Below are 115,343 nucleotides of genomic sequence, written 5' to 3'. Positions count from 1 at the left end.
CCGGTTAGCGGCAAGGTCATTCACGTGTACCCGTCTATGCATGCGATTGGCATTCGAACGCCGGAAGGGCTGGACGTGCTGCTGCACATCGGAATCGATACCTCGCAGCTGAAGGGCAAAGGATTTACCGCCATTGCGCGGGAGGGGGATCAGGTGAGGCCGGGTCAGCTGCTGATCAAGTTCGACCTGCCTTTCGTCCGCGAACATGCCAAGTCGCTAGCGACGCCGATGGTCATCACGAACGCCGACCGGGTCAAATCCTGGAGCTACGCTCCGTTCAAGAGCGTGAAGCGCGGCCAAGCATCGGTTATGTCGGTCGTCCTGAAAGAGAGAAGCAGTAGTAGCAGTGGAGGGGATTAACTGGTGATACAAGGGATAGGAGCTTCCCCGGGCATCGCGATCGGCAAATCGTTCGTGCTGCCGAACTGGGAATGGGAGCTGCCGGAACAAAAAATAGATGTCGCCGATCTGGCGCGAGAGTTCGAACGGTTGTACGAGGGAATCCGGACGTCTAAAAGCGAAATCGAGCAGATGAAAGACGAGCTTCGCGAAGTGGTCGGTACCGAGGAAAGCTATATTTTCGATGCGCATTTGGCAATTTTGGAAGATCCGGTATTCATGAACGAGATTCAGGGGATCATCCAGCGGCAGTATAAGGCGGCGGAAGTGGCGGTCAAAGAAGCGATCGACCATTTCGTCACGATGTTCGACCTGCTGGATGACGAGTATATGAAGGAACGAGCGCTCGACATTAAGGACGTCGGCAACAGGCTGCTCAAGCATTTGCTTGGCGCGCCGGAGATTACGCTGCCGATGGATACTCAGCCGTTCATCCTGGTGGCGAAGGAGCTTTCTCCCTCGCAGCTGGCGCATTTGAACCCGAGTCACGTCCTTGGCATCGCGACCATGGCGGGCAGTATGACCTCGCATTCTTCGATTATGGCGCGTGCGCTCGGTATTCCGCTCGTCGTCGGCTTGGAATCCAAATTGGAGGAGCCGATCCAGACCGGGGATATGCTTATTATCGACGGTGGAACCGGCATCATTCATTTGGAGCCGAACGAGGAGTTGGCGGAACGCTACACCGAGCTGCAGCGCAGACAGCAGGAAGCGAGTCACCGCCTGAAAGGCATCGCGTCGGTGCGTCCTGTCACGCCAGATGGCAAAGAGATGGAACTCTCGGCGAACATCAGCTCGCTTAAGGAATTGGATATCGCGCTTGGCAGCGGAACGTATGGCGTGGGCTTGTTCCGAACGGAGTTTCTGTATATGGACCGTCATCGTCTGCCGAAAGAAGAAGAGCAATACGACGTGTACCGCAGCGTGGCAGAGAAGCTCTCGGGTCGTCCCCTCATTATTCGCACGCTCGATATCGGCGGCGACAAGCAGTTGGATTACTTCGAGCTTCCGGAAGAGGAGAATCCGTTTCTTGGTTATCGCGCGATCCGGATTTGCCTGGACAAGACGGATTTGTTCAAAACCCAGCTGAGGGCGATTTTGCGGGCCAGCGCATACGGCGATGTCAAGATCATGTATCCGCTCATTTCATCGGTCGAGGAAGTGCAAAGCGCGAACGCGCTGCTGGAAGAGGCCAAACGCGAGTTGGTGGCGGAAGGCATTCCGCACCGCAGCGATATCGAGGTGGGGATCATGATCGAGCTTCCGGCAGCGGTTATGATAGCGGATTTGTTGGCCGATGAGGTTGACTTCTTTAGTATCGGTACGAACGATCTGGTCCAGTTCACGCTGGCGGTGGATCGAATGAACGACCAGATCTCCCATCTGTACGAACCTTACCATCCGGCCGTGTTGCGTATGTTGAAGACAACGGTCGAAGCGGCCAAGCGCGGCGGCATCCACGTCGGCGTATGCGGCGAATTAGCCGGCGATATCCGCGCGCTTCCGATTTGGCTGGCGCTCGACGTGGATGAGCTGAGCATGTCCGCGAATTCCATTCTGCCCATAAAAGAACGGCTGCTTTGCATGAAACAGCAAAACAGCCGTAGATTGTTCGACGACCTGATGGTCTGCCGGACTAGCGAAGCCGTAAAGCAGCTGCTTCACGATTTCAATCAATTGGCGGAACGCGAGGCAACCGCCGGACAGCATTCGACGTAACGCCCGTAAGATCTTATGATCTTATCGGGTGGCAGCAAGCGCATCGACGAATGCTTTCGCGTAGGGAGGAAGATCCGGCGGACGACGGGCGGAGATCAAATGTCCGTCCACGACGACCGGCTCATCGATCCAGGTTGCACCCGCATTCTCCATATCGTCGCGAATACCCGGCGTCGAAGTGACCTTGCGTCCTTGCAAAATTTTGGCGGAGATCAGGACCCAGCCGGCATGGCAAATCTGTCCGATCGGCTTGCCGGCCTGGTCGAGCTCCTGCACGACCTGAAGGACTTTCGGATAGCGGCGCAGCTTATCCGGCGCCCAGCCGCCCGGCACGAGGATGCCGGCGATTTGCCCGCTGTCGATTTCATCGAAGGACATGTCGGCCGTCGCCGGCACGCCGTATTTCCCGATGTGGGTTTTTCCTTTCTCGGGTCCTGCGAACAGGACGGTTGCGCCTTCTTCGCGGACACGGTATACCGGGTACCACAATTCCAGATCTTCGAACTCGTCATCGAGCAGGCAGATTACGGTTTTTCCTTGCAAACTCATGAACACATGACCTCCTTTGAAAAATAGACTAGCTATTAGTTCAAAATACAAGCATTGATAACTTTCGCGCCAATCAATCATCTTGTATTTCACCGAGTGGAACGCGCTCCGCCTGAGCAGACGGGCGATTGCCGTTTCACCTTGTACCATATTGTAACGGAGGCGAGACCTGCCATGCAAACCGCCAACCGGCAGGACAAGACCGTCGCTGGGCGCAGCCGCCGGCTGTTGCGATTTTTGCCCGCGTTTTTGTGGATGGGAGTCATTTTTCTGCTTTCTTCGCGCACGGGGGACGAAATGAATACGTTTCTGCCTTGGTTTCAGGCGCTCTTCCCCGCGATGAGCGGTTTTGATTGGGGGCATTTCGTCGCGTACTTCATCTTGGCGGTCGCGTTCGATTATGGATTCGGCCGTAGCAGCGACCGCTTGTCCTTCAAATTGTTGATCGTTTTGTTGTGTCTATTGTATGGTGTTTCGGATGAGTACCATCAATCCTTCGTAGGAGGACGTTCACCGGATATTCATGATTTGCGCAACGATATGATCGGCGCCGCGCTTGCCGTAATCTTCCTGGCCGTTCCTTTTGTGCGCAGACAGTGGAGAAAATGGGCATCCTAATCGTATATTTTTGAGCACCGGCATGAAAATATTACAAAATTCCGAAATGAAGGACTTTATGCGTATCCGGTCGAATACCTTATCGTCAAGAACTGGAGAGCTAGCGGGGTACCGGCAGCTTGAGACGATAAGGAGTTGGCCATTTTGCAAAAGCATTGTCAATGCGGCGATGTCATGCCTATGAAGCTGCGGACCGTCATTTACTCGGGTAAGGTTGAAATCGACAATGTCCCGATCTATACATGCCCTACATGTAACCGCAGTGAAGTGTTTTCCGAAGTCAAACCCGACCTGACCGGTCTTATCGGCCAGCTGGGAGCGAAACCGGAGAAGCAAACCTACTTATTCAATGAAGTAAATGAGCTTGCCGATCTGCTCGTCGAAGCGTATCAGGCGCGCAAGAGCACGGATCCGGCTGTCGTGAAGCCGCTGACCGAAGAGCGGATCAATATGCTGCTCGACCTATACGCGGTGGCGCGTTCCACCGGTGACGAAGCCTGGGTTGCAGACATACAGAAACGGCTGAAACAGCTGAGCCGAGGCATATTGCAAGCCTAACGACAAATATTCAATATTACCTCCTCGCCATTAGATCAACATCATGCTGAATCATTGCGAAAAGTAATATTTTGTCGTATCATTACGGTAAAGTAATGCGGAGCGAGAGCTGAAAATTTGAACTAATGGAGAGAAGGACCGTGACGGTAACCATTTATGATGTAGCAAGAGAAGCTGGCGTTTCGATGGCGACTGTTTCGCGGGTCGTGAACAACAACCCGAACGTAAAGCCGCAGACTCGCAAGAAAGTATTCGAAGCCATCGAGAGGCTCGGATACAGACCCAATGCCGTCGCGCGCGGCTTGGCCAGCAAGAAGACGACGACGGTTGGCGTCGTCATTCCGGATATTTCGAACGCGATATTCGCGGAAGTAGCGCGCGGAATCGAAGACATAGCGAATATGTATCACTACAATATTATTCTGTGTAACGCCGATAAGCGCAAAGAGAAAGAAATCCGCGTCATCAACACGCTCCTGGAGAAGCAGGTCGACGGCCTGCTGTTCATGGGCGGCGCCGTGACGGACGAGCACTTGCAAGCGTTTAAGACCGCGAATGTGCCGATCGTCCTTTGCGCGACGACGGATGAGAACGGTGTGATTCCGTCCGTTGACATCGATCACGAAGCGGCCGCTTTCGACGCGGTACAAGCTCTGATCAACGAAGGCCATACCCGTATCAGCATGATCAGCGGCACGCTGCAAGATCCGGCGATCGGCTTCGCGCGATTCCAAGGCTATAAGCGGGCGCTCGAGACTGCCGGCATCACGTACGACGAGGATCTCGTCCGAATCGGCAACTACCGTTACGAGTCCGGAACCGAAGCGATGAAGTACTTCCTGGGACTTGCGAACCGTCCGACGGCCGTTTTTGCGGCAACAGACGAGATGGCGATCGGCGCCATTCACAGCATCCAGGATTCCGGTCTGAAAGTACCACAGGATATTTCGGTCATTTCCGTCGACAATAGCCGCATGGCATCCATGGTGCGTCCTCAGCTTACGGCGGTCGCTCAGCCGATGTATGATATCGGCGCCGTCTCCATGCGTTTGCTCACCAAATTAATGAAGAAGGAAAACGTTGACCACGCGAAAGTCGTGCTTCCGCACGAGATCGTCAAACGTCAATCGGTAAGCGCCAGATAATGACTAGCAACTTTAAAAAAATCGGCATTATCGGAGCAATGGTCGAAGAGATCGAGCTCCTGCACCAGCATGTGGACAAGACCGGCTCCTTCACGAAGGCCGGCATCACTTACGTGGAAGGTAAGTTCCACGGCCGCGATGTCGTGTTCTGCAAGTCAGGTGTCGGCAAAGTGAATGCAGCGGTTTGCACGCAGCTGTTGATCGACGCCGGCGTGGATTGCGTGCTGTTTACGGGCGTTGCGGGCGCCGTCGATCCCAACTTGAACATTGGCGACATCGTTGTCTCGTCCAGCTGCTTGCAGCACGATATGGATGTCACGCCGCTCGGTTTTGCGCGCGGTCAAATTCCGTTCCAGGAAGTCTCGGAGTGGCAGGCGGATGCCTCGCTCGTCGAACTGGCGCTCGCCGCCAGCGAGCGTCATTTTCCGGGCCGGAGCGTGAAGGGGAAGGTACTCTCCGGAGACCAATTCATCGCCTCGCGGGATACGGTACGTTCACTCTACGAGGATCTGGGCGGTGCGTGCGCAGAGATGGAAGGCGCGGCATTGGCGCAGGTATGCGCGATGAACGAAATTCCATACGTCGTCATTCGCGCGATGTCGGATAAGGCAGACGGTTCGGCTCATGTGAACTTCGCCGAATTTACCGTGGAGGCTTCCGTCAATTCGCATAAGATCATCGACGATATGGTTCAACATATGTAAGACTAAAGGCTAGCCAACAACTCTACTCGAGTTTGTCGGCTAGCCTTTCTGTTGTGCTAAAGGTGCTGCAGCGCGATTTGAACGGTATGACGATTGCGTTCGGTAATTTCCTTTCGACGCGGCATCGGCGCCCAGCCGTCGACTTCGTCGAGCCAGTGCGTCGGCAGCGCCTCCGGGCTCTCGGCCGCCCAACGTTCGATCCAGGAAGCCGGGAGAGGTTCGTTATGGCCTTCTGCGGAGAGCTTAGCGCTGATCGGGTGATTCGTCATCTCCAACCAGACAAGCGACCATGCTCGCGGTACGACGCGCCAAATGTCATAGCCGCCGCCGCCGATGGCTACCCAACGGCCCCTGCAATAGCGGTGAGCCAGCTCATGAATAATGGCCGGCATAGCTTGATAGATGCGCATGCTGCAGTGAACATGCGACAGCGGGTCCAGCGCGTGGGCATCGCATCCATGCTGACTGATGATCATATCCGGCTTGAAGGAAGCGGTTACTTTTTCGAGCGAGAGCCGGAAGCTCTCCAGCCAGGAATCATCCTCGGTGAACGGCTCGACGGGGATGTTGAAGCTGGTGCCGAACCCGTGCTCGCTCCCGCGTTCATGGACAAATCCCGTGCCGGGGAACAAATATTTGCCCGTCTCGTGTATGGAATACGTGCAAACATCCGGATCGTTGTAGAACACCCACTGCACGCCGTCGCCATGATGGACGTCCGTATCGACATATAAGATACGCATGCCGTATTTCTGACGTACGGCCGCGATCGCCACGGCGGCATCGTTGTAGACGCAGAAGCCGGAGCCTCGCTCGGGAAAGGCATGGTGCAGGCCGCCCGCCATATGATAAGCATGAAGCGCTTGACCGGATGCGACCAGCTCGGCAGCTTGAAGTGATCCGCCGACAATCGCCGCGGCCGCTTCGTGCATGCCGTTGAAAAAGGGGGTGTCTTCGGACCGCAATCCATAACGTTCGGCTTGTTCGATCCAATTCGATGCAGGGGCGGACGCGCTTAATTCTCGTACCGCATCAATATAGTCTTGCCGATGAACGAGCGCAAGCACGCTCTCGTCCACGCTGTCGGCTATCCGCAGGTCTCCGTCATGAAGCGCGCCGGCTTCCCGCAGCAAGTCCGCCGCGAGCGGCAGCCGTTTGGGGTGAAAAGGGTGATTGTCGTGGAATTGATACCGGGCAGCGCCCGGATGATGTATAAATACGGCATTCGCCGTCATCGTCCCATCGTCCTCCTCATTAATACATGAACCGCTGCCGGAACCGGACGCGGTCGAATTGCTCTACCGAGGAGAGCGGAACGTCCTTGCCTATGCGAACCATCAAGCAATTGGCCGGATGCGCGCAGATTTCCGGATCGTCCGTGGCATACCAGACCATCCCGACAGACTGCATCAGCTTCTCCATCATCGAACGATAATCCCATACGTTTAATTTGGTGCCTTCCAAATCCCAGTGCCAGTAATATTCCGTCGTAAACACGATGGCGTTCTCCAATTGTTCATCCTCGAACGCCGTCCGGATCATGCGTTTGCCCAGGCCGAGCGATCGGTAGCTGTCTGCCACCTCGATGGCGCCAAGCTCGATCAGATCCTCCATGCCGCCTTCGGACCAGCGCTCCAGCTCGTCCGGATAATGAAACGTCACGTAGCCGATTATCGTCTCCCCATCACGGGCGACGATGATCCGTCCTTCGGCCAGTTCGGCGATTTCGATGAGCGCTTTATGCTGTTCGGGCGGCCTGCGGAATGCGTCGAGATCCGGATGCAGCGCGTATCGCGCGAGATCCGAAGCGGGTACCGGACCTTCGATAATGATGTCGCGGTTCTGATAGGGGAGACGCTCCGAGTGCATCACCTTGCGATGTTCCAACTGTCATAGCTCCTTTCATCGCACCTTGTCCGGTTACGAATCGGACAAGTAATTGCTAATTACACTTATAACATGGTTTTGGTTTTATGAAAAGAATGGATGAATGACCAGCAGCTGTGGTATAATCATGAAAGCGCATTCTTTATTCTTCCGCGAACGCTCGACTCGATACGTGAAAAGTCGCGTAATTTCGCTGCTTCAAAGCGGATGTGTCCCTACTTGAAGGGATGCGTTCAGGCGACTGCCTTTATAATGTTTGGGAGGATGATGAGTATGGTAAACATGCATCAAGAACGGATTTCGGCAACGGCTTCCGGCTCCAACATGGCAAGTTATGAAGAAACCTACAAGCAGTTTAATTTCGAGCAGGTGGAGCAGCAGTTTTCCTGGCACGAAACCGGCAAAGTAAACATGGCTTACGAGGCAGTCGACCGGCATGTCGAACAAGGCAGAGGGGGGAAAGTAGCGTTATATTACAGCGATGCGAAACGCGATGAGACCTACACATACGAACAAATCGCGAACCAGTCCAACAAATTCGCGAACGTACTGCGCGGTCTCGGCATCGGCAAAGGCGAGCGGGTATTCATTTTTATGCCGCGCACGCCGGAGCTTTATACGAGCTTGCTTGGTATTCTGAAAGTCGGCGCGATTGTCGGACCGTTGTTCGAGGCGTTCATGGAAACCGCCGTGCGCGATAGGCTGCAGGACAGCGACGCGGTCGCGATCGTGACGACGCCGGCGCTTCTGCCTCGCATTCTTCGCAGCGAGCTGCCGGATCTGAAGCACATTATCGTCGTTGGCGACGATGTGCCGGAGGAAGAGGGCATCGTCGACTATCATGCTCTCATGAACGGCGCTTCCGAAGAAGCGGAGATCGAATGGCTCGACCGCGAAGACGGCCTCATCATCCATTACACATCCGGTTCGACGGGCAAGCCGAAAGGCGTGCTGCACGTCCAAAATGCTATGATTCAGCACTACTTCACGGGCCGCGTCGTCCTCGATCTGCAGCCCGACGATATTTACTGGTGTACGGCAGACCCGGGATGGGTTACCGGTACGTCTTACGGCATCTTCGCTCCTTGGCTGAACGGCGCGACGAACGTCATTCGCGGCGGCCGGTTCAGTCCGCAGGACTGGTACGCGACACTGCAGAAATATCAAGTGACGGTGTGGTACAGCGCGCCAACCGCATTCCGCATGCTGATGGGGGCAGGCGACGATGTCGTGAATCAATACGACCTGAGCAGCCTGAGACATGTGTTGAGCGTCGGCGAGCCGTTAAATCCGGAAGTGGTACGCTGGGGGCAAAAGGTGTACAACCAGCGCATTCACGATACATGGTGGATGACCGAGACGGGCGGCCAGCTGATCTGCAACTATCCATGCATGGATATCAAACCAGGCTCGATGGGCAAGCCGCTGCCTGGCGTGGAAGCGGCGATCATCGACGATGCCGGCAATAAGCTTCCTCCATACCGGATGGGCAATCTGGCGATCAAGACGCCATGGCCTTCGATGATGCGCCAAATTTGGAACAACCCGGCGAAGTACGAGGAATACTTCCGCATTCCGGGTTGGTACATTTCCGGCGATTCCGCCTATCAGGACGAGGATGGCTACTTCTGGTTCCAAGGCCGTATTGACGATGTCATCAACACGGCTGGCGAACGCGTAGGGCCGTTCGAGGTGGAGAGCAAGCTCGTCGAACATCCGGCCGTTGCTGAAGCAGGCGTCATCGGGAAGCCGGATCCGATGCGCGGTGAGATTATCAAGGCGTTCATCGCGCTGCGTGAAGGATTCAGCCCATCCGATGAACTGAAAGCCGAGATTGCCAAATTCGTCAAAGACGGATTGTCGGCTCATGCGGCGCCGCGCGAGATCGAATTCAAAGATAAACTGCCGAAGACCCGCAGCGGCAAAATAATGCGCCGGGTACTTAAAGCATGGGAATTGAATTTACCAACGGGCGATCTGTCAACAATCGAAGATTAAACCGCTATTATCCCTTACCAAATCAAAAAAGCTTCCATCCGGATTACCGGATGGAAGCTTTTTTCGTTCTATTGTTGCGTGTTGACCGTTAATGCGGCGGAACCATCGGATTCGCCAGACGCATTGACGGCGGTAACGAAATACATGCCGCTCACGTTGGAGACGATGTAGTCGAATTTGGTGTCCGCGATGGTGGCGAGCTTCTGATAATTGTTGTCGCTTCCCGCACTGTAATACACGTTGTACGCGGTCACTTGCTCCGCGCCCGGGTTCGGCTGCCATTCAATCCGAACGCCGAGGGACGTGGTGATCGCATTCAGACCGGTCGGGGGCGCGGGTCTTGCCTGCAGCGGATCTGTATCTGTGGCGCTGCTTCCGTTATCCGGAAGGATAACGCCGTCTCCCTCGCTTGCTTGCTCCGTACCGTCAGACGGATCGGCAGGGGGACCGCCGATTTGTTGGCCGTTCGAAGTGATGATGAAGCTTGGAGCAGATTCACGACCTCCCACGTCGACGGCGGTGACGTAATACTCATAGTGAACGCCGGCCGTAATATAATCGACGAATCGCGTTTCTTCGCCCGTCAACACCGGGCTGCCGCTGCGTTTAAAGGCCGTACCGCTCGCGGAGCGATACAAGCGATAGCCGACGACATCTTTCTCCGGCGATGGCGCGAAGGTGATGCGGAAGGCATTATTGCCTTGCACCAGCTCCAACCGTACGCTGCTCGGCGGTGTAGGGGCGGCGCCGTCATCCGTGCGAGGGTCGGTCTTCGACGGTGCGTCAAGCTTCGCATCCATGGGCAGGTAGAAGCTCATCGGGCGTCTGCTGTCCGAAGGGAGCTTGGCTTGCGCCTTCTCAATTTCCTCCATAAGGACATCCAGCGGTTTCTCCCGTTTCACCACGACTTGCTCGCGAACCATGTCCGAAGGGGTGGTCGCTTGCGGGACGTAGTTGACGCCGTTATAAGGAATGTAAGCCATTTTGATTAAGGCGTCATCCGATTCCTTTGGCAAGTAAGGCTTGTTGAACCAGTCCGTCACCAGCATCCCCATCGAGCGCGTCAATTCCGTCGGCTTTTTGCCGCTTACGCTCGAGACGGTCGCTTTGACGATATTGTCCGGTTTGTTGAATTCCTTGGTCGGGAACAGATCGGGTCTTGCCTCCGTCACGTCGTTCATAATTTTAGCCCAGATCTGTCTAGCCCGCGCTCGGCCGGCCTTGGAGAGCGTATTAACTTGCTTCTCGTAACCAGCCCATACGCCAAGCGTAATGTCTGGCGTAAAGCCTTCGAACCAGACGTCGCCGTAGCTCTGCGTAGAGCCCGTTTTGCCGACAATCGGAATTTTCTTGTAGTTTTTGTACTCGCTCGTTAACTTGTGGCCAGTACCGCTGCCGTCCGAGATGACGGTGCGAAGCATGTCGGTCATCAGGAACGCCGATTGCTCGGAGAAGACGCGCTGCGGCTTGGCTTTGTGCTCATAGATCGTATGGCCTTCCGAATCGGTAATCCGGCTGATCATGTAAGCGTCGTTGAATACTCCGTTGTTAGCGATTGCGCCATAGGCATTGGTTAATTCCTCGACGGACACCCCTACGCTTAAACCGCCGATAACGCCGGTCTGCGCATATTCGTCTTCCGGCTGGAGCGTGGTAATCCCGAGCTTGCGCGAGAAATTCCAGGCTTCGGCAATCGTGACCTTATCGTTGAACACTTTCAGCGCCGGCAGGTTGAGCGATCGGTTGAGCGCTTCCCGGGCGGTCACGAGACCGTGATACCTATTATCCGAGTTTTTCGGAATATGGAATCCTTTGACGCCGTCCTTGAAGACGACGGGTGCATCGTCCAGAATACTCCCTGGCTGAACGAGGCCTTTCTCGATGGCGGGCAGATAAGCCGCGATCGGCTTCATGGTCGAACCTGGCTGACGCGTCATCTGCGTGGCATGATTCATTTGCTCTTCATAGAAATCGCGGCCTTCCAGCATGCCGAGGATCGCCCCTGTTTTGTGGTCGATCATGATCGCGGCGATTTGCTCGACGCCTTTCTCTTTGCTGTCGGGCGAGAAATTATCCGGATCTTTGCCGATCGCGTGCATCAGGTTGTACACCTTTTTGTCGATCGTGGTGTAAATCCGGTATCCGTTGCGCAGCAGCTCCTGTCTGGCTTCCTCGACGAGCGCCGCGTTCTCCTTCTTGCGGACATCGGTCAAGGTCAGGTTCGGGTCCTTCTGCATGAGCAGAATCTCAGCGGCCTGCCGTTCCGTCTCCAGCATGAGATAAGGGAACGTGGAATAAGCTTTCTTCGTAAGCGGAGCGAGCGTGCTTTTGATGTCAAAAGCAATCGCTTCATTATACTGTGCTTGCGTAATGCGCTTCGTCTCCAGCATGCGGGAGAGCACGGTCTTCTGGCGGTCCATCGCGAGCTTGAAGTTCTTCTCGTTGAACGTGCCTTTGCTCGTGAACGCGGTATACGCCGACGGCCGCTGCGGCAGACCGGCCAAATAAGCGGCTTGCGCGATATTCAGCTTGTTGAGGTCAGCGATGTTGAAAATGCCTTTGGAAGCGGCTTTAATGCCGTATAAATTATAGCCGTTGGCGCCAGTCCCGAAAGGCACCTTGTTCAAATAAGCCGTTAAAATTTGTGATTTGGTCAAAAAACGCTCCAATCGCAGCGAAAGGAAGATCTCCTTTACTTTGCGGCTGTCCGTCTTGTCCAAATTCAGAAACACGCGTCTGGCCAGCTGTTGGGTGAGCGTACTGCCGCCAGTTTGGACGTCTTCATTCAGCACCTTCTGCTTGACCGCGCGTCCAAGACCGTTGATGTCGACGCCGATATGTTCGTAAAAGTTGTTATCCTCCGTCGCGAGAACCGCGTCGATAATCAGCTGCGGAATATCTTTCTCCTCGATCAACCGCCGGTCTTCCTCGGTTCGCAGCTGACCGATCGGTGTTTGCCCGTCATTGAAATAAGCAAAGCCGGTGATTGCGTTCTCGTTGACTTGCGCCTCGATCTCCGCCCGCGAGCGGATCGGGTCATCTTTGACAAGAGCGGCGACATAGCCCGTCACGGCGCCGCCGACCAATAATCCGATTAATAATCCAAAAATGAATAGCCATTTAAACGTAATGAGCGTTACGACGCCGAACGTCCGCCATCCGCTGTATCCTTTTGCATTCTGCTGACGGTCTTCATCCATCTTTCGATCGATTCCTCCTCCGATTAACAGTTGTAATTATAGCATAAATCGACCGTGGATATCAGGAACCGCTGCCGAATTTTAACGAAAACATAGGGGTCTCTGCTTGCGTTTTTTCTTTTATCGCTAAAATAATTCGTAAAGATTCGCAACTTTGCGGGGATAATGCGCGTAATTAAAATCAGGAATGGCTTCAAAAAATTGGATTGACGGGAGGGCATATGGAGGCGTTATTCTGGTCCTGTTTGGCTGGGGGAATCTTGTTCGCGCTCGTTAGCGTCATCCTCGGAGATTGGCTTAGCCTTGCGCTTGACGGCGCGTTGGACTTCCTATCGTTGGACGGTCATAGAGTGTTCCAACCAACGGCGATCGTCGGGGGCATTACCGTATTCGGAGGCGCAGGTCTCTTGCTTCATCGCTATGCGGGTACGGGTCCGGCGTCGACGGTCACGCTAGCGGTTCTCATCGCTATCGTTTCGGCGGCAGGCTTGTATTTTCTCTATATTCGGCCGATGGAGAGGAGCGAGAGCTCGGTCGGCTACTCCATTCGCGACCTTGCCGGAACGCTAGCGGAAGTGCTGGTGCCCGTTCCCGCCGGCGGATATGGAGAGGTTACGCTAAGAATCGGCGGAGGGGTCACGCATCATATCGCGTCTAGCTACGAGGGAGAATCGATCCCGGCCGGCTCCAAAGTCGTCGTGGTCGAGGTCAACGGGCAAGAAGGAACGCTGCTTGTGTCGAAAGTCGATTTCTAATTCATCTCACCACACATAACAACTTGAATGAGAAGGGTGGAAATTCATCATGCCAGATTATCTAATCATACCTTCGATCGTCGTGGGCGTTATCGTCGTGTTAGGCCTAGCGTTCTGGGCGCGTTACAAGACGGTCGGACCCGAGGAAGCGATGATCGTAACCGGTTCATTCCTCGGCAGCGCGAACGTCGCGTCGGACGAATCGGGCCGGCGGATCAAAATCGTGCGTGGCGGAGGCGCCTTCATTCTGCCGATCTTTCAGCAGGCGGAATTTCTGTCGCTGCTCTCCCATAAGCTGGACGTCTCCACGCCGGAGGTGTACACGGAGCAGGGCGTTCCTGTATTGGCCGACGGCGTCGCGATTATCAAAATCGGCGGTTCCATCGAGGATGTCGCGACCGCGGCCGAGCAGTTCATGGGCAAACCGATCGAGTCCTTGAAGATCGAAGCGCAGGAAGTGCTGGAAGGGCATCTGCGCGCGATACTCGGATCGATGACAGTTGAAGAGGTGTACCGGAACCGGGACAAATTCGCGCAAGAAGTGCAGGGCGTCGCCGCCCGCGATTTGAAGAAAATGGGTCTATTGATCGTCTCCTTCACGATTAAAGACGTGCGCGACAAACACGGATATTTAGAGGCGCTCGGCAAGCCGCGCATCGCGGCCGTGAAGCGGGACGCCGACATTGCCGAAGCGGAAGCGATTCGCGATGCTAGAATACAGAAAGCGAGAGCGGAAGAAGAGGGGCAGAAGGCGGAGCTGCTGCGGGATACCAATATCGCCGAAGCGGATAAAGACAAGGAGTTGAAGGTCGCTTCCTTCAAACGGGAGCAGGATACGGCCAAAGCCGAAGCGGACCAAGCCTATGCCATTCATGAGGCAAAGGCCAAACAATCCGTCGTCGAAGAGCAAATGCGCGTCGAGCTCGTGCGGAAGGAACGCGAGATCGATCTGGAAGCGAAAGAAATTCTACGCCGCGAGAAGCAATACGATGCGGAAGTGAAGAAGAAAGCGGATGCGGAACGGTACGCGGTCGAGCAAGCCGCCGAGGCAGACAAAGCAAAACGGCTGCGAGAAGCCGATGCGATGCAATATCGAATCGAAGCCGAGGCGCGGGCGAATGCGGAGCAAAAGCGGCTGGAAGGTCTCGCGATTGCCGAGGCGGAGAAGGCGAAGGGGACGGCCGAAGCGGAAGTCATTCGGCTGCGCGGCTTGGCGGAGGCGGAAGCCAAGGAGAAGCTTGCCCAAGCGTTCGAGAAATTCGGCGAAGCGGCCGTACTCGATATCGTCATCAAAATGCTGCCGGAGCTTGCCGGTAAAGTGGCGGAGCCGATCAAAGGCATCGATAAGCTGACGGTGGTCGATACCGGACATGGCGAAGGCGCCGCTAGAGTCAGCAATTACGTCACCTCCTTGATGGCGACCGCGCCGGAGATGCTGAAGAATGTATCCGGCTTGGATGTGAGTGCGCTCATTCAAGGATTGACCAAAGGCAGAGTACCGGTCGCGACTCCATCAGCGCCGCAGTCCACGGTCATTCCGATCAGTCCGAACCCAGGGCCATCAGCTGCGGAAGACCGCGACTAGAGACACAAATGCAAAAAGAAGGGGCTGTCCTCCCGCATTCGCGAACGAATGCGGCGGACAGCCCCGACTTATTAACGGCTGTAGAACTCGACGATTTGCTTCTCGTCGATTTCTTGTGGAAGCTCAGCGCGCTCAGGAAGGCGAACATACTTGCCTTCAACTGCGGCATCGTTGAATTCCAGGTAGTTTGGAAGGAAGTTGCGTGCTTCCAGTGCTTCTTTAACCGATTTCAGAGCGCGGCTGCGCTCGCGAAGACCGATTACGTCGCCTACTGCTACGGAGTAGGAAGCGATGTCGACTTTCTTGCCGTTTACGGTAACATGGCCGTGGGAAACGAGCTGACGTGCGCCAGCGCGGGAACCCGCGAAGCCAAGACGGTAAACGAGGTTGTCCAGGCGGCTTTCAAGGAGAACCATGAAGTTTTCGCCGGATTTACCTTTCATTTTAGCAGCCTTGTCGAACAGGTTGCGGAAAGGCTTTTCGTTTACGCCGTACATGTGGCGCAGTTTTTGTTTCTCCATCAATTGCACGCCGTAACCGCTCAGCTTTTTGCGTTGGTTAGGGCCGTGTTGACCTGGAGGGAAAGCGCGTTTCAATTCTTTGCCAGTACCGCTCAGGGAAATACCCAGACGGCGGCTCAATCTAAATTTAGGACCTGTATAGCGTGCCATGTGTCGTGACACTCCTTCTTAATAGTTATGGTCGAAAATTGGAGTTTCGCCGAGTGCTGTCGAGAAGAACCGCTGCGGGTTCATCTGGCAGGTAAGTTCAGCCGCTGACCTGACAGCGACAGCCTCCGTGAGGGTGACACAAAACCGAACCAATATTCATCTATAAAGTTTATTAAATTCGCAAGGTGTTGTCAAGTACAATCCCTTGCACGAACAAAACCTAAAGCAGATAAAATTTGCCCGGGTCAACTAGTATTATATGACTATTCTAGTGCACATTTTCCCAAATTGAGCTATGATATTCATAGAACCATAGACATAATATTCAGGCGGGTGCTGCGAATATGAATAAATCGATGCCATCTGGACGGACGGAGGATAACCGCCCCGTTGCAAACGCGTTCGGCGATACACCGGCGTCCATGAAGGCGGCTGTTCTGCAAGCGACATCCATGGATGCGCCGGCAGCGGCGGAAATCATGCAGGAGAGCTTCGAACAATGGATGAGCGAGACGGGCGATTATTTATTTGACAAGTTTCAAGCGGCTCTATTTAGTGCCGAAGGTCAATTGATCGCCTGCACGCACTCGGCGTGGCAGTCGGAGGAGGATCGCAACCGAGTCGCCGCGACCGCCTGCGCGACGGGCCAACGGCAAGAGGGGATGACTTGCGCGGCCGAGCCGTTAAGATGCCGCTCCGGTGACGAGCTGCTATCCGTGCTCGTCTGGTCCGCGACGGATGGATGGGGCGGACCCGATACGAATCAGCAGAGGGTGCTCCAACCGGCCGCCTTTCATCTTCGTTCCATATTGGAGGCTCGCTTCGAACACGTCCGGATGAAAGAGGCGCTTTACAAACAGCATGCGGCGGAGACAGAAGCGACAAGACGGGAAGCCATGCTGGAAATCGGAAAGCGGCTGCATGACCAGAACGATGTCTCTTCGGTGATTAGGGAGCTGCTGGCATATATCGAGAGCTATACGCCATTCGCGGATTTCAGTTTATATTTGTCCCAGGATTTCGTTAACGGAGATGCGCGGATTAAGCCGCTGCTCATTCGCAACGACCCGGAGGATCTATATTCACGCGCCTTTCTCGAAGGGGTCCCGCTTCAGGATCAGCTGAAGAGCGGCTGCGTTCGTCTGGCCATTCCGATGAGCGGCAAACAGGCGGTTTACGGCGTGCTCGGCGTTAGCTTCAGCAGCAGACATTGGGATGAGTCGGAGTTCAAAGCCTTTACGCTTATCGCATCGACTGCGGGCTCCGCATTCGAGAACGCGAAGCTGTACGAGCAATCCAATGTGCTGATTACCGAGCTGCAAATGATCAACGAGCTGACCAAGCGCTTGAATCAGTCGCTGCGGCTGAGCGAGATATTCGAATTTACGATGAACGAGCTGCTGCATATTTTCAAAGCCGATCATTGCTGCGTCCTTCAGCTCAACCGGGAGAAGGATGTCTTCCAATACGTAGCGAGCAATTTGCCTTACCTAATGAAAGAAGCGGTGCCGCTTGATTACGGCTACGCCGGCATCGTGCACCGGACGAAGGAGCCCGTCATTACGTCCGACTATTGGAGCACGCGACTGGTGGCTTCCAAATTTATGGACGAGACCGGTTCGCGCTCGATCATCGCGGCGCCCATTATGGATGGCGCATCCATCGTAGGCGTCATCATCGTGACCCACAAGTCGCCCAACTTCTTCTCGTATGATAATTACAAACTCCTTCAAGTACTCACGACGCACATCGGTCTTGCCATATCGAATGCCTCGCTTCATGCCGAAGTCAGGCGCATGGTGATCACCGATAATTTGACCGGATTGCACGCCCGTCATTATTTGAATGAACGGATTCAATCCAAGCAGCGCAAAGACCCGTGCGGCTCGCTCGTCGTCGTGGATATTGATCATTTCAAGCAGGTCAACGATACGTATGGCCACTTGGTTGGCGATCAAATTCTGATCGGCGTCAGCGACGTGATTCGCTCCTGTATCCGCGAAAGCGACATTGCGGCGAGATGGGGCGGGGAAGAGCTGGCGGTCTATTTGCCCCAGATCCGTTCCGAGCAGGCATTCCGCATCGCCGAACGCATTCGAACAAGAGTGGAACAGGGGACGCATCCGAGCGTTACCGTATCGTGCGGCATATCGGAGTGGACGTTTGAGGATGACAAAATCAGCGTAGAGTCGCTTTTCTATAAAGCCGATATGGCCTTGTACGAAGCGAAGAACCGCGGAAGGAACCGGATTATAGTCGCATCATAGTCAGACTTCGACAAACACGGCCGTCAGAGCCCGTGTTTTTGTATTTTATGAGGACTTTGTCACCGGCAACCCGCACGCCCGCATAAGGACCCGCCTGGATACAGACGCTATGTTTGATCAGTCATTCGACAGGAAAGGTTCGATGCGCATGGGGGATAGACGAAAATATGCCGCGGCGGGGATCGGTTTATGGCTCGCGGCGTTCTCGCTGCAGGGGTGCGGCGAGCAGCCGCTTGTGGAGAAGGAACCGAAGGAATTGCTGCAATTATCCGTATCGGGGTTGTCCGGAGTCGACGCGTATCGGTTCACGGGACAAAGCGGGGTGAAGACCGGAGGACGCGTAACGGACATCGTGCGCTTCGGGGGGGAAGTCAAGCACCACGATCAGATTCGGCTGGAAGCGGCTTCGGTTAAACAAGCCCAGCATTATACGGTGCGCGACCCAATGGCTTACCTGAGCCAAGTTCAAGTTGAAACGCGGCGGACGGAGGTCAAACAGGAATCGTCTAATGCGCGAACCACGGTGCTCCTAATGCGCGGGGATCCGGAGCTTGCACGGAAAAGGTGGGTGCATACGCTTAAGGCCGCATTCGAAGACGCGGTCAACTCGGGCGTGAGGCGGTTGCAGCGCACCAACGGAGGTGGTGTATTGCCGCCGAAGACCGAAGCGGAGGTTCGCGTTTCACGCAAGCAAATGGACGAGATGCTGCGGTCGCTTGCCGTCGATACGACTTATCGTCTTGTAATTGACCGAAAGAAGCTGCTGCCGGGAAAGTTAACGGAGGATACGGTGCTTCATTATACGCGAGAAGGTAAGGCTTATTCGGAATCGCGCCAGCTCACGTTGGAGATCAAGCCGGACTCGCGCAGATAAGTGCATCGGACACCCAAACGTGATAGGATATAGAGGTTAAAATGCTGGATAAGGAAGTGGACTTCTATGCGCGACAGCCGTTTACAGGTACTCGCATCGAACCTGGCCGGGTATTCCATCGACGTACAGCCGGGAGACAATGTATTGATTGATATGATTGGCTCGGAGCGCGAGCTCGCGAAATTGCTAATCGAAGAAGTTGCGAAGCGAGGCGGCCGGCCATTCGTGGAGACGAGCGATCGTTCCGTACTTCGCACGCTGCTGAAGCACGCGACGAAAGAGCAAATCGAATTATGGGCTTCCTTCGACCTGAAGCGGATGGAAAACATGCAAGCGTATATCGCGATCCGTTCGGGCGATAATGCCAACGAGCTCTCTGACGTGCCGGGCGAGAATATGCTGCTGTATGAGAAGCTGTATCGTCACCCGATACACTCGGAGCAGCGCGTGAAACATACGAAGTGGGTCGTGCTCCGTTACCCGAATGCGTCGATGGCGCAGCTCGCGAATATGAGCACCGAAGCGTTCGAGGATTTCTATTTCGACGTATGCAACCTGGATTACGCCAAAATGGACAAAGCCATGAACCCGCTTGCGGAATTGATGTCCAAGACCGATAAGGTTCGCATCGTCGCGCCGGGTACCGATCTAGCCTTCTCGATCAAAGGCATCGGTGCCAAGAAATGCTCCGGACACCGGAATATTCCGGATGGCGAAGTATTCAGCTGCCCGGTTAGAGACAGCGTGCAGGGAACCATTACATACAACGCGCCGTCGGTTTATTCCGGCGTCACGTTCGAGAACGTCTCGTTTACCTTCGAGAACGGAAAAATCGTAAAGGCGACGGCGAACGATACGGCTAAGCTGAACGAAATTCTCGATACCGACGAGGGGGCCCGCTATATCGGCGAATTCAGCCTCGGATTTAATCCGTATATCTTGCACCCGATGAAAGATATTCTGTTCGACGAAAAAATCGCCGGCAGCCTGCATTTTACGCCAGGCCAAGCGTACGACGAGACAGATAACGGCAACCGTTCGGCCGTCCATTGGGACCTGGTGCTGATCCAACGGCCGGAATACGGCGGCGGCGAGGTCTATTTCGATGATCGCCTCATCCGCAAGGACGGGATCTTCGTCATTCCGGAGCTCGAAGGGCTGAATCCGGAAAATTTGAAGTAATTGCAAGGCCCTCTTGAACGGAATCCAGAATAAGGGTATAGTGAAAGAAAGCGTTTGTATTTTAGTATCTAATCATGGAGGGATTCGCATGTCCAACAATGCAGCGATCGTAGACATTTCCCAAACGGCTAATAAATTCCGGTCATCCATCGTACTCCAAGCCGAGAATAAGTATATCGATGTGAAGAGCATCCTCGGTTTGTTCACGACTTTGGTTGGCAACCATGCATATGAACTTCATGTTCACGGTCCGGACGCAGATGAAGCGAAAGCCGCAATGGCCGAAGTGTTCGCGAAGCATAACCTGAACGTGAAGGTCGTCTCGGAATAATCACGCCTGATTGCGGCGCTCGGCATAACCAATGCCGGGCGCTTTGTTTGTTTTGTCCTTGTGCAAAAGGTACTTTTTGTTTAATATAAAAGATATAGAAGACGGCGAGCAATACATGCACAAGGGGGAGTACGATGTCTTCATCTGAGGTAATTATCCATTTGAACCAAAAAGCGCTCAATCTCCTTCAGGAAGATGCCTATAAAATCGAAAAACTGATTGAAGTCCAAATGGAAAACTTGGCAACGCGCAAATGTCCGTTGTACGAGGAAGTATTGGACACCCAAATGTATGGGTTTTCGCGGGAAGTCGATTTTGCGGTTCGCGCCGGTTTAGTCGGGGAAACGGAAGGGAAAGAAATTATCAGCAAGCTCGAGCGGAATTTGGCGGTGCTGTACGAGGCGCTGAACAATAAAGGGTAGTTCTTGACGAGAAGAGTACTGCGAGTTCTTAGACTGCAGTACTCTTCGCGCAAGGACTGCCTTTTTTAATATGTTCACGCAATGAAAGCCGTTCCAGATTGGAACGGCTTTACATGACATTAGCTATACCAAGTAGAAGGCAAAGCCAAGGATAACGTATACGCACAGCAATAGCGCACCTTCGTACCAATTCGTCCTTCCGTCCCTCGAAATCGAGGTCGCGATGAACACGGCGACGCCGATGGCGGCCAGCTCGATCGTCGTGAAGACGAGGTCCATCGTCTCTCCGAACAGCATGCTGACGAAGACAAGCACGGGGGCCACGAACAACGCAATCTGCAAACTGCTGCCCACGGCGATTTCGACGGCTGCGCCGATTTTGTTCTTCATCGCAAGCAGAATGGCAGCGCTGTGTTCGGCCGCATTGCCGACGATTGCAATGAGGAAGGCGCCGACGAAGATAGCGGAGAGACTGAAGCGTTCGCTGAACGAATCCAGGGTATGCACGAGCCATTCGCTGACGAGCGCGGTCATAACGGTTGCCACGACGAGGAAGACGATCGACATGGTTTTGGACCAAGCCGGTTCTTCGCCATGATCAGGGGTCGTGACTTCCTCATCCGCCAAAATGGATTTGTGCGTAATCATCGAGAAGATGAGCCACAGAATGTACGCAATAATCAGAATGGCCGCAATGGATATGCTGAGCGTTCGATCTTGATCGATCGAGAAATGCTCGGCGGATACAAAGATCGCCGGAATGAACAGGGCGATGACCGCCAAAATCATGAGCGACGAATTGTGACCGGCTAGTTGGACGTTAAATGTTTGTTCCTTGTACTTCAGTCCGCCAAGCAGGACGCTAAGTCCCAACACGAGCAGCAGGTTGCCGATAATCGAGCCGGTGATACTGGCTTTCACCATCTCGAATTCGCCTGCGCGAACAAGGAAAATCGCGATAATCAGTTCGGCCGCATTGCCGAACGTGGCATTCAAGAATCCACCCAGCCGCTGGCCCGCATAATGGGCAACGCTCTCGGTTGCCTTGCCGAGGAAGCCGGCTACGAACAAGATGGCAAGCGCGGATAAAATAAATTCGGGGATCGTACCCCAATGCCCGTAATGACTCACACCGCTAAGGACGAACAGGACAATCAACGCCGTGAAAAACAATTTTTGGTTCACAGTCGAACCTCCCGTTCCAGTTTTAGGGAAACCTTTTTAAACTATAACCAAAATCGATTTGCATGTAAACTCTTCCATTTCCGCCGCGCGCCGCTTGCTTAAGGCTCCCTTATTCCATTACAATGGTAACATAAGGCGAAAGAGGAGTGTGTGGCATGACAGAGGATCTTCAGACGGGCATTATTCGTATTTCAGATGACGTAGTCGCCACCATCGCGGGACTTGCAGCGCTGGAAACACCGGGGATCGCCGCTATGTCGGGCGGGATCTCCGAAGGGCTTGCCAAACGGATAAGCGGGAAGAACGTGCAGAAGGGCGTCTCCGTGGAAGTCGGCCAGTTGGAAGCGGCAATTGATCTGCGTATTATTGTGCAATACGGCATTCCGATTCATGAAGTGTGCCGCGTATTGCAAGACAACGTTCGCGAAGCGGTGGAGAACATGACCGGATTGAATGTCGTGGAAGTGAACGTGAAAGTCGAGGGCGTCGCGTTCAAAGACGACGAGCTCGACGAATTGAACCGGGTGAAATAAACGTATGCGCAAAAAACCTCCGATCCTATAAAGGACGGAGGTTTTTTCGTTGTGTTGGGGTATCTGTCGCACGCGTGGATTTGGTTGTGCGCGTCGTCTGCCGATCCGGCTTGTTATGGTCCCGTGAAATGCTCAGCAGTACGCCCATTGAGATCAACGTCACAAGGAGAGAGGACCCCCCATGACTAATGAAAGGCAGCGTGACGCCGGTAAGCGGCATCGCCCCGGTAACGCCGCCGATATTGACGATGGCCTGTATCGCGATCAAACTGACGATGCCAACACCGACGATCGTGCCGTAGGAATCTTGGCAGCGTACCGCTATGATGAGACCGCGCCAAATGAAGAGCAGGTAGACGAGAAGAAAAAGCGTGCTGCCGATAAAGCCGAACTCTTCCGCGATAATGGAGAAAATGAAATCGCTGTAGGCATACGGCAAATACGTGAGTTTTTGCACGCTATGGCCGAATCCGGTTCCCGTTAACCCTCCATGTCCCAATGCTTGCAGGGAACGCGAGAGGTGAAAGGTCGTATACTGCTCGTCCGACGTCGGATCGAGAAACGCGGTAAAACGGTCGATTCGATATTGCCATCCATCGGGGTTGCTCATCATCGAGATCGTGACGACGACCGTGACGAACAGCGAAATAATCAACAAGGCGAATAGAAGCTGTCGCAGGTTAGCACCGCCGGCGACGATGATCAGCAGCGAGGTGCTCGCAATTACGATACAACCGCCCAAGTCGGGCTGAAGCATAATTAAGCCGCAGATCGCGCCGACGATCACGAAAATAGGGAAGAGTCCCTTTTTAAGATCCCGAATCTTCTCGCCCTTCTTGGCGATAAGCGCACCCAAATATAAAATAAGCCCCAGCTTGATAAATTCCGTCGGCTGCACCCCGAGTCCGCCGATACCGAACCAGCTTCGCGCGCCATTGCGTACTTCGCCGATGCCGGGAATCGCGACCAAAATCAACATGATGAACGCCGGAATGAAATAAAGCAGGAAGCCTTTCTTAAAGGCGATATAGGGGATATTCATGATGAACAGCATCATGAACGTGCCGAGAACAGCCCATAAGAACTGCATCTTTACGAAATAGAAGGGGTCATTATTATAATCCGAGTCGATGATGGCCATGTTCGAGCTTGCGCTGAATACCATAACCAGCCCAAACCCGACGAGCAGAAAGATGAGGACGAGAAGCAAAAAATCCGGCCTGCCGCGCAGGCCGTTCGTTTTTGTCTTCATAACGTTGTCTCGCGACTAGGCAAGGAGCTTCTTCAGTTCTTGCAAACGCTGTGTAGCCGCGTTAAGAATCTGTTGAGGCACCGGAGATTCGTATTCCAGGCCGTGCGGGAAAGTAGCTCGTCCGATGTAGACGGATTCCAGTTGAAGTACCGCGTGCGGCGATTCCAGCTTGCCTTCGATGGCGCGCGTGCTGATTCGCAGGTAATACTCGGCGCGGTTGGCGCGGTCTTCCAACTTCAAATCGTATGTAGCGCGATAATATTCCCATTGCCAACGGACAAACCCGACTTTCTCCGCGGATTCATCAAGGTGAGCAAGGTCGCTAGTCAGGCCGTTAAGTCCTGTATTCTCGATAATCATGGATGATCCTCCTTAAAGTTAAGCCAAGATCGCTGGGAAGCGTTTTCCGGCTTCAGGGCAGGTTTCTTTATCCATGATAGTATGTTTCCTTTTCTAGTGCAAGCCTCGCGCCAGCGCGCAAAATAGGGCAAAAGTGACAGTTTTACGAAAAATGGAACCGGATCGCCTGAAAACAACTTTCGGGAGGGAATAGGCATCTGGTACAATAGAGGACAAACGAAAGACAAGGCAAGGAGGTTTGTAGGCATGAGCGAAAATAATCCCGTGGAGGAATATCTGCAAACCATCTATCCTCGTATTGTTGCGTGGCGCCGTTATTTACATCGCCATCCCGAGCTTTCCTTTCAGGAGAGCCGGACATCGGCATGGATCGCGGAGCAGCTGCGCGCAATCGGTTGCGAATATAAGGAAGGTGTCGGCGGTCACGGCGTCGTAGCCGTGCTTCGCGGCAAGCGGCAAGGGCCGGTAATCGCGCTTCGGGCAGATATCGACGCCCTGCCGATACAAGATGAGAAAACATGCGAGTATGCGTCGACTGTGCCGGGTATTATGCACGCTTGTGGTCATGACGCGCACACGGCGACAATGTTAGGTATAGCTTCCTATTACGCGTCGTTGGAAGGCGATTTCGAGGGCGAGCGGAGACTGTTGTTCCAACCCGCGGAGGAAGTGACGCCCGGCGGCGCGTTGGATATGATTCGGGATGGAGCGTTGGATGGCGTGGACGCGATCTACGGCGTGCACCTCTGGACCCCGTTTCCTTATGGAACCGTCGCCACCCGCAGCGGTCCGTTCATGGCGTCCGCGGACGAATTCGATATCGAGCTGATCGGACGCGGAGGTCACGGCGGGCTTCCGCACGAGACGATCGACACGGTGGTCGTCGGATCGGCGCTTGTTCAAGCGCTGCAGTCCATCGTCAGCCGCAACGTTAATCCGCTTGAGCCGGCCGTCGTAACCGTCGGTTCCATTCATGCCGGCACGACCGCGAACGTCATTGCGGAGCGATGCCATCTGAAAGGGACGGTCCGAAGCTTTACGGAGGAGGCGCGTCTAAGCATCCGCCGGCGACTGGAGGACGTGGTGGCGCGGACCGCCGAGTTGTATGGCGCGAAGTCGGAGACGGATTACCGGATGGGCTATCCCCCGGTCGTGAACGACGAGGCAGAGACGCGGAGGTTCTTCCGCGTCGCCGCCGTGCAATTCGGCGACGAGGCCGTTCGGGAGTCTTCCTTAATTATGGCCGGCGAAGATTTCGCGTATTACGTGAAAGAAACGAAAGGCTGCTTCATGTTCGTCGGCGCCGGCAATGAAGAGGCGGGTGCCGTCTTCCCCCACCACCATCCGAAATTTAATGTGGACGAACGGGCGATGCTCGTCTCTGCGCGATTACTGATCGCGATGGCGGAAGACTGCGCAGGCTCAGCGTCAGCTTAAAAACTCCCATCCCTCATCCATGCATGGCGAAGGCCCGCACGGCTTAAGCTAACGTTCGGGGCAGAAGCATGCCACCTGTTGACGAGGGGGACGATTCACAATGAAGAAAGTACGGGAGATTATGTCCAAAGACGTCGTGACCGCGACGACCAAAGACAATATTTTTGAATTGGCCTCGCTTATGAAAAACCACGATATCGGCTTCGTACCGATCGTCGAAGGCGAGAAGCTGATCGGGGTCGTAACCGACCGTGACCTGGTCATTCGCGGGTATGCGGCCAAACATTCCGGATCGGGTGCCGTTTCCGAAGTCATCACGACTGACATTCGTACCATTCAACCCGACATTTCGGTGGATGAAGCGGCCAAGATCATGGCCTCCAGCCAAATCCGCAGACTGCCCGTCGTCGAGAACGGGAATCTGCTTGGCATCGTGTCGATCGGCGATCTGGCGGTTCGCGAGATCTTCGTGAACGAAGCGGGCGAGGCGCTGAGCAGCATTTCGGAACACCAGCACCGCGAACCATCGTACACCCGGTAACGATTCCAAGTGAATCGAACATACGCATTACCTAAACGCATGCCGCGACGGCATGCGTTTTTGCGTCTTTCGTTTGCTTGCAGCATAAAAAGGGAATAAAACCGGACGGTTCATTTCATACTGACTAGAAAAGAAGAAGCGAATGTGCCTATTAAGGAGTGGATTTCACGTGCTGAAGCGCGAAGATCGGCCGTTCATCGTGCAATCGGATTCGACGGTTCTGCTGGACGAGCGGCACCCTGACGCCGAAGCTGCCCGCCAATCGTTATCCCGGTTTGCGGATCTGACCAAAAGACCAGGCCACGTTCATACCTACCGAATTACGCCCTTGTCCCTCTGGAACGCGGCGGTAGCCGGCATGTCGGCGGATGAGGTCATCGGCGAGCTTGGTTGTTATAACTGTTACGAGCTTCCGCCAAAAGTAGCGTCGCATATCCGCACGTTGATGGGGCGGTACGGCCAACTGAAACTTATGCGCAGCGAAGACGGTATGCTGCGTCTGCGCGGGGAAGAGAAGCTGCTGGAGCAGCTAATGGCGATGCCCTTTCTGGCGGGGATGCTAAGTGAATCCGGCGAAGGCGAGCGAATATCGAACCCGGAAATGCGCGGCGCGCTGAAGCAGGAGCTAACAAGAATCGGTTATCCCGTCATCGATCTGGCTGGCTATCGGCACGGCGAATCCTTAAACGTGCAGATGAGGGAGATGACGCGCGGAGGCAAGCCGTTCGAACTGCGGGGCTACCAGAAGCGGGCGGTGGACATGTTCTATTGCGAAGAGCGGATGGACGGCGGGAGCGGCGTTCTGGTGCTGCCGTGCGGAGCTGGCAAGACGTTGATCGGTATCGGGGCGCTGAGCCGGCTGCACTGCGATACGCTCATCCTGACCTCCAACGTCACATCGGTCAAGCAATGGCGGCAGGAGCTGCTGGACAAGACAACGCTCGGAGAAGAACACATCGGCGAATACGCGGGCAAGGCGAAAGAAGTGAAGCCGGTCACGATCGCCACGTACCAAATTTTGACGCATCGCAAACAGAAGACGGACGAGTTCGAGCACATGCGTCTATTTAACGAGCGGAACTGGGGACTGATTATCTACGACGAGGTGCACTTGCTCCCCGCTCCCGTATTCCGCATGACGGCAGACCTCCAAGCGACGCGAAGGCTGGGGCTTACCGCGACGCTCGTCCGGGAGGATGGCAGGGAGACCGACGTGTTCTCGCTGATTGGTCCGAAGCGGTACGACATGCCGTGGAAATCGCTCGAGGAGCAGAAATGGATCGCGGAGGTTACCTGTTCGGAAATCCGGCTCCCGCTTCCCGATGCCGAGCGGTCTACCTATGAGGCGGCGGCCGGCGTGGAGAAGCTTCGAATCGCGGCGGAAAATCGGGCAAAGACGGAAGCCGTATCAAGCCTGCTGGAGCGCCACCGGGGCAAGCCCACACTGGTGATCGGGCAATACTTACGCCAGTTGCACGAGATCGGCGAGAAGTTGAACGCGCCCGTATTGAGCGGCGAACTGCCGCATGCCGAACGCGAACGGCTGTATGCCGGCTTCAAAGCGGGGGATATTCCGGTGCTCGTCGTCTCCAAGGTCGCCAATTTCGCGGTGGATCTTCCGGATGCCGCGGTAGCCATTCAAGTGTCGGGCAGTTATGGATCCAGACAAGAAGAAGCGCAGCGAATCGGACGTATTTTGCGGCCGAAGCAGGGCGAGAACGCCGCTTGGTTCTATACGCTAGTGTCCGATGGTACGAAGGAAACCCAATTCGCGCGAAGGCGGCAGCTGTTCCTATTGGAGCAAGGATACCATTACGAGGTGTCGAAGTGGGGGCATTCGCGCTTGGAGACGGCCGAGGGCGAGCTTGAAGGAGTGGAAGCGAAATGAAAGTGGACGAAACTGAGGAGAGGATCGAACGGTTGAGTCCGAACGGAAGACAGACGCTGCAATCCGTTATAAAGCATTTCGGCATGCTGCCGTTCCGGGACGAACAGCTGCTTCGCCACGTCCAACCGGGCTGCTCGGGGGCGGAATACCGGCTAGGCCTAATCGAACTGGAGATGGCCGGACTCGTGAAGAGCTACCGCAAGGGCTGGGGGGACAAGGCGTACATGGTCCCGCGGGGACAATTCAAACGCTGCTGGCGAATGGCGAATCCAATGCTGCATCCGACTGTCATTGACGAGAACATGGTGCTTTACAGCCTGCACGGCTCTGATGAGGAAACGCATCTGCCGTTCGGTGAGAGGCTCATGCACGGCTTGGCGGAGCTTGTGAATGGCGGGCTAACGCTGACGTCCAAAGGCAGCTGGCCGAAACGCACGATCGAGAAGGTCGTCCGGGCTTTGGCGATGAAGGAGAACGAGCTTGCAGCGCTTAAGTTGACCGCCCGCGAATCGGGATGCCCGCTCCCTTTCGCGTTGTTCCTCGATATTGCTTTACACGAAGGGTGGCTCGCGGTTGAAGGCCGAGAATGCCGATTGGAGATGAACCGACTTCTTTCATGGATGCACCGGACGCAAGCGCAACGCGAGCACGCCCTAGTGTCTTTATGGGCGGAAGAGTATGCGGCCGCCGAACCTGCGCTTGCCAATGCGGCTGCTTTCGTCTCCGGTTGGCCCGCTTATCAATGGTGTTCACCGACTACCGGTACGGAATCCGACGGACCGTTCGCGAAAGCGGTAGTCGACTGGTGCCGCTTGATGACAAGCTTTGGGTGGATGGAGGAGGCCGAAATCGCTGGCAGTCGAACGGTCTACAGATGGAGCGTGGATGGAAGTGATCATGCAGGCGATACGATGGATATGCCGCGTGCTCAAATTGCCCCGGACGGGGACGTGTTCGTCCCGCGTGAAGGCCCGCTGTCCGCGGCGTTCGGCTTGGAATTGATTGCCAGGCGCGTCTCGTCGGATGTCGTCGGCATCTATCGGCTTGAGGCAGAACCGATCCGAAAGGCGGTGGAATCGGGCATATCGGGAGAGCGGATTTTCGCATTCCTAACCCAAATCAGCGGCGAAGGAGCGCCGCTTGCGCTCGTTATGGCCATCGAGGGCTGGGTCAGCGAAGCTGCGGGCGAAGTGCGCGAAACGGCAAAGTCACGTTCGTTCGATTCGCTGCTCTCGGATCCCCTTCCGAGCGAACATGCGGTCTATCCGGCGCCGGCTGCATCCGCTGACAGGCCAGTCTTGCTTCCCCATGATATGAAGGAGATGACGGAGCTGCGGCCTTCCGATCCCGTGGCGCTATTCCAGGGAATCGACGGGGTGCCGGTCACTTGGCGAAATCAGATGAGGGAATATCATCCTTCGACGCGCAGGGAACTGGTGGAACGCGCTTTAAGTTGGCGTACGGCGGTTAAGCTTAATATAAGAGGGAAAGCCGTGCCATTCATTCCGGACAAGCTCTTAGAAGACGACGAGGGGTGGCGCGTCGCCGGCGATCTCAGCGTGGACGGCCAAGTGGAACGGACGCAGCTTGCGCCCCATATGTGGGACGAAATGATGCTCGTAATCCCGGAGTTTACCAAATATTGAGGCCGGGAGTGCTTCCTCTCTTGATCGGTCGTATGGTATGATGAAAGAAGTTTATCGTATTGTAAACCTGCGATAACGTTCGGTTGTTCCGGTCCGTTCCGAGACCGGCAGCAACGAGGAAGGGAGTGGGCGGGAAATGCAAGCAATGTCAACGAATGAGCACACGCAGCTGGCATGGAGCGAGCCATTCTACGACGCCGATCACCGCGTTCAGACGTACGACATGGGTCGCATGATGTTGGATGCTTACGAGCTTGGCGATATGATTAACCAATCGGCCGAGATGGCCGAATATCTATATTGGAAAACGCTGGTCGAGCAAGACGAGCAGATCCAGCGCGAAACGAAGCGTTTCGCCAAAGCGAAGGAGGCCTTCGAAGAAACCGAGCGATTCGGGCGGTTTCATCCGGATTATCACGCCGCCAAAGACAAGGTGAAGTCGATTCAGCAAGAGCTGGACGCGATACCGAGCGTGAGCCGGTTCAAGGTAGCCGAGAAGGCGTTGGACGAGCTGCTTCACGAGGTGGCCACCCAATTGGCCGGCTCGATCTCGGAGACGATCAAGGTTCCGGGCAACGAGAAGGCTGGCGGCGGCTGCGGCAGCGGCGGTTCGTGCAGCTGCGGCTCGGGAGGCTGCGGTTAACGCGGGGAACATGGAGGGAAGAGAATGCAGTTTTCAGAGCGAGTCGGTTATATCGTATGGGTTAGCGATTTGAAAGCTGCCCGTACGCTCGAGAAATACGGTAGCGTCCATTATATGTCCCGCAAGATGCATTACGTGGTCATGTACATGAACGCCGACCGCGCGGATGAAACCGTCCGCAACATGCAGCGCCTTTCCTTCGTCAGAAGGATTGAACGTTCGTACCGAAACGAAATTAAGACCGAATATACGCAAGGCGTGCCGGACAAAACCCGGTTCTACAGCCTGTAAGCTCGATAGCGGCTCTTATTAATAGACTTCCGCTGCCTTTTTGGGACGCGGAAGTCTATTTTTTCTCTCCAATCCATATTATTACAATATTGGTTTAACTTTATTTTTGAGTTGAAATCTTGGACAGGCATGATAAAATGAAAACGTGTATAAATATAGATAATAAGGCCTGCTTCTTAAGGAGGGGTGGATCGCGATGAAAGATAAGATGACGGAAAGATGGAGCACGTACGAACCTTTTCACGTCGTTCTCGGCGACAAGAAAGTTGCAGATATTGTCATCACGAACCATGCCAAGAGCCGTTGGGCCGACCGTGTTGAGAGCGAGAAGACGGGATTCGAGGACATTGCCGGCTTTCTGTGGCAGTGCCTGAAACAAGGTAGAATTGAGCCGTATTACCGAAACGAGCAGGATGTATATTTGATCGATGATGACCTGGTATTCGTCGCGGAATTCACCACGTTGGAGAAAGAGACGGACATTGCCGGCAACCCGCTGCATAAAATGATCGTCGTGACATTCCTTGGACGGATGTCCGAGACGATCGAACTGCGGGATCTCAAATCCTATTATTCGTGGCTGCGCCATTCTAGAAGAATGACGCTGATCAAGAATAGCCGAAAACGGAAATAACGGACAAGCATGCGTTCGGATCGTAGCGCATGCTTTTTTACTTTTCCGTCAGCCTGTATAATGGAGGGCAGAGATAGGAAGGAAGGTAGCATCGATGGCCCTTAATTTTCACCAGCTGCACATATTCTATACCGTTGCCGAACGGGGGAGCTTCTCTGCGGCCGCGCAGGCGCTGCACATGACGCAGCCGGCCGTTACGATGCAGGTTCAATCGCTGGAAGACTATTTCGGCACGAAGCTGCTTCAGCGGTCGACCAAAAGAATCGATCTGACGGAAGCCGGCCGCGCGCTGATGCCCTTCGCCATGCGAAGCATCGAGCTGATCCGGGAGACCGACGCGCATATGTCCAAATTCACGAAACAGCTGAAAGGCAGGCTGCAGCTAGGATCCAGCCTGACCATCGGCGAGTATATCCTTCCGCGGCTGCTGGGTCCTTTCGGCCAGGAGTATCCACACATTGCCATTAGCATGAAAGTGATGAATACATCTCAAATTATGGAAGATATTTTAGGGCACCAGTTAAATTTTGGGCTGGTCGAAGCCCCCGTCAACCACCCGGATATCCATACCGAGGCCGTCATGAGCGACGAATTGCTGCTTGTCGTGGACAAAACGCATCCGCTCGCGCAGGCCGCGGAGGTGTCGATCGCCGACGCGATCGCCTACCCGTTCGTCCTTCGCGAACAAGGCTCCGGCACGCGTCTTGTCATGGAGGAGCAAATGCGCAGCCACGATATTGATCCGTCCAAGCTAAAGATCGTCATGGAGCTGGGCAGTACCGGTGCGGTCAAATCGGCTGTCGAAGCGGGGCTCGGCATCTCCTTTCTGTCCGCTTCTTCGGTCAAGCACGAGGTTGCGCTCGGGCTGATCCACACGATTCCGCTCACGGATATTACGTTCAAGCGGCAATTTTATTCGATCTACTTGAAGTCGGCCTTGCTGCCGATCTCGGCCGTCACGTTCTTGACTTTCTTAAGAGAGAGGGATTTGAAGCAATGGCTGTAAACTTGGCGGATCTGCATACGCATACGACCGCATCGGACGGCTTGCAGCGTCCCGCGGACAATGTGCGGATGGCCAAGGCCGCGGGGCTGGCGGCTATTGGCATAACGGACCACGACACGGTCGACGGCATCGAGGAAGCCGTGAACGAAGGGGAGCGGCTTGGCATCGCGGTCGTCCCGGGCGTCGAGATCAGCACGTTCGCCGAAGGCTGCGACATCCACATCCTCGGGTATTACACCGATTGGCGCAGTGATCGCTGGCGGGAGAAGCTCGGAACCCTTCTGAACGGTCGCAACCGCCGCAACGAGCTGATCTTGGAGAAATTAGGCAAGCTGGGCATTGCGATCACGATGGCGGACGTCATCGCCGAAGCCCGCCGCGCCGGGAAGGATAGCGGGACGATCGGACGTCCCCATATTGCTGCGGTGCTCGTAGCCCGAGGCGAGGTCGGTTCGACGCAAGAGGCATTCGAGAAATATTTGGCCGCGGGTGCCCAGGCTTATGCGAGCGCGCCGCGTTTGTCGCCGTTCGAGGCGTTGGAATGGATTCGGGAGGCGGGCGGCACGAGCGTGATCGCGCATCCCGGCATTTATGGGAACGATGCTCTGGTTGAAGCGATTATTCGCGCCGGCGCGGAAGGCATCGAAGTGTATCACTCCGATCACACCTCCGAGGATGAAGCGAAGTACGGCAAGCTTGCCAGTCAATATGGACTCATTGTGACGGGCGGCTCCGATTTTCACGGCGTTCGCGCCGGCGAAGACGTCTTCCACGGACCGATTGGCCACCGTACGGTGGAGGCGGCCGTGTTGAGACAGCTAAACCCGGCTTGGCGGATCTAGGCGTTTTCGAGATGAATGGGTGCGAAATACGAGCAAGACAAATAAGGCTTCCGAGCTCCCGGAAAGGGAGACGGAAGCCTTTCGTTATGGGTTGCGATTCGGAGAACGTCTATTTGATCACGGACGGCCACGATTTGATCCGCTGCTCATCCGGCGTAATGAACAACGTCTTCTGGTGGTCGTAGATGACAAAGCCGGGCTTGGCGCCGCTTGGCTTTTTGACGTAGCGAATGAGCGTATAATCGACCGGCACGAGGGAGGACGAGCGGGCTTGGCTGTAATGCGCCGCGAGCATGGCTGCCTCTTCCAGCGTGGCGTTCCCGAACTCGGTCGCCCGAATGACGACGTGCGAGCCGGGAATATCTTTGGTATGCAGCCAGGTTTCGTTCGGACCGGCCGTCTTGTTCGTCAAATAATCGTTTTGCGTGTTGTTCTTGCCGACGTAAATCGGAATGCCTTCGCTCGACGTGTAGCACAGCAGCGACGGCTTGGCGTTCTTGCGCTTTTTGGCGCCGCGTTTGGCGCGGTCCCGCAAATAACCTTGCTCGACGAGTTCCTCTCGAATCTCGTCGATGTCCGCGAGCGAAGCGCTCTCCAGCTGCTGGAGCAAGGCGTCGAGGTAGACGATTTCTTGGCGAGCTTGATCCATCTGGATCGCGACGGCTTCCAAGGAATTTTTGTGCTTCGTATACCGTTTGAAGTAGCGCTGAGCATTCTCGGACGGCGTAAGCTGCGGGTCGAGCGCGATCGCGACGGGCTTTTGATCTTCATCGTAATAATTGATCACCTCGACCGACGCGTCCCCGCGCTGGAATTGGTGCATGTAGGTCGTCAACAGCTCGCCGAGAATGCGGTATTTGTCCGCCCCGCTTGCCTCGACGAGCGTTTCCTGCAGCTTCTCGATCTTCTTGGCGTTCTTGTTCCGCTCGTTCTGCAGGAAGCGGAACAAGTCGGAGACGCGCTGCTTGACCGTATCTCGCTCGGCTTTATCTCCGTAATACGCTTCCAGGCAGCCGCTGATCGAATCGAATGTCTGCGCGTTGCCAAGCGCAAGATGCGTGAGCGGCGCGACCGAGAAGACGGATTTGCGCGGTTGTCCGCTTTCGCCGGGCTCCACGATGTTCGGCGCGTAACGATGAGCGGCGAATTCGGCCATCATCGCCTGGTAAGCCGGCCATACGGCTTTGCCGCTCTCGGGGCCAAGCGTACCCGACGCGGCTTCTGCTCCGCCGCGATGCACGATCTCTCTGGCCAGCAGCGGACTTAAGCCGCTGAACGCCGCAACGAGCAGCTGCTCCAAGTTCGAAGGCGGCTTTGGCGCCTCCTCGTCCTCGTCGACCGCCTGGACTAGCGGCCGCTCGAGCGCCGCCAGGAAGGCCGCCTCTTCCTGCACGGCGAACGGGTCGGTCTTCCCTTGCTCGGGCGGAGCGGTATACGCGGCTCCCGGCATGACGATCCGGTAGCTGGAGATGGCAGGCGTCACGTGATGGATGCCGTCATGGATCGTGCTCGTCGCATGATCGAGCAGGATGATGTTGCTGTGCCGGCCCATCAGCTCGACGACGATCGTTTTGAGCGCGATATCTCCGAGCTCGTCGCGTTGGCGTACGCGGATATGAATGATGCGTTCGGTGCCGATTTGCAGCACTTCTTCAATCTGGCCGCCTTCGCAATGTTTGCGCAGCAGCATGCAGAACATCGGCGCTTCCAGCGGGTTCATGAACGACATGTTGGTCCAGTGCATGCGCGGGTAGGTCGGATTGGCCGAGATGAGGAGCTTGCCTGGCGTCTGTCCGCCTCGTATTTGCAGCACGAGGTCATGCTCGGTAGGTTGATGTATTTTATGAATGCGCGTGCCAACGAGCGTTTGCAGCTCGCGTACGACGGCACGGGTTACGATTCCGTCTAGTGCCATGGCGTTCGAATTCTCCTTTAACCGTATGTCATCTCCCTATCATGCCATAGATTGGCCAAAAACTTAAGGGCGGGCTGGGATATTTTGCGGGTTGTCCGAATAGATTTAGGCATGAAGGCTGTCCTAGCGGCGGCAGTAACGGGAGGGAGACGCGGCATGGAACAACGGAAGTGGCATCAATTGGGGACGGAGGAGCTTGCGCAGACGCTGCGCGCTTCGCTGGACTCCGGGCTTTCGCAGGCCGAAGCGGCGGAGCGGCTTGCCAGCGGGGGACGCAATGAGCTTTCCGAAGGAAAGAAAGTTTCGCCGGTAGCGCTGTTTTTCAATCAGTTCAAAGATTTCATGGTGCTGGTGCTGCTTGGGGCGACGCTGGTATCCGGCTTGCTGGGCGAGTATTTGGACGCCATCACGATCGTGGCGATCATCGTCATTAACGCCATTCTCGGTTTCATCCAGGAGTTTCGCGCCGAGAAGTCGCTGCGGGCGCTCAAGGAATTGTCCGCGCCCGCAGCCAAAGTGCTCCGCGACGGCACCGTGAAGGCCATTCCGGCGAGCGAACTCGTGCCGGGCGATATCGTCTTCTTGGAGAGCGGCGACCGAATCCCCGCCGATCTGCGCTTGATCGAGACAAGCAGCTGCTATGCGGAGGAATCCGCGCTGACCGGCGAGTCCGTGCCCGTCGGCAAGCATGCCCAGCCAATCTCCGCCGACGACATCCCGCTTGGCGATCAGAAGAACACGGGGTTCATGGGGACGATGATTACGAGGGGATCCGCGAAGGGGATCGTCATCCGGACGGGCATGGCCACGGAAATGGGTAAAATCGCGGAGCTCATCCAGCAGACCGAATCGATGGAGACCCCGCTGCAGCACCGGTTGGAGCAGTTGGGCAAGATCCTCATCGTCGTTGCGCTCGGATTGACGGTGATGGTCGTCGCGGCGGGCATTCTGCATGGTCAGCCGCCATATGAGATGTTCCTGGCCGGGGTAAGCCTTGCCGTCGCCGCCATTCCGGAAGGCTTGCCGGCAATCGTGACGATCGCGCTGGCGCTCGGCGTGCAGCGGATGATCAAACGCCGTGCGATCGTCCGCAAGCTGCCTTCCGTCGAGACGTTAGGCTGCGCATCCGTCATATGCTCAGATAAGACGGGCACACTGACGCAAAACAAAATGACGGTGACCAAGATGTGGATCGGCGGCCGTGAAATGGACGTGACGGGCGAAGGCTACGAGCCGCAAGGGGCGGTGTACGAAGGGGGCAAACCGGTCGATGTGAAGCAGGACCAGTCGCTCCGCCGCTTGCTCCAGGTCGCCGCGCTGTGCAACAATGCGCAGCTGATCCAGAACGAGCCTGACCCAGAACCCAAGCGCGGCAAGCGCGGCCAACCTGTCGCCGCGGCCGAGGAATGGACGCTGAAAGGCGATCCGACCGAAGGCGCGCTGACGGTGCTGGCGGCGAAGCTCGGCGTGTCGGCGAAGTCGCTCGAGGGCCTGTACAAGCGCGAGAAGGAATTCTCTTTCGATTCCGAGCGCAAACGGATGTCGGTGCTCGTCAGCCATCAAGGCGGCCGCTTGGTGTGCACGAAGGGCGCGCCGGACGTGTTGATGGAACAATGCAGTTACGTGCTGTGGGACGGCAAAGTGGTTCCGTTCACGCCGACGCTGAAGCAGAAAGTGAATGCGGCCGGCGAGTCGATGGCGCAGCAGGCGCTTCGCGTGCTGGGGTTCGCCTACCGGGATTTGCGCCAGAGCGATCGTCACGAGTCGGAAGAAGACGTGGAATGCCAGCTCATCTTCGTTGGATTGACGGGGATGATCGACCCGCCGCGCAAAGAAGTGCGGGATTCGATCGCGACCTGCCGCAGAGCCGGCATCAAGACGGTCATGATCACGGGGGACCACCAGCTGACGGCCGAAGCGATCGCCTCACAGCTCGGCATCATCCCGCGCGGCGGCCAGACGCTGAGCGGTCAGCAGCTTGCCGCGATGGACGACGAGAAGCTCGACAGCGTCGTGGACAACGTATACGTGTACGCGCGCGTGTCTCCGGAGCATAAATTGCGCATCGTCAAGTCGCTGCAGCGCAAGGGACATGTCGTGGCGATGACGGGTGACGGCGTGAACGACGCGCCGGCGATCAAAGCGGCCGATATCGGCATCGCGATGGGGATTACCGGTACGGATGTCTCGAAGGAAGCATCGTCGCTTGTGCTGAGCGACGACAACTTCGCGACGATCGTCTCCGCAATCGAAGAAGGACGCGGGATATACGAGAATATCCGCAAATTCATCCGCTATCTGCTCGCATCGAACGTCGGTGAAATTTTGACGATGTTCCTGGCGATGATGGCCGGTCTCCCGCTTCCGCTCGTGCCGATCCAAATTTTGTGGGTCAATCTCGTCACGGACGGACTGCCCGCAATGGCGCTCGGCGTCGACCAGGCGGAGAAAGATCTCATGCAGCATAAGCCGCGATCGGCCAAGGAGAATATATTCGCGCGGCGGCTCGGTTGGAAAATCATCAGCCGCGGCATTCTCATCGGCGTCTGCACGCTGGGCGCCTTCTGGCTGACGCTGCGCGAAGATCCGGGCAATCCGGCGAAGCTCGTAGAAGCGCAGACCGTCGCGTTTGCCACGCTCGTCATGGCGCAGCTGATCCACGTGTTCGATTGCAGAAGCTCGCGCTCGATTTTCCACCGCAACATTTTCCAAAACAAATATCTCGTGCTGGCGGTCCTGTCGTCCCTGCTCCTCATGATCGGCGTGCTGTACATCGAGCCGCTTCAACCGATCTTCAAGACGGTGCCGATCGGATTCCGCGAATGGTGCCTCGTCTTGGTCGCCGCCGGCATCCCGACGTTCCTCATGGGTATCGGCAGCGTGCTCGGCACGACGGAGAAGAAGAAAAAGAACAAGCCCAACCAAGGGCGGCCGTTCGCGCCTTCGAAGCCTGCCGCTTAAGTTGATATGCAAAGCCGTTCCGTGCGCGGGACGGCTTTTTTGCGTGGCGGCGCATGGCGAGAGACGGTAACAGAGTGCAAATAATGTGCCAATTTATGAATAGCGTTTCGACTTTCTTTGCGATATGCTAATAGCAAATCAGAGCGACCGCCCAACTTTGAAGGAGTGCAAACGATGAACTTTACGAAAATGAATGGACTCGGCAACGATTTTATCGTCATTGCGGGCGAACCCGAACTTCCGGCTAACGCGGCAGCACTGGCCGAAAAATTGTGCAACCGGTTTTTCGGCATCGGCGCGGACGGCATGGTATATATTCTTCCATCGGAGTCGGCCGACTTCCGAATGCGCATCATCAATTCCGACGGCAGCGAGGCGGAGCAATGCGGCAACGCGATCCGCTGCGTAGCCAAGTACGTCTATGACAGCGGACTGACGGACAAGGAAGAAATTACGGTCGAGACGCTGGGCGCCGGCGTGCAAAAGGTGCAGCTAACGGTGGAGAACGGGAAGGCGGTTCAGGTTCGCGTCGATATGGGACAGCCTATTCTCGATGGCCTGCGAATTCCGACGACGGTGGACGCGACCCCTGTGCTGGACGAGGCGATCGAGGTCGACGGGCGGGAATTTCGTTTCACCGCCGTATCGATGGGCAACCCGCACTGCGTAATCTATGTGGATGACGCGTTGACGTTTGATTTGGCGACTTGGGGGCCGAAGCTCGAAGCGCATCCGATGTTCCCGCGCAAAATCAACGTGGAATTCACGACCGTGCGTTCGCGGGATTACGCGGACATGCGCGTATGGGAACGCGGCGCCGGCCCGACGCTGGCGTGCGGCACCGGCGCTTGCGCGACGCTCGTCGCCTCTGTCCTGAACGGCTACACGGATCGCAAGGCGGTTATCTCGCTGAAGGGCGGCGACCTTCTTATCGAGTGGAACGAAGATAATAATCATGTGTATATGACGGGACCGGCGGCCGAGGTGTACCGCGGTACGCTGTCTAGATAAAGAAGTGAGAATGGGAGAAAACGGGCCGCTGATCGCGCGAGCTCGGTTTTTCTCCTTCATGCGCTTTTACACTTGTTCAACATCCCAAAATGAATTATGATAGAGCAATGAATGCACTCGCTTCCGGGGATAGCCATGTCCTGGACAGGCAAACGGCCCGTTTGCGGGCTGCGCATAAGCCGGAAGGTCGAACGTATGCTCCGGACTTTTTTCGTCAAGAATAGTGCAATGGTTCTGCTTTTTCTAACATATGGCAGATTCGCTGTTTCTTATCATTCTTGCGTATCTTTATTATTTCTTTGCAGCCATTATGCTGGAGGAAGACCGGAGGGGGAACCTGACATGGCGATTAAATTAATCAACATCGGCTTCGGGAACATCGTGTCCGCCAACCGTATCATTTCGATCGTGAGCCCGGAATCGGCGCCGATTAAGCGTATCATCCAAGAGGCGCGCGACCGCCACATGCTGATTGACGCGACCTACGGCCGCCGCACACGCGCGGTTATTATTACGGATAGCGATCATGTCATCTTATCCGCTGTACAGCCGGAGACGGTTGCGCATCGCTTGTCCACCAAGGACGACGATCATGACGAATAGCGACGGGGAGTATTATGAATAAGGGATTGTTAATCGTATTATCCGGCCCATCCGGGGTCGGCAAAGGAACCGTATGTTCCGTACTGCGTCATAAGCAAAGCGACCTGGTGTATTCCGTGTCCGCCACGACGCGTTCGCCGCGCCAAGGCGAGATCGACGGCATCAACTATTTCTTCAAGACGCGCGAGCAGTTTCAGGATATGATCGCTCGCGACGCGCTGCTCGAGCATGCCGAATACGTCGGCAACTACTATGGCACGCCTCGCGACTTTGTCGAGCGCACGCTGGCATCCGGCAAAGACGTCATCTTGGAGATCGAGGTACAAGGCGCGCTCAAGGTGAAAGAGAAGTTCCCGGAAGGCGTGTTTATTTTCTTGCTTCCTCCTTCGCTTGACGTGCTGAAGCAGCGGATCGTCGGGCGCGGCACCGAGAACGCCGAGGTGATCGACCACCGCATGACGGTCGCCGAGCAGGAGATGAGCTTGATACGTTATTATGATTACGCGGTCGTCAACGACGAGATTGACGCTGCTTGTCATCGTATACAGAGTATCATTACGGCGGAGCATTGCCGGAAGGATCGGTTTTTGGCTGGTCTCGAAGAAATGCAAACCACGTCTGAGAAAGCATGAATGAGGTGAAGTAATGCTATATCCGTCCATTGACGAATTGATGAAGAAAGTCGATAGCAAATATTCCCTGGTCGTGGCGGCTTCCCGCCGCGCGCGCATGTTGCGCGATGGCGTCAAGTCCGACCTTCGCGGAGCGCGATCGCATAAGCAAGTCGGCGTAGCGCTTGAAGAGATTTACGGCGACCACGTGCAGGTAGAGAGCGTACCGGAGAAAGACGAGTAACAGCTGGATATGAGCAAGACCGATAACAACCCACTGCGGTTGTTATTTTTTTGATTTCGCGTGCGGATCTCGGTCGTTTGGATTAGATATGAGGTGAATCGCGAAGCGTGCGGCTTCTGCAGAGGCATCCTCCAAAAGGAAGGGGACGAAATGTGGTGCTGAGGGGAAAAACGATTGTACTTGGCATTTCGGGCGGCATCGCCGCATTTAAGGCGGCGTCGATTTGCAGCAAGCTCGTTCAAGCCGGCGCGCACGTGCGTGTCATCATGACGGAATCGGCAACGAAATTCATTACGCCTCTGACACTTCAGACGTTATCGCGCCATCCGGTCTATCTCGATACGTTCGATGAATTCGAGCCGGAGGTCGTCTCCCATATTCATTTGGCCGACAGCGCGGACCTCGTCGTCATCGCGCCGGCGACCGCGAATATTTTGGCCAAGCTGGCGACCGGACTTGCGGACGACATGTTAAGCACGACGCTGCTCGCCACGACGGCCCCGATTTTGGCGGCGCCGGCGATGAACGTACATATGTATGCCCACCCCGCGGTGGAACGCAACATGCAGGTGCTCGCCGACCGAGGCGTTCGGTTCATCGAACCGGGTACGGGACAGCTGGCTTGCGGATACGTCGGCAAAGGACGATTGGCCGAACCGGAAGATATCGTCCATGCGGTGGAAACATGGTTCAGCCGTACACCGCGGCTTGCGGGCAAGCGGGTCATCGTGACGGCGGGCGGCACGATTGAACGATTGGATCCGGTCCGTTATTTGACGAACGATTCTTCGGGCAAAATGGGTTTCGCCATCGCGGAGGCGGCGCGGGCGGAAGGCGCGGAAGTGACGCTTATCGCCGGAAGGACGACGGCGGAACTGAAGGATAACGGCGTTCGGCTCGTCCGGGTCGAGTCGGCCGAGGACATGCTGCGCGAAGTCACCGCCCGGTATCCGGATGCGGACATCGTCGTCAAAGCGGCTGCGGTCGCGGATTACCGTCCGGTTCATCGGTCAGCATCGAAAATCAAGAAAAAGGGCGAGCAGTTAACGCTGGAGCTGGAACGCACGACGGATATTTTGGCCGAACTCGGAGCGCGGAAGAACGGTCAATTTCTGGTCGGATTCGCGGCCGAGACGGACAATGTCGAGCATTATGCCATGGATAAGCTCCAGCGCAAACGGTTAGATCTGATCGTGGCCAACGACGTAACGCAGGAAGGCGCCGGATTTAACGTGGATACGAACGCAGTCGCCATCTACGGGCCGGAAGGGCTCGTCGACAAGCTGCCCGTATCCGCCAAGCGCGCGGTTGCCGAGCGGATTATCGATCACATCGTGGCGCGAACGGGCGGTAAGGAGGAGCAGGCATGATCGCCAGGGTCATCGTCGATGTGCCTAGCCGGCAGACCGACAGGCCTTTCGATTATGAGGTGCCGGTGGAACTCGCGGGTTGGGTCGAGCCCGGAAGCCGGGTCGGCGTGCCGTTCGGCGGCCGCGTCGTACAAGGCTTCGTGATCGCAATCGTGGATCATGCCGATGTGGACCGCTCCAAGCTGAAGCCGATCGCGGAATTGCTCGATCATCTGCCTCCGCTCTCGCCCGACTTGATCGAATTAGGACAATGGATCAGCGAGAAATACTGCTGTCCGCTGACGGTCGCGCTGCAGGCCATGCTTCCGTCCGCGCTGAAAGGGAAGGCGGAGTCGTATGTGGCGATCGCGCCGGACAGGATGGCGTCTGAGTTATTCGAACCGGAATGGATGCATTTCATTCGACAGCAGGGCGGCGAGATGAAACTGGCTTCGCTGCAGGCGAGATTTCCGGATTCGGCGCTCGACGTGAAGGCGGCGATCGCGGAAGGGCGCTTGACCGAGCGGGTAGCGATACGAGACCGGCTGTCGGTGCGCAAAGTGCTGACCGTTTTTCCGCCCGTTAACCGGGAGGAGGCGGAGCTTGCCTTAACCGCTATTCCGGCACGCGCGGCCAAACAGCGCGAAGTATTGCGTTATATGATCGGGCAGGAAGACCCGATTCCGCTGCAAGCGCTGATCGAGACGTTGTCGACCACTTCGTCCACCGTCAGGGCGTTGGCCGATAAAGGGCTGCTTGTCATTCAAGAGGTGGAGCAGGATCGCGACCCCTATGCCGGCCGGTCATTCCGCCGCACGGAGCCGCTTCCGCTCATGGAAGGGCAGCAGCAGGTTTATGACCAGATCGCCGAGGCATTGGACGTCGCCGAACCGCGCGTGTTTCTGCTCCACGGCGTGACGGGGAGCGGGAAGACGGAGGTCTATTTGCAAGCGATCGAGCATTGTTTGAATTTAGGGAAGCAGGCGATCGTCCTCGTCCCGGAAATCTCGCTAACGCCGCAGATGGTCGAACGGTTCAAAGGACGATTCGGCCATGAAGTCGCCGTGCTCCACAGCCGTCTATCGGGCGGGGAGCGGTACGACGAGTGGCGCAAAATCCGGGAGAAACGGGCACGTGTCGCGATCGGCGCGCGTTCCGCGATCTTCGCGCCTTTCGAACGACTTGGCTTGATTATTATCGATGAAGAGCACGAATCTTCCTATAAGCAAGAGGAAAGTCCGAAATATCATGCTCGCGATGTAGCCGTAAGACGGGCCAAGCAGCATGGCGCCGCCGTCGTGCTCGGCTCGGCTACACCTTCGCTCGAAAGCTACACGGCCGCCGCGCTGACGGGCGCATCGAGCGACGGCAGAGGCGCGGCGCTGCTGCCGATGCCCGAACGCGTCGGCGGCAAACCGATGCCGCCGGTGACGATCGTCGATATGCGGGAAGAGCTTCGCGGCGGTAACCGGGCGATGTTCAGCCGGCCGCTCTATGAAGGATTGCAGCTGCGATTGGAGCGGGGCGAGCAGTCGGTTTTGCTGTTGAACCGAAGAGGGTATTCCACTTTCGTCATGTGCAGAGCCTGCGGATATACCGCGCAGTGTCCACACTGTGATATCGCGCTTACGTATCATCAGAAGTCGCGCGTGCTGCGGTGTCATTACTGCGGCCATGCCGAAGGATCGCCGACCGCGTGTCCGAGCTGCGAAAGTGAGCATATCCGGTTTTTCGGGACGGGCACGCAGCGCGTGGAGGAAGAACTGTCGAAGCTGTTTCCAGGCATCCGCGTCATTCGGATGGACGTGGACACGACAACCGAGAAAGGGTCGCACGAGAAATGGCTGACGATGTTCGGCGAACGCAAAGCCGACGTGCTGCTCGGTACGCAGATGGTCGCCAAAGGACTCGATTTTCCGTACGTGACGCTAGTCGGGGTCATCGCGGCGGACACGTCGCTGCACCTGCCGGACTTCCGCGCCGCGGAGAAGACGTTCCAGCTTCTTACCCAAGTCGCCGGCCGCGCCGGCCGCCATCAATTGCCGGGCGAGGTCATTATCCAGACTTACAATCCCGAGCATTACGCGATTACGACCGCCCAACACCACGATTATGATTCGTTCGTCAAGGAGGAGCTTGGCCATCGCCGCCAAATGGCGTATCCGCCTTACTGCCGTCTCATTCTGATCACGTTGTCGCATGAACAGCTGCCGCAGGTGATCAACGCAGGCGACAAGTTGGCTGCCCTGCTGCGTCAATCCGCCGAAGAGGTTGGGGCGTTAGGCGAGGGCGGCTTCAGCTCGCGTTTCATCGAAATTCTCGGTCCCGTGGCGTCTTCGATCCCGCGCATCAAGGATCGCTATCGGTTTCAATGTATGGTAAAATATCGTGGAAATGTTGATGCCGTCGGCATCGTGCGGGAGGCGGTCGCGGCCGTTGCGCGCCCGCAGGATAAGGCAAGCGTCCAAATTAGCGTCGACGTCGATCCGCAAGTCATTTTATAAATCGGCGTTAGACATGTCTTCATACTCAGGAGGGAACAACTGATGGCTATCCGTATTATCGTGAAAGATCCCGATCCGGTTCTGCGCGAACGCGCGATCGAGGTTACCAAATTCAATTCCAATTTGCATAAATTGCTCGACGATATGGCGCTTACGATGTATGACGCGGAAGGCGTCGGCTTAGCCGCGCCGCAGGTGGGAATCTCCAAGCGCGTGATCGTGGTCGACGTCGGCGACGAGAACGGCCTGATCGAGATGGTCAACCCCGAGATCGTAGAACGCAGCGGCGAGCAGCTCGGTCCGGAGGGCTGCTTGAGCATCCCGAACTTGAACGGCGAAGTGAGACGATCGCAGCGCATCAAGCTGAAAGGCCAAGATCGCAACGGCAACCCGTTCGAGCTGGTGGCGGACGACTACTTGGCCCGTGCGTTCCAGCATGAAGTCGATCATTTGAACGGCGTGCTGTTCACGGATATCGCGGATTCGATCTACGACATTTCCCAGCGCACGCGCGGACGCGGGGAGTGATCCCATGCGTATCGTATTCATGGGCACGCCGGATTTCGCCGTGCCTTCGCTGGAAGCGTTAATCGCGGCGGGCCACGAGATCGTGGCCGTCGTGACGCAACCCGATCGTCCGAAAGGGCGCAAGAAGACGCTGACGCCGCCTCCGGTCAAGGAAGCGGCGCTTCTGCATGGGCTTGCCGTCCATCAACCCGAACGCCTTCGCACCTCGGAGACGGTAGAGGAGATCGCGCGCCTGCAGCCGGATTTGATCGTGACGGCGGCGTTCGGGCAAATTTTGCCGAAAGCGGTGCTGGACGTTCCTCCTCTGGGCTGCATTAACGTGCACGGCTCGCTGCTTCCGAAGTACAGGGGCGGCGCCCCGATTCAACGTTCGATCATGAACGGGGAATCGAAGACCGGCATCACGATCATGTACATGGCCGAAGGCTTGGATACCGGCGATATGATTAGCAAGGCGGAGCTGCCGATTACCGAGGCGGACAACGCGGGAACCATCTTCGAGAAGCTGAGCGTGCTTGGCGCGGAGCTGCTCATGCGCACGCTGCCGGCGATCGAGTCGGGGCAAGCGCGTGCAGAAAAGCAGGATGATGCCGAAGCGACGTATGCGCCAAACTTGAAACGGGACGACGAGCGGATCGATTGGAACCGCGGAGCGCGTGAAATCTTCAATCAGGTGAGGGGATTATCCCCGATGGCTGGCGCTTTCACGATGCTCGGCGGCGAAACATTCAAAGTATGGGCGTGCCAGCCGCTTGCGGCAGGGGGCGCTAATGCCGCACCGGGTACGGTCGTCGCTGCGGACGAGTCGGGGATCAAGGTTGCAACGGGCGACGGACTGTTGTTGCTCACGACCGTGCAGCCCGCGGGCAAGAAAGCGATGGCAGCCTCCGAGTGGCTGAAAGGCGCGAAGCTTGCGCCGGGAACGGCTTTCGGCGGTGATCAAGCATGAGCGGCAATCAGCACAGCGGAAGCGGGAAACGGACATCGAACGTAAAGACAAGCCGTCAAGGGCATGAGCGGCCGGATTCGAAGCGCCAGTCCCGGCGGCAAGCCTCGACCCATGCCGCGCCATCTGCGAAGCCGAACTCGTCGGCAGCGAAGCCGAAGCGTCAGCTTACCGCGCGCGAAGTCGCGCTGGATACGCTTGTCCGCGTGGCCGAATCAGGGGCATACAGCAATTTGCAGCTGAACCGCGCGTTACAAGACGCGGGCTTGACCCGGCCGGATGCGGGACTTGCGACGGAGCTGGTGTACGGAACGATTCAGCGGCAGCGCACGCTGGATGATATTCTGATGCGGCTGGTGACCAAAGGCTGGAGCAAGCTCGCGCCGTGGGTGCTTCAATTGCTCCGGATGAGCGCTTATCAAATCTGCTATCTCGATCGGGTGCCGCCCCATGCGGCCGTCAACGAAGCGGTCACCATCGCCAAGCGCCGGGGCCATGCTGGCATATCCGGGATGGTCAACGGCGTGCTGCGCAATCTGCTTCGGCGCAAGGAGGAGCTCATGCAGCCGGCCGTCTCGGGCGGTGCCGCGTCGGATATCGGCATTCGCCAATCATATCCGGATTGGATCGTAAGCCATTGGATCGATGAATTCGATGCCCACACCGCAGAGGCGATCTGCGCGGCCGGCAACGAGCCTCCACATGCAAGCATTCGCGTGAATATCGTCAAAGGGACGCGGGAACACGCACTTCGCGTGTTGGCCGAGCAAGGCTTCGATGCCGAGCCATCCAAGCTCGCGCCGGCGGGAATCGTCGTTCGCGGAGGCGGCAATCTTGCGCTGACGGACGGGTATGCGTCGGGCTGGTGGACGATGCAGGACGAGAGCTCGATGCTGGTGGCGGAAGTTTGCGCGCCTCGGGCGGGAACGCGCGTGCTTGACTGCTGCGCCGCGCCAGGCGGGAAGACGACGCATCTGGCAGAACTGATGGGCGACGCAGGCGAAGTCATCGCCAACGACGTACACGAACACAAGCGGCAGCTGATCGAAGAGCAAGCGAATCGCTTGGAGCTGCGATCGGTACGGCCCGTCACTGGAGATGCCGGGCGGTTGACGGAGCGGTTCGAGCCGGCTTCGTTCGACACGGTGCTTCTGGACGCGCCGTGCTCCGGGTTGGGCGTCATTCGGCGCAAACCCGAGATCAAGTGGACCAAGTCCCCGGGCGACATCAGGGAGATCGCCGGCGTGCAGCGCCGGCTGCTGCGGGAAGCCGCCCAACTCGTGAAGCCCGGCGGTACGCTGGTCTACAGCACGTGCACGATCGCACGCGAAGAGAACGAGGATCAAGTGGCCTCGTTTTTGGCCGAGCTGCCCGGCTTCGAGCTAGATCCCGACTGGCCGGCTGACGTCTTGTCCTCGCTGCGCGAGGCAGGCGCCGTTGCCGACGACTTCCGCGGCGAACTTCAGCTGCTTCCGCAGCATTTCGGCAGCGACGGATTCTATATCGCGAAGCTAAGACGTAAGCACGTCTAAGCCATCCATAATCGAGTCTTGCAGCGCCCGTGCCGGCTTTGTAGCCTGTCATGGGCGTTTGTGATAATATAGAACGATAGCGGCCGCTGGCAATGCGGTCAATAAAAGCAAAGAAACAGGTGTGAATTCGATGAAACCATTCATCTACGACTATACGCTCGAGCAACTTCAAGATTGGATGAAAGAAAACGGCGAACCCGCGTTCCGCGGTGGTCAGCTGTTTGACTGGCTGTATGTGAAACGCGTCACCAACTTCGAGGAGATGACGAACCTTCCGAAGACGCTGCGCGAGAAGCTGCATGACCAATTCCAATTCGTCACGTTAAGTGAAATCACGCGCTTCGAATCGAAAGACGGAACAGTCAAGTTTCTGTTCGGCTTGCACGATAACCACGCCATCGAGACGGTTATCATGCGCCACAGTTACGGCAACAGCATCTGCGTCACGACGCAAGTCGGCTGCCGGATCGGCTGTACGTTCTGCGCCTCCACGCTCGGCGGGCTGAAGCGCAATTTGACGGCCGGCGAGATTACCGCGCAAGTCGTCGTGGCGCAGCAAATGCTCGATGCGACCAATGAGCGCGTATCCAGCATCGTCATCATGGGCTCCGGGGAACCATTCGAGAACTACGACGCGACGATGACCTTCCTGCGGACGATGATCCACGAGAAGGGGTTGAATATCGGCCAGCGGCATATTACCGTATCGACGAGCGGCATCGTGCCGAGCATGTACAAATTCGCAGACGAGAACACCCAGATCAATCTGGCGATTTCCATTCATGCGCCTAACGACGCCCTTCGCTCGAAGCTGATGCCGGTTAACCGCCGCTTCCCGTTCGAGGAAGTGATCGAAGCGTGCCGTTACTATCTCGCGAAGACGGGACGCCGTATTACATTTGAATACGCGCTAATCGGCGGCGTCAACGATCAGAACGAGCATGCGGAGGAGCTGGCGAGCGTGCTGAAAGATATGCTGTGCCACGTCAATCTGATTCCGGTCAACCACGTGCCGGAACGCCGGTACGTCCGGACGCCTCGCGACCAAATTTTCGAATTCCAACGCATTCTGGAACGCAATAACATAAATGCAACAATCCGCAGAGAACAAGGACATGATATCGCGGCAGCGTGCGGACAGCTTCGGGCCAAACATATGGAGTCTACGACGGGGTGATTGTTGAATGAACATCGCGTTTCGCAGCGATATCGGGCGAATCCGGCTAGTCAACGAAGATCGCGCTTGGGCGCAACAGGAGAATAACGGCTGTGCCGTCGCCATCGTGGCCGACGGCATGGGCGGTCATTTGGCTGGCGAGGTCGCCAGCCAATTGGCCGTCGATACGTTCCGCGAATCGCTGGACGGCATCGAACTACCGGCGCTTAGTCAAGAAGAGCGCCGAAATTTAGTGCGCAGCGCCATTTTGCAAGCGAACGAAGTTGTGTACGATATGGCGTCCCGCAATGACCAGTACCATAATATGGGCACGACGGTCGTGGCGGTGCTCGCGGGGCAAGAAGGCGGCGTAATCGGACATATTGGCGATAGCCGCGTATACATATGGAATAAGGGACAATTGATTCAACTTACCGAGGATCACACGTTGGTCAACGAATTGGCCAAGACTGGTCAAATCAGCCAGGAAGAGGCCGCCAATCATCCGCGACGCAACGTGCTGACGCGAGCACTAGGAACGGACGAGCAGGTTGAAGTGGATCTAATCGACTTCGATTGGGAGCGCGGCGACCTGCTGCTGCTGTGCAGCGACGGGCTAAGCACGATGGTGGCGGATGACGAGATGAGCACGATCTTGGATGGCGGCGATCACGATTTGGACGCCAAAGCCGAGCAACTCGTCGAACTGGCGCTTCAGGCTGGCGGGGACGACAACATTACGGTCGTACTGCTGCACCATGTGGGTGACACGGAGCAAGAGGGGTGAGCGACATGATTGGACACGAATTAGGCGGACGCTATGAAATCATCACCCGCATCGGCGGGGGTGGCATGGCGCTCGTCTACAAAGCCCACGACATTTTGCTAAACCGCAAGGTGGCTGTAAAAGTACTGCGCCAGCAATATACGCACGACGAGGAGTTCATACGCCGATTCCGGCGCGAAGCCCAGTCCGCGGCAGCCTTATCGCATCCGAATGTCGTCAGCATCTACGATGTTGGGGAAGAGGGCGATACGCAATATATCGTCATGGAATATATCGAAGGCCATAATTTAAATGAAATCATACAAGAACGCGCGCCCCTTCAGGTGGAGGAGGCGGTGCACATCGCCGTTCAAATATGCGATGCGCTGGAACATGCCCATCACAATCAGATTATCCACCGCGATATTAAACCGCACAATATTCTGATCGGCAAGAACGGCCGCGTGAAGGTGACCGATTTCGGCATCGCGAGGGCGGTCACCTCCTCGACGATTACCCAGACCGGTTCCGTGCTCGGCTCGGTTCATTATTTCTCCCCGGAGCATGCCAAGGGCGTCAGCACAGGCGAGAAATCCGATCTGTATTCGCTCGGCATCGTCCTCTATCAGACGTTGACCGGAAAGCTGCCGTTCCTTGGCGAAAGCCCGATTAGCGTGGCGCTCAAGCATTTGCAAGAGACGTTCGAGGAACCGCGCAAGGTTAATCCGTATATCCCGCAAAGCGTCGAGAACATCATCTTGAAGGCGATGCGCAAAAATCCGGCCGACCGCTATTCCAGCGCGACGGAGATGCTGCGGGATTTGGAGACGTGCTTGAAGCCGGAGCGGTTGAACGAGCCCAAGATTACCTTCGCGAGCGATCATGCCGCCGATTTCGAGGAGACGCGCGTCATGCCGGCTATACGCGGGAGCATTGCAGGCGATACCATCGGCGCGGCCCCTGGGTCGGGAAGAGGCGAGCAAGCGCAGGAGGAGAAAGCCGACCGCTGGAACGGCAAAGGGCTGCAGGACCCGCCCAAGCGCAAATGGGTCAAGCCTTTGATCGTGGTGCTGTCGACCTTGATCATTATCGCGCTTGTCTACTGGGGTGCGCGAACCGTGCTCGGCTGGTTTGAGATCGAGGAGGTCGACGTGCCTTATGTGGTCGGCAAGGACGAGACAGATGCCATCAAAGAGATCGAGGATTTGGGGCTAAAGGTCAAAGACCCGATCATTTACAAGGTGGATGAGAAGGTTCCAAAAGGACAAGTATACAATCAGTCGCCGACTAACCAGCGCGTCAAAGTCGGTTCGCTTGTCGTGCTTTATGTCAGCAACGGACCACAATTGGAGAAAATGCTCGACTATAAGGGCCGTTCGTTCGAGGAAGCCAGATCGGCGCTGATGGAGCTGGGCGTATCCGATACGCGAATCACCTCTGATGCGGAATTCAGCGACGAGCCAGCTGGAGAGATCTTGGAGCAGACGCCGGCGCCGAACACGGATTTCGATCCGAATAAGGAGACATTCCGCTTCGTCGTCAGCAAAGGGCAAGAGAAGCTCCCGATGCCGAATTTGATCGGATTGACGGAGTCCGAGGCCATCAAAGCGCTGGAAGACAAGGGGCTCGTGTTCGATGCGGCAAACACGGTACGGGAGCCGAGCTACGGGGAGAAAGGCAGGGTCATTCGCCAGCATCCGTATAATCCGAACGACCAGGTCGCCAAGGGCGAGAAAGTTACGCTAACCATTAGCGACGGTCTGCCGGAGGAAGCGATCGAGTATACGTACAATATTCAAATCTCGCCTGCGGTAGCGGGCAAGTCCAGCAAAATCCGAATCGTGTACAGCGACGCGCGGGGCGAGGATCAAGAGTGGGGCCAGAAGACGATCAACGAGACGAGAAATTTCCAGATCAAGGTCGTCTTGGGGCCGAATACCGAAGCGATCGTCAAAATCTACCGCGACAACGAGTTTACCGATTCGTTCTCGAAGACGTACGACGACGTGAAGAACGGCACGGAATCCTCGCCGGAGACGGTGCCGGGTACGGAACCGCCGCCGGAGGAGCCGTCGGACAATCCTGACGGCCAGCAAAATTCAGGCAATGAGCAAACCACGGAAGAGCAGTCAGAAGGTACGGCAAACGACAACGGGGGCGCGAATGCAGGAGAACAACCATAACGACACGGTCGGCCGAATCGTCAAAGCACTTAGCGGCTATTATTACGTCGTTCCGGAAGGCCAAGAGATGAATGTTTCCTTTACGCCAATACAATGCAGAGCCAGAGGCATCTTCAAGAAACGCGGAGAGTCGCCGCTTGTCGGAGACCGCGTGCGCTACGGTAATACGGAGAACGGGGAGGGGACCGTCGACGCGATCCTGCCCCGTTCCTCGGAGCTTGTGCGGCCGCCGGTCGCCAATATCGACCTGGCGGTGCTGGTCTTCTCCGTCACGGAACCGACGCTGAATTTGCAGCTGCTGGATAAATTCCTCGTTCATATCGAACACGCCGGCATACCGACGGTGCTCTGTCTGAGCAAATCGGATCTAGCTGAGGAAGGACCGGATAGCGAAGAAGCGCAAGAAGCGATGGACGCGGTCAAGCGGATCTATGAGCCGCTCGGCTATGCCGTGTATACGACGAGCTCACGACAGAGCGGCGGCATCGAATCGCTTCGAGAGCGGCTTCAAGGTCATCTGGCTGTATTCGCGGGCCAATCGGGCGTGGGCAAATCGTCCTTGTTGAACGCGCTTGTTCCCGGACTTCAGCTGGAGACGAGCGCCATCAGCAATCGGCTTGGACGTGGCAAGCATACGACCAGACATGTCGAGCTAATCCAAGTCGGCACGGGCTTCGTTGCCGATACGCCCGGGTTCAGCCAGCTTGATTTCGTGGAGCTGGGCATCGAGGAACTCGGCAGCTGCTTCAGGGAGATGCGAGAGTTGGCCGGTAGCTGCAAATTCCGAGGCTGCACGCATATTCACGAGCCGGAATGCGCGGTTCTGGAGGCGCTAGCGGAGGGGAAGATCGAGTCAACCCGTTACGAGCACTACAAGCTGTTCATGACGGAGATGAAAGAGAAAAAGCGGAGGTACTGAATTATGTCGATCATCGCACCATCTATTCTTTCGGCGGACTTTGCCGCATTAGCTGACGATATCCGGGATGTAGAGCGCGCGGGAGCCGACTGGATCCATATCGATGTGATGGACGGACATTTCGTGCCGAACCTCACGTTCGGCCCGCTCATCGTGGAAGCCGTTCGATCGGCGACGAAGCTGCCGTTCGACGTCCACTTGATGATCGAGAAACCGGAGCAGTATATCCCGGCCTTCGTCCAGGCCGGCGCGGACCGCATTACGGTTCACGCGGAAGCGTGCGTACATCTGCATCGGGTCATTCATCTTATTAAGGAAGCCGGCTTGCCGGCAGGCGTCGCGCTGAATCCGGGTACGCCGATCTCCGTGCTCGAACATGTGCTGGACGATCTGGATCTGGTGCTGATCATGACCGTGAATCCGGGTTTCGGCGGGCAGAAGTTCATTCCGGGCTCCGTACAGAAGCTGCAGGCGCTCAGAAGCCTACTGGAGCAGCGCGGTCTGAGCCATATGCATGTGCAGGTCGACGGAGGTATTAATGCCGCTACGGCGCCGCTGGTGCGCGACGCGGGCGCGAATGTGCTCGTGGCCGGCAATGCGATCTTCACCGAGCAGGACCGGGCCGCCGCGATCTCGGCCCTTCGCTAAGGTCGGCTTATGGGAGAGCGGATCAAGAAGCTGCTGCTATTGTTGTTGTTCAGTTGGGGGAGCGGCACCTTGTTGTCGCTGTTTACCTTCTTTGGATTCCCAGTCAGCATGTTGTTCTCGATCGGCGCGATCGTGATCGGCGTGTTGTTCTTCCGCAGGTTTCATAAGCTGGGGCATCGAATCGCGTTCGTCTTGCTCGCGCTCTTCTTCTATTTCATGGGCGTTATCACGATGGCGGTCGCGGAGTACGCCCGTCAACAGCAAGAGGGAGCGGACGCTGCGGCTTCGCTAATCCTGCAAAACATCATTTAATGGGCGATCTCGCGTTGGAATACGCGAGTGTGCCCACGCATAGGATGGTTACATGAACGAAGGTTCCTGTAGCCTTTTTTGTTTGCCAGCAACCTCAAAAAGAGCTGGCAGGGCCGCTAACGCTTTTACGCGCACACTGCGGAAGGTATCACGTATAATACACGGGACGGAGCGATGTCGAGCATGCTTAGGAGGGGTGGAGGATGAAGTTTTATACGATTAAGCTTCCGAAATTTTTGGGCGGGGTTGTAAAGGCGATTTTAAATACCTTTCAAAAAAGCTAACGGATCCTGCGGCGCCGTTATTTTGGCGAATGCGCATATCCCGCCATGGGAACAACACAGCCGCCTGCGGAGGACGTGGACGGCTAAATTCGCGGGCAATGAAAAAAAGCACCTGATGGGATCAGGTGCTTTTGTCCATGGTGAAAGATACTTACACGCGAGTAACTTTACCGGATTTCAGGGCACGAGTGCTGACGTATACGCGTTTTGGTTTGCCGTCAACCAGAATGCGAACCTTCTGAACGTTGACGCCCCAAGAACGACGGTTTTTGTTGTTAGCGTGAGAAACATGGTTGCCAGTGCTTGGGCTCTTGCCCGTGATGTAACATTTGCGAGACATGGAATACACCTCCTTGAAAACCGTTGCAAATAAACATACTCAAACATAATAACATAGTTCGCCCAACCAAGCAAGATATGCAAAGGGGGCGAAATGAGATGAAAATCGGCGAAATTCGACGAACGGGCTTCAATATCTTCAATATTTATAGTACAATGTTGTTTAGTCCATAATACATAAACAAAGGAGTGGATTTCCATGCCTCTGCAGCTTCAATCGGAACAAGGAACCATTGTCATTACCGATCACGTCATCGCCGTACTTGCCGGCTCAGCGGCACTGGAATGTTATGGGCTTGTTGGAATGGCTTCTCGCAAGCAGCTGAAGGACGGTATTACGGAACTACTCGGCCGCGATAATCTGACGCGCGGCGTGGAAGTGCGCCGGGAGAACGAACGCTTGCTTATAGACTTGTACATCATCGTTAGCTATGGAACAAAAATATCCGAAGTCGCGCATAACATTCAAACGAAAGTGAAATATGTGCTGAACGATGTCGTCGGCCTTCAGGTGGATGACGTCAATATTCTTGTCCAGGGCGTGCGGGTATCTCGGTAGGAAGGGGAATCAACGTTGAGTAAACGTTATATAAACGGTTCAGACTTTGCAGGCATGGTGAATATGGGGGCCGATTGCTTGCATCGCAACGTGGACCACGTTAATGCTTTGAATGTATTTCCGGTGCCGGACGGCGATACGGGCACGAACATGAATCTCACTATGACATCGGGGGTACAGGAGCTTCGAAGCAAACCGTCGCCAGCGGTAGGCAAAGTTGCGGAAGCGCTTTCCAAAGGGCTTCTGATGGGGGCCAGAGGTAATTCGGGGGTTATTCTCTCCCAATTGTTCCGAGGCTTCTCCAAGAGCGTCGCGGGGGCGGAGGAGATTAACTCGCTCCAACTCGCCGCGGCTTTCCAGCACGGCGTGGACGCGGCTTACAAGGCGGTCGTGAAGCCGGTCGAAGGCACCATTTTGACGGTAGCCAAGGAAGCAGCCAAGCATGCGGTCGCCATCGCGCGCAGAACGCCGGACGTGACGGAGTTTATGCGTGAGGTGCACGCCAAGGCGCATGAAGCGCTGCAGCGGACGCCGGATTTGCTGCCCGTCCTCAAACAAGTTGGCGTCGTCGACTCCGGCGGCCAAGGTCTCGTGTTTATCTACGAAGGCTTCGTGCGGGCATTGACGAGCGAGAGCGCGTCCGAAAGCTGGGGCGCGACGGAAGCGGCAAGACCCGAAGAGGTGGGAGCGCTTAGCGCGGAACGCACGGCTCCGGTAGTGCCGGCGCAGCCATCGAGCGCGCAATCCCGTCTGTCCACGGAAGCGATCGAGTTTCTATACGATATGGAGTTCTTCATTAACCGCAAGCTCGGCGGAGGCAAGGTGCTTCCATTCGACGAAGAAGCGTTCAAGAGGGCGCTTGCGAAAGACGGGGACTCGATTCTCGTCATTACGGACGACGACATCATCAAGGTGCATGTCCATTCCCGCAGACCAGGCGACGTCCTCAATCTTGCGCTGCCATACGGCGAGTTGACGGACATGCATATTCTGAACATGCGCGAGCAGCACCGAGATATTCTCGAAGAAGGATCGCACGGCGGATTCGATAGCGTGGCGGAAGAAGAGCTTGGCAAGGCGGTACCGGAAGTGTTGACCGGGGCTTCGATCGATTCGATATCCGTATCCCAAGCGCACGAGTGGGCTTCGTTCGGCATTATCGCAGTCGCGATGGGCGAGGGCATTCGGAACATTTTCCTGGATAACAACGTCGATGTCGTGCTCTCCGGCGGTCAGACGATGAACCCGAGCACGGAAGATTTCATGAAAGCGATCGAATCGCTCGCCGCGGAGCATATTTATTTACTGCCGAATAACGGCAACATCATCCTTGCGGCCCAGCAAGCCGCGGAATTAAGCGAACGCAGCGTCACGGTTATTCCGACGAAGACGATCCCGCAAGGGTTGGCTGCTGTTCTCGCCTTCCGCGACGAAGAGTCGTCCGAAGCTAACGCGGAAGCGATGCAGCAAGCGGCGAAGCAGGTCCGGTCGGGCCAAGTGACGCATGCGGTGCGCGATACGTCGATCGACGGCATCGATATCCGCGAAGGCGATTATATCGGCATCCTCGAGAAATCCATCGTCACGGCACTGCCGGATTTGACTGAAGCATGTCAAGCGCTCCTGGCACGTATGATGGAAGACGGAGGCGAACTCGTCACGATCTTGACCGGCGAGCAGGCGGATCTCTCGCATACCGAAGCGCTCTCGGATTGGATCATGGAGCAATACCCGGACGCGGAACTGGAAGTTCACGCCGGCGGACAACCGTTGTATCCATATTTGTTTGCCGTTGAATAGGGGGTGGCGTTGTGAGCAAAGTTCGAATCGTAACCGACAGCACGTCTGATATCCCAGCCGAGATGCGCGAGCAATTGGGCATCGAGCTTGTGCCGCTCAAAGTCATTTTCGGCGAGGAAACGTACTTGGACGGCATTACCCTTAGCCCGGAGCAGTTCTATGACAAGCTGCAGCGCGCGCAATCGCTGCCGACGACATCGCAGCCTTCGCCAATCGAGTTCATGGAGACGTATGAACGAATTCTGAACGAAGACCCTGGCGCCTCGATTATTTCGATCCATTTATCGGCTAAGTTTAGCGGAACGTTCCAGTCGGCGATGATTGGCCAATCGATGCTGGAGCGGGATGCCGATATTTCCGTATACGATTCCAAATCCGCAACATACGGCATCGGTCTGCTCGTCGTGCATGCCGCGAAGCTTGCGCAGGCCGGAAAGACGAAGGCGGAGATTTTGGATGAGATCGAGCAGCTGAATCAGGATAAGAAGCTCTATTTTATCGTCGATACGCTGGAATATTTACAGAAGGGCGGGCGGATCGGCAAAGCTTCTGCAGTCATTGGCTCTATTCTGAATATTAAGCCGATCCTGAGCATTGACAACGAAGGCGAGGTCACCGCCATCGACAAGGTTCGGGGCCAGAAGAAGGCGATCGCCCGGATTCTGGAACTGGTGGAGCGCGATTTCGGACGCGATCCGGTCGAACTCACCATTGCATGGACGAACGTCAAGGATTTGGCGCAGGAGCTAGGCCGGCTCGTGCAGGAGAAGCTGGATGTTCGCGTCGTGCATCACACGTGGATCGGTCCCGTCATTGGCGCCCACGTCGGTCCCGGCGCAGCGGCGATTTTCATTAATCGAGTGCGAGGTTAACCATTATGAAGCTGGATGAACTATCAGTCCGGCAAATCAAAGGCGTGAGTGCTCAGAAAGAACAGGAGCTTCACGCCTTTGGCGTCCATACCGTGGCTGATTTGCTGAACTATTTTCCGTACCGTTACGAGGACTACCGCATTCGCGGTTTAGGCGAAGCCAAGGATGGGGAGAAAGTGACCATTCAAGGCAAGATCATGAGCGATGCGTTATTGTCGCGCTTTGGGAAAGGCAAGTCTCGGCTCAATTGCCGGGTGGCGGTCGAGGGTGTGCTGGTGAACGCGGTCTGGTTCAATCGGCATTTCCTGAAGGATAGCTTAACCGCCGGCCGAGAGATCGTCATGACGGGCAAATGGGAGCCGCGAAGGCTGCAAATAACGGTCGCAGAATCGGAATTTCCGGATCGCGGCGCTTCACGTTCGGGTTCGGTCCAACCGGTATACTCGGTGGGAGGCAGCATCACGCAGTCGTGGATACGCAAGACGATCCAGCAGGCGTTGACGCAATACGGCAGTTTGATCGAAGAGGTACTGCCTTTCGCGCTCATCGAGAAGCACAATCTCATGCCGCGCAAGGATGCCGTCTCCATTGTGCATCAACCGGAAGATGCCGAGCGCGGACAAGCTGCCCGCCGAAGGCTTGTCTATGAGGAACTATTTCTATTTCAACTTAAATTGCAAGCCTATCGGGCATTGACGCGCGAGAAGGTGCAGGGGCTGCCGCATGTCGTAGGTGCGGAGGCCATCCGACAATTCGCGGCGACGCTGCCGTTCGAGCTGACCGATTCGCAGAAGAAGGTCGTGAACGAAATTTTGATCGACATGCGCTCGAGCGGCTGCATGAACCGGCTGCTGCAAGGCGATGTGGGCGCAGGCAAGACGGTAGTTGCGGCCATAGCCCTGTTCGCTACGGTGACGGCGGGGCATCAAGGCGCGTTGATGGTGCCAACGGAGATTTTGGCGGAGCAGCATTATCGGTCTTTGCAGAAGCTGTTCGCTCCGGTAGGCATCGAGGTCGGACTCTTGACGGGAAGCATGACCGAGCGCCGTAAGCGCGACGTGCTCGCAGGTTTACAAATGGGACTTATTCAAATTATTGTCGGCACGCATGCACTCATTCAAGATACGGTCCATTTTCAAAGTCTAGGCCTTGTCGTGACCGACGAGCAGCATCGGTTCGGCGTTAATCAGCGGAGTGTCCTCCGGCGCAAGGGCCTTAACCCGGACGTGCTGACGATGACGGCGACGCCGATCCCGCGCACGCTTGCCATTACGGCTTTCGGCGATATGGACGTCTCCACGCTGAATGAGCGGCCGAAGGGACGCAAGCCGATCAAGACCTATTGGGTGAAGCATAGCATGCTTGACCGGGTGCTCGGCTTCATTAGGCAGGAGACGGACCTGGGCAGGCAAGCTTACTTCATCTGCCCGCTCATCGAAGAATCAGAGAAGCTGGACGTACAGAATGCGATCGACCTGCACATCCAGCTGCAGCAGGCTTTTCCGGATCTAAAGATCGGCTTGCTGCATGGCAGAATGACGCCAGCCGAGAAGGATGCGTCCATGGATGCGTTCGGTCGCAACGAGGCGCAGGTGCTGGTGGCGACGACCGTCGTCGAAGTCGGCGTCGATGTCCCGAACGCAACACTCATGATCATCATGGATGCGGAGCGGTTCGGCTTGTCCCAGCTTCATCAGCTGCGCGGTCGAGTAGGTCGGGGAGAGCATCAGTCGCACTGCGTGTTAATCGCCGATCCGAAGTCCGAAGTTGGGCGCGAACGGATGAAAGTCATGACCGAGACGGACGACGGCTTCGAGGTGGCGCGCAGAGACTTGGATTTACGCGGACCCGGCGATTTCTTCGGGACGAAGCAGAGCGGCGTGCCGGAGTTTAAGCTGGCGAATCTGGACACGGACTTCGCCGTATTGGAACAAGCGCGCGATGATGCCGCCGACCTGACGCGTCGAGAGGACTTCTGGACCGATCCTGCGCTCGCGAGGCTGCAGGCGATGTTGAGGCAGGATCAGCTTTTTGAAGGGGATTTGTTGGACTAGATATGTTCGGAGACCCAGCGGCATATAGTAGGGACGAAGGGCTGAAATGCCGGACGGAGGTGCTATTGCCGCTCATGAGTTACACGAAATTTGGAATTCGCCCCGAATTTGTCGAACGCGTGAAAGTCAAAATGAAAAATCCGGTTGTCAAAGAGCGCATTAAACAGGTCGTCAACGGTTTGACGAAATACGATTTGCAGGACCGCGTCAAAGTTCGCCGCATCGTCAGGCAGGCTTCCAGCGTGCTGAACGAACCGCTGAACGAGGTGCAGGAAGAGCAAATCATCGCCTTCGTGCTCGCCCAAAAAATTGACCCGAACAATACGCTTCATTTGTTGAAGCTGTGGGCGATGTTTCGATAAGCGGCTGTTGAACGGCCATACAGAAGGGCCATCCCGATGTCTGACTCCCGGAGTCGACGGGGATGGCCCTTCTGCTGCTTCATCCTATGCGAAAAGTAGACTCCTACGCATCAGCTGGTGGCCGTGAAGGGCTCGATGCACGAGGGCTCGTCTACCTTGACGCTGCCGACTGCCGCGCTAACCGGGTAAGCTTCCAGTTCATCGGCTGGAAAGGGAATGTATAGCCGTCTAAGCTTGTCCGCATCCTGCATGCCGCGATCCAGCCACATCGACTCGTCTTCCGGCTTTAGGATGACCGGCATACGGTCATGAATGGAGGCCATCAGTTCGTTCGGAGCGGTTGTCAGGATCGTGCACGTGCTCACTCGCGTACCATCAGGGCTAACCCAACTATCGTACAAACCGGCCATGCTGAACAGCTTTCGGTCTCGCAGCACGATTCGCATCGGTTGTTTGCCGGTATCGGTTTTCTGCCATTCATAGAATCCGTCCGCCGGCACAATGCAGCGTTTGCGGCCGATTAACTGCTTGAATGCGGGCTTCTCCTGCACGGTTTCGGAACGGGCGTTCAGCATCTTGTTGCCGATTTTCGGGTCATTGGACCAGGAAGGGATCAAACCCCATTTGAGTTCGCCGAGCCGGTTCTGCTTCCCGTCATGGATAACGGCCAGCACCTGTTGGCCGGGCGCGACGTTGTATTTGGGCGTATGGAACGGAACCGAAGTTTCGCCGATCCAATAGCGCAGCATGAGTTCTTCCAATGTCACCGTAATCGTAAAGCGTCCGCACATGGCTAACCAGACTCCTTCTTTCGAGATGATCTTATTGTTTATTATACTTGCCTGTCTTCCGTTGCAAAAGCGGTGCCGCGTAGGCGTGCTCTCCAAATCATCGGGGCGTAAGGGATGTCGGCATGACCACTCTCCATCCTGAAATGGCTAACGGTGTGTCCATTTGCCCATACTGAGTCGTATAGAGTTGGAAAGGGGCGGGAGCTTGAATTCAAACCGGGTAAAGCCGACAATGCGTGAGAAATGGGTTCAAGCAGCGGAACGGCTTCTCCGGCTGCCTATCGCAGTCTTCGCGGTCGTGAGAGCCAAGTGGCGCGCACGCGAACTCTCCGATCGCATGACCGAACACGCCCGTCCGCCAAAGTTAAGGGAAACGCTGGTACGTCCGCTGTATGCAAGTTGGGCGGTGCTGGCAGAAGAGGCTCTGCCCGAGCGATTCACGCAGCTGAGCGAAGCCGGGGAGGCAGGCGGAACGGATAAGAGGGAGCAAGACTATCGACAGGAAAAACAAACCTTTACGGACTGGGAGCGGCGATTAATCCAACGCATTGCGCATGAAACGGCCCAGGCCAATCGCAATAATGTCACGCGCACGGAAGCATATCGGCTTCTTTATTTGCGGCGTCCGGAGCTGCATTGGGCGCTGCTCGCCCATTTGGTGTCCCGTAATGGCGGCTATAATATGACCGATTTGCAGGGCGAGCTTCTTCCCCGATTGCTAAACGCCGAGCAGCGCAACGCCATATTCGCCATGCTGGAGCGCGCGAACGCGCTTATTTTCGGGGATGCCTACCCGCAGCTGCTGCTCTACGACGCGTCATGCCGGGAAGGCAAGAACTTGACGCATCTATTGTCCGCGTTCGGCGTAAGCCGTTTTATGGAACCAGTTTGGGAGCAGTTTTGGCAGCGACGGGAGTCGGCGATTTTAACGGTGGCGCTAATCGTCAATGAACAGCACTTCATTGAAGCGCGGATCGTGCAGCATTCCTTCTATCGGCAGCAGGTGCTGGATACCGCTTCCTTTCTTCTTCAAGCCCCCATGCAGCTGAATGCTGTGTTTATGCCTTACGGTACGCTGGATGACGGGGAGATGCAGCTGGCGGGCATCGTGCTGGAGGATTTTCGGAATCTCGAGGAACGGATCGAATTCGGCAAACGGTTATATGCGATGCTGTTCGGCGTACGGGAAGTCGGACGCGGCGTCCATCTATATATCAAAGCGGTTCGCCATACCGGCTCGCGTTCGGATTATGCCCCGCACTTATTTACCTCGAAGCGTCCAGATCGCCTGCAGCGGCGCTATAAACAGAAGCTTCACGGCTGCAGATTGATCCGTGGCCGCACGCCATTCTATAGTCCGGAGCTGAGCGAAGCATGGCCGGACCAGCCTGTCGAGCCGGTCGAGCCGGGTGATTGGTTTATGGATGCGGAAAAGGTGCTGCCGTATTTCCGTGAGCTGTCGATCCCCGCGACGTTCGCCGTCACGGAGGAGCATTGCTTGGGGCTGAACAAAATCGAAGCCGCCGTGCAAGCGGCCGAACGGCTCGACGTGAAGCTTGGCGCGAAGGAATGAAAAAAGACTGGTCCGACGGGATCAGTCTTTTTGGCTTGGTCCTATTTAGACTAAACGTTGTTCTGGAGCATTGCCGGGAGAAGGTTGAAACGCTTTGTTTAGCGTTTCAACATCTCCCTGGGTCATAGTTGCAGAATCCTTACTTATTCTGCAACAATGCCGGGAGAAGGCTGAAACGCTTTATCTAGCGTTTCAACATCTCCCTGGGTCATAGTTACAGAATCCTTACTTATTCTGCAACAATGACCACCGATAAACATATTCAAACAAAAACTCGAATGCTTCCAGATGGCGTTTGGCTTCGAAGGCGTTGGCGCCCCAGGCGTAGATGCCGTGCTTGCGGAGCATGATGCCCGGAATGCGCGGGTCTAGCCGATCGGTGACTTCCGGCACGATGGAAGGGATGTGCGCGAAATTCGAGACGATCGGAATCTCAATTTGCGCGTCCTCGTCCCAAATGTTGAACGCCTTGATTAATTCCACGCCATCCACCGGAATGGATTTGCGGTCCCAGAACAGCTCGGACACGATGTTGTTGAACACGGTATGTACGTGGAAAATCGCGCCGCAGCCCGTCATCCGATAGATTTCGCAGTGGATCAACGTCTCGGCGGACGGCTTCAGGTTCGTGCGCTCGCACGGCTGGCCGCTTTGGTCGACGAACAGGAAGTCCTCCGGCGTCGATTTGGATTTGTCCTTGCCACTCGCCGTAATCGCGAACTGGAAGTCGTCCGATGCGAATTCGCCGACGCGTACCGACAAATTGCCGCTCGTGCCTGGGAACCATCCCCGGCTCGCGAACAGCTGCTTGACCTCGGTTAATTCGGCTAACGCGCGTTGTTTCTCTTCAAGCGTGATGGCTGCAAAGCTCATTGACGTATTTCCTCCTTCTGCTGCAGGGCGGCCACGATATCGTGGAAGTCGGTATACTCGGTATGCGGAAGCCCAAGTTCCTCGCATTTGGTCGTCAAGTGCGAGCGCGAGAAGACAACGTCGGCAAGCTTGGCGCCTTCGAAATCCGTCACGCTGTCGCCGATAAGAATGCGGGTATGCGTCTCGGGCGGGAAGTTGCGCATAATCGTCGTTTTGCACATGCCGCAATTGTTCGTGCAATGCTCGTCGCACGGATGCGGCCATGTGATCTCGATGCGCTCACCGCTGAAATCGCTGCCGTTGCAATAAATATGATCGACGGGAATGCCGAAACGCGCGAGGACGGGATAGACAAAGAAGTCGATTCCGCCGCTCGTGACGTAGAACTCGGTCCCGCTGCGGGCGCAATAATCGAGCAGCTCCTGGAAGCCGTCGCGAATGCGGACGTTGTTAATCGCGTAATCGACGACTTCACGCTCCATCGAAGTCGGCAGCAGGCGGAACAGCTCTCCCACGCCTTCTGCAATCGACTTTCGCTGCGCGATAATATCGTCAACGATGGGCTCCCAGCCATCGGGATTAAAATGTTTGATGATGGCGACGATATTGTCGTTCACGGTAATCGTGCCGTCGAAATCGCAGAATATCACTTGTTTCTTCGTATGCATGGATGCGGGTTGTTCATGCTGACTGGTCATTCCTTAAACCCCCATAAATCAATTGCGGTTTGAAGCGCTTCGTTGCCGGACTGCTTGGCCGCATCCGGAAGGGAGAGGCCTTGCTCGGCCGCCGCGATGGCTTGACGGAAAGCTTGTCCGCCGGCCGCGGTGCCCATCGGATGTCCATGAATGCCTCCGCCTGCGTTGACGACGACATCTTGGCCGAAATCGCGAAGGATAAGCGGCACGAGTCCCGGGTGAATGCCCGCGGATGGCACCGGCATACTTGCGCGAACCGGAAGGGAGGGATCGATCAGCGCGGCTTGCACGGCCAAATTCTCCTCCTTCGGCATGACGACCGAACCGTATGGCGACGGGAAAAGCACGAGGTCCGCGCCGGCCAGTCGCATCAGCTTGCCGAGGAGCAGCGGAGCCGCGATACCATAATGCGGCGATGGGTAGAACGCGCCGGCCAGCGAAGGATGCGCTGCGATCGGCACGTTGATCTCCGGATCGCTGCTCAACATATGGAGCGCGTCGTAGCCGTACGCGAGCACGTTGAACAGCAGGGCGTTGGCGCCTGCAGCGACGGCGCGTTTGGCATTGGCGACAAGCTGGGAAGTAGGGCCGGTCAGATTGACGGCATACAGCAGCTTTTGACCGGTTTCTTGTTCCGCCAGGCGAGCGGCGGCCATGCAGGTCTCTACGCGCTTCTCCAGCGGAGTAAGCGGGTTCTCGAACAAAATCTCGTCATCCTTGATCAAATCGACGCCGCCAAGCGCCTGCTTGTAGAATTGCTCGCGCAGGCCCTCGAGATCATGCCCGATGACGGATTTGAAGATGCTCATCAAGAGCGGACGGTCGTGAACGCCGAGCAGCTCGCGCACGCCGGCAAGGCCGAATTTCGGACCCGGGAATGCCGATGCGAACGATTCCGAGAATTCCAGGTCAAGCAATTTGATCCGTCCGTCCATCGACAGCTTCCCGAATACCGTGACGAGCAGGGCAGGAATGTCACGGCTGAAGTTGACATCGGGGTAAGCGATTTTGAGATCGGCGTAACGTTCGCCCGGCTGAGCGCCTTCCGGCTCGTGTACCGTTACCGATATCACTTTGCCCAGGTGTTTCTCCATTTCGGCTTTGCGGGCTTCGGGCAGATCGGTCCAGCTGCCGACCGTCAGGCCGACCGCGATCCCAAGCGCTTTTTTGTTGAAATCCGCTTGATCGTCGTAGCATCGGTACGTTGCGACGCATACGCTACCATGGCTCATGGCAGTGCGCTCCTTTCGATTTCGGCGCCCATTTCGGCCGCGCGCTCGGAAGCGCGTTTGATGGCACGAATGACGCCTTCCGTAAATTCATGTTGGTTCATCGTTTCGATGGCCGCTTGAGTGGTGCCGTTCGGGGACGTTACCTTGCGTCTCAAGTCGGCAGGCGTTTCCCCAGTTGATTTTACCATATGTGCGGCGCCAAGTACCGTTTGAATCGTCAAGTCGCGGGATGCGGACGCGCTGAGACCCAATTCCTCGCCAGCGCGCATCATCGCTTCCATCATGTAATAGATGTAAGCCGGACCGCTGCCGGACAGTCCCGTCACGGCATCGAGCATGGCTTCCTCGACGACCGTCGTGAGGCCGAAGGCTTCGAACATCGTCAGCGCGATTTGACGGTGCGATTCCGTGCAAGCCGCCGAGAAGCTGACGCCTGTAGCGCCGAGGCCGATCGTGCTGGACGTATTCGGCATGGTGCGCACAATCGGCATCTTTTGGCCAAGCAGAAGTTCCATCGTATGCAGCGACAATCCGGCCACGACCGAAACGAGCACCTGATTCGGTCTTACGATGGAGCCCAGCTTGCGCAGCGCCTCGGCAGCGTCTTTAGGTTTCATGGTTAAGAAAATGACGTCTGCGTCACGCAGCATGCCGAGTTGATCCTCGGGAGCGGAGGAGACGCGCACGTTATATTTGGACTGAAGCTCGGCCAGCCGTTCGGCGTTGCTCCGGTTGAACATGGCAATGCGGGAAGGCTCGGCTAGCTCTTGGTTAATGAGACCTCGGACGACGGCCTCCGCCATGGAGCCGGCGCCGTAGAAGCAGAGACGAAGCGAGCCTATGACAGGCGCCTGGCCGGAAGAAGATAGTATGGACATATCGAATGCACCTCCAGAAATTATCCGCGGATTTGACCGCTGCCGTAAACGCGATACTTCGTCGATGTCAAAGCGGGCAGTCCCATCGGTCCGCGCGCGTGCAGCTTCTGGGTGCTAATGCCGATCTCGGCCCCGAAGCCGAATTCGAACCCGTCCGTGAAGCGCGTCGAAGCGTTATGGTACACCGCCGCGGCGTCGATCGCCTGCAGGAAGCGGGCGGCATGGGCAGCGTCTTCGGTGACGATGCATTCGGAATGTTTGGTGCCGTATTCGCCGATATGATCGATGGCTTCCTCCAGACCGCCGACGATTCTGACGTTCAAAATATAATCATTATATTCGGTCGCGTAATCTTCATTCGTCGCGGCCTTCGCATAAGGGAGAAGCGCTCTCGTCGCCTCACATCCGCGCAGCTCGACGTTGGCTTCGCGCATCCGGTCGGCGATTGCCGCCAAATGTTCCGACGCGAAACGTGCGTGAACAAGGAGCGTCTCCATGGAATTACAGACGGAAGGACGCTGAACCTTGGCGTTGAACGCGATATCGGAAGCCATAGCAGGATCAGCGCTCTCGTCGACGAAGGTATGACAGATGCCGGCACCGGTCTCGATAACGGGCACGGTTGCATTCTCGACGACGTTGCGGATGAGCGAGGCGCCTCCGCGCGGGATGATGACGTCCAGCAAGCCGTTCAGCTTCAGCATCTCGTCGACCGACGCGCGGCTCGGATCCTCGATCAGCTGCAGCGCTTCCGCAGGCAGAGCGGAGCGGGAGAGCGCTTCTTGCAGCACCTCGACGATGCGGCTGTTCGAGGAGAGCGCCGCGGAGCCGCCGCGCAGGACGACCGCGTTACCCGTCTTCAGACACAATCCGGCCGCGTCGACAGTGACGTTCGGTCTAGCTTCATAGATAATGCCAATGACGCCGAGCGGCACCGAAATTTTCTCGATGCGCAGTCCGTTCGGCCGGTCGAACGACTCTTGAACGAGGCCGACCGGATCGGGAAGCTCCACGATTTGGCGCAAGCCTTCCGCAATGCCGGCGATCCGGCTCTCGGTCAGCGCAATCCGGTCCAGCAGCGACTCGCTGGTGCCGTTCTGACGGCCGCGTTCCAAATCGCGGGCGTTTGCCTCCAGAATAGAAGCTTGTTCGGTTACAAGCGCATCGGCCATAAGCAGGAGCGCGTCATTCTTTTGTTCTGTCGTCAAGGTGTTCAAGGCTTTGCTGGCTTGCTGGGCAAGCGCGGATTTCAATCTAGCTTCGCTCATCTCTCGTTCCTCCTTGTTTCTCCCCATGTTCAAAATGCGATTACTTCAACGTGATCCATTCATCACGGTGAATGACTTCAATCCGTGCGACGTCGATCCGTCGCTTGACCTCGTCGGTTCCGAGTCCCATCGCGGCTTGCACTTGCCAGGATGCATAATTGACGACCCCGCGGCCAATGGTGCGCTGCGACTGATTGACGACCTCGACGACGTCGCCTGGGTGGAATTCGCCGTCAATGGCGCGAATCCCCGCCGGCAGGAGGCTCTTGCCCCGCTCGGTGAGCGCGGATTCGGCGCCTTCGTCTACGATGATGCGCCCTTGTGTGGCGGAATGGAAACCTAACCATTGCTTCTTGACTGGAAGCGTGTGGAGGTTGGCGGCGAAGTACGTGCCTTTGCCGATCCCCTGCGCGGCTGCGATCAGGTCGCCGCTTTCCTTAACCCGTCCGATGAAGGCCGGGACGCCGCCGCGCATCGCGATCCGCGCCGCTTCGATTTTGGAGCGCATGCCGCCCGTGCCGACGGAAGACCCGGAGCCGCCGGCGATGCGCATGATTTCTTCCGAAATTTGATCGACCCGGTCGATTCTCGCCGCATTCGGATTTTTGCGCGGGTCCTCCATATAGACGCCGTCCGTATCGGTTAGAATAAGCAGACGGTCCGCTTTGAGCAGATTGCCGACCAGCGACGAGAGGGTGTCGTTGTCGCCGAATTTGAGCTCATCCGTAGCCACGGTATCGTTCTCGTTAATAATAGGGACCATCCGCTGCCTCAGCAGTTCTTCAATTGTCTTCTGCGCGTTTCCGATCCGGGAGCGGTTGGAGAAGTCCGCGCGCGTCAGCAAAATTTGCGCAACGCCGATCCCGTGCGCGGAGAATGCCTCCTGGTAGGCTTGCATGAGCAGCGCTTGGCCGACTGCGGCGGCGGCTTGTTTCTCATGCAGCAGCTTCGGTCTTGCGGCATAGCCGATGCTCTTGAACCCGGCGGCGACCGCGCCGGAGGTGACAAGCAGCACTTGCTGTCCCATCCGATGCAAGGAAGCTAATTCATCCGAGAAGAAGCGGATGCGCTCCCGGTTGATGCCGCCTTCGTCGGAGGTGAGCGAGCTGCTTCCGATTTTGACAACTGTACGTTCCGTCATACGCCCGATTCCTTTCCAAGTCCATAATCTAGTTCCGCCGTACGAAACGGGGGAAAATAAAAAACACACTTTCATCCTTTACTTGTATAAAGGACGAAAGTGTGACTTCCGCGGTACCACCTTTGTTGGCAGCGCAAGTACGGCAAAATACGCATGGCTACCCATCTTATACCTGATAACAGCAGGCGCTGTCCGGCTCGTCACCGGAAGTTCAAGGGTGGGTTTCCACGCCTGCCGCGATAAATTCTTCCAGCTAATGAATTTACTCTCTGTGCGCGGCGGATGCTCGTGTACTTGGCCCCATCATCACGTTGAAGTGTTCAATTGTGCATAGCATATCATGCTCCTTGCGAACCTGTAAAGGCACAGCGGAGCGGGATTAACGGAAAAGTCCAAGCCGGCCGATCCGGTTCGCGGCTTCGATCAACCGCTCTTCCGAAGCGAGCAAGCCTAATCGGACATAGCCTTCGCCATGGGTGCCGAATCCGATGCCCGGCGCGACGACGACGTCGGCTTGCTCCAGGACCAGATCGGCGAACGTGGCCGAGGTATGGCCTTTCGGCACGGGAAGCCAGCAGAAGAAGGAGCCGCCCGGTTTGTCCGCTTGCCAGCCGATCTCGCCAAGCGCGCCGAACAAGGCATTTCGGCGGTTCTCGTAGGTTTGGCGAAGCTGCGTCACGCAATCCTGGGGACCCGTCAACGCCTCGGCTGCGGCGGCCTGAATACCGCCGAACAAACTGCAATAGTAATGATCCTGAATCAAGTTGATCAAGCCAACCACTTCTTTGTTGCCAAGGGCGAATCCAACGCGCCAGCCCGCCATGTTATAGGTTTTCGATAAGGTATAGAATTCGACGCCGACTTCTTTGGCGCCCGGCGTTTGGAGGAAGCTGACCGGCTGGTTGCCATCGAATCCGAGCGCGCCGTAGGCGAAATCGCTGGCGACGACAATATTATGTTTGGCTGCGAACGCGACGGTATCGGCGTAGAACGAACTGTCCGCAACGGCGCCGGTCGGGTTGTTCGGATAGTTGATGAACATGAGCTTCGCTTGGTCTGCGATGTCCGACGGTATGGAGGAATAATCCGGCAGGAAAGCGTGATCCGCTTTTAGCGGCATATGCGCCATTCGTCCGCCCGCAAGCGCAACACCGGACCAATAATCCGGATAACCGGGATCGGGCACGAGCGCCACGTCGCCTGGGTTCAACAAGCATTGGCTGATCTCGATTAAGCCGGTCTTGCCGCCGAACAGAATCGCGACTTCTGTCTCCGGATCCAGATCGACGTTATAATCTTCTTTATACCGTTTGGCTACCGCTTCTTTCAGAAAGGCAAAACCGCTGAACGGAGGGTATTTATGAAAAGCCGGATTCGGGGCTTCTGCTTGAAGTTTGGCAACGATATGAGCCGGAGTCGGTTGATCCGGGTTGCCTTGCCCCAGATTGATGACATCCCGCCCTTTGGCGGCTTGGGCATTGGCCTTGCGAACCAATCCAGCGAAAAATTGCGCCGGCAAACCCGTCATGCGGTCGGCAGGTTGAATACGCGTATGTAAAGGTTGCGTCTTATTCATTCTCTTCACTCCATTTCACTCACATGCTAACTGTCCCGAAAGCTACACATACTTTAACATGATTCCAAATCCGTGTCGATAGCTCGGATTAACGTGGAGTGAAGAGAGATGATAAGACATTCGGCATTGCTTTTTAAAGGCCGACTTTCGATAAGAACGGCTTCACATCCACGTTCAATTGGAATAAGAACGGTTTGCGGTTTTCATCGAACACGAGCAGCAGCTTGGGCTTTTCCGGGCAATAGAACAAAAAGATGTCGCTCGCCTGTATGGAGACGCCGGGCGCTTTGATGACGGCCGGTTGGTCGAGCGGAATACGGAACACGTAGCCGCACTTCTCGTCGGGTTGAAGCTGAGGCGCAAGCTCCTTAGCTTCCTTGATCCACGCCTTGGCGATCTGTTGGTATTCCGGGCTGTTGGGGACCGACTTGACGACTTTGCCGGCAGCGACGTCGAATACTTGAACCGGACGGACGGGCGCTTCGGCTTCTTCCATAGCGAAACCCTGCGTCACGGACGGGAGCAGCATCAGCGCCGCGCACAACGCGACAATCGTGGACCATCTTACTTTAAGCGGCATGATCATTCTCCTTCGTAAAGTAAAGTGATTGCGCTATTACGGTACCCATCTTGACAGTGAACCATGAGAAGGTATCATTAGGGAAAACCAATGATGAGCAAGGGAGTTTTGCATAATGACGACCCCGAAATTGCGCCTTGCGCTGCTGCAAATGCACGTAGAGGCGGGGAACCCGGACGAGAACTACCGGAAGCTGGCGGAGCTTCTCGAAGAAGCGGTAAGCGTTCAGGACAAGCCGGACGTAATCGTATTTCCCGAAATGTGGAACACGGGCTACGCGCTCGATCGAATCGGGCAGATCGCGGACGTTAACGGAGAACGGACAAAAGCCATGCTTTCGGCGTTCAGCCGCAAGCATGGCGTACAGGTCGTTGGCGGTTCGGTGGCGGAGAAACGGGAAGATGGCGGCGTATTCAACACGATCTATGTTTTTGACGAGAAGGGCGAAGTGCAGGCCGACTACTCGAAAATCCATCTCTTCCGTTTAATGGAGGAAGAAAAGCATCTGAGCGCGGGCAATGCCATCGGGACGCTTGACGTTGCGGGCGAGAAAGCCGGCATGATGATATGCTATGATATCCGTTTCCCCGAGCTGGCGCGCAAGCTGGCGCTCTCCGGCGCCAAGCTGCTCTTCGTTCCGGCGCAGTGGCCTAATCCTCGGCTTCATCATTGGCGTACGCTGCTGCTGGCGCGCGCAATCGAGAACCAAATGTACGTTGTTGCCTGCAATCGATGCGGGACGAGCGGCGAGACGAGCTTCTTCGGCCACTCCATGATTATCGACCCTTGGGGAGAAATCGTAGCCGAAGCCGGCGAGACGGAGACGATCATCCGCGCGGAGATCGACCTGGGACTCGTAGACGAAGTGCGGGGACGCATTCCGGTGTTCGAGGACCGCAGGCCAACGCTTTATTAACGCAAGCGATGCCGGGTGTTTCAAGAGCCGAAGTGTTCTTCTAACGTGGTTTTCATCGTATAAATGAACGCTTCGGACGCCTTGGATAAATATCGTCCCTTGCGGCTGGCCATGACGAGCGTACGGGATGGTGCGGGATTGCCGAGGGTGAGGTAGACCGGCGTATAGTCGCTCCATTTGACGCGCGTCATCATTTTCGGGACGAATGCGATTCCCATTCCGGTAGCGACAAGCGACTGTACCGTCTCGATGTTCGTACTCTCGAAGACAATGCGGGGTTCGAAGCCGCCTTGCTGGCACAGGTCAAGCGTGATCTGCCGAAAGCCCTGGCCTTGCTTCAGCACGACGAAAGGCTCATCCGCCAGCTCGCGAAGCCGAACCGGCGTGCCGCGGTCGGCTAGTCGGTGACCGGGCGGCACGGCCAGCATGATTTCTTCTTCGATAATGGTCTCGTAGGAGAGCGACGGATCGACCGGCAGCGACAGCAGGCTAAGGTCGGTTTGACCGCTGGCGGTAAGCTGTTCGAGCCGAGAGGACGTGTCTTCGACGAGCACGATCTCAATGTCGGGGTATTTCTTGGCGAATACCGGAAGAATGAGGGGCAGCACATGCGAGCCCGTCATCGGCAGACAACCGACGACGAGCTTGCCTTTGCGCATATGAGAGAGATCGTCGAGTTCCTGCTTCAGCTGCTCGATGCTGTCCAGAATCGTCTGCGCCTTATCGACGAACACGGATCCGGCATGGGTCAGTTCCACCGAATTCGTCGTGCGGCGAAACAGCAGGACGCCGATCTCTTTCTCCAATTTGGACAGCTGCTGGCTGAGAGAGGGCTGTGCGATATGAAGCTTCTCCGCGGCGCGGGAGAAGTTTTTTTCCTTGGCGATTTGAATGACATATTGGAGCTGGCGAAATTCCATGTTTGGGGCACCCCTTGCGAAGTTCTGATGATGGATCGTTCATAGGTTGAATCTATTACTGTTATAGATATTATATCTTAGATCAATGAAGAAGGAAATGCTATGATGACTTCATCAGATCGACAGAGCGATTTAACGAACTTATGAGGTGATTATCGATGACGAAGAGAACATTGTTTGAGAAGATTTGGGACAACCACGTCATTCATTCCGAAGCCGGCAAGCCAAGCATTCTTTACATTGACCTGCACCTGGTGCACGAGGTTACTTCGCCGCAAGCCTTCGAAGGACTTCGGATGTCCGGCCGCCAAGTACGCCGTCCCGAACTGACTTTCGCGACGATGGACCACAACGTACCAACGAAGGACCGTTTCAATATTACCGATCCGATCTCCAAGCAGCAGATCGATACGCTGACGCAGAATTGCAAAGATTTCGGCGTTACGCTTTACGACCTTGATAGCATCGACCAAGGCGTCGTGCACGTTATGGGTCCGGAACTGGGGCTTACGCACCCGGGCAAAACAATCGTTTGCGGCGATAGCCATACGTCCACGCATGGCGCATTCGGCGCGCTGGCATTCGGGATCGGCACGAGCGAGGTCGAGCACGTTCTCGCCACGCAATGTCTGCAGCAGGCGAAGCCGAAGACGATGGAAGTTCGCTTCACCGGCACGCGCAAACCAGGCGTAACCGCGAAAGACCTTATTCTCGGCGTTATCGCCCAATACGGCACGGACTTCGCGACCGGATACGTGATCGAATACACGGGCGAAGCGATCCGTTCGCTCTCCATGGAAGAGCGCATGACCGTTTGTAACATGTCGATCGAGGGTGGCGCTCGCGCCGGTCTGATCGCGCCTGACGCAACGACATACGAATACCTCCGCGGACGCGAGTACGCACCGCAAGGCGAAGCGTTCGACCAAGCAGTCGCGGCCTGGAGCCAGCTGACGACGGACGAAGGCGCGACGTATGACACGATCGTTGATTTCGACGTGGATTCCTTGATCCCGCAAGTAACATGGGGCACATCCCCGGGCATGGGCACGGACATCACCGCTTCCGTACCGAATCCGGCGGACCTGCCGACTGAGAATGACCGTAAAGCAGCCGAGAAGGCGCTTGAATATATGGGGCTGACGCCAGGCACGCCAATGAGCGAGATCGAAGTCGACTACGTCTTCATCGGCTCCTGCACGAACGGCCGGATCGAAGACCTTCGCGCCGCGGCCGAAATCGCCAGAGGCTACAAAGTCAGTGACAAAGTTACCGCGATCGTCGTACCGGGATCCGGCCGGGTCAAAATCCAGGCAGAGAAGGAAGGTTTGGACAAAATCTTCACGGAAGCCGGATTCGAATGGCGCGATGCGGGCTGCTCGATGTGTTTGGCGATGAATCCGGACGTGCTTCAACCGGGCCAACGCTGCGCTTCGACTTCCAACCGCAACTTCGAAGGCCGTCAAGGCCGCGGCGGACGCACGCACCTCGTGTCCCCGGCAATGGCCGCAGCGGCAGCCGTTACGGGCAAGTTCACGGACGTGCGCGATTGGAACATCAAAACCGAAGTATTCAACTAAGCCCGAGACGGAATCGAGAGGAGTTACCAAACTATGCAAGCTTTCACTCAACTGACGGGTATCGTTGCTCCCGTAGACCGTGTTAACGTCGATACAGATGCCATCATTCCAAAACAATTCCTGAAGCGCATCGAGCGCAGCGGATTCGGCCAATTCCTGTTCTTCGAATGGCGTTGGGACGAGAAAGGCAACGTGATCCCGGAATTCAGCCTGAACCAGCCAAGATATCAAGGCTCGTCCGTGCTGCTCTCCCGCGCTAACTTCGGCTGCGGCTCCTCCCGCGAGCACGCGCCGTGGGCGATTCTGGATTATGGGTTCCGCGTCGTCATCGCGCCTTCTTACGCCGACATCTTCTATAACAACTGCTTCAAGAACGGCATCCTGCCAATCCGTTTGACCGAAGAACAAGTCGAAGAGCTGTTCCAGCGCACGCAGAAGAACGAAGGCTACGCGTTGAATGTTGACCTCGAGAACAAGAAGCTCAGCGACAACTACGGACTCGAAATCCAGTTCGATCTGGACGAGCACCGTCGTCAGTTCCTGCTTCAAGGGTTGGACGATATCGGCCTGACGCTTCAGCACGAAGATAAAATTTCCGCGTACGAAGCTAGCCGCGTCGCATTCTAATATTCATATGACCTGACCGATAGCCCCTGCCAAGCAGCAGGGGCTATTTCTTTTGAATCGCTAGCGGTGTAAGGCAAAATGAGGCGGCGCCAAAAAGGACAAAATTTCCTGTTCATACGCAACTTTTTATGACAAAATGCGTCTATGTATTCGTCTAGAACTGTCGGAATGTCGGGTTGTTTCCGTCGAAGTCCTCAGCCTTCGCGAGCAAGCACTCATGCCCGTGAAGCGAATGCGCTGCGTTCGCTTTTTTGTTTACGCTGCTTGCGAAGCCCAAAATCAGTCATCGAGGTGAAAGATGAAGAAGTTAGTATCCGCTGTCATGCTGTTGTCGCTAATCTTTTCGTTAGTTTCGGGCGTGGGCGCACGCGGTGCCGCAGCGGCGGTTTTACCCAAACTGTATCTGAACGGCATCGAGCTGCAGTCGTCCGTGGCGCCGAAGGTTGTCAATCAGCTCACGATGGTGCCGCTTAGAGTCGTTTCGGAAGGCATCGGATTTCAGGTGGATTGGACAAGTCCCACCGTCCAGGTCGGGAATGGTACGTCCAAGATCGTATTGACCTTGGGAAGCAGCAAGGCTGTCGTGAACGATCAGGAAATTGAGCTGGAATCGGCACCATTCGCGGAATCGAACACGACGTTCGTGCCGCTGCGTTTCGTCAGTCAGAATTTAGGGCTTGGCGTAGAGTGGGACCAGCAGGCGCAGTCCGTTCATCTATATCAGAGCAGCGACCCGAACGCAGGAGCCGGTAACGGCGGAGATTCGGGAAGTTCACCGGATGGCTCCGGGCAGGATGCGAGCGATAGCGTAGAAGAAGGCATGCAAGTGAACGCACTGCTCAAAGCGATCGATTTTGACGGGATCAACAGCGTCTACCTACCCTATGACGGGACAATGGGCGAATTGAAGACCACGCTGCTTCATAGTCCGGAACGAATCGTGTTCGACTTGCCGAATACCGCCTTCGACGCGGGTTTCACGACGCCTTTTGCGAATATGGCGTCACAATCCGGCGAAATTACGGTAGATACGCACGTTTCATTGCAAAAGATTCGTTTTTCCTTGTTCTCGGACAAGCCATCTACGGTCAGAGTCGTGTTGGACGTTTCGTCCGCAACCCATTACGAGGTGCTTCGAGAAACAGGCGCGATCGTCATACGCGTATTGGAACCGATTCCCGGCGAGATTACACCGCCTCCGACAACGAATCCCGATCCAAGCACCGGAATTTATAAAGTCGTAATCGACGCCGGACACGGCGGCAAGGACCCCGGAGCGCCGAGCGTCATCGGCAAGTACGAGAAGGAATTCAACTTCGCCGTTGCGAAGAAGGTAATGGCGCTGCTGGATAAAGAAAAGCAAATTAAAGGCATTATGACGCGCTCTACCGATACGTTCGTCGAACTCGACGGACGGGTTAAAATCGCGAACGACGCGAAAGCGGATTTGTTTATTTCCATTCACGCGAACCGCGCGGCATCCTCGAGCGTATCAGGGGTAGAAACCTATTATACGAGGGCGAATAGCAAAGCCTTCGCGGATATCATGCACAAGCACCTCGTGAAGGGGACGGGATTGAAGGACCGCAAAGTCAGAACGGCAAACTTCCGGGTCATTAAATACACGACGATGCCGGCCGTCCTGCTCGAATGCGGCTATCTGTCCAACAAGAACGACACGTCGGTGCTGTTCAACGACGCGAAGCAAAGCCAACTTGCCGCCGAAATCGTCTCAGGGATTAAGGAATATTTGAAATTAAACTAGGAGGGCTTGAATGAAACGTCGAACGGGCGCCAACTACCTGTTTTGCACCATGCTCGCCGCTTCGATGCTGCTTGCGGCATGCGGAGCAAAGGGCGACGTTGGTTCCGAGCCTGATGCGGTTACCGCCGCGGGCAACGAGCAAGCGTCCACCGAACAACAACCCGCGCCGACTCAAGAGCAACAAGCAGAAGAGCCGCAGCCAGATGCGGCGAATGCCGGCAAAGAAGCGCCGCAGGACGCCGTTGAGGAGGCAAAAACGCCGGTCACCGTCTATTTTACAGACGAGGAGCAAACGGGACTAAGCGAGCGGACCCGCGAGCTCGCATTCCCGGCGAACGATAGCAAATCGAAGGTCGAGGCGGCGTTCCAGGCGCTGCAGCAGGATGGGGATAACGGCGAGGTTTCGCTTTGGAAACATGCCGAGCTGCTAAGCGTGAAGGTCGATGGAACGACCGTCACGCTAGATATTCATCTTCCAGACGAAGCGCGATTCGGCGCGCCGGGCGAGGCGCTTGCGATCGAGTCTTTGACCAAAACGTTGTTTCAGTTCGACGACGTGGACGCCATCGATATATTGATCGACGGCGAGAAGGCCGACAGCTTAATGGGACATGAAATGTTGGATCATCCGATCGTAAAACCATAATGAGGAGCATGCACGCATGAAAAGACAGACCAAATGGACGACGCGAACCATTACGGCGGCGGCCGCGTTCTCGTTATTGACGGCAAGCACATGGACAGGCACGGTAACCAAGGTGGAGGCTGCGGCTTCCACCGCCGCTCAAACGGCCGCGACAGCGGGTTTCTCCGACGTAACCGCTAAGCATTGGGCGGCGAAGCATATCGCCAAACTCGCTTCCCAAGGCATCGTCAAAGGCATTAACGGGCAGTTCAAACCGAATGACAACATTACACATCAGGAAGCGGTTGTCATGGCGATTCGATTCATCGGGAAAGAGTCTGAAGTCGATCCGGACAGCGCCGTCGTGTTTGCATCCGGTTTCGAAGTGAGTACATATTTCAAGCCTTACGTGACGAAAGCGTTCGAACTTGGACTGCTTGATCGGGACGAAGAATTCAAATTGGCGGAGGACAACCCGGACACGGCGTGGGGTTCCACGAAAGCTTCCCGCGAGTGGGTAACCAAACTGATCGTCAAAGCGATCAATGAACAGAAGAAGGCCGAAAGCCTGGCGTCCACGGCTTCCAGCTTCCAGGATCGCGCGAAGATCGGCGCCGATTACGTCGGGTATGTGAACGCGGGCGTCGAACTGCAGCTTATTAAAGGGGTTACGGCCGAGAAATTCGATCCGAAGGGGTTCATTACCCGTGCCTCGATCGCCACGATCTTTAGCCGCGCGGAGGCGAAGTATGCGGTCAAGTATGCGGGACAAGCCGGCGGCATTGCCACGACGTTAACGAAGGACGGCATTTCCCTTTATGACGGCGGGAGCGAGAAGTCTTACAAATTGACGGCGAATTCGCTTATCTATCGGCACGATTCCGAACAGCTGTCCGCATTGGATAAACTGGCCTTATACACGAACTACATGGTGATCGCGGACAGTAATAACAACGTGCTTTATTTGGAGCAATTGGACGATACACAGCAGGTGGAGAAAGTTTCGGGCGTTGTCGACCGGGTGCTCCCGGCTTCGAATACCGTGTGGATTTGGGTGAACGATGAGCCGGTCAAAGTCACATATGATGCCAAGACGCTCGTGAAGGATGGAAACGGCAGTGCGATTGCAATCGCAAGCTTGGCCAAAGACAGCAAGGTCGTCGTAACGCGGGATAAGTTCCGCGCTGCGCAGCAGACGCTTGCGATCGAAGTGGAATCTGCACCGGTCAACAAAACGGTCGAAGGCATCGTCAGCGGCGCGTCTGCAGCGAATGCGTCCATAACCGTCGTAGATCCGGCTACGGATGCCTCTTCGACTTACAGCGTTGCTTCCGATGCCGTTATACTCTGGCAGGGGACGCTGCTGGCCGAGGGGCTGGCCGGCATTAAGAACGGCGACGCGGTAACGGTGGAAGTGAAGAATAGCAAGGCGACCAAAATCACGGTTCAGCAGACGTCAGCGCTCACCGTGACCGGAAGCTTCGTGAAGGCTGATGCTTTCACCATGACGATCAACTATACGCGTAACGGCGTTCTGGAAGCGAAATACGTCGCCGACAACGTGGAAGTTCTCATTGACGGACTTTCCGGCGCCACGCTGGCGGATCTGCAGAAGGACGACCAGATCCAGCTGACGCTGAATGGCCAACAGAAAGTAACCTCGATCAAAGCGATCAACCGGTCGGTAAAAGTGATGAACGGCGCGACGATTTTGAGCTTCAAAGCTGACATCAATGCTTTGACCGTGCGAGATGCCGTTACGAATGCACTGCTTTCGGTCTATTTGACCGATACGACCCGCGTGACGGCCAATGACAGCACGATTCCGCTTGTGGCGGCCAAGACGATGCTGGTCGAGAACCGTAAAGTGTCCGTCGGCTACGTGAACGACAAGGCCGTATTCGTACAATTCGTCACCCAATATTCGGGCAAAGTGCTGTCCGTGAACGCGACGACGAAACAAATCAAGCTGGATCTCGGCAACAATTCGTCGCTTACGCTTCCGGTCACCTACGATAACGTCGAAATCCAAGGGAAGAACAACGCCACGCTGGCCGACGTGAAAGTAGGCGATACGGTGACGGGCGTGTTGAATACGGATCAGAATCAATTCCTTTCGATTCGTCTGCATAAGCAGCTTCAAGCCGAAGTTGTCTCGGTATCGGATTCCGCGAAGAAGCTGACGATTAAAGGCAGCGACGGAACGACGACCGACGTCTCGACGGCGGCTATCAAGCTGCTAGGCGAATCCGGCGAGAACGCGGGATTGAGCGCGTTCACCGCGGGCAAAGTCGTTAACCTGACCTACGTAGGCACGACGCCTTCGTCCGTTCAGCTCGTATCGGTAAAAGTGGGCAAGGTCACTAGCCTAGCAGCCGACAAAATTACATTTACCGACTACAATGGCACGGTCAACACTGCAACGCTCTCAAGCGGCTATAGCGTCGTCAAGAATGGCACGACGTCTGCGAGCGCGTCGGTACTCGCCGTTGGCGATCGCGTTGAAATCCGCAAGGACGCCAACGGCGCGCTCCTCATAACAGCACTGACGGGTCTGAACAAAACGTTCGACCGGTATGACGCGAGTACGGGGACGCTGTACGTGAGACTAGCTTCGTTGTCGGATAACAACTATACGTTCGCCGTGACGTCCTCGACGAAAGTGACGCAAGGCGAAGCCGCGATCGCGCTGTCCGCGCTAGCCGCGGATAACAAACTCGTAATCTATGTCTACCAAGGAAAAGTTCTTGAAATTGTCAAGGTTTCATAACGGTGACCCAAAAGCTGTTTCGTCTTTGTGGCGGAACGGCTTTTTTTATGAAATATCACGATGTAAGCGTTCTTTTCAGTTGCGCATTGTGACATTATTCGCTACACTTTGAAACGATAGCCCAATTGTGGGGAGAGAGAGCTGCTTGAACGCAAAGGAAAAAATGAATCATATTTTGCGTGTGGTGGGCGAGATGTTTCCGGACGCCCATTGCGAGCTTCATCACAGCAACCCGTTCGAGCTCACGATAGCCGTATTGCTCTCGGCGCAATGTACCGATGAGACGGTGAACAAAGTAACGGCGACACTGTTTCGGAAGTACCGCACGCCGGAAGATTATTTATCGGTGCCTTTGGAAGAGTTGGAGGGCGATATTCGCCGGATCGGTCTGTTCCGGAATAAGGCGGCGAACATTCAGAAACTGTCCCGATTGCTCCTTGACGATTACGGCGGCGAAATTCCGCGGGAGCATGAGGAGTTGACGAAGCTTCCCGGCGTGGGACGGAAGACGGCGAATGTGGTCGTGTCCAACGCTTTCGGCGTTCCTGCGATCGCGGTGGATACGCATGTCGAGCGCGTGTCCAAACGGCTCGGTATCGCCAAGGCCGACGATTCCGTGCTGGAAGTCGAGAAGAAGCTGATGAAGCTGGTTCCCCGTGACCTATGGACGGAGACCCATCATCGCCTTATTTTTTTCGGACGCTACCACTGCAAGGCGCAAAATCCGGCATGCCCTGTTTGTCCGCTGCTGGACGTCTGCAAAGAAGGCAAACAGCGGATGAAGAATGCCGCGACAGGCAAACCTGATAGCAAAAAGAAGAAATTAACAAGTAAAGGATGAGTTCACGATGAAATGCATTTCCGTTTACACGAAAGATTTTGGCTTGTTCTCCGATATTTACGAAGAGATTATGGATGCCCCTCCGGCCGAGAATGAAGAGAAAGTGATCGAGGGCGTGACAGTATCAGGAGCAGGAGAAGTACCTGAGCAATATATTGAACGTATGCGAGTGAAACCCGAGGTCGTCGTAATGCGTGAGAAAGAGCGTAACGTAACCATTTTGCAGCACGGCGACGTGTTCGAAATTTGTCTTCCGTCGGCTGAAGAGTCGGCTTAATCTGCAGAGAAGCCCCCGAGCGGGCATCAGAAGGCTTGGATAGGGAGAGAGAGGAATGAGCAATCAAGTTGCTCAGCCGGACGTCGGTTCCATGAGCGCCGCGCTTGAGCAGGTAGCTGAGCGAATGGCCGAAACGGGCGATTCGCAACATGCGGGTAAGCTGCGAGACCTGGATGGCAAATTAACGGACGGCAAGCTGGCGATCGCGTTCTGCGGGCATTTCTCGGCAGGTAAATCAACGCTCGTGAACCAGATTTGCGGCACGAATTTGCTGCCGTCGAGTCCGATTCCGACGAGCGCGAACGTCGTCACCATTGCCAGTGGCGAGCCGAAAGCGGTTATCGAACGAGTGAAAGACGGGATAACGGAGACGGTAGAGGCTCCGCTGGAACTGCTGGATGCCTACTGCAAGGATGGCGAGTCGGTAAAGTCGATCGCGCTGTCCTACCCGATCCCGCGTATTGGCGAACATACGGTGCTCCTGGATACGCCGGGCATCGATTCGACCGACGACGCTCACCGTATGGCGACGGAGTCCGCGCTGCATATGGCGGACGTCGTTTTCTATGTCATGGATTACAACCATGTCATGTCCGAGATTAACTTTACGTTCGCGAAGCAGCTGAAAGAATGGGGAAAGCCGCTTTATTTAATCGTGAATCAAATCGATAAGCACCGCGATCGGGAGTTGTCGTTCGCGGCGTATCGTCAAAGCGTCGAGGAAGGGTTCGCCAACTGGCACCTGGAGCCGAGCGGTATCCTTTATCTGTCGCTGCGTCACCCGGATCATCCGCACTCCGAGTGGGAGAAGCTGGAGCGGCTGCTTGCAGAGCTCGCCCCGATGCGGCGCGACCTATCGCTCTGCAGCGTGTACGATTCGGCGGCCCATCTGCTGCGCGCGCATGCGCAGTGGGTGGCCGAGCAGCATGCCTCCGAGCGCGAAGCGCTCTTGGAAGCGGCTGGCGGAGAAGAGGAATCGGCCCAAGTCAAAGCCGAGATCGATGCGCTCAATGGCCGCTTGGCCGAAATTCGGGAGCAGCAGGACATGTACCGCACGAAGCTGCTCGGCGAGGCGCAAAGCTTGCTGGACAACGCGATCGTCATGCCGGCAGCGACCAGAGATTTGGCGCAGTCATTCCTGGAGAGCCGCAAGCCGGGCTTCAAGATGGGACTGCTCTTTGCTGGCGCCAAGACCGCGGCCGAGCAGGAACGGCGGCTTGCCGCGTTTCGCGATGATTTCGCGGCGAAGGTCGAGGCGAACATCGAATGGCATTTGAAAGACTTGCTGCGCAGATCGGCCGATGCGCTGGGGTGGCGGGACGCGACGCTTGAAGAACGGCTGGAGCAATCGCTTCAACTCGAGATCAAGCCGGAACGTCTGATCGGGCTCATTCAGCAAGGGGCCGTGTTCAGCGGCGAATATACGATGAATTATAGCCGTGAATTGGCGTCTGACGTTAAGGCGGAATATCGCAGGCTAATTTTGCCTTGGGTTGATGAGCTCGCCGCCAGAGCCGCGGAATCCGGCGAATCCGAAGCGGTGCCGTTGCGCGAACGCTTACGTGACTTGTCCGGCCAGGCGTCGGCGCTGGAAGCCTTGACGGCTTTGGCCAGACGAGAGAACGAGCACGAGGCTGAGCTTACCGCGATGCTGCCGGAAGCTCCGGCGCGTCCTGCAATGCCGATCCCGCTGAAGACGGCGGAGACACAGCCAGCATCTCACGGGGCAAGCCAAGCGAATGAGAAACCGGATGCCTCGCTTAAAGGCAATACAGGCGAGATTGATTCGCCGCAGTCGCTGAACCAGACTTGGACGGCGTACAGCGAACAATCCGATGCGCTCGGTCCTCAACGCGAAGCTGCGAAGCGTCTGAAGGCCGCCGTGGATATGTTGGCTCCGCATGCTGCGCTGGCTGGTTCGGTCGCGACCATGCGGGAGAAGGCGGAGCGTCTAACCAGCAGCCAATTCACCATCGCGTTGTTCGGCGCGTTCAGCGCGGGCAAATCCTCCCTCGCCAACGGCTTGCTGGGCGATTCCGTGCTGCCGGTCTCCCCGAATCCGACGACGGCCGCGGTCAACCGGATCGTGCCTCCAACCGAAGAGCGTCCGCACGGCACCGCGACGGTCGTCATGAAGGACCGGGCGGCCATGATCGGCGACCTGCTCTATTCGTTGAAGCTGCTCGGAGAGACGGCGGATGGTCTCGACGAGAGAGCCATTCTTCAAGCCATCGGCAAGCTGTCGCCAGACGCGGTGCATGCCGGCGGACGGCCGCATTACAGCTTCCTTAAAGCGGCGGCTCGCGGCTGGCAGGAGCATGAAGCCCTGCTCGGCACGAAACTGGCCGTCGACAACGAGTTGTATCGCAAATACGTGGCAGAAGAATCACGGTCATGTTTCGTGAGCGAAATCGTACTGCATCATGCCAATGCGCTTACGGCGCAAGGGATTGTGCTCGTGGATACGCCAGGCGCGGATTCCGTTAATGCCCGCCATACGGGCGTGGCGTTCAACTACATCAAGAACGCGGATGCGATCTTGTTCGTGACGTACTACAATCATGCGTTCTCGCAGGCGGACCGCCAGTTCCTGCTGCAGCTTGGCCGCGTGAAGGATCAATTCGAGCTGGACAAAATGTTCTTCATCGTCAACGCGGCGGATTTGGCAGCGAGCGACGAAGAACTGCAGGGCGTGCTCGCGCACGTCGAACGCAATCTGCAGCAGCACGGCATCCGGTTCCCGCGCATGTTCCCGGTATCCAGCCTGCTGGCTTTGGAAGGGAAGCAGACGGGCAGCGAGCGGCTGCTGGCCAAATCCGGCATTGCCGCATTCGAGCAGTCGTTCCTGTCATTCGCCAGAGGCGACTTGGGCAAGCTGGCGATCGAGTCGGCCGAAGAAGAGATCCGCAGGGCGAGAAGAACGATCGAAGAGTGGCTCCGCTCAGCACAGGGAGACGCGGCTTCGCGCGAAGCGGAGCGGAAGCGGATCGAGAGCCGCGCCGCCGAGGCGATCCGATTGTCGGACGCCGTAGCCGATCGCGGGTTGAACCCGCAATTGGAGCAGGAGCTGCGCGAGCTCTTGTTCTACGTGCAGCAGCGTCTTGGCTTGCGCTTCGGCGACCACTTCAACTACGCCTTCAACCCGAGCAGTCTGCAGGACGATGGACGCGACCTGAAGAGAGCGATCTGGACCTCCTGGCTGGAGCTGGCCCGATTGCTCCAAATCGAGCTGTCGCAAGAATTGCAGGCGACGAGCTTGCGGCTCGATAACGCCTTGAACCGTTTGGCGGCCAAACGCCACGGCGATACGGCCGAGGAAATCGCAAAGCTGCTGGAAGGCTATGCCCCATCGGCTTACAAGCCGCTCGCGCCGCCGACGCCGGAAGAGCCTCGGGAATGGGAGGCAGACTCGGTGACGGGCAAATGGCTGTGGAGCCGGTTCAAATCGCCTCGTCAGTTCTTCGAAGGCGAAGGCAAAGCGCAGCTTCGCAAAGCGCTTGAAGCGGAGATTGCCGCTCCGCTTGCGCGCTGGTTCCAAGAGGTCGAAGAAGCGTGGGCAGCGCGTTATCGGGAGCTGTGGCAGCAAGCGACCGAAAGCAGCAGCCAGCTGACGCGAAGCGATATCGACGCCTTCGTGCAAGGCAAGCTGCATTCCCTGAGCGGAGATGCCGATGTGACTCGTCTGCAAGCGCTGGGCGAATCGCTAGCCGGACTTACTTCATCGAATTAACAGGATAGAGCTTTTGCGGGCGGCCGTTTGGCCGCTCGCGAAAGCTCTTTTTTGTTTACGGGCAGACGCCTCGGTTCTGGGTAAAAATGGGTGTGATGGAATCGTGCAAAAACCGGGGATGAATGTGCAAAAACGGAGCAATGCGGGCATGTTGGATATGATTTAAGACGATATCGAAGAATACCCCCTCTCTCGCGCGCAGGATGGGGAAGGAAGCGGATTTTGCCATTTATTCGCGTTTGTTCGTTGTTTGCCCTGCCGGAATGATGCTGTTAAGATTCACTCATATTCATAATAACGGCAGTGGGGAGTGGGAGAGAAGTTGGACGTTTTTAGGCGATTGAAACCGTATTACTGGGCAGAGCGCAAAAGTTTGCTGGCTTCGATCGTGTGCTTGATGTGCGCGACCGCGCTCGGGTTGGTCTACCCGAACATGCTCCGCATTTTGATCGACGACGTGATCAGGCCGCAGCAGTTCGATATGGTGCCGGCGTTGTCGCTGACCGTCGTAGGGGTTGTCTTTCTGAAAGGGTGTCTTCAGTTTTTGCACGGTTTCTTCGGCGGTCGCCTTGGCAACCGCGTCGCCTTCCGGCTGCGTAACGCGTCCTACGAGAAACTGCAAACGTTGTCTTTTCAATATTACGACACGGCCCGCACGGGAGATCTTATGTCCCGCTTGACCGCGGATCTCGAGGCGATCCGCAACTTCATCGGCTTTGGCTTCGCCCAAATTTTGAACATGTTCCTCATGGTCGGCTTCGGCGCGGCGATGATGATGTCGATCAGCTGGCAGCTGACGCTCATGACGATGATTACGATTCCGCTGCTCGCGTTGACCGCGCTGCGGTTCGAGAAGCTGATTCACCCGGCTTTCCGCGAAATGCGGCAGGCGATGAGCAACCTGACGACGGCCGTGCAGGAGAACATTACCGGCGTGCGCACCGTCAAGTCGTTCGCGCGCGAAACGCACGAAATCGACAAGTTCTCGATCCGCAGCGAAGCGTACAAGCAAAATCAGATCGGCGCTTCGAATTTGTGGGGACGGTATTTTCCGATCATGGAGCTGCTGGCCAGCTTGTGCGTCGTCATTCTGCTCGTGCTCGGCGGACGCATGGTTATACAAGGCTCGTTAACCCTCGGCGAGCTGGTTGCGTTCTTCAGCATGATCTGGTACATTATCGGCCCGATGTGGGGATTGGGCTTCCATATCAACAACTATACGCAGTCCAAGGCGTCCGGCGAGCGGCTCATCGAGTTGTTCAACCACTACGTGCACGTCAAAGATGCGGAGGCGGCGGTCGTGCTCGGCGACAACAAGCTAAAGGGACATGTGCGGTTCGAGAACGTGACGTTTCATTACGCGGACAAAACGCCGGCTGTGCGCAACATCAGCATCAACGCGCCGGCAGGCTCGGTTATCGGCTTGCTCGGAGGCACGGGCTCGGGCAAATCGACGATCATCCAGCTGCTGATGCGGGCGTACAACGCGCAGGAAGGGACGATCTCCATCGATGGGATGGATATCCGCAATCTCGCCCTTGAAAGCTTGCGTTCGCAAATCGCGACCGTGTTCCAAGAGACGTTCCTCTTCTCCTGCTCGATACGCGACAATATCGCCTACGGCGTCAAAGACGTCACGATGGATGATATTATCCACGCGGCGAAATTAGCCAAAGCCCATGACTTCATCATGGAGCTGCCGGAAGGCTACGACACGATTGTCGGCGAACGCGGCATGGGGCTCTCCGGCGGACAGAAGCAGCGGATCGCGATTGCTCGCGCGCTGATCAAAAATCCGCGCATCCTCATTCTGGACGACGCGACGAGCGCGGTCGACATGGAGACCGAACACGAGATTCAAGCCGGTTTCCAGGAAGTCATGGCAGGCCGGACGACCTTTATCATCGCACACCGGATATCGTCGCTGCGGCATGCCGACGAAATTCTTGTCCTGCAAGGCGGGGAAATCGTGCAGCGCGGCAAACACGAGGAGCTTAGCCGGATACCGGGCCCGTATCAAGATACGTACAACATTCAATATGCCGACAGACCTAACCGGAACGCCGGTTTGGACAGCCGGAAGGAGGTTGCGCCGTGAGTTCGCGCGAAGAGTCCGCGAGGTCGGACAATCGGGAGCGTTTTATTTACAAGGACGACGATGCGATCGAGAAACCGTTTAACTGGTCGCAGATTACGCGGTTGTTCCGGTACATGAAACCGTATGCCAAACAGATGCTGCCGCTCGTGCTCGTCATGATGGTGCTCGGTACGGCTACCCGGCTTGCGGTGCCGGCGCTCATCATCGTGGCGATCGACGAAGCGATCGCGCCGAAGAACGGCGAGCCGAGCATGCAGAAGCTGTATATGTACGCCGGCATCATGCTCGCATTATATGTGATCCAGTGGGGGGCGAACACGCTCCGCATCAAATATACGAATATTATCGGGCAGCGGGTCATTTACGACCTTCGCCAGGATTTGTTCCGCCATATCCAGAAGCTGTCGTTCCGCTTCTTCGACAAGCGGCCGGCGGGCTCCGTACTCGTACGCGTGACCAACGACGTGAACTCGCTGCAGGATTTGTTCACCAACGGCGTCGTTAACTTGTTGATGGACTGCGTGCAATTAGTCGGCATCGTCGTCATCCTGCTCGTGTGGAACTTCAAGCTGGGGCTGGCCATCATGGTCACCGTGCCGCTCATGTTCATCGTCTCCACGTCGCTGCGCAAGCGGATCCGGTTCGCTTGGCAGGATGTGCGGATGAAGCAGTCCCGGATCAATTCCCACTTGAATGAATCGATCCAAGGGATGCGCGTGACGCAGGCGTATACGCAGGAGAAGGCGAACTTCGCGTTCTTCAATCATATCAACAGCATCAACATCCAGGCGTGGAACAAGGCGTCCGCGCTCAACCAAGCGTTCGGCCCGGTCATCGAGGTGACCTCCGCGGTAGGCACGCTCATTCTGTTCTGGTACGGCTCCCATCTGATTCAGACGGGCGCGATTACCGTCGGCGTCTTGGTCGGCTTCGCCAACTACATCGGCAACTTCTGGGATCCGATCAACCGGCTCGGCCAAATGTACGCGCAGCTGCTGATCGCGATGGCGTCCTCCGAGCGGATCTTCGAGTATATCGATGAGAAGCCGACCGTCGGCGAGCTGCCGGGCGCGCGCAAGCTCGCGACGATTCGCGGCGACGTCTCCTTCGAGAATCTGGTGTTCGAGTATGAGAAAGGGCGGCCTGCGCTGAAAGGCATATCCCTTGAGGTGAAAGCCGGACAGACGATCGCGCTCGTCGGCCATACCGGTTCGGGCAAAAGCACGATTATGAACCTGCTGTCGCGATTCTACGATCCGGTGGAAGGCGCCGTCAAAATCGACGGCACGGACATTCGCGGCGTGACGATCGAAAGCCTGAGATCGCAAGTCGGCGTCGTGCTGCAGGATACGTTTATTTTCTCCGGCACCATTCGCGACAACATCCGATTCGGCCGCCTGGACGCGACGGACGCGGAAGTCGTGGAGGCGGCGAAAGCGGTGGACGCGCATGAGTTCATCATGAGCCTCCCCGACGGTTACGACACGGAGGTGCAGGAGCGGGGCAACGTGCTGTCGATGGGACAGCGGCAGCTGCTGTCGTTCGCGCGGGCTCTCTTGGCTGATCCGCGCATTCTCATTCTCGACGAAGCGACGGCGAGCATCGATACCGAGACGGAGCTGAAGATCCAGGAAGCGCTCAAAAAGCTGCTCGCCGGCCGCACGTCGTTCATCGTTGCGCACCGGCTGTCGACCATTCGCGGCGCCGACCGGATCGTCGTACTTGACCATGGCCGAATCGTGGAACAGGGCACGCACGACGAATTGATGCGTCATGGCGGCACATACAACGGATTAATCGAAGCGCAATATCGTTTTCTGTCGGCATAATTCTTGATTTTTACAGCGGGAACCTCCACAATGGAAGAAAACGCCGTCCGGACCGTCACGCCGTAATTCGGCTTTCGGTCCGGGCGCCATTCCAGGAGGTTCTTTTCTTTATGTACGGATCACCGCTTTCCACGCGCGCGCGCAAAATGATGCTGCTCGGCTCCGGCGAACTCGGCAAGGAAGTCGTCATTGAAGCGCAGCGTCTCGGCGTCGAGACGATCGCCGTCGACCGCTACGACAATGCGCCGGCCATGCAGGTTGCCCATCGGCATTACGTGATCGACATGCTGGATGCCGCCGCGCTGCGCGATCTCATTCTGACCGAGAAACCGGACCTGATCGTACCCGAGATCGAAGCGATCGCGACAAGCGCGCTCGTCGAGCTGGAGAAGGAAGGGTTCCGCGTCGTGCCGACGGCGCGCGCCGCGCTGCTGACGATGGACCGCGAAGGCATTCGCCGTCTGGCGGCGGAGACGCTGGCGCTTCCGACCGCGCCTTACCGGTTCGCGGATTCGCTCGAAGAACTGCGCGAAGCGGTGGCCGCGCTCGGCACGCCGTGCGTGATTAAGCCGATCATGAGCTCCTCGGGCAAAGGCCAGAGCGTGTGCAAGACGGAAGCGGATGTCGAGGCGTGCTGGCAGTACGCCATGGACGGCGGCCGCGCGAAGAAGCAGCGGGTCATCGTGGAAGGATTCGTCTATTTCGAATCCGAAATTACCCTGCTGACCGTTCGATCGGTGTCGGGTACGACGTTCTGCGCGCCGATCGGGCATGTGCAGAAGGATGGCGACTACATCGAATCGTGGCAGCCGCACGAGATGACGCAGGAGCAGATCGGACAAGCCGAAGCGATCGCGAAGGCGGTCACGGACGAGCTGGGCGGCTACGGCATCTATGGCGTAGAGCTGTTCCTGACCCAGGACGGCGTGCTGTTCAGCGAAGTGTCGCCGCGCCCGCATGACACCGGCATGGTGACGATGGCGACGCAGGATCTCTCGGAATTCGCGCTGCACGCCCGCGCGATTCTCGGTTACCCGATCCCGAACGTACGGCTGTTGACGCCAGGCGCCTCCCACACGCTGAAAGCGGATCGCGATTCCGACTCGTTCCAGATCGGCGGTCTGGAGGAAGCGTTGGCGCTGCCGAGCACGCAGGTGCGCGTATTCGGCAAGCCGGTTACGAAGCCGGGCCGCCGGATGGCCGTTGCCCTCAGCACGGCGGCCACGACGGAGCAGGCGCGCGCGACGGCCAAGCAAGCCGCCGAATCGCTTCGCATCGTATACGAATAAGCGGTTTGATGAACAGAGTCCTCTCGGGGGCTCTGTTTTTTTGCCCCAAGTACGCTTATCTTGACTCGCGATGATGCCGTGATCCGTTTCGCCCTTTCATTTCACTTGGATGGCCGCAATATATTGCGGACCAAGCTGCTCAGCATGCATAAAAGGGCTTTCCTGAACAGGAACGATTTGCAAATTTTTTGTGAAAGCATTATTTTAGAAGACAAGACTGCTTTTTTTCGGCATAACTTTCGTTTTTTTGACCGTTTTTTTCTTGGGGAAGGCAAAAGGGGGATAGAGAGATGGGGAATAAGCGAACGTCTTCCGATACGTTGTGGAAAGTCCTCGGCTTGACGGCGCTATTGTCGACGGCGCTGCTGGTTGCCGGGTTCGGCTATGCCGTCAAGGATTTGGTCTGGCCAACGCCGGAGCACACCCCGATGCAATCGCCGCAAGCCGAGCTTCCGGCCAAGAAGCCGCTCTCCGAAAGCAGCGAAATTCGTATTACCGCGATCGGAGATTCGTTGACGAAAGGGTTCGGCGATGACGAGGGTCAGGGGTACGTCAAACAAGTGGTCGCCATGCTGAAGGACAAGTGGGACATGCCGGTCCGGCTGAACAATAATTTGGCGGTCAACGGCCTGCGAGCCGATGAATTAGCCGAATTGCTCCGAACGAACAAAGGCTATCAGTATACGATCCAGCAGGCGAACCTCGTCTTGTTCACGATCGGCGGCAACGACCTGTTCCAATCGGTAACCGGCGAGAAGGCGAGCGAAGCGACGGGACAGTTCGACCTGGAGAAGCTGAAAGCGGGCATGCCGGAAGGGCTCAAACGGTTCGAAGCGGTCATCGAGCAGATTCACGCGCTTAACCCGAACGCGCACGTCGTGTACGTGGGACTGTTCAACCCGTTCTACGAATTGGAGGAGCTTCGCGCCGGCAGTCCATACATCCAACAGTGGAATCAGCAGGCATACGACATTTTGCATCGATACGATAATATGACGGTCGTGCCGACGTTCGATTTGTTCGAGAGCGCGAGCGATCTTTATTTATCGTCGGACCATTTTCATCCGAATCATCTCGGCTACGAGCAGATTGCGTCGCGCATCGTGCAATCGCTTCGCTGACCGGGTGACCGCCATAGCGATCCCATTAGTGACAGGAGGCTGCCTATGACTTTCGTAACAGAAGCTCCGCCGCTTAGGCCCATAACCGAGCCGGCAGTCCGTCGGGACATCCAGCCGGATACGGTACTGTCCGTAAGAGGCATCAAGAAGAGCATTCGCGGTAAAATGATTATTCACGACGTTTCCTTCGACGTGCGCGCAGGCGAAATTTTCGGATTTCTCGGACCGAACGGTTCCGGCAAGACGACGACGATCCGCATGCTGGTCGATCTCATCAAACCGACGGCGGGCGAGATCGAAATCGGCGGCTTCAATGTGCACCGGCATCCCGAGGAAGCGCTTCGCCACGTCGGCTGCATCGTGGAGAATCCGGAAGTATACAGCTATATGAGCGGCTGGGAGAACCTCGAGCATTTCGCCCGCATGCAGGCGGGCATCGGCAAAGACCGGATCGACGAGGTCGTCGCGATCGTCGGCTTGGACCAGCGCATTCACGATAAAGTGAAGACGTATTCGCTCGGCATGCGACAGCGGCTCGGCATCGCCCAAGCGCTGCTCGGCAGGCCGAAGCTGTTGATTTTGGACGAACCGACGAACGGCTTGGACCCGAAAGGCATCAAGGAGCTTCGTGAGTTTATTAGGTCGCTCGCGGGCCAAGGGATGAGCCTGTTCATCTCTAGTCATCTGTTGAGCGAGATCCAACTCATGTGCGATCGCGTCGCTATTATTAGCCATGGGCGGGTAAGGGCCGTCGGCACGGTGGACGAGCTCGTCGCGCAAGCGGGCAGCTACGTGGTCTGGCAATTCGATCCGACCGAAGCTGGCCGAAGGCTGCTGGCAGAGGAAGGCGTCCGCCTGATCGCGGACGACGAGCATCAGATCGAAGAGGGGATTTTGGCGCCAATGAAGGAGCCGATCGTCGCGCAGATGCCGGCAGACCGCATCCAGGAGCTCGTTGGCAAAGCGGTGCAAAGCGGAATCGGCATCCGATCGGTGCAGCATGTCGCTCCCACGCTCGAAGAGTTATTTTTGCGAATGACGGAGGGAGAAAGCATTGGATAGGCTGCTGCCGCTCATGCAGAACGAGACGCTCAAGATTTGGAGAAAAAAACGGTTCTACGTCGTCGTTCTCGTCTTAATCATTCTTATTCCGATTTTCACCTATGCCCAAATGCGGATTTCGCAAACGAACGCCCAGAACTTCAAGGATTGGCGCAACCAAGTCATGAATCAAATCAACGATTACCAGAGCACGCTGGCAAGCGATAGCGTGCCGGAGGAATGGAAGCGGTACCGCCGGATCGCCGTTCAGCAGCTCCAGTATTATCTGGACCGGGACGTCAATCCGAGCACGCCCGACGCGATCACGTTCACGCGTGGATTCATGTCGGGGTCGGTCACGCTGTTCTATCCGCTGCTCGTGCTTGCGATCGCCTCCGACCTCGTGTCGGGCGAGCGAACGACGGGGACGATCAAGATGCTGCTGACTAGACCGGTCCGAAGATGGAAGATCCTGCTCAGCAAAATGCTGGCCATGACGCTCTACGTGTCGTTGATCGTCGTGACGAGCTTCTTGCTCTGTTATCTGATCTCGGGCGCTTTCTTCGGCTATTCGGGGTGGGACGCGCCGGTATTCACCGGCTTCGACGTGTCCGGCGCGCAGGTTGACAGCTCGAACGTGCATGCCATTCCGCAATGGCAATATATGATCATGCAGGGCGGGCTGATCTGGTTTTCGTCCATGACGGTCGCGTTACTGGCGCTTATGGTATCTGTGCTGTTGCGCGGAACGGCGGCGAGCATCGTCACGATGATGGCGGCCGTCATCACCGGCACGATCCTCGGCAACATGGCATCGTCATGGGACAGCGCCAAATATTTCTTTTCGGTGAACCTCGATTTGACGATGTACATGAACGGCTCGCCGCCTCCGATCGCCGGCATGTCGCTGCCGTTTTCGCTTACGGTATTGGCGGTTTGGGCGGCGATAAGTATCGTCGTTTCGTTCCTTGTCTTTACGAAACAGGATATTTTGAATTAAAATAGCTTGAAGTGACGGTAGAGCAGCTGTGCCAGGCGGGAGCCGGGCGCAGCCGTCGTCATTTAAGGCAGAGCTGACCGGGCGGATCGGGAACGCCAAGTCGTCGGGGGAGTACCTCGCGCGGCGCGGCGGACGGAGCCAGCCAGTCTGCTTTGAACAGATAAGGGGGACGTGTATGACAGAGCAGTTGAATACGTTTGCGGGGGAGGCGACTTCTGCGGCCAATCGCAACTATGACGAAGGCGACATTCAGGTGCTGGAAGGTCTTACCGCTGTCCGTAAACGGCCCGGGATGTATATCGGCAGTACAACCACCTCGGGGCTGCATCATCTCGTCTGGGAGATCGTCGACAACGCGGTCGACGAGCATTTGGCGAAATTTTGCTCCGCGATCGACGTCGTCATCCATAAGGACCAGTCCATCACGGTTCGCGATAATGGCAGGGGGATCCCGACCGGCATGCACAAGACCGGCATCCCTACGCCGCAGGTTGTATTCACGATGCTGCACGCCGGAGGCAAGTTCGGCGGCGGCGGATATAAGAAGTCGGGCGGCTTGCACGGCGTCGGCGCTTCGGTCACGAATGCGCTCTCCGAATGGCTGGAAGTCGAGATATTCCGGGACGGCAAGATACATAAGCAGCGCTTCGAGTATTGGGTAGACGACGCGGGCAAGGAGCACGTCGGCGAGCCGACGACCGGCCTGATCGTCATGGGCAATACGAACCGGACGGGTACGAAAGTCACGTTCAAGCCGGACGCGCGCGTGTTCCACGGCAATACGACGATCAATTACGAGACGTTATCCGAACGGCTGCAAGAGATCGCGTTCTTGAACTCCGGCCTTAAAGTCACGGTGAAGGACGAGCGTGCCGGCAAGGAAGATGTGTTCCATTACGAAGGCGGAGCGCGGCAATTCGTCCAATTCCTGAACGAAGACAAGTCGGTGCTGCACGATGTCATTCACTTCGCGGCGGAACGCGACGAGATCGAAGTCGAGATCGCGATGCAATACAACGACGGCTACACGGAGACGATCGCTTCGTTCGTCAACTCGATTCCGACCCGCGGCGGCGGCACGCATGAGACGGGTTTTAAGACGGCGTTCACCCGCGTCATGAACGACTATGCGCGCAAGACCGCTATGCTGAAGGAAAAAGAGAAGAACCTCGAGGGCAACGATTTGCGCGAAGGCATGATGGCGGTCATCAATATCAAGATGGCGGAAGTCGAATTCGTCGGCCAGACGAAGGACCAGCTCGGCAGCGCCAGCGCGAGAAGCGCCGTGGATGCGGTCGTATCGGACAAAATGCAGGTGTTCCTGGAAGAGAATCCGCAGATCGCGCAGCAGCTGGTGAAGAAGGCGATTCAAGCGTCGCGGGCGCGCGAAGCGGCCCGTAAGGCGCGCGACGAGATTCGCAGCGGCAAGAAGAAGAGTGAGAGCTCGAATCTCGGCGGCAAGCTGACGCCGGCGCAGTCGAAGGACTATACGCGCAACGAGCTGTTCATCGTCGAAGGCGATTCCGCGGGCGGCTCGGCCAAACAAGGACGCGATTCCAAGCATCAGGCAATTCTGCCGCTCAAGGGCAAGCCGATGAATCCGGAGAAGGCGAAGCTCATCGATATTTTGAAGAACGACGAATATAAGGCGATCATCGCCACGATCGGAGCGGGCGTCGGATCGGAGTTCGACTCGGAATCGTGCAATTACAACAAAATCATTATTATGACGGATGCCGACACGGATGGCGCCCACATTCAGGTGCTGCTGCTGACCTTCTTCTATCGGTACATGAAGCCGCTTATCGATATGGGCCGGGTCTATATCGCCCAGCCGCCGCTGTACAAGATCACGCGCAAGTCGGGCAAGCTGGAGACGGTTCGCTACGCGTGGACGGACGAACAGCTGCAGAATTATTTGAAGGAATTCGGCAAGCAGTTCGAGCTGCAGCGGTACAAGGGGCTCGGCGAGATGAATCCCGATCAGCTGTGGGAGACGACGATGAATCCAGAATCGCGCACGCTGCTTCAGGTGCAGATCGAAGACGCTGCCAAAGCCGAACGCCGGGTATCCACGCTGATGGGCGACAAGGTCGACCCGCGCAAGCGCTGGATCGTCGAGAACGTCGATTTTACCGAGTACGAGGAGTAGGACAGCACCGCAAATAAGGGGTAGGAGTTTGAATCGGCATGAGCAACCTGGAACAATTTTTGCCGGCGTTTCTGGAGGAGGTCGTGGGCGACCGCTTCGGACGCTATTCCAAATACATCATTCAAGACCGCGCGATTCCCGACGTGCGCGACGGATTAAAGCCGGTACAGCGACGCATTCTGTACGCGATGTACGATGCCGGGAATACGCCGGATAAACCATACCGCAAATCCGCCAAGACGGTCGGCGACGTCATGGGCAATTATCATCCGCACGGGGACTCCTCGATCTACGAGGGAATGGTGCGGATGGCGCAGCCGTGGAAAATGGCGCATGTGCTCGTGGACGGTCACGGCAACTGGGGCTCCCAGGACGACGATCCGGCGGCGGCCATGCGTTATACCGAAGCCAGACTGTCGCCGATCGCGATGGAGCTGCTTCGGGACATCGAAAAACGTACGGTTCTGTTCAAAGACAATTTCGATAATACGACGAAAGAGCCGGTCGTGCTGCCTTCGCGGTACCCGAACCTGCTCGTCAACGGGGTAAGCGGTATCTCGTCCGGATTCGCGACCGAAATCCCGACCCATAACCTGCGTGAGATCATCGATGCCTGCGTTCTGCTCATGCAGCAGCCGAACACGACGCTCGAGCAGTTGATGTCGATCGTGCGCGGTCCGGATTTTCCGACCGGCGGCCTCATCATGGGCGAGGAAGGTATTCGCGACGCGTACACGACCGGCAAAGGCCGCATCTACATTCGGTCGAAGACCGCAATCGAGGATATGAAGGGCGGTCGCCAGCAAATCGTCATTACCGAAATCCCGTATCAAGTCGTCAAATCGCGCTTGGTGACGGCGATGGAGAATATCCGTCTGGAGAAAAAGGTCGAGGGCATCGCCGAGGTGCGCGACGAGAGCGGACGCAACGGGCTGCGCATCGTCGTCGAGCTGAAGAAAGAAGCCGATGCACAGGGTATTCTGGCTTATCTCCTCAAGAAGACGGATCTTCAGGTCACGTACAATTTCAACATGGTCGCGATCGTCAACAAGGCGCCGAGACAGCTCGGCCTGCTGGAGATTCTGAACGCCTATATCGCGCATCAGAAGGAAGTCGTCACGTTCCGTACGACGTTCGAGCTGGAGAAGGCCGAAGACCGTGCCCACGTGCTGGAAGGGCTCGTCAAGGCGCTGAATATTTTGGACGACGTCATTGCGACGATCAAGGCGTCGAAGAACCGCCAAGATGCGCAGAACAACCTGGTTGCCCAATACGGATTCACCGAGCGGCAAGCAGATGCGATTCTGACGCTTCAACTGTACCGTCTGACGAATCTCGAGATTACGACGCTCGAGAAGGAACATAAGGATATCATGAAGCGGATCGCTTATCTCCGGGGCATTCTCGACAGCGAGAAGAAGCTGATCGGCGTCATTAAGGACGAACTGACCGAGATTCGGGACAAGTTCGGCATCGACCGGAGGTCGGACATTCAAGGCGAGGTCGAAGAGCTGAAGGTCAATCTGGAGGTTATCGTGCCGGCCGAGGACGTCTTCGTGACGCTCAGCCATGAAGGCTACATTAAGCGGACCTCGAAGCTGTCGTTCACGCGTTCGGGCGGCGAGCTTAGCAATGCGGGCGTCAAGGAAGGCGACGTCATCCGCCACCTGCTGGATGTCAACACGATCGACCAAGTGCTGCTGTTCACGCGCAAAGGCCAGTATTATCAGCTGCCGATCCATCAGATTCCGGAGTTCAAATGGAAGGATACGGGGACGGCCGTCGTCAACGTCATCCCGATGCCGAAAGATGATGCCATCGTAAGCGTCATTCCGGTCAAGGATTTCGAGGAAGCGGGACGCTCGCTCGTGTTCGTCTCCAAGCGGGGGCAGGTCAAGCGGACGGAGCTGAAGGAGTACAAATCCTCACGCTCGACCGCGATCGCCGCAGTGAAGGTCAGCGAAGGCGACGAGATCGTCCGGGTGCTGCCAAGCGACGGTGAGAAAGAACTGCTGCTCGTCAGTAAGCTTGGCATGAGCATCCGATTCCCGGAGAGCGAAGTCAACCCAATGGGACGTGTCGCCGGCGGCGTGCGCGGCCTGCAGCTGAAGGAAGAAGACGAGGTTGTCGCGGCGGAGCTGGTCACGGGCGATGAAGGCGAAGTGCTTGTCTTGACCGATCTTGGCTACGCGAAGCGTACCTTGCTGATGGATTATATGATTCAAGGCCGGGGCGGCAAAGGCGTCTCGACGTTCGAGTTCAAGGAAGGCAAGCGCGTCAAGCCAAACGGCGATCGCCTCGTCGGCGCCTTCCACTGCAAAGAGGAGCGGGAGCTCGTCATGCTGACCGCAACCGGCGCCCATCTGACGGCCTCGACGGAAAAAGCGCCGATCGAAGATCGCAGGGGAATGGGCAAGGCGCTCGTACAGATCGATAAAAAAGACGCCATTCACACCGTGTTCCCACGATGCGGCGTCTGAGCATGAGATCGTTTTAATCAAATGGCATATGGGACTCGTCGCCGCGTTCCATTAGCCGCAGCATAAGGTCCAGCACAACCCACAATGGCGCCGGTTCGTCTAGCCGCTCCAGCCATTGTGGGTCTTTTGCGATCGCGGTATTCTTGAGCCTGCGCACCAGTTCGATTTTGCGGTCGTCCATTGTCGTCACGCTCCCCTTCCGGTCATCGAGTCTCGGGCAAATTCGAGTAAGCCACGCAACCCTCATCACTAACCTATGTCTAACCGTGTCAAATGGTTCTGTATTATAGCGAGCCGGGGCACAAAATATTAACCTCGTTAATCTTACATTCGACAATTGATTCTCGTATAATGGGAATAGAGAAGAAATTCGGATCGAAAGCGGGTGGACCCTATCGTTTCTTCAGAGTTTGCGAGATTGTGGATGAAGATATCGAAGGATTGGAAGTCGCATCTGGAAGATGGCCTGTCCCCGGCGCTCACGGAGGGGCAGCTGAACGTGCTGGAACTGCTGCTGCAGCATCAACCGATGAAACCATCCGATCTGCTGGCTTACCTCACCACAACGCCGGCGGCGATCACGACGCTGCTGGACCGGATGGAGCGCGGCGGACTCGTCACGCGCAGCCGGGATGACAGCGACCGCCGGATCGTTTGGGTGACGGTCACGGAGAAAGGCGAAGCGGAGGCGCGCAGGGGACTTGAGCTTCGCGATGCGTATATTTCCGAGGCGCTGGACAAAATCTCCTCTCATAATCAACAGCTGCTTGTGTATTTGCTCGGAAAAGTGGCGAATTGAAGCAAACGTAAAAGGGGCAAGAGCGGAAGAAACATAGGCCGAACAATCGGCCGTGTTTCTTTTTTATTATCGAGAATAGGGTGTATATAATCGTAGAGCTACCTCACAACAGAAGGGCGGCGGGAACATGATCGTATACGAGAAAGAAGAGTCGTACGTCTTGATTGCACAGCAGGATCACGCTCAAATATCAGGCGATTTGATGGCAGCGTGGCAGGAGGAGCTCCTTGGGGAGCGAATTTCCGACGTGGTGCAGGCGGCATACGAGCATGACCGCAGCTGGGCTGGGCTGGATATCGATCCAATCTGGAACGATGCGGCGCGTCGGCCGTTTTCGTTTCGCGACTTCCCGCCGAACATCCGGTTTCTTCACTATCAGCACGGCCTCGACGAGTTGGAGCGGATCAATCCCTACGCGGCGATGCTGTCGAGCCAGCTGTATACGATGCTGGCGGAGAGGGCGGATACGCCGGAGACGCGTGCGTTCGCCTCGCGGGAGAAGAAACGGCAAGCGAGCATTCAAGCCGAACTACGCTTCGATTTGGAAACGCTTCACTATCACTTCAATGCGTTGGTCTTGTGCGATGAACTGTCGCTGTTTCTATGCATGGAGCCGCCGGGGACGCCGATCCGGCAGTACGAGTGGTTTGCTGGCGGCTTTGCGCATCCGCAGCCTTGCGGCAGCGGAGGGAGAAGGATTAAGGCGCAGTGGCGGGGAGATGCCGTCGTAGCATTAAGCGAAGGGCCCTTCGCCAGAGCGGTGGATACCATCCTCGCCTATAAAGAGGTCAGCAAGAGCGCGGCGAAGCAGCAGGGAATTGCGTCGGCATACAAACAGGCTGAGCTAAGAAGCCATCGCGTGCGCTTTATCATCGGCGAGACGATGTGAACGACGAACGCCCCTTCCATCACGGAAGGGGCGTTCGTGCGTAAAACCATGTCGAGCTAAATCGAGACGTCAATCGAATCTGCCGCATGGCATCCTAAGGCGCTGCAGGCACCGTCACAGGCGCGGCGGACATCGAAGCTAGTCGTTGGTCTATCGTTGCCTTCCCGCGCGCCAGAGCGTCATATTCGGCGCGGGAGAGATCGGGAATCGAACGTTCGGCGATCGTCTCGCCGAGCGGGACGATGCGATAATGGTTCACTTTGCCTGTTTTGTACCGGTACACCCAAGTCGGGATCGGTTCGACTTCTTGGATCGTCGTCTTGCCGGTGGCATGGTCCTTGCGGATACCGACCTTCATCAGCAATCCATAATCCTTCGTTCCGCCGCGTTGATTCGAGATGAAATTGCCCATGGAATAGATGACGAGTCCTTTGCGGATCGTGCCGTCTTGTTCCGTAACCTCGACCATCTCATAAGGCTGAACGACGTGCGGATGCGCGCCGGCTATAATATCCGCGCCGTGTGCGATCAGCTTGCGCGCGAGCTTCATCTGTTCATCGGACGGGGAGGTCTGGTATTCGGTGCCGAAATGAAGGGCGACCGTAATAAAGTCGGCACCGGCTTCCTTCAGCTTCGCGATGTCGCCAAGCATCTTCTGCTCGTCGATCAAATCCACGGCATACGGCATGGCGTCCGGCAGCGGGATGCCGTTCGTGCCATAGGTATATGCGAGCAGCCCCATGCGAATGCCTTTCTTCTCCACGATCGTCAGCTTCTCGGCCTCGGCCTTCGAGCGGTATGTGCCTTTCGTGACGAGCTGCTGCGCCTCCAAGGCGGCGAGCGTTCGGCTGATGCCTTCCGCGCCGCGGTCAAGCGAGTGGTTGTTCGCGTTCGTCACGATCGTGAAACCGGCTTCGCGAAGCGCTTCCGCCAGCTCAGTCGGGGCATTGAACATCGGAAAGCCGGAATAACCGAGCGCCTTCCCCGCAATGGGTGTCTCCAGGTTGGCGAGCGACCAGTCCCCTTCGCTAATAATGGCGCGAACGGATTCGAAGTAAGGCGAGAAGTCGTATCGCTTGGTTTTGGCGTCGTAGTAAGCCGGAAGCTGCGGCATATGCATCATCACGTCGCCCGCCGCGACCCAGGTCGCGTTCGTTGGCGGCGCAATCGGCTCGGTTGGTTCTTCGACAGGTGCGGGGACGTTGGTGTTCGTTTCGCCGCTCGCGTCGTCCGGGGATGACGCGTTGTCGTTCTCCGGAACCGGGAGCTCCTCGGTCCCCGAATCGCCGTTACGGTTCTGACCGGTTTCCTGTGTTTCGCTTCCGGGCGAACGTTCGTCAAGCGAACAACCGGACAGCAGGATGGCGAGGAACGCGATGAAGCATAAGGCGGCGCGCATCGGCTTTACCATGCGCTGCCTTTATCCGCCGCAAGCATCGATTCGGCGCGCCGCCAAGCTTCATCCGGGAACTGGGCCCATGGCTCGTTGCGAGGCGGCAGGGCGCGAAAAGCGAGCCATTCCTTCGAGACCGGATGATGGACGCCGACCGAGGCGGACCACAGCGCGAGGTCGCGTTCGCCCTTCGCTGGCGGCGCACCGTATTTACGGTCGTATACGAGCGGGCATCCAAGATGGGCCATTTGCGCCCGGATTTGGTGCGGCCTTCCGGTGTGCAGCCGAACGACGACGAGGGACAACCCGCCGTGAGAGGCGGCAACCTGGTAATCGAGTACGGCCTCTTTGGCATCCGCCGTAGGACGCTCATGCACCGTCACGATATTGCGTGCGGCGTCTTTGCTCAAATAATGGCGGAGCGTCGCGCTCGGCTTGGGTGGCATGCCGTGGACGAGCGCCACGTACATTTTCTCGAAATTGCGCGATCGGACCGACTCCGAAAGCCTTGAGGCTGCTTTCGAGGTCTTCGCGAATACCATGACGCCGCCCACTGGGCGGTCCAAACGATGGACAAGCCCGACAAATACATTGCCGGGCTTGTTATAGCGGACCTTCAAGTCGTCCTTCAGCAGCGTGACCATATCCGGCTCGCCCGTATCGTCCGCCTGCGACAAGATGCCCGGCGTTTTGAGCACGACCAGCAGATGATTGTCCTCGTAAAGAACGGGAAGGAGAGGCGCTGCCGCCTCCCGATGCTTGTCCGCGTTCATTTTATTTCGCCTCCCAGCGACCCAGGATTCCGCACGGCAGGTGCAAGCCGCTAGCCGTGATCGGCAATCCGATTTCGCCGCAATTGATCGTTCCGCCGAACTTGCGTCCGACCGTCAGATGCAGCAGGTTGTGAAGCACCGAGTGGGACAATCCGGTCGTATACGAGTTCACGAGCACGAAGAGCGGATTTGGCGACAAGATTGTCGTACAAAATTCGAGGAACGGGAACAAATTCTCTTCAAGCTTCCACATTTCGCCGTTCGGCCCGCGTCCGTAAGAGGGGGGATCCATGATAATCGCGTCGTATTGACGGCCGCGGCGCTGCTCGCGCTGCACGAATTTAAATACGTCGTCGGTAATGTAACGGATCGGGTGATTCTCCAAGCCCGACAGCTGCGCGTTCTCTTTCGCCCACTGGACCATCCCTTTGGCCGCGTCAACATGGCACACTTCGGCGCCTGCGGCCGCAGCCGCGACGGTAGCGCCGCCCGTGTATGCGAACAGGTTCAGTACCCGGATTGGACGGTCCGCATTGCGGATTTTATCCATCATCCAGCTCCAGTTGACCGCTTGCTCGGGGAAGAGGCCGGTATGCTTGAAGCTGGTGGGACGAATGTGAAACTTAAGCTCTTTGTATCCGATGGTCCAGCGATCCGGCATCTTCGTGCGGAACTCCCATTGTCCGCCGCCGGAAGAGCTGCGGTGGTAATGGCCATCGGCATTGCGCCAGCGCGCGGAATCATGGACGATTGGCCAGATGACCTGCGGGTCCGGGCGCCGAAGGACGTAGTTCCCCCAGCGCTCCAGCTTATCTCCTTCCCCGGTGTCAAGCAGCTCGTAGTCGTTCCATTGATCAGCGATATACATGCGAAATTCCTTCCTTGTGTTGAAATTTATACCCGACGCCCCGCACAGTCACGATGTAGGTCGGGTTGGCCGGATCCGGCTCGATTTTTTTGCGCAGGTTGCTGACGTGCACCATCAGCGTTCGCGTGTCGCCCATGCTGTCGGCGCCCCAGACGAGATTGTACAGCTCGTCGAGCGGGAACGCCCGGTTCGGCGATTGCGCCAGGCAGAGCAGAAGGTCGTACTCTTTGGCGGATAGATTCACTTCCGTCTCTTGCACGCGGACCGTGCGGCCCATCATATCGATGACGAGTCCGTCCATAGCGAGCACGTCGCCATGCTTGCGCTCCGGGCGCCAATCCGGATTGGATTGGCGGCGCAAATGCGCCTTGACCCGCGCCACCAATTGGCTCGGGCTAAATGGTTTCGTGATATAATCGTCGCCGCCGACTTCCAGACCGTGTATAATGTCGGTATCGTCGCTCATGCAGCTTAGGAATAAAATGGGGACGCCGGATTCATTCCGGATGCGTTTGCACACCTCGATGCCGTCCAAGCTTTTGAGCTGGATGTCCAGAATGATCAAATCCGGCTTGACCGTCTGGGCCAGCCGAAGCGCGTCTTCCCCGTTATCCGCCGAGTTTACGTCAAAACCGTCCTTCTCCAAATAAAGGGTTATCAGCTCGGTAATGTCCGGCTCGTCATCGACAACCAATATTCTGTTTCCGTTCATTCCAGTTTTCCTCCCCAGGGCCATTCCGACCGGCGCAGGCATGTAAGCGCCTATAGTCCTGCTTCATCGCTTATTATAGCGAATGGAAGGAGTACCTAGCAACGAACGATTTTTATGGAGGGAAGACCTATTCGCCGCATTTGTCTTATTTTGTTCATTCTCGCATTGATCCAAACACTGGTATCCGGATGCGCGGCAGAGCCCGCCGTCACGCGGCCGGTAGCCAAGGAAGGCGTCATCGACCTTAGAAACTGGTCATTCCTAGACCAGGGCAGCCTCAATCTGTCGGGTGAATGGGCGTTGTTCGACCATCGGCTGCTCGGCCCGGTAGAATCCGCGTATCAACCCGAATCTGCCGTCGCGTACGCGGCCGTGCCGCAGTCGTGGAACAGCTATCCGGCATCGTTCGGGCTGCAGAGCGGCCAAGGGTATGCCACCTACCGGCTAAAGGTGCTGCTGACGCCAAGCGACAGGCTGCTGGCGATTCGCGTGCCGAACATCTTCAGTGCGTACAAGCTGTGGGTCGACGGCAGGATGCTCGCGAGCGAAGGCGAAGTCGGTCGCAGCCGGGCCGATTCCGATGCGAGGCAGCAGCCGCGCATTATTACGCTCGATGGTGACCGCAGCGAGCTGCAGCTGACCGTACAGGTATCTAACTTTCAGCACCGGAAGGGCGGAATCTGGGTTGATCTGAGAATGGGGACGAACGATGCGATCACCAAGAGCCAGATGCGGACAACGATCCAGGAGATGACCATTCTCGGCAGTCTGGTCATCATAGGGCTGTTCCATCTGGGCTTGTACGCGTTTCGCCGTCAAGAGAGATTCACGCTGTATTTCGGCTTGCTCTGCTTGTTCGTGGCGGCCCGCACGAGCGTGACCGGCAATATGTACCTGATTCAGATGTTCCCAGGCATCAATTGGGAGGCCGCGATGAAGATCGAGTATATCTCGTTCGCGTTCAGCGCGGCGACGGGCATCCTGTACATCGGCGGCTTGTTCCCGAGAGAAATGCACCGGCGGGTCGGACCGGTCGTCATCGGCATCGGCATGGCCATTGGCGTGTTCGTGCTGGCGACGCCGGCGATCGTCTATTCCAAAACCGTCGGCGCGATCCAGTTGTTCGTCGTATTAGGCAGTCTGTACATTCTGCTCGTGCTGTGGCGGGCGTTATTCAGGAAACGTGAAGGCGCGGGCTTTATTTTGGTCGGGGTCGCGGTGTTCGTGGCTACGATCCTAAACGACATTTTGTTCTACAATGAAATGCTCGTTCGCACACAGCTGGTGCCGATCGGATTGTTCTTCTTTATGCTCATGCAGTCGTTCATTATATCCAGCCGCTTCTCGAACGCGCTGCGCGGGGTAGAGCAGGCGTCTGCCGAGCTTCGCGAGCTGAACATGTATTTGGAGGAGCGGATCGCGGAGCGAACCGAGGAGCTGCGAAGCGCGAACGAATCGCTAGCCTGCTCCAACCGGGAACTCGCCAGGTCGGAAGCCTCGCGCCGGCAGCTGATGACGAATATCTCCCACGATCTGCGGACGCCGATCACGCTGCTTCAAGGTTACTTGGAGGCGATGCGGGACGGCGTCGTGAACACGGAGGAGCAGCAAAACCGGTACGTACGGATGATGCTCGGCAAAGTAATGGGCTTAAGTAGGCTCATTCAGGATTTGTTCGAGCTGACGCGGCTCGAATCGGGACAACTGAGGATGCATTATACGGAAGTGACGATGGAAAGTTGGATGGGATCGTTAAGAGAGCAGTATGAGATGGATGTACGGACAAGAGGAATAAGCTTCGAATGCCGGTTTGAAGAGGTCGCAGAGACGGACGAGGAAGGGAAGACCGTGCATCCGGACCGCATTACGCTTCGACTGGACCAGCAGCGCATGGAGCGGGTGATGGCCAATCTCATTTATAATGCGGTCAAATATACGGCGCCGAGCGGCAAGATAACGCTTTCCTTTTCTTTTAGGCAAACGGCCAATGAAGCGGTCGTAAAGGTGACCGACACGGGAGAAGGCATCGAAGCGACGCATCTGCCCTTTATTTTCGACCGGTTCTACAAGAAGGATGCCGCGCGCAATTCGGCGGACGGCGGCAGCGGTCTCGGACTGGCGATCGCCAAGGAAATCGTCGAGGCGCACAATGGCACCATAGGCGCCGAAAGCGAGCCCGGCGTTGGAACGACGATATGGCTTTCGCTGCCGGTAACGGATTGGTAGCGGTTACTCCGCTTGGCGGATGACGGCCATCATGCGGTCGATCGACTGCTTGCGTTTGTCCTGATCCATGCTGTTCAGAATCCGAATGATTTCAAGTGCTTCGGGCATCATCTGGGTGTCAGGTTTAGTCGGTTGCTCGCCGCCAATAATGTAATCCAGCGAAACATTGAACAAGACGGCCAGCTTCTTCAATGTTTCGTAAACCGGCTGACGATTGTTGATCTCATAGTGGCTGTAAGCCGAACGGGTAATGCCGATTTGCTTTGCCACTTCTTCCTGCGAAATGTTCTTTCGCAGCCGCAGCTCTCTTAAACGATCTCCCATCGTCATGTTAATTTCTCCTTACGCTCTGTACTGAGTGCTAGACCTGGTGATTCGGCGGGCGTAATACTCTACTACTAGTAATTTATGATACAGAGTGTATCAATGTCAAGTACGTACAAGGAAATTATGTAAAGAAAGGGCGGATATGCGCCATGATTCTGGTATTTACGTGCGAATGCGGCAATCGCGTTGATTTTCATGCGTTTGGCGACCGTGACGAACATGGAAGACAATGGTTAGAATCGGAGGATGACGACCGGTTGACGCTGCGCCGCGGCGAAGATGGCGTCGTGTTCGCATGTACGTTTTGTAAAGAAACGTATCGGCTGCAAGCGGAAAAATAACTAGTCCCAAAGTCCTGATTGGCTGTCGCGAAACTAACATGAAGATTCTTCTTGAAAAAGTACGGACGAAGTCGTACAATGAACTCATCCAGTTGTACGTACAAGTTGATGGTTTGAATGGACGAATGTCCGATAGTGGTTATAACAACCGCGGTGATCAACAGACGTGCAACAAACAACTATTTCAATTGTTCGTACAAGTTGTACTTATTAGGAGGAGATTATGCCATGTTAACCGTAAAACCTTATCAGTTTTGGTTCGTGACGGGCAGCCAGCATTTGTACGGTCCCGAGACGCTTCTTGAAGTCGCGGAGCATTCGAAAGTAATCGCACAAGGTCTCGATCGCGACGAGTCGATTCCGTTCCCGGTCGCGTTCAAGCAAGTCGTGACGACGCCGGATGAAATTACGAGCGTGCTCGCGGCCGCGAATGCCGACGAGAATTGTGCGGGCATCATTACATGGATGCATACGTTCTCGCCTGCTAAAATGTGGATCGCCGGTCTCTCCCAGCTGCGCAAGCCGCTTCTTCACCTGCATACGCAATTCAACCGCGATATTCCATGGGATAGCATCGACATGGATTTCATGAATACGAACCAATCGGCGCACGGCGACCGCGAATACGGCTTCATCGGCGCTCGAATGAACGTCGCGCGCAAAGTCGTCGTCGGCTATTGGGAAGACGCCGAGGCGAGAGGCCGCATCGCAGGCTGGATGCGCACCGCGGTGGCAGCCGTCGAGAGCCGCACGCTGAAAGTCGCTCGTTTCGGCGATAACATGCGCCAAGTCGCCGTTACCGAAGGCGACAAAGTCGAAGCGCAAATCAAATTCGGCTGGTCGATCAATGGCTATGGCATCGGCGATCTCGTCGCGCGCATGGCGACGTTCTCGGAAGCGGACGTCGACGCGCTGGCAGCCGAGTACGAGAAGTCGTACGATATCGCGCCCGAGATCCGCAACGACGCGGACCGTTGGGAGTCGATCCGCGAACAGGCCCGTATCGAGCTTGGCATGAAGTCGTTCTTGGAAGAAGGCGGCTTTACGGCGTTCACGACGACGTTCGAGGATCTGCACGGCATGAAGCAGCTCCCAGGTCTCGCTGTACAGCGCTTGATGGAGCAGGGCTACGGCTTTGGCGGCGAAGGCGACTGGAAGACGGCAGCCTTGACGCGCCTGATGAAAGTGATGGCCGGCAACAAGCTGACATCGTTCATGGAAGACTACACGTACCACTTCGAGCCAGGCAACGAAATGATTCTCGGCGCCCACATGCTGGAGGTCTGTCCGACGATCGCGGCGAACCGTCCGCGTCTGGAAGTCCATCCGCTCGGCATCGGCGGCAAAGCCGATCCTGCGCGCATGATCTTCGACGGCCGCAGCGGCCAAGCGGTGAATGCGTCGCTGATCGACCTGGGCCACCGGTTCCGTCTGATCGTCAACGTCGTCGACGCGGTGCAGCCGGATCGCGACATGCCGAACCTTCCGGTCGCGCGCGTGCTCTGGAAGCCGCAGCCATCGCTTAACGTCTCGGCGGAAGCTTGGATCCACGCCGGCGGCGCGCACCATACGGTGCTCTCGTACGCGATTACGGCCGAGCAGCTCATCGACTGGGCGGAGATGGCCGGCATCGAAGTCGTCATCATCGACAACGCGACGCAAGTGAATGCGTTCCGCAATGAGCTTCGCCTGAACGACATGTACTGGCGGATGCGCTAATCGGCGATACGCTTTCGCTATGCGATCGGTATGGAACATCAAGTGAAGCTTTATGCAGCACCGCACTGGCGATTATTAGCACGTCCCGGCTCAGTTCCGGGACGTTTTTTTTATTGTTATAGAACTATGATAGATTCAGGCTCGCGGATAAAGTAAAGCGTGTCGGCGAGAACGGACGAAAGCGAAGGTCAGAACAGGATAGCAAGATACTGCACTTCCAGATGTCTCGAAAAGATTCTCTCCCCATATGCATGAAGCTTTGTCCGCAAGGACAAATGCGTGCCAGCTCGAAGCAACCCGCCGACCGCGAACAAACGCGCAAGCACGAAATAGGGAGTCCAGAGGGCGAAGTCCTTTGGGGCCTCCTCGGCGGAGGAGGTGGGAGGAGGGAGCAACAAAAACGGGGTCACAGGGGCGGAGCCCTTCTTATTTCCGTCGAGTCGGCCCATTGGCACCTCCTCTTGTACGTACATTTCATGTATAATGAACGCGGTACGTTTCGCGGGCGCGGGATATAAGGCAGAGAGGGGACGGCTCATTGGTCAAGTTGAAAGCGCTTTACATGAATCTTCGCATCAAATACAAATTAATCGTGCTCATCACGGCGGTCATGCTGCTCGTCTGCTTGCTGATGCTGATCGTGCAGCAGTACGCCTTCGAGAAGTACGACGAGGAGCTCTATCGGCAGTCGGCACAATCGCTTGGACTTACGGCGGCGGGCATCGAGGGCGAGCTGCAGAAGATGGAGCGCCTGTCTTATCGGCTGGCGACCGACGGCACGCTGCAGTCGTATTTGAACAAAATCAAGCAGGCGGGGACGGAGTACGACCGCTTCGTCATTGCCGACTATATTCAGACACGGATGCTGGAGATCGGGGGCATGGAGAAATACGTGCTGTCGATCCAGATGACCGATTATTACGGCAAAGAGTATGCGGCGGGGACGAAGCTGGTCACATCGTCGCCCGAGCGCATCCGGATGCTGAAGAAGGAATCGGCGCCCAATAAAGGAGGCAACACCTGGATTTTGCCGGACGAGGAAGACCGTACGCTGAGCTCGGCGCGGCTCATTCGTTCCTATCAGGAATTGGAGCTGGCGCCGCTTGGCGTCATGACCGTGCGCATCGATATGGAAGGGCTGTTTCACGATTATTTGAACAAGGCAGGCGGCCTTGAGAATATGGAGCTCTATATTCTGAAAGACGGTCACTCCATCTTCCCCGTGCTTGAAACAGGCGAAGAGCAGGAGCTGAGCGGTTTCATCGCGGGCAAACAAGGGTATACGACGGCCCGTATCGACGGTAATCGGTATTTCGTCGCGTATGTTCCGTCTTCGAATACGAATTGGACGTACATGACGCTCATTCCGTACGATACGATCTTCGAACGGGTCGCCGTTGTCAAGCGCGCAGTGGTGGTGCTGCTCGGGGCGTTGTTCGTCATGGCGGTTATCTTGTCGTTCCGGTTCTCCAAAGGCATCACGGGTCCGATCGAACGATTGAATCTGAAGATGAAACGGGTGCAGCTCGGCCATTTCGACGCGTGGGAGAACGAAGACGACAGGCAAATTCCGATGGACGAGGCCGGTCAGCTGCATCGGAACTTCCGCATGATGGTTCAGCGCATCGATGATTTGATCCGAGAGAATTACGTCAAGCAGCTGGCGATCAAGGAGAGCGAATTCCAGGCGTTACAGGCCCAAATCAACCCGCACTTCCTGTACAACACGCTGGAGACGATTAACTGGACGGCCAAAATGAACGGACAGCGGCCCATCTCGCAAATGGTGGAGTCGCTTGGCTTCCTGCTGCGCAGCTCGATCAATATCAAGGAGCCGCTCATCCAGCTGAAGGACGAGCTGGATATCGTGTCCCACTATGTCACGATTCAGCGGATCCGCTTCGAGGAGCGGCTGGACTTCCAGCTGGACGTGCCGGACGAATATTTGACGACGAGGATTCCGAAGCTTTCGCTGCAGCCGCTTGTCGAGAATGCGGTGAATTACGGAGTCGAACAGATACTGGAACCATGCCGCATTCGCATCCGCGCATGGCATGAAGGCGACCAATTGTTCGTCGTCGTGGAGGATACAGGACCGGGGATGGACGTTGGGATGCTGGCAAGGTTGAAGACGGGCGAGGTTCGGCCGAAAGGGTCGGGCGTGGGTATGCGGAATATCGACGAACGAATTAAGCTTTTGTTCGGCGACAGGTATGGATTACAAGTGAATAGCGAACGCGGCGCCGGCACGACGATTACGATGGCGCTGCCGTATGAGCGGAGGGATGAGCATGTATAAGGTGCTGCTGGTAGACGATGAACGCATTATTTTGGAAGGCATATCCGCGATCGTGGATTGGGAGGGGACGGGCACGAGATTGGCGGGTACGGCGAGGAACGGCGTGGAGGCGCTGGCAGAGATCGAACGCGATCGGCCGGATATCGTCATCACCGATATCCGGATGCCGGGCATGGACGGCTTGCAACTCGTCGAGAAGGTGACGGAAAACGAAGATGACGCGCCGGCGTTCATCATCCTCTCCGGCTTCGGGGATTTCGATTATGCGCGCAAGGCGATGCGGTTCGGGGTTAAGCATTATTTGCTCAAGCCGTGCAACGAGGAGACGATCGCGCAGTCGCTTCGGGATATCGTTCGCGAGCTGGACAAGCGCAAGGGGCGCGACCAGTTTTTGGCAGGCATGGAGACCGAGCTGAACAAAGTCATCCCGCATGCGAAGGCGCAGTTCCTGAAGGAATTGGTGACGAACAAAACCTACGGCAAACGGGACTGGGACGAATATGCGCGATTGTTCGGCCTGACGCTGGGCAGCGAGCCGGTCTGTCTGCTCCTGATGCAGGTCGAGGGCGATGTGGAATACGAGCACTTGTTCGCGCTGCTGAACATCGCGCAGGATCTGCTCGCGGAGGAACCGCCGCTGCTCGGGGCGACCATCGGCAAACAGGTGCTGCTGCTCGTGCCGAGCCCTGCGGAGATGGACCGGCTGCGCGCAAGCATCGCCGACATCGCGCGCACGTTCAAAGGCTTTTATAAAAGGGAAGTTACGTCCGCGCTAAGCGATCCGGGCGATATTACGGGCGCGAGAAGGATGTACCGCGATACGCTGGCTTGTCTCGAACACCGTTTCTATGTAGGAGAAGGCACGCTGATCATGAAGCAGGACTTGGCCGATTACGCGGATCAGCCGACGCCGGAGACGTTCCTTTATGACGAGGAGCGGTTATGCCTGCTCGTCAAATCCGGCCGATGGAGCGAGACGGAAGCCGAATTGGCCGCGTTGTTCGATTCGCTCGCGCAGCAGCGGATGGACACGACGATGACCAAGTCATACCTTATCCCGGTCTACGTCGCGGTCGCCCGGCAAGGCGATCCGAACCGAATGAAGGATTGGCTGACCTCCCTCGGCAAGCTGGAAGGCATGGACACGCTGCATGCGGTGCGCGAATTCATGTACGCCGCGGCTAAGGAGGCGTGCACCTTCAATTTCGAACGGTACCGGCATAAGTATTCCGACATGATCCGGCGGATGCTGGAGGTGATCGAGTCGAATCTCGCGAATCCGCAGCTGTCCCTCCATTGGGTAGCCAGCGAAGTGCTGTATATGAACGCGGATTATCTCGGGAAGCTGTTCAAGAAGGAGATCGGCGACAAATTCTCCTCTTATGTCATGAAAAGACGAATGGAGCAGGCGATCGCCCTCATCGATGAGGCGGACGACGTTCGCGTTTTCGAGTTGGCGGAACGGCTCGGTTTTGGCGATAATCCGCAGTATTTCTCCCAGGTCTTCAAGAAATATACGGGCGTGTCGCCGTCGGAGTATAAACGCTCGCCCGTGTAGAGGTGTCAAAAAACCGGTGTCGAAACCTCTGTTTTTTAAACAACGGGAGCGGTTTTTTGCATTCCGCAAGCGCTTACGCCCGGCTACAATTGTAAATGTAAGGGTTAACATTCAAGCGCATGCATGAAAGGGGATCGTTAGATGAAGAAGCTTTCGACGCTCTTGGTGGCGGCTTCGCTCGTCGTTTCATTGGCCGCTTGCGGCAACGGCAACAATACGGGATCGAACGCGCCGAACAATGGAGCGGATGCGAATTCCGGAGGGGCGGACTCGTCGAAGCCGGTCACGCTCCGCATGGCCTGGTGGGGGTCGCAGCCTCGGCACGACTACACGCTGAAGGTCATCGAAATGTACGAGAAGGAACATCCGAACGTGAAAATCGAGCCGGAATACGCCAACTTCGACGACTACTGGAAGAAGCTTGCGCCGCAAGCGGCGGCGAACGAACTGCCGGACATCGTGCAGATGGACATTTCCTACCTGGCGCAATACGGCCAGAAGGGTCAGCTGGAGGATTTGACGCCTTATCTGGGCAATGGCATCGATACGACGAACATTTCGGATAACTCGATCTCCGGCGGCAAGCTGGGCGATAAGCTCTACGGCTTCAACATCGGCGTCAACACGATTAACTTCCAATACGATCCCGAGCTGCTGAAAAAGCTTGGCGTCGAAAAGCCGGGCGAAGATTGGACGTGGGACGATTACTTCGCGATGGCCAGCAAAGCGAAGGACGCGGGGCTTTATTTCGACAACGGCTTCCGTCCGGAAGTATTCTTCGGCTACTATCTGCGTTCGAAAGGCCAGCATTTGTACAACGCGGAAGGCACGGCGCTCGGTTACGAGGATGACCAGCTGTTCATCGACTTCTTCGGGCCGCTCGCGAATCTGGTCAAGGACGGCCATACGCCGCCGCCGGACGTCAAAGCGCAAATCAAAGGGCTCGAAGACGACATGATGGTCAAGAACAAGCAGGTCGGCATCTGGCAGTGGACGAACCAGTTCGTCGCGATCCAGCAGGTGGCGAACCGTCCGCTGGAGATGGCGCATATGCCGGGTCCGGGCCGCAAAGAAGGTCTCTACCTGAAGCCGTCCATGTATTTCTCGGTATCCAAAAATTCGGAGAACAAAGAAGAAGCGGCGAAATTCATCGACTTCTGGGTGAACAACGTCGAAGCGAACAAGCTGATCAAAGGCGACCGCGGCGTGCCGGTCAACAGCACGGTGGCGGATGCGATCAAGCCGACGCTGGATCCGGCGCAGGTGCAAGTATTCGACTATGTCACGTGGGCGCAGGAGAACAGCAGCCCGATGGATCCGCCGGATCCGGTCGGCACGGCCGAAATCATCAAGCTCTTCTCCAGTTTGGGCGAGCAAATGGACTTCCAGAAGCTGTCGGTGGAAGAAGCGGCGAAGCAATTCCGCAAAGAAGCGAACGCGATCTTGGCGAAGAACAAATAACGCATGATAGCAAATCGCATAAAGGGATTAGGGCGGCCGGTCATCGGGGCGGGCCGCTCTCTTTCCCATACCTAAAAATCGGTTCAGAGAAGGTCAGAATCTGGGATTGGGAGTGGTAGCATGCGAGTCGCCTGGAAAAACCAGCTGACCGGTTATGCCTTTATTAGTCCGTTTGTTATCGGTTTTCTCGTCTTTATTCTCATACCGTCCTGCGTGTCGCTGTATCTATCGTTCACGAGCTACGATTTGTTCACATCGCCCCGTTGGATCGGGCTGGACAACTACAAGGAAATGTTTTTTGAGGACAGCAAATACTGGCAGTCGCTGAAGGTGACGCTCATCTACGTGTTCATGGGCGTTCCGCTGCGGCTCGCTTTCGCCCTCGCGATCGCTATGCTGCTCAATACGGCAGCCAAAGCGGTCGGCGTATATCGCACCATCTATTATTTGCCCTCGATTATCGGCGGCAGTGTCGCGGTCTCCATCATGTGGCGCAACATTTACGGCGATGAGGGCATCATCAACGGCCTGCTGAATTTCTTCGGCGTGGACAGCGTGCGCTGGTTCGCCGAGCCGTTCGCGGCGCTGTGGATGCTCATCTCGCTGTCCGTCTGGCAGTTCGGTTCCTCGATGCTCATTTTCCTGGCCGGTCTGAAAAACATCCCAAGCGAGCTGTACGAGGCGGCGGGCGTCGACGGCGCGGGCGCGGTGCGCCGGTTCTTCAGCATTACGCTGCCGATGCTGACGCCGATCGTGCTCTTCAATACGATTCTGCAGACGATCGGAGCCTTCCTGACGTTTACGCCGGCGTACATTATCTCCAAGGGGGAAGGCGGCCCGCTCGACGGTACGCTGCTCTATTCGCTGTATCTGTTCCGTCAAGGCTTCGTGTACTTCGATATGGGTTATGCGTCCGCGATGGCGTGGGTCATGCTGATCATCGTCGCGATCTTCACGGCGATTCTGTTCGCCACCTCGAAATTCTGGGTTCATTACGAATCGAAGGAGGGCTAACGCCATGCGCTACAAAACGCTCAAGTGGACCCTCTACCATGTCATTGCCGCAGGCGGCGCCCTGCTGATGGTCTATCCAGTCATTTGGCTGCTAATGAGCTCGTTCAAGCCAAGCGCGCAAATTTTCCAGACCGCCGGCTCGCTCATACCGTCTGAATGGATCTGGACGAATTACTCCCAGGGCTGGCAAGGCATCGGGGGCTACGGCTTCGGGACGTTCATCAAAAACTCGCTCGTGCTTGTCGTCTTAGCGACGATCGGCGCGGTGCTCTCATCGGCGCTCGTCGCGTTCGGCTTCGCGCGGCTGAAGTTTTTCGGCAGCTCGTTCTGGTTTGCCATTATGATGGTGACGCTGATGCTTCCGCATGACGTTACCCTCGTGCCGCAATATATTATGTTCGCGAAAATGGATTGGCTGAACTCGATTAAGCCGATCGTCGTGCCTGCCTACTTCGGCGCGCCGTTCTTCATCTTCCTGATGATCCAGTTCATCCGCACGATCCCGGCCGAGCTCGACGAGGCGGCGACGATCGACGGCTGCGGCAAATTCCGGCTGTTCTACCGCATCATCATTCCGCTCATCGCGCCGGCGCTGGCGACGGCTTCGATCTTCTCGTTCTACTGGCGTTGGGAGGATCTGATCGGACCGGTGCTCTATCTCAACAAGCCGAGCATGTACCCGGTATCGATGGCGCTCAAAATGTACCTCGACGCCGACACGCTCTCCAACTGGGGCGCGATGTTCGCCATGTCGATCGTCAGTCTCGTTCCGGTCGTCGCCGTCTTCTTCGCCTTCCAGAAGCATATCGTCGAAGGGATTAGCACGAGCGGTCTGAAGTAATCACACAAGCACTTGAATGGAAAGCCGAAAGGGGATTTTAAATATGCCACCGCTAATATTTGACGAGAAACACATTCAGGACGTCATCGACCGCGTCGTCGAGCGTACGTTCCGCATGGACTTCAGCTGGGACTGGCCGGGCGGCGTCGCGTTCTACGGCGTGGCGGAAGCGTATGAAGCAACCGGGAATAAGCGCTATATCGAGCTGCTGCAAGCATGGGTCGACGAGAAGCTCGAGGACGGGCTGCCGAAGCTGTCGGTCAACGGCGTATCGGTCGGCCACGCGCTAATCGCGCTCTACCAGGCGACGGAAGACAGCAAATATTTGGATGTTGCGATCCAGATGGCGGACTATCTCCGTCACGAAGCGGTCCGCTTCGGCGACGGCATCTTCCAGCATACGGTCAACTCGGAGACGTACAACTTCCCCGAGCAGGCGTGGGTCGACACGATGATGATGGCCGGCTACTTCCTCGTCCGCATGGGCGCGCTGCTCGGCCGGGAGGATTACTTCGAGGACGGATTGAAGCAGTATCACGGCCATGAGCAATGTTTGCAGGATCCGGCGACGAATTTGTACTACCACGGCTGGGACAACATCGCGAAGAACCATATGTCCGGCATCTTCTGGGCGCGCGGCAACTCGTGGGCGGCGCTGACGATGGCGAAGGCGCTGCCGCTTATTCCGGTGACGCATCCGTCCTTTATGATCATTGAAGGCTCGCTTCGCGACCAACTGGCCGCGCTCGTCCGGCTGCAGAACGTCGACGGGTTATGGCATACGGTGTTGACCGATCCCAGCTCGTACAGCGAAACAAGCGGCTCCGCGGGGATCGCCGCGGCCCTGACGCATGCCGGAGCGCTCTACAATA

At 56.6% G+C, this 115,343-nt stretch carries 101 protein-coding genes (2 of these 101 cut by a window edge); 75 read left to right on the top strand and 26 right to left on the bottom strand.

What is annotated here, in order from left to right:
- On the top strand, nucleotides 1-360 hold the end of the coding sequence (locus ACFSKT_RS18070) for a glucose PTS transporter subunit IIA (RefSeq protein ID WP_377719596.1). It extends 1,527 nt beyond the left edge of the window; only the last 360 of its 1,887 coding nucleotides appear in the window; its start codon lies off the left edge, out of view; the stop codon is at nucleotides 358-360.
- A 3-nt stretch (nucleotides 361-363) separates the two neighbouring features.
- On the top strand, nucleotides 364-2,118 hold the full coding sequence (ptsP, locus tag ACFSKT_RS18065; RefSeq protein WP_377719597.1) for a phosphoenolpyruvate--protein phosphotransferase: 1,755 nt from the start codon (nucleotides 364-366) through the stop codon (nucleotides 2,116-2,118).
- 21 nt (nucleotides 2,119-2,139) lie between these two features.
- Here the strand turns inward: ptsP and ACFSKT_RS18060 are convergent, their stop codons facing one another.
- The gene (locus ACFSKT_RS18060; RefSeq protein WP_377719598.1) at nucleotides 2,140-2,667 is read right to left on the bottom strand and encodes a type 1 glutamine amidotransferase domain-containing protein; all 528 of its coding nucleotides are present in this window, start codon (nucleotides 2,665-2,667) and stop codon (nucleotides 2,140-2,142) included.
- A 174-nt stretch (nucleotides 2,668-2,841) separates the two neighbouring features.
- Here ACFSKT_RS18060 and ACFSKT_RS18055 point away from each other — a divergent pair, with 174 nt between their 5' ends.
- From ACFSKT_RS18055 to ACFSKT_RS18040, 4 genes are all read left to right on the top strand, one after another.
- Nucleotides 2,842-3,285 carry a VanZ family protein gene (locus tag ACFSKT_RS18055; RefSeq protein WP_377719599.1) on the top strand — a complete coding sequence of 148 codons (444 nt, stop codon included), beginning with the start codon at nucleotides 2,842-2,844 and terminating at the stop codon, nucleotides 3,283-3,285.
- Nucleotides 3,286-3,459: 174 nt separating this feature from the next.
- On the top strand, nucleotides 3,460-3,843 hold the full coding sequence (locus ACFSKT_RS18050) for a hypothetical protein (protein ID WP_377719600.1): 384 nt from the start codon (nucleotides 3,460-3,462) through the stop codon (nucleotides 3,841-3,843).
- A gap of 140 nt (nucleotides 3,844-3,983) precedes the next feature.
- Nucleotides 3,984-4,988 carry a catabolite control protein A gene (gene ccpA, locus ACFSKT_RS18045; RefSeq protein WP_377719601.1) on the top strand — a complete coding sequence of 335 codons (1,005 nt, stop codon included), beginning with the start codon at nucleotides 3,984-3,986 and terminating at the stop codon, nucleotides 4,986-4,988.
- Complete coding sequence (locus ACFSKT_RS18040) at nucleotides 4,988-5,692, top strand: 5'-methylthioadenosine/adenosylhomocysteine nucleosidase (RefSeq protein ID WP_377719602.1); 705 nt, start codon at nucleotides 4,988-4,990, stop codon at nucleotides 5,690-5,692. The genes ccpA and ACFSKT_RS18040 overlap by 1 nt, the downstream gene beginning before the upstream one ends.
- A 56-nt stretch (nucleotides 5,693-5,748) precedes the next feature.
- On the opposite strand, the gene ACFSKT_RS18035 is transcribed toward ACFSKT_RS18040, so the two are convergent.
- Together ACFSKT_RS18035 and ACFSKT_RS18030 are read right to left on the bottom strand one after the other, a co-directional pair.
- Nucleotides 5,749-6,927, bottom strand: a complete 1,179-nt coding sequence (locus tag ACFSKT_RS18035) for an acetoin utilization protein AcuC (RefSeq protein WP_377719603.1) — start codon at nucleotides 6,925-6,927, stop codon at nucleotides 5,749-5,751.
- 19 nt (nucleotides 6,928-6,946) lie between these two features.
- A complete protein-coding gene (locus tag ACFSKT_RS18030) occupies nucleotides 6,947-7,579 on the bottom strand; it encodes a GNAT family N-acetyltransferase (RefSeq protein ID WP_377719604.1) in 633 nt (210 codons plus the stop codon).
- Nucleotides 7,580-7,852: 273 nt separating this feature from the next.
- On the opposite strand from ACFSKT_RS18030, the gene acsA reads away from it, so the two are divergent.
- On the top strand, nucleotides 7,853-9,577 hold the full coding sequence (gene acsA, locus ACFSKT_RS18025) for an acetate--CoA ligase (RefSeq protein WP_377719605.1): 1,725 nt from the start codon (nucleotides 7,853-7,855) through the stop codon (nucleotides 9,575-9,577).
- 68 nt (nucleotides 9,578-9,645) lie between these two features.
- Here the strand turns inward: acsA and ACFSKT_RS18020 are convergent, their stop codons facing one another.
- Complete coding sequence (locus ACFSKT_RS18020; RefSeq protein ID WP_377719606.1) at nucleotides 9,646-12,777, bottom strand: transglycosylase domain-containing protein; 3,132 nt, start codon at nucleotides 12,775-12,777, stop codon at nucleotides 9,646-9,648.
- A 221-nt stretch (nucleotides 12,778-12,998) separates the two neighbouring features.
- On the opposite strand from ACFSKT_RS18020, the gene ACFSKT_RS18015 reads away from it, so the two are divergent.
- Both ACFSKT_RS18015 and ACFSKT_RS18010 read left to right on the top strand, forming a co-directional pair.
- Entirely contained in the window at nucleotides 12,999-13,532 is a 534-nt protein-coding gene (locus ACFSKT_RS18015) for an NfeD family protein (RefSeq protein ID WP_377719607.1), read from the top strand.
- Between the two features lie 49 nt (nucleotides 13,533-13,581).
- Nucleotides 13,582-15,117 carry a flotillin family protein gene (locus tag ACFSKT_RS18010; RefSeq protein ID WP_377719608.1) on the top strand — a complete coding sequence of 512 codons (1,536 nt, stop codon included), beginning with the start codon at nucleotides 13,582-13,584 and terminating at the stop codon, nucleotides 15,115-15,117.
- Nucleotides 15,118-15,188: 71 nt separating this feature from the next.
- On the opposite strand, the gene rpsD is transcribed toward ACFSKT_RS18010, so the two are convergent.
- Nucleotides 15,189-15,788 (bottom strand): 30S ribosomal protein S4, encoded by a 600-nt coding sequence (gene rpsD / locus ACFSKT_RS18005; RefSeq protein WP_377719609.1) that lies wholly within the window; start codon nucleotides 15,786-15,788, stop codon nucleotides 15,189-15,191.
- Nucleotides 15,789-16,132: 344 nt separating this feature from the next.
- On the opposite strand from rpsD, the gene ACFSKT_RS18000 reads away from it, so the two are divergent.
- The 5 genes from ACFSKT_RS18000 to ACFSKT_RS17980 all read left to right on the top strand — a co-directional run bounded on the left by ACFSKT_RS18000 (nucleotide 16,133) and on the right by ACFSKT_RS17980 (nucleotide 20,864).
- Nucleotides 16,133-18,055, top strand: coding sequence for a sensor domain-containing diguanylate cyclase (locus ACFSKT_RS18000; RefSeq protein WP_377719610.1), 1,923 nt, complete (start codon nucleotides 16,133-16,135; stop codon nucleotides 18,053-18,055).
- A 148-nt stretch (nucleotides 18,056-18,203) separates the two neighbouring features.
- Nucleotides 18,204-18,929, top strand: a complete 726-nt coding sequence (locus ACFSKT_RS17995) for a hypothetical protein (RefSeq protein ID WP_377719611.1) — start codon at nucleotides 18,204-18,206, stop codon at nucleotides 18,927-18,929.
- Nucleotides 18,930-18,995: 66 nt separating this feature from the next.
- On the top strand, nucleotides 18,996-20,111 hold the full coding sequence (locus ACFSKT_RS17990; RefSeq protein ID WP_377719612.1) for an aminopeptidase: 1,116 nt from the start codon (nucleotides 18,996-18,998) through the stop codon (nucleotides 20,109-20,111).
- A gap of 88 nt (nucleotides 20,112-20,199) precedes the next feature.
- On the top strand, nucleotides 20,200-20,442 hold the full coding sequence (locus ACFSKT_RS17985; protein ID WP_377719613.1) for an HPr family phosphocarrier protein: 243 nt from the start codon (nucleotides 20,200-20,202) through the stop codon (nucleotides 20,440-20,442).
- Between the two features lie 134 nt (nucleotides 20,443-20,576).
- Nucleotides 20,577-20,864 (top strand): Fpa/YlaN family protein, encoded by a 288-nt coding sequence (locus tag ACFSKT_RS17980; RefSeq protein ID WP_377719614.1) that lies wholly within the window; start codon nucleotides 20,577-20,579, stop codon nucleotides 20,862-20,864.
- A 123-nt stretch (nucleotides 20,865-20,987) separates the two neighbouring features.
- On the opposite strand, the gene cax is transcribed toward ACFSKT_RS17980, so the two are convergent.
- The gene (gene cax / locus ACFSKT_RS17975) at nucleotides 20,988-22,049 is read right to left on the bottom strand and encodes a calcium/proton exchanger (protein ID WP_377719615.1); all 1,062 of its coding nucleotides are present in this window, start codon (nucleotides 22,047-22,049) and stop codon (nucleotides 20,988-20,990) included.
- A 155-nt stretch (nucleotides 22,050-22,204) separates the two neighbouring features.
- On the opposite strand from cax, the gene ACFSKT_RS17970 reads away from it, so the two are divergent.
- Nucleotides 22,205-22,582: an Asp23/Gls24 family envelope stress response protein gene (locus tag ACFSKT_RS17970; RefSeq protein ID WP_377719616.1), complete on the top strand. Its 378-nt coding sequence runs from the start codon at nucleotides 22,205-22,207 to the stop codon at nucleotides 22,580-22,582.
- Between the two features lie 25 nt (nucleotides 22,583-22,607).
- On the opposite strand, the gene ftsW is transcribed toward ACFSKT_RS17970, so the two are convergent.
- Both ftsW and ACFSKT_RS17960 read right to left on the bottom strand, forming a co-directional pair.
- Nucleotides 22,608-23,834 (bottom strand): putative lipid II flippase FtsW, encoded by a 1,227-nt coding sequence (ftsW, locus tag ACFSKT_RS17965; RefSeq protein ID WP_377719617.1) that lies wholly within the window; start codon nucleotides 23,832-23,834, stop codon nucleotides 22,608-22,610.
- Nucleotides 23,835-23,849: 15 nt separating this feature from the next.
- On the bottom strand, nucleotides 23,850-24,194 hold the full coding sequence (locus ACFSKT_RS17960; protein ID WP_377719618.1) for a YugN family protein: 345 nt from the start codon (nucleotides 24,192-24,194) through the stop codon (nucleotides 23,850-23,852).
- 246 nt (nucleotides 24,195-24,440) lie between these two features.
- Here ACFSKT_RS17960 and ACFSKT_RS17955 point away from each other — a divergent pair, with 246 nt between their 5' ends.
- The 9 genes from ACFSKT_RS17955 to ACFSKT_RS17915 all read left to right on the top strand — a co-directional run bounded on the left by ACFSKT_RS17955 (nucleotide 24,441) and on the right by ACFSKT_RS17915 (nucleotide 33,122).
- A complete protein-coding gene (locus ACFSKT_RS17955) occupies nucleotides 24,441-25,631 on the top strand; it encodes a M20 metallopeptidase family protein (RefSeq protein ID WP_377719619.1) in 1,191 nt (396 codons plus the stop codon).
- Nucleotides 25,632-25,731: 100 nt separating this feature from the next.
- The gene (locus tag ACFSKT_RS17950) at nucleotides 25,732-26,172 is read left to right on the top strand and encodes a CBS domain-containing protein (RefSeq protein ID WP_377719620.1); all 441 of its coding nucleotides are present in this window, start codon (nucleotides 25,732-25,734) and stop codon (nucleotides 26,170-26,172) included.
- 142 nt (nucleotides 26,173-26,314) lie between these two features.
- Nucleotides 26,315-28,060 (top strand): DNA repair helicase XPB, encoded by a 1,746-nt coding sequence (locus tag ACFSKT_RS17945; RefSeq protein WP_465263325.1) that lies wholly within the window; start codon nucleotides 26,315-26,317, stop codon nucleotides 28,058-28,060.
- The gene (locus ACFSKT_RS17940; RefSeq protein WP_377719622.1) at nucleotides 28,057-29,706 is read left to right on the top strand and encodes a hypothetical protein; all 1,650 of its coding nucleotides are present in this window, start codon (nucleotides 28,057-28,059) and stop codon (nucleotides 29,704-29,706) included. Before ACFSKT_RS17945 ends, ACFSKT_RS17940 begins: the two co-directional genes overlap by 4 nt.
- A gap of 145 nt (nucleotides 29,707-29,851) precedes the next feature.
- A complete protein-coding gene (locus tag ACFSKT_RS17935; protein WP_377719623.1) occupies nucleotides 29,852-30,349 on the top strand; it encodes a YlbF/YmcA family competence regulator in 498 nt (165 codons plus the stop codon).
- Nucleotides 30,350-30,373: 24 nt separating this feature from the next.
- Nucleotides 30,374-30,640 (top strand): YlbG family protein, encoded by a 267-nt coding sequence (locus ACFSKT_RS17930; RefSeq protein ID WP_148931279.1) that lies wholly within the window; start codon nucleotides 30,374-30,376, stop codon nucleotides 30,638-30,640.
- 196 nt (nucleotides 30,641-30,836) lie between these two features.
- The gene (locus tag ACFSKT_RS17925; RefSeq protein WP_148931278.1) at nucleotides 30,837-31,274 is read left to right on the top strand and encodes a hypothetical protein; all 438 of its coding nucleotides are present in this window, start codon (nucleotides 30,837-30,839) and stop codon (nucleotides 31,272-31,274) included.
- Between the two features lie 94 nt (nucleotides 31,275-31,368).
- The gene (locus tag ACFSKT_RS17920) at nucleotides 31,369-32,280 is read left to right on the top strand and encodes a selenium metabolism-associated LysR family transcriptional regulator (protein WP_377719624.1); all 912 of its coding nucleotides are present in this window, start codon (nucleotides 31,369-31,371) and stop codon (nucleotides 32,278-32,280) included.
- On the top strand, nucleotides 32,271-33,122 hold the full coding sequence (locus tag ACFSKT_RS17915) for a PHP domain-containing protein (protein WP_377719625.1): 852 nt from the start codon (nucleotides 32,271-32,273) through the stop codon (nucleotides 33,120-33,122). The genes ACFSKT_RS17920 and ACFSKT_RS17915 overlap by 10 nt, the downstream gene beginning before the upstream one ends.
- Before the next feature lie 109 nt (nucleotides 33,123-33,231).
- Here ACFSKT_RS17915 and ACFSKT_RS17910 read toward each other — a convergent pair whose 3' ends face one another.
- On the bottom strand, nucleotides 33,232-35,037 hold the full coding sequence (locus ACFSKT_RS17910; protein WP_377719626.1) for an Rqc2 family fibronectin-binding protein: 1,806 nt from the start codon (nucleotides 35,035-35,037) through the stop codon (nucleotides 33,232-33,234).
- A gap of 156 nt (nucleotides 35,038-35,193) precedes the next feature.
- Here ACFSKT_RS17910 and ACFSKT_RS17905 point away from each other — a divergent pair, with 156 nt between their 5' ends.
- The 17 genes from ACFSKT_RS17905 to spoVM all read left to right on the top strand — a co-directional run bounded on the left by ACFSKT_RS17905 (nucleotide 35,194) and on the right by spoVM (nucleotide 53,594).
- Nucleotides 35,194-37,998 (top strand): calcium-translocating P-type ATPase, SERCA-type, encoded by a 2,805-nt coding sequence (locus ACFSKT_RS17905; RefSeq protein ID WP_377719627.1) that lies wholly within the window; start codon nucleotides 35,194-35,196, stop codon nucleotides 37,996-37,998.
- Nucleotides 37,999-38,172: 174 nt separating this feature from the next.
- Nucleotides 38,173-39,009, top strand: coding sequence for a diaminopimelate epimerase (dapF, locus tag ACFSKT_RS17900; protein ID WP_377719628.1), 837 nt, complete (start codon nucleotides 38,173-38,175; stop codon nucleotides 39,007-39,009).
- A 342-nt stretch (nucleotides 39,010-39,351) separates the two neighbouring features.
- Complete coding sequence (remA, locus tag ACFSKT_RS17895) at nucleotides 39,352-39,612, top strand: extracellular matrix/biofilm regulator RemA (RefSeq protein ID WP_020615370.1); 261 nt, start codon at nucleotides 39,352-39,354, stop codon at nucleotides 39,610-39,612.
- Between the two features lie 14 nt (nucleotides 39,613-39,626).
- Nucleotides 39,627-40,244: a guanylate kinase gene (gmk, locus tag ACFSKT_RS17890; protein ID WP_377719629.1), complete on the top strand. Its 618-nt coding sequence runs from the start codon at nucleotides 39,627-39,629 to the stop codon at nucleotides 40,242-40,244.
- A 13-nt stretch (nucleotides 40,245-40,257) separates the two neighbouring features.
- Nucleotides 40,258-40,467: a DNA-directed RNA polymerase subunit omega gene (gene rpoZ, locus ACFSKT_RS17885; RefSeq protein ID WP_377719630.1), complete on the top strand. Its 210-nt coding sequence runs from the start codon at nucleotides 40,258-40,260 to the stop codon at nucleotides 40,465-40,467.
- 155 nt (nucleotides 40,468-40,622) lie between these two features.
- Nucleotides 40,623-41,837: a bifunctional phosphopantothenoylcysteine decarboxylase/phosphopantothenate--cysteine ligase CoaBC gene (gene coaBC, locus ACFSKT_RS17880; protein ID WP_377719631.1), complete on the top strand. Its 1,215-nt coding sequence runs from the start codon at nucleotides 40,623-40,625 to the stop codon at nucleotides 41,835-41,837.
- On the top strand, nucleotides 41,834-44,320 hold the full coding sequence (priA, locus tag ACFSKT_RS17875; protein WP_377719632.1) for a primosomal protein N': 2,487 nt from the start codon (nucleotides 41,834-41,836) through the stop codon (nucleotides 44,318-44,320). The genes coaBC and priA overlap by 4 nt, the downstream gene beginning before the upstream one ends.
- A gap of 42 nt (nucleotides 44,321-44,362) precedes the next feature.
- On the top strand, nucleotides 44,363-44,848 hold the full coding sequence (gene def, locus ACFSKT_RS17870) for a peptide deformylase (protein WP_377719633.1): 486 nt from the start codon (nucleotides 44,363-44,365) through the stop codon (nucleotides 44,846-44,848).
- Nucleotides 44,849-44,852: 4 nt separating this feature from the next.
- Nucleotides 44,853-45,797 (top strand): methionyl-tRNA formyltransferase, encoded by a 945-nt coding sequence (gene fmt, locus ACFSKT_RS17865; protein WP_377719634.1) that lies wholly within the window; start codon nucleotides 44,853-44,855, stop codon nucleotides 45,795-45,797.
- Complete coding sequence (gene rsmB, locus ACFSKT_RS17860; RefSeq protein ID WP_377719635.1) at nucleotides 45,794-47,326, top strand: 16S rRNA (cytosine(967)-C(5))-methyltransferase RsmB; 1,533 nt, start codon at nucleotides 45,794-45,796, stop codon at nucleotides 47,324-47,326. Before fmt ends, rsmB begins: the two co-directional genes overlap by 4 nt.
- A gap of 130 nt (nucleotides 47,327-47,456) precedes the next feature.
- Nucleotides 47,457-48,503, top strand: coding sequence for a dual-specificity RNA methyltransferase RlmN (rlmN, locus tag ACFSKT_RS17855; RefSeq protein ID WP_377719636.1), 1,047 nt, complete (start codon nucleotides 47,457-47,459; stop codon nucleotides 48,501-48,503).
- Nucleotides 48,504-48,510: 7 nt separating this feature from the next.
- On the top strand, nucleotides 48,511-49,269 hold the full coding sequence (locus ACFSKT_RS17850; protein WP_377719637.1) for a Stp1/IreP family PP2C-type Ser/Thr phosphatase: 759 nt from the start codon (nucleotides 48,511-48,513) through the stop codon (nucleotides 49,267-49,269).
- A 5-nt stretch (nucleotides 49,270-49,274) separates the two neighbouring features.
- Nucleotides 49,275-51,431, top strand: a complete 2,157-nt coding sequence (pknB, locus tag ACFSKT_RS17845) for a Stk1 family PASTA domain-containing Ser/Thr kinase (protein ID WP_377720606.1) — start codon at nucleotides 49,275-49,277, stop codon at nucleotides 51,429-51,431.
- Nucleotides 51,412-52,350 (top strand): ribosome small subunit-dependent GTPase A, encoded by a 939-nt coding sequence (gene rsgA / locus ACFSKT_RS17840; RefSeq protein ID WP_377719638.1) that lies wholly within the window; start codon nucleotides 51,412-51,414, stop codon nucleotides 52,348-52,350. Before pknB ends, rsgA begins: the two co-directional genes overlap by 20 nt.
- A 3-nt stretch (nucleotides 52,351-52,353) precedes the next feature.
- Nucleotides 52,354-52,998, top strand: coding sequence for a ribulose-phosphate 3-epimerase (gene rpe, locus ACFSKT_RS17835; RefSeq protein ID WP_377719639.1), 645 nt, complete (start codon nucleotides 52,354-52,356; stop codon nucleotides 52,996-52,998).
- Nucleotides 52,999-53,007: 9 nt separating this feature from the next.
- A complete protein-coding gene (locus tag ACFSKT_RS17830; RefSeq protein ID WP_377719640.1) occupies nucleotides 53,008-53,310 on the top strand; it encodes a hypothetical protein in 303 nt (100 codons plus the stop codon).
- 203 nt (nucleotides 53,311-53,513) lie between these two features.
- Nucleotides 53,514-53,594 (top strand): stage V sporulation protein SpoVM, encoded by an 81-nt coding sequence (gene spoVM / locus ACFSKT_RS17825; RefSeq protein ID WP_148931365.1) that lies wholly within the window; start codon nucleotides 53,514-53,516, stop codon nucleotides 53,592-53,594.
- 151 nt (nucleotides 53,595-53,745) lie between these two features.
- Here the strand turns inward: spoVM and rpmB are convergent, their stop codons facing one another.
- The gene (gene rpmB / locus ACFSKT_RS17820; protein WP_377501878.1) at nucleotides 53,746-53,934 is read right to left on the bottom strand and encodes a 50S ribosomal protein L28; all 189 of its coding nucleotides are present in this window, start codon (nucleotides 53,932-53,934) and stop codon (nucleotides 53,746-53,748) included.
- 198 nt (nucleotides 53,935-54,132) lie between these two features.
- Between rpmB and ACFSKT_RS17815 the strand changes: the two genes are divergently transcribed.
- The 5 genes from ACFSKT_RS17815 (at nucleotide 54,133) to ACFSKT_RS17795 (ending at nucleotide 59,580) form a co-directional block, all read left to right on the top strand.
- Nucleotides 54,133-54,492, top strand: a complete 360-nt coding sequence (locus ACFSKT_RS17815; RefSeq protein ID WP_377719641.1) for an Asp23/Gls24 family envelope stress response protein — start codon at nucleotides 54,133-54,135, stop codon at nucleotides 54,490-54,492.
- Nucleotides 54,493-54,546: 54 nt separating this feature from the next.
- On the top strand, nucleotides 54,547-56,292 hold the full coding sequence (locus ACFSKT_RS17810) for a DAK2 domain-containing protein (RefSeq protein WP_377720607.1): 1,746 nt from the start codon (nucleotides 54,547-54,549) through the stop codon (nucleotides 56,290-56,292).
- A gap of 11 nt (nucleotides 56,293-56,303) precedes the next feature.
- Nucleotides 56,304-57,164, top strand: coding sequence for a DegV family protein (locus tag ACFSKT_RS17805; RefSeq protein WP_377719642.1), 861 nt, complete (start codon nucleotides 56,304-56,306; stop codon nucleotides 57,162-57,164).
- Between the two features lie 5 nt (nucleotides 57,165-57,169).
- On the top strand, nucleotides 57,170-59,218 hold the full coding sequence (gene recG / locus ACFSKT_RS17800) for an ATP-dependent DNA helicase RecG (protein ID WP_377719643.1): 2,049 nt from the start codon (nucleotides 57,170-57,172) through the stop codon (nucleotides 59,216-59,218).
- Between the two features lie 74 nt (nucleotides 59,219-59,292).
- On the top strand, nucleotides 59,293-59,580 hold the full coding sequence (locus ACFSKT_RS17795) for a stage VI sporulation protein F (protein ID WP_377719644.1): 288 nt from the start codon (nucleotides 59,293-59,295) through the stop codon (nucleotides 59,578-59,580).
- Nucleotides 59,581-59,690: 110 nt separating this feature from the next.
- Here ACFSKT_RS17795 and ACFSKT_RS17790 read toward each other — a convergent pair whose 3' ends face one another.
- Complete coding sequence (locus ACFSKT_RS17790) at nucleotides 59,691-60,371, bottom strand: SOS response-associated peptidase (protein WP_377719645.1); 681 nt, start codon at nucleotides 60,369-60,371, stop codon at nucleotides 59,691-59,693.
- Between the two features lie 232 nt (nucleotides 60,372-60,603).
- On the opposite strand from ACFSKT_RS17790, the gene ACFSKT_RS17785 reads away from it, so the two are divergent.
- The gene (locus ACFSKT_RS17785; protein ID WP_377719646.1) at nucleotides 60,604-61,944 is read left to right on the top strand and encodes a DUF2515 family protein; all 1,341 of its coding nucleotides are present in this window, start codon (nucleotides 60,604-60,606) and stop codon (nucleotides 61,942-61,944) included.
- Nucleotides 61,945-62,169: 225 nt separating this feature from the next.
- Here ACFSKT_RS17785 and mtnB read toward each other — a convergent pair whose 3' ends face one another.
- The 8 genes from mtnB to ACFSKT_RS17745 all read right to left on the bottom strand — a co-directional run bounded on the left by mtnB (nucleotide 62,170) and on the right by ACFSKT_RS17745 (nucleotide 70,190).
- Nucleotides 62,170-62,817 carry a methylthioribulose 1-phosphate dehydratase gene (gene mtnB / locus ACFSKT_RS17780; protein WP_377719647.1) on the bottom strand — a complete coding sequence of 216 codons (648 nt, stop codon included), beginning with the start codon at nucleotides 62,815-62,817 and terminating at the stop codon, nucleotides 62,170-62,172.
- The gene (locus ACFSKT_RS17775; RefSeq protein ID WP_377719648.1) at nucleotides 62,814-63,515 is read right to left on the bottom strand and encodes a 2-hydroxy-3-keto-5-methylthiopentenyl-1-phosphate phosphatase; all 702 of its coding nucleotides are present in this window, start codon (nucleotides 63,513-63,515) and stop codon (nucleotides 62,814-62,816) included. Before ACFSKT_RS17775 ends, mtnB begins: the two co-directional genes overlap by 4 nt.
- Nucleotides 63,512-64,747, bottom strand: a complete 1,236-nt coding sequence (locus ACFSKT_RS17770) for a 2,3-diketo-5-methylthiopentyl-1-phosphate enolase (RefSeq protein ID WP_377719649.1) — start codon at nucleotides 64,745-64,747, stop codon at nucleotides 63,512-63,514. The genes ACFSKT_RS17775 and ACFSKT_RS17770 overlap by 4 nt, the downstream gene beginning before the upstream one ends.
- Nucleotides 64,744-65,625, bottom strand: a complete 882-nt coding sequence (proC, locus tag ACFSKT_RS17765) for a pyrroline-5-carboxylate reductase (protein WP_377719650.1) — start codon at nucleotides 65,623-65,625, stop codon at nucleotides 64,744-64,746. The genes ACFSKT_RS17770 and proC overlap by 4 nt, the downstream gene beginning before the upstream one ends.
- Before the next feature lie 20 nt (nucleotides 65,626-65,645).
- The gene (locus ACFSKT_RS17760) at nucleotides 65,646-66,893 is read right to left on the bottom strand and encodes a glutamate-5-semialdehyde dehydrogenase (protein ID WP_377719651.1); all 1,248 of its coding nucleotides are present in this window, start codon (nucleotides 66,891-66,893) and stop codon (nucleotides 65,646-65,648) included.
- A 40-nt stretch (nucleotides 66,894-66,933) separates the two neighbouring features.
- Nucleotides 66,934-68,034: a glutamate 5-kinase gene (gene proB / locus ACFSKT_RS17755; protein WP_377719652.1), complete on the bottom strand. Its 1,101-nt coding sequence runs from the start codon at nucleotides 68,032-68,034 to the stop codon at nucleotides 66,934-66,936.
- A 379-nt stretch (nucleotides 68,035-68,413) separates the two neighbouring features.
- Complete coding sequence (locus tag ACFSKT_RS17750; RefSeq protein WP_377719653.1) at nucleotides 68,414-69,610, bottom strand: pyridoxal phosphate-dependent aminotransferase; 1,197 nt, start codon at nucleotides 69,608-69,610, stop codon at nucleotides 68,414-68,416.
- A gap of 133 nt (nucleotides 69,611-69,743) precedes the next feature.
- A complete protein-coding gene (locus ACFSKT_RS17745; protein ID WP_377719654.1) occupies nucleotides 69,744-70,190 on the bottom strand; it encodes a hypothetical protein in 447 nt (148 codons plus the stop codon).
- 115 nt (nucleotides 70,191-70,305) lie between these two features.
- Here ACFSKT_RS17745 and ACFSKT_RS17740 point away from each other — a divergent pair, with 115 nt between their 5' ends.
- Nucleotides 70,306-71,106 carry a carbon-nitrogen family hydrolase gene (locus tag ACFSKT_RS17740; RefSeq protein WP_377719655.1) on the top strand — a complete coding sequence of 267 codons (801 nt, stop codon included), beginning with the start codon at nucleotides 70,306-70,308 and terminating at the stop codon, nucleotides 71,104-71,106.
- Between the two features lie 20 nt (nucleotides 71,107-71,126).
- Here the strand turns inward: ACFSKT_RS17740 and ACFSKT_RS17735 are convergent, their stop codons facing one another.
- Nucleotides 71,127-72,026 carry a LysR family transcriptional regulator gene (locus ACFSKT_RS17735; RefSeq protein WP_377719656.1) on the bottom strand — a complete coding sequence of 300 codons (900 nt, stop codon included), beginning with the start codon at nucleotides 72,024-72,026 and terminating at the stop codon, nucleotides 71,127-71,129.
- Nucleotides 72,027-72,184: 158 nt separating this feature from the next.
- On the opposite strand from ACFSKT_RS17735, the gene leuC reads away from it, so the two are divergent.
- The 16 genes from leuC to gyrA all read left to right on the top strand — a co-directional run bounded on the left by leuC (nucleotide 72,185) and on the right by gyrA (nucleotide 97,251).
- Entirely contained in the window at nucleotides 72,185-73,606 is a 1,422-nt protein-coding gene (leuC, locus tag ACFSKT_RS17730) for a 3-isopropylmalate dehydratase large subunit (protein WP_377719657.1), read from the top strand.
- 33 nt (nucleotides 73,607-73,639) lie between these two features.
- On the top strand, nucleotides 73,640-74,233 hold the full coding sequence (gene leuD, locus ACFSKT_RS17725; RefSeq protein ID WP_377719658.1) for a 3-isopropylmalate dehydratase small subunit: 594 nt from the start codon (nucleotides 73,640-73,642) through the stop codon (nucleotides 74,231-74,233).
- Nucleotides 74,234-74,531: 298 nt separating this feature from the next.
- Complete coding sequence (locus ACFSKT_RS17720) at nucleotides 74,532-75,998, top strand: N-acetylmuramoyl-L-alanine amidase (RefSeq protein WP_377719659.1); 1,467 nt, start codon at nucleotides 74,532-74,534, stop codon at nucleotides 75,996-75,998.
- 10 nt (nucleotides 75,999-76,008) lie between these two features.
- On the top strand, nucleotides 76,009-76,644 hold the full coding sequence (locus tag ACFSKT_RS17715; RefSeq protein ID WP_377719660.1) for a GerMN domain-containing protein: 636 nt from the start codon (nucleotides 76,009-76,011) through the stop codon (nucleotides 76,642-76,644).
- Between the two features lie 16 nt (nucleotides 76,645-76,660).
- Nucleotides 76,661-79,393, top strand: coding sequence for an S-layer homology domain-containing protein (locus ACFSKT_RS17710; RefSeq protein WP_377719661.1), 2,733 nt, complete (start codon nucleotides 76,661-76,663; stop codon nucleotides 79,391-79,393).
- 163 nt (nucleotides 79,394-79,556) lie between these two features.
- Nucleotides 79,557-80,234, top strand: coding sequence for an endonuclease III (nth, locus tag ACFSKT_RS17705; RefSeq protein WP_377720608.1), 678 nt, complete (start codon nucleotides 79,557-79,559; stop codon nucleotides 80,232-80,234).
- A 7-nt stretch (nucleotides 80,235-80,241) separates the two neighbouring features.
- Complete coding sequence (locus tag ACFSKT_RS17700; RefSeq protein ID WP_377719662.1) at nucleotides 80,242-80,511, top strand: NAD/NADP transhydrogenase alpha subunit; 270 nt, start codon at nucleotides 80,242-80,244, stop codon at nucleotides 80,509-80,511.
- A gap of 55 nt (nucleotides 80,512-80,566) precedes the next feature.
- On the top strand, nucleotides 80,567-84,241 hold the full coding sequence (locus tag ACFSKT_RS17695; RefSeq protein ID WP_377719663.1) for a dynamin family protein: 3,675 nt from the start codon (nucleotides 80,567-80,569) through the stop codon (nucleotides 84,239-84,241).
- Nucleotides 84,242-84,563: 322 nt separating this feature from the next.
- Complete coding sequence (locus tag ACFSKT_RS17690; protein WP_377719664.1) at nucleotides 84,564-86,339, top strand: ABC transporter ATP-binding protein; 1,776 nt, start codon at nucleotides 84,564-84,566, stop codon at nucleotides 86,337-86,339.
- Nucleotides 86,336-88,168, top strand: a complete 1,833-nt coding sequence (locus ACFSKT_RS17685; RefSeq protein WP_377719665.1) for an ABC transporter ATP-binding protein — start codon at nucleotides 86,336-86,338, stop codon at nucleotides 88,166-88,168. The genes ACFSKT_RS17690 and ACFSKT_RS17685 overlap by 4 nt, the downstream gene beginning before the upstream one ends.
- Nucleotides 88,169-88,278: 110 nt before the next feature.
- Entirely contained in the window at nucleotides 88,279-89,457 is a 1,179-nt protein-coding gene (purT, locus tag ACFSKT_RS17680; protein WP_377719666.1) for a formate-dependent phosphoribosylglycinamide formyltransferase, read from the top strand.
- Nucleotides 89,458-89,747: 290 nt separating this feature from the next.
- Nucleotides 89,748-90,578, top strand: a complete 831-nt coding sequence (locus ACFSKT_RS17675; RefSeq protein WP_377719667.1) for a GDSL-type esterase/lipase family protein — start codon at nucleotides 89,748-89,750, stop codon at nucleotides 90,576-90,578.
- A gap of 165 nt (nucleotides 90,579-90,743) precedes the next feature.
- Nucleotides 90,744-91,640, top strand: a complete 897-nt coding sequence (locus ACFSKT_RS17670) for an ABC transporter ATP-binding protein (protein ID WP_377720609.1) — start codon at nucleotides 90,744-90,746, stop codon at nucleotides 91,638-91,640.
- The gene (locus ACFSKT_RS17665; RefSeq protein WP_377719668.1) at nucleotides 91,633-92,619 is read left to right on the top strand and encodes an ABC transporter permease; all 987 of its coding nucleotides are present in this window, start codon (nucleotides 91,633-91,635) and stop codon (nucleotides 92,617-92,619) included. Before ACFSKT_RS17670 ends, ACFSKT_RS17665 begins: the two co-directional genes overlap by 8 nt.
- Nucleotides 92,620-92,794: 175 nt before the next feature.
- Nucleotides 92,795-94,771 carry a DNA topoisomerase IV subunit B gene (gene parE, locus ACFSKT_RS17660; protein WP_377719669.1) on the top strand — a complete coding sequence of 659 codons (1,977 nt, stop codon included), beginning with the start codon at nucleotides 92,795-92,797 and terminating at the stop codon, nucleotides 94,769-94,771.
- A gap of 38 nt (nucleotides 94,772-94,809) precedes the next feature.
- Nucleotides 94,810-97,251, top strand: coding sequence for a DNA gyrase subunit A (gene gyrA, locus ACFSKT_RS17655; protein ID WP_377719670.1), 2,442 nt, complete (start codon nucleotides 94,810-94,812; stop codon nucleotides 97,249-97,251).
- Between the two features lie 13 nt (nucleotides 97,252-97,264).
- Here the strand turns inward: gyrA and ACFSKT_RS17650 are convergent, their stop codons facing one another.
- Entirely contained in the window at nucleotides 97,265-97,432 is a 168-nt protein-coding gene (locus ACFSKT_RS17650) for a hypothetical protein (RefSeq protein WP_377719671.1), read from the bottom strand.
- A 213-nt stretch (nucleotides 97,433-97,645) separates the two neighbouring features.
- On the opposite strand from ACFSKT_RS17650, the gene ACFSKT_RS17645 reads away from it, so the two are divergent.
- Together ACFSKT_RS17645 and ACFSKT_RS17640 are read left to right on the top strand one after the other, a co-directional pair.
- Nucleotides 97,646-98,050: a MarR family winged helix-turn-helix transcriptional regulator gene (locus tag ACFSKT_RS17645; RefSeq protein WP_377720610.1), complete on the top strand. Its 405-nt coding sequence runs from the start codon at nucleotides 97,646-97,648 to the stop codon at nucleotides 98,048-98,050.
- Nucleotides 98,051-98,177: 127 nt separating this feature from the next.
- The gene (locus ACFSKT_RS17640; RefSeq protein ID WP_377719672.1) at nucleotides 98,178-98,939 is read left to right on the top strand and encodes a DUF3891 family protein; all 762 of its coding nucleotides are present in this window, start codon (nucleotides 98,178-98,180) and stop codon (nucleotides 98,937-98,939) included.
- 94 nt (nucleotides 98,940-99,033) lie between these two features.
- On the opposite strand, the gene ACFSKT_RS17635 is transcribed toward ACFSKT_RS17640, so the two are convergent.
- The 4 genes from ACFSKT_RS17635 to ACFSKT_RS17620 are packed head-to-tail and all read right to left on the bottom strand — an operon-like array spanning nucleotide 99,034 to nucleotide 102,685.
- Nucleotides 99,034-100,350 (bottom strand): CapA family protein, encoded by a 1,317-nt coding sequence (locus ACFSKT_RS17635; protein WP_377719673.1) that lies wholly within the window; start codon nucleotides 100,348-100,350, stop codon nucleotides 99,034-99,036.
- Entirely contained in the window at nucleotides 100,344-101,105 is a 762-nt protein-coding gene (locus tag ACFSKT_RS17630; RefSeq protein ID WP_377719674.1) for an RluA family pseudouridine synthase, read from the bottom strand. Before ACFSKT_RS17630 ends, ACFSKT_RS17635 begins: the two co-directional genes overlap by 7 nt.
- A 1-nt stretch (nucleotide 101,106) precedes the next feature.
- Entirely contained in the window at nucleotides 101,107-101,973 is an 867-nt protein-coding gene (locus ACFSKT_RS17625) for a class I SAM-dependent methyltransferase (RefSeq protein ID WP_377719675.1), read from the bottom strand.
- A complete protein-coding gene (locus ACFSKT_RS17620; RefSeq protein WP_377719676.1) occupies nucleotides 101,960-102,685 on the bottom strand; it encodes a response regulator in 726 nt (241 codons plus the stop codon). The genes ACFSKT_RS17625 and ACFSKT_RS17620 overlap by 14 nt, the downstream gene beginning before the upstream one ends.
- Before the next feature lie 114 nt (nucleotides 102,686-102,799).
- On the opposite strand from ACFSKT_RS17620, the gene ACFSKT_RS17615 reads away from it, so the two are divergent.
- Nucleotides 102,800-104,911: a sensor histidine kinase gene (locus ACFSKT_RS17615; protein ID WP_377719677.1), complete on the top strand. Its 2,112-nt coding sequence runs from the start codon at nucleotides 102,800-102,802 to the stop codon at nucleotides 104,909-104,911.
- 3 nt (nucleotides 104,912-104,914) lie between these two features.
- On the opposite strand, the gene ACFSKT_RS17610 is transcribed toward ACFSKT_RS17615, so the two are convergent.
- A complete protein-coding gene (locus tag ACFSKT_RS17610) occupies nucleotides 104,915-105,241 on the bottom strand; it encodes a helix-turn-helix domain-containing protein (RefSeq protein WP_377719678.1) in 327 nt (108 codons plus the stop codon).
- A gap of 146 nt (nucleotides 105,242-105,387) precedes the next feature.
- Here ACFSKT_RS17610 and ACFSKT_RS17605 point away from each other — a divergent pair, with 146 nt between their 5' ends.
- The 8 genes from ACFSKT_RS17605 to ACFSKT_RS17570 all read left to right on the top strand — a co-directional run.
- Nucleotides 105,388-105,579 (top strand): hypothetical protein, encoded by a 192-nt coding sequence (locus tag ACFSKT_RS17605; RefSeq protein ID WP_148931223.1) that lies wholly within the window; start codon nucleotides 105,388-105,390, stop codon nucleotides 105,577-105,579.
- A gap of 228 nt (nucleotides 105,580-105,807) precedes the next feature.
- Entirely contained in the window at nucleotides 105,808-107,298 is a 1,491-nt protein-coding gene (gene araA, locus ACFSKT_RS17600; protein WP_377719679.1) for an L-arabinose isomerase, read from the top strand.
- Between the two features lie 538 nt (nucleotides 107,299-107,836).
- Nucleotides 107,837-109,597 (top strand): cache domain-containing sensor histidine kinase, encoded by a 1,761-nt coding sequence (locus tag ACFSKT_RS17595; RefSeq protein ID WP_377719680.1) that lies wholly within the window; start codon nucleotides 107,837-107,839, stop codon nucleotides 109,595-109,597.
- Nucleotides 109,590-111,155 carry a response regulator transcription factor gene (locus tag ACFSKT_RS17590; protein WP_377719681.1) on the top strand — a complete coding sequence of 522 codons (1,566 nt, stop codon included), beginning with the start codon at nucleotides 109,590-109,592 and terminating at the stop codon, nucleotides 111,153-111,155. The genes ACFSKT_RS17595 and ACFSKT_RS17590 overlap by 8 nt, the downstream gene beginning before the upstream one ends.
- A gap of 141 nt (nucleotides 111,156-111,296) precedes the next feature.
- Complete coding sequence (locus ACFSKT_RS17585) at nucleotides 111,297-112,616, top strand: ABC transporter substrate-binding protein (RefSeq protein WP_377719682.1); 1,320 nt, start codon at nucleotides 111,297-111,299, stop codon at nucleotides 112,614-112,616.
- Between the two features lie 120 nt (nucleotides 112,617-112,736).
- Complete coding sequence (locus tag ACFSKT_RS17580; RefSeq protein WP_377719683.1) at nucleotides 112,737-113,630, top strand: carbohydrate ABC transporter permease; 894 nt, start codon at nucleotides 112,737-112,739, stop codon at nucleotides 113,628-113,630.
- Between the two features lie 4 nt (nucleotides 113,631-113,634).
- Nucleotides 113,635-114,471: a carbohydrate ABC transporter permease gene (locus ACFSKT_RS17575; protein WP_377719684.1), complete on the top strand. Its 837-nt coding sequence runs from the start codon at nucleotides 113,635-113,637 to the stop codon at nucleotides 114,469-114,471.
- Nucleotides 114,472-114,514: 43 nt separating this feature from the next.
- Nucleotides 114,515-115,343, top strand: the 5' portion of a protein-coding gene (locus tag ACFSKT_RS17570) for a glycoside hydrolase family 88/105 protein (protein WP_377719685.1). Its footprint extends 206 nt past the window's final position; only the first 829 of its 1,035 coding nucleotides appear in the window; its start codon is at nucleotides 114,515-114,517; its stop codon lies off the right edge, out of view.

Origin of the sequence: Paenibacillus xanthanilyticus (assembly GCF_042682185.1) — a bacterium.
In the GTDB taxonomy this organism is placed as follows: Bacteria; Bacillota; Bacilli; order Paenibacillales; family Paenibacillaceae; genus Paenibacillus_Z; species Paenibacillus_Z xanthanilyticus.
The sequence above is the reverse complement of the archived record's forward strand: the minus strand, read 5'-3'. Positions and strand labels throughout refer to the sequence as shown.

Coding starts and splice junctions, on each gene's coding strand:
- rpoZ (WP_377719630.1), top strand. CDS start 40,258: ATGCTATATCCGTCCATTGACGAATTGATGAAGAAAGTCGATAGCAAA.
- acsA (WP_377719605.1), top strand. CDS start 7,853: ATGGTAAACATGCATCAAGAACGGATTTCGGCAACGGCTTCCGGCTCC.
- ACFSKT_RS17650 (WP_377719671.1), bottom strand. CDS start 97,432: ATGGACGACCGCAAAATCGAACTGGTGCGCAGGCTCAAGAATACCGCG.
- leuD (WP_377719658.1), top strand. CDS start 73,640: ATGCAAGCTTTCACTCAACTGACGGGTATCGTTGCTCCCGTAGACCGT.
- ACFSKT_RS17605 (WP_148931223.1), top strand. CDS start 105,388: ATGATTCTGGTATTTACGTGCGAATGCGGCAATCGCGTTGATTTTCAT.
- ACFSKT_RS17775 (WP_377719648.1), bottom strand. CDS start 63,515: ATGACCAGTCAGCATGAACAACCCGCATCCATGCATACGAAGAAACAA.
- ACFSKT_RS17925 (WP_148931278.1), top strand. CDS start 30,837: ATGAAAGATAAGATGACGGAAAGATGGAGCACGTACGAACCTTTTCAC.
- ACFSKT_RS17575 (WP_377719684.1), top strand. CDS start 113,635: ATGCGCTACAAAACGCTCAAGTGGACCCTCTACCATGTCATTGCCGCA.
- gmk (WP_377719629.1), top strand. CDS start 39,627: ATGAATAAGGGATTGTTAATCGTATTATCCGGCCCATCCGGGGTCGGC.
- parE (WP_377719669.1), top strand. CDS start 92,795: ATGACAGAGCAGTTGAATACGTTTGCGGGGGAGGCGACTTCTGCGGCC.
- ACFSKT_RS18010 (WP_377719608.1), top strand. CDS start 13,582: ATGCCAGATTATCTAATCATACCTTCGATCGTCGTGGGCGTTATCGTC.
- ACFSKT_RS17920 (WP_377719624.1), top strand. CDS start 31,369: ATGGCCCTTAATTTTCACCAGCTGCACATATTCTATACCGTTGCCGAA.
- ftsW (WP_377719617.1), bottom strand. CDS start 23,834: ATGAAGACAAAAACGAACGGCCTGCGCGGCAGGCCGGATTTTTTGCTT.
- ACFSKT_RS17815 (WP_377719641.1), top strand. CDS start 54,133: ATGCCTCTGCAGCTTCAATCGGAACAAGGAACCATTGTCATTACCGAT.
- ACFSKT_RS17620 (WP_377719676.1), bottom strand. CDS start 102,685: ATGAACGGAAACAGAATATTGGTTGTCGATGACGAGCCGGACATTACC.
- ACFSKT_RS17905 (WP_377719627.1), top strand. CDS start 35,194: ATGGAACAACGGAAGTGGCATCAATTGGGGACGGAGGAGCTTGCGCAG.
- ACFSKT_RS18000 (WP_377719610.1), top strand. CDS start 16,133: ATGAATAAATCGATGCCATCTGGACGGACGGAGGATAACCGCCCCGTT.
- ACFSKT_RS17935 (WP_377719623.1), top strand. CDS start 29,852: ATGTCAACGAATGAGCACACGCAGCTGGCATGGAGCGAGCCATTCTAC.
- ACFSKT_RS17735 (WP_377719656.1), bottom strand. CDS start 72,026: ATGGAATTTCGCCAGCTCCAATATGTCATTCAAATCGCCAAGGAAAAA.
- ACFSKT_RS17785 (WP_377719646.1), top strand. CDS start 60,604: ATGCGTGAGAAATGGGTTCAAGCAGCGGAACGGCTTCTCCGGCTGCCT.
- rpmB (WP_377501878.1), bottom strand. CDS start 53,934: ATGTCTCGCAAATGTTACATCACGGGCAAGAGCCCAAGCACTGGCAAC.
- ACFSKT_RS17670 (WP_377720609.1), top strand. CDS start 90,744: ATGATTATTCACGACGTTTCCTTCGACGTGCGCGCAGGCGAAATTTTC.
- ACFSKT_RS17630 (WP_377719674.1), bottom strand. CDS start 101,105: ATGAACGCGGACAAGCATCGGGAGGCGGCAGCGCCTCTCCTTCCCGTT.
- proC (WP_377719650.1), bottom strand. CDS start 65,625: ATGTCCATACTATCTTCTTCCGGCCAGGCGCCTGTCATAGGCTCGCTT.
- ACFSKT_RS17910 (WP_377719626.1), bottom strand. CDS start 35,037: ATGGCACTAGACGGAATCGTAACCCGTGCCGTCGTACGCGAGCTGCAA.
- dapF (WP_377719628.1), top strand. CDS start 38,173: ATGAACTTTACGAAAATGAATGGACTCGGCAACGATTTTATCGTCATT.
- ACFSKT_RS17950 (WP_377719620.1), top strand. CDS start 25,732: ATGAAGAAAGTACGGGAGATTATGTCCAAAGACGTCGTGACCGCGACG.
- ACFSKT_RS17930 (WP_148931279.1), top strand. CDS start 30,374: ATGCAGTTTTCAGAGCGAGTCGGTTATATCGTATGGGTTAGCGATTTG.
- ACFSKT_RS17915 (WP_377719625.1), top strand. CDS start 32,271: ATGGCTGTAAACTTGGCGGATCTGCATACGCATACGACCGCATCGGAC.
- def (WP_377719633.1), top strand. CDS start 44,363: ATGGCTATCCGTATTATCGTGAAAGATCCCGATCCGGTTCTGCGCGAA.
- ACFSKT_RS17585 (WP_377719682.1), top strand. CDS start 111,297: ATGAAGAAGCTTTCGACGCTCTTGGTGGCGGCTTCGCTCGTCGTTTCA.
- ACFSKT_RS17995 (WP_377719611.1), top strand. CDS start 18,204: ATGGGGGATAGACGAAAATATGCCGCGGCGGGGATCGGTTTATGGCTC.
- ACFSKT_RS17830 (WP_377719640.1), top strand. CDS start 53,008: ATGGGAGAGCGGATCAAGAAGCTGCTGCTATTGTTGTTGTTCAGTTGG.
- ACFSKT_RS17960 (WP_377719618.1), bottom strand. CDS start 24,194: ATGATTATCGAGAATACAGGACTTAACGGCCTGACTAGCGACCTTGCT.
- priA (WP_377719632.1), top strand. CDS start 41,834: ATGATCGCCAGGGTCATCGTCGATGTGCCTAGCCGGCAGACCGACAGG.
- ACFSKT_RS18055 (WP_377719599.1), top strand. CDS start 2,842: ATGCAAACCGCCAACCGGCAGGACAAGACCGTCGCTGGGCGCAGCCGC.
- gyrA (WP_377719670.1), top strand. CDS start 94,810: ATGAGCAACCTGGAACAATTTTTGCCGGCGTTTCTGGAGGAGGTCGTG.
- ACFSKT_RS17695 (WP_377719663.1), top strand. CDS start 80,567: ATGAGCAATCAAGTTGCTCAGCCGGACGTCGGTTCCATGAGCGCCGCG.
- ACFSKT_RS17770 (WP_377719649.1), bottom strand. CDS start 64,747: ATGAGCCATGGTAGCGTATGCGTCGCAACGTACCGATGCTACGACGAT.
- ACFSKT_RS18035 (WP_377719603.1), bottom strand. CDS start 6,927: ATGACGGCGAATGCCGTATTTATACATCATCCGGGCGCTGCCCGGTAT.
- ACFSKT_RS17850 (WP_377719637.1), top strand. CDS start 48,511: ATGAACATCGCGTTTCGCAGCGATATCGGGCGAATCCGGCTAGTCAAC.
- ACFSKT_RS18015 (WP_377719607.1), top strand. CDS start 12,999: ATGGAGGCGTTATTCTGGTCCTGTTTGGCTGGGGGAATCTTGTTCGCG.
- rsmB (WP_377719635.1), top strand. CDS start 45,794: ATGAGCGGCAATCAGCACAGCGGAAGCGGGAAACGGACATCGAACGTA.
- leuC (WP_377719657.1), top strand. CDS start 72,185: ATGACGAAGAGAACATTGTTTGAGAAGATTTGGGACAACCACGTCATT.
- rpsD (WP_377719609.1), bottom strand. CDS start 15,788: ATGGCACGCTATACAGGTCCTAAATTTAGATTGAGCCGCCGTCTGGGT.
- ACFSKT_RS17610 (WP_377719678.1), bottom strand. CDS start 105,241: ATGACGATGGGAGATCGTTTAAGAGAGCTGCGGCTGCGAAAGAACATT.
- purT (WP_377719666.1), top strand. CDS start 88,279: ATGTACGGATCACCGCTTTCCACGCGCGCGCGCAAAATGATGCTGCTC.
- ACFSKT_RS17580 (WP_377719683.1), top strand. CDS start 112,737: ATGCGAGTCGCCTGGAAAAACCAGCTGACCGGTTATGCCTTTATTAGT.
- ACFSKT_RS17810 (WP_377720607.1), top strand. CDS start 54,547: ATGGTGAATATGGGGGCCGATTGCTTGCATCGCAACGTGGACCACGTT.
- ACFSKT_RS17990 (WP_377719612.1), top strand. CDS start 18,996: ATGCGCGACAGCCGTTTACAGGTACTCGCATCGAACCTGGCCGGGTAT.
- ACFSKT_RS18050 (WP_377719600.1), top strand. CDS start 3,460: ATGCCTATGAAGCTGCGGACCGTCATTTACTCGGGTAAGGTTGAAATC.
- ACFSKT_RS17985 (WP_377719613.1), top strand. CDS start 20,200: ATGTCCAACAATGCAGCGATCGTAGACATTTCCCAAACGGCTAATAAA.
- ACFSKT_RS17940 (WP_377719622.1), top strand. CDS start 28,057: ATGAAAGTGGACGAAACTGAGGAGAGGATCGAACGGTTGAGTCCGAAC.
- ACFSKT_RS18040 (WP_377719602.1), top strand. CDS start 4,988: ATGACTAGCAACTTTAAAAAAATCGGCATTATCGGAGCAATGGTCGAA.
- ACFSKT_RS17795 (WP_377719644.1), top strand. CDS start 59,293: ATGAGTTACACGAAATTTGGAATTCGCCCCGAATTTGTCGAACGCGTG.
- remA (WP_020615370.1), top strand. CDS start 39,352: ATGGCGATTAAATTAATCAACATCGGCTTCGGGAACATCGTGTCCGCC.
- ACFSKT_RS17790 (WP_377719645.1), bottom strand. CDS start 60,371: ATGTGCGGACGCTTTACGATTACGGTGACATTGGAAGAACTCATGCTG.
- ACFSKT_RS17710 (WP_377719661.1), top strand. CDS start 76,661: ATGAAAAGACAGACCAAATGGACGACGCGAACCATTACGGCGGCGGCC.
- ACFSKT_RS17980 (WP_377719614.1), top strand. CDS start 20,577: ATGTCTTCATCTGAGGTAATTATCCATTTGAACCAAAAAGCGCTCAAT.
- ACFSKT_RS17740 (WP_377719655.1), top strand. CDS start 70,306: ATGACGACCCCGAAATTGCGCCTTGCGCTGCTGCAAATGCACGTAGAG.
- ACFSKT_RS17700 (WP_377719662.1), top strand. CDS start 80,242: ATGAAATGCATTTCCGTTTACACGAAAGATTTTGGCTTGTTCTCCGAT.
- ACFSKT_RS17615 (WP_377719677.1), top strand. CDS start 102,800: ATGGAGGGAAGACCTATTCGCCGCATTTGTCTTATTTTGTTCATTCTC.
- ACFSKT_RS18060 (WP_377719598.1), bottom strand. CDS start 2,667: ATGAGTTTGCAAGGAAAAACCGTAATCTGCCTGCTCGATGACGAGTTC.
- fmt (WP_377719634.1), top strand. CDS start 44,853: ATGCGTATCGTATTCATGGGCACGCCGGATTTCGCCGTGCCTTCGCTG.
- nth (WP_377720608.1), top strand. CDS start 79,557: ATGAATCATATTTTGCGTGTGGTGGGCGAGATGTTTCCGGACGCCCAT.
- recG (WP_377719643.1), top strand. CDS start 57,170: ATGAAGCTGGATGAACTATCAGTCCGGCAAATCAAAGGCGTGAGTGCT.
- ACFSKT_RS17715 (WP_377719660.1), top strand. CDS start 76,009: ATGAAACGTCGAACGGGCGCCAACTACCTGTTTTGCACCATGCTCGCC.
- rsgA (WP_377719638.1), top strand. CDS start 51,412: ATGCAGGAGAACAACCATAACGACACGGTCGGCCGAATCGTCAAAGCA.
- ACFSKT_RS17635 (WP_377719673.1), bottom strand. CDS start 100,350: ATGGTAAAGCCGATGCGCGCCGCCTTATGCTTCATCGCGTTCCTCGCC.
- mtnB (WP_377719647.1), bottom strand. CDS start 62,817: ATGAGCTTTGCAGCCATCACGCTTGAAGAGAAACAACGCGCGTTAGCC.
- ACFSKT_RS17590 (WP_377719681.1), top strand. CDS start 109,590: ATGTATAAGGTGCTGCTGGTAGACGATGAACGCATTATTTTGGAAGGC.
- rpe (WP_377719639.1), top strand. CDS start 52,354: ATGTCGATCATCGCACCATCTATTCTTTCGGCGGACTTTGCCGCATTA.
- ACFSKT_RS17955 (WP_377719619.1), top strand. CDS start 24,441: ATGAGCGAAAATAATCCCGTGGAGGAATATCTGCAAACCATCTATCCT.
- ACFSKT_RS17760 (WP_377719651.1), bottom strand. CDS start 66,893: ATGAGCGAAGCTAGATTGAAATCCGCGCTTGCCCAGCAAGCCAGCAAA.
- ACFSKT_RS17745 (WP_377719654.1), bottom strand. CDS start 70,190: ATGCCGCTTAAAGTAAGATGGTCCACGATTGTCGCGTTGTGCGCGGCG.
- pknB (WP_377720606.1), top strand. CDS start 49,275: ATGATTGGACACGAATTAGGCGGACGCTATGAAATCATCACCCGCATC.
- ACFSKT_RS17720 (WP_377719659.1), top strand. CDS start 74,532: ATGAAGAAGTTAGTATCCGCTGTCATGCTGTTGTCGCTAATCTTTTCG.
- ACFSKT_RS17640 (WP_377719672.1), top strand. CDS start 98,178: ATGATCGTATACGAGAAAGAAGAGTCGTACGTCTTGATTGCACAGCAG.
- ACFSKT_RS17625 (WP_377719675.1), bottom strand. CDS start 101,973: ATGTATATCGCTGATCAATGGAACGACTACGAGCTGCTTGACACCGGG.
- rlmN (WP_377719636.1), top strand. CDS start 47,457: ATGAAACCATTCATCTACGACTATACGCTCGAGCAACTTCAAGATTGG.
- ACFSKT_RS17675 (WP_377719667.1), top strand. CDS start 89,748: ATGGGGAATAAGCGAACGTCTTCCGATACGTTGTGGAAAGTCCTCGGC.
- ACFSKT_RS17970 (WP_377719616.1), top strand. CDS start 22,205: ATGACAGAGGATCTTCAGACGGGCATTATTCGTATTTCAGATGACGTA.
- spoVM (WP_148931365.1), top strand. CDS start 53,514: ATGAAGTTTTATACGATTAAGCTTCCGAAATTTTTGGGCGGGGTTGTA.
- ACFSKT_RS18020 (WP_377719606.1), bottom strand. CDS start 12,777: ATGGATGAAGACCGTCAGCAGAATGCAAAAGGATACAGCGGATGGCGG.
- ACFSKT_RS17750 (WP_377719653.1), bottom strand. CDS start 69,610: ATGAATAAGACGCAACCTTTACATACGCGTATTCAACCTGCCGACCGC.
- ACFSKT_RS17945 (WP_465263325.1), top strand. CDS start 26,315: ATGTGCCTATTAAGGAGTGGATTTCACGTGCTGAAGCGCGAAGATCGG.
- proB (WP_377719652.1), bottom strand. CDS start 68,034: ATGACGGAACGTACAGTTGTCAAAATCGGAAGCAGCTCGCTCACCTCC.
- araA (WP_377719679.1), top strand. CDS start 105,808: ATGTTAACCGTAAAACCTTATCAGTTTTGGTTCGTGACGGGCAGCCAG.